This window comes from Clostridium sp. AM27-31LB, assembly GCF_003480745.1.
Taxonomy (GTDB): Bacteria; Bacillota; Clostridia; order Lachnospirales; family Lachnospiraceae; genus Butyribacter; species Butyribacter intestini.
This window is the reverse complement of the sequence record NZ_QUJS01000001.1, coordinates 1-115,343: the sequence shown is the minus strand read 5'-3', so window position 1 is coordinate 115,343 and position 115,343 is coordinate 1. Positions and strand designations below refer to the sequence as shown.

Below are 115,343 nucleotides of genomic sequence, written 5' to 3'. Positions count from 1 at the left end.
GAACTATCTGAATTATCCAACTTGCTCATCGCCTCCGTTCTCTACACTGTGAAACTCAAATTTCTCTCTGCCCGCCGTGATAACATCCCCGTCTAATAGCATCCTTTTTCCGGTTATCTTCACACCGTTTACAAAAGTTGAATTTGTAGTTTCCAGATCTTCTATATAGCAAGCCATTTTAGTAACTTCTATGGCAAAATGCTGTCTTGAAAGCCTGTCATCGTCAAAATATATGTTGCATATGTTCGACCTGCCTACAAAGATACTTCCCTCGACATTCCACTCTACCTCTCTTATCTTTCCTGCCCTGTCAGTAATTATGAGTCTTATCAGCTTTGAATCTGCTTTCATAAGGTCATCGGCAGGCACCTCCACTACATTTGCAGGCTTTTTCTTTATCACTATGATAGTTATCACACCTATGACAATAACTATGAGAACAACCAGTATCCACCAGTAAGTCCTTACCGCCTGCTTGATTCCCTCGGTTGTCGGATTAAGCCCGTCCTTAACTTCAAATTTCACCTTGTTGGTCTTTATCGTATTTTTCTCCATGGAATCATCTTTAATATTCTTACATTCCAATGTATATGAGCCTGTGTAAAATTTGTCTTTAAAGAACAATGTGTATATATGTTCCTGTTCATTTACGGTTATGTTTGATATTTCCCATACTTTTGCGTCTTTTCCTTTGAACCTTACAAGGTAATTACTCTTATCCTGTGCACCGGTAAGGTTTTTTGTAGTTCCATCTTCAATATTTACTTTTATTGAATTGTCCCCTGACTGTTCTATGCTCTTTACTTTCGGTCGGTCAGTATCTTTCTGGCTGTTTGTATATTCAAACTGTCCCTCTTTGTCTAAAGCTGCTTCTTTTGTCTTTCCGCCGGATTTCATAACAATGTTTAACTTTGACTCTGACAACGATAATGTTTTGTTACTTCCGTCAACGGCTCTAAATTTTAATACATATGTCTCATCAAACAATATCCTGTTGATTTCTTTAAATCCTTTTTTTACATCCTTTGTGCTGCTGCAGTCCTTATAATAACCTCTGCTATAGTTCTCATTAAGAATATTTTTCTTTGTATTTTTTATCTTGCTAAGATTAGGTTTTGAACTTACATTTTTCAGCAATACCGCATAGACCGGTACTTTAGACTTCTTTACTGCCGGATTTACATTATAATCTTCCTTATCTTTTCCGGCACTGTCATCCTCTCCGTCCGTAATAAGAAACATAACTGTTCGCTCTGATGAGTTATCAACTGTCGTAAGTTTTTTTGTTATCGAACGGTACAGCACCGTATAATTTTTATTTCTCTTGAGCTTATTTATCTTTTTAATATCTTTGTCACGGCTTTTTTTGTCCGACTTTCCGTCAGCCTTAAAGACTTCAACCTTATTTCCGTGTTTACTGTCAGCACCGACCGTGTAAAGCTCCATCTTGTCAATCTTTCTTATTTTCTTTCTCAGGTTTACAAGACTTTTCTTAACTTCGTTAAACTGTTTTTCGTCAACTGATTTTGAGTTATCCAAAAATATAACATATCTTACAGGCTTATCTGCCTTTGCAAATTTAGTCACGCTTTTTGTTTCAAACTCAATGTCTTTTCCCTTAAAAGAAGCTGTGTACTCTGCATCTTTTGAAACTTTTTCGCCATTTACATAAGCTGTTATCTCCGGAGGATTTCCTACTGCCTGCTCAATATTTAACTGCTTTCTCTCCGCATATGACACCTTTGTATTTAATGCCGTAAACAGTGCTACGATTAGAAACGCATATGTTATCTTTCTTATTCTTTTTCCCATGTTATATCCTCCTGACAATATGGTATAAATTTAAGCTCTGTCTCTCCCACTTTTATCACATCACCCAATTTCAAAGAGTGCGGCTCTGTCACTAAATCCCCGTTCAGATAAACGATATTGGATTTTTCCGCCGTCACATAAAACTCATTTCCCTTAGGGTCATATAAGACCGAGCAATGTTTCTCCCTCGAAATACTCTTGTCATCAGTAAGCACAACATCCATCGCCTGACTTCTGCCTACAAAATTCTTGCCTGCATGAAGCCTGTAGTCATTGCCCTTTTCATCGCCGTTTATACATACGAGCCATCCCGTTACCGGCGGCTTTTTGGTAACTCCAAAAAATCCAAAAGATACTGTTTTATCACCATCCTCTGACGAACTCTCCTGCATTTCGCCCATATCCGGCTGCATGAGATTTCCTGCACTTTCAAAGTTTCCGCCTATTATCTCACCGAGCTGTTCACCAAGAGATATATCTACTTCCGCAATAGATACGGTCTTGTCATCTTCTTCCACATCGTCTAAAGATATACTCAGCTGCTCTCCTGCCCTCTTGCAATGAGGACAACTCTTATACATCTTTGGATCATACCAATGTCCGTTACTACACTTTACTGCCATACATCTACTCCTACTTATCTTTGTTTATCTGATAAAAACAGCTATCGCCGAATAATTATCCATATTCGTTCCTCTGCCGTTTTCTAGTACTATCTTTCTCATTTCTTCAAGCCATTCTGCTGGTGTTGCTGATTTTTTCAACAGTTTGCACATTGTCTTTTCATCTATCAGCTCCCAAAAACCGTCACTGCACATAAGAAAAGTTGTCTTTTTTCCTATCTTTATCTTTTTGCTGACGCTGTATTTAGGGCTGTCCCACGGTGTTCCCACAACTCTCAAAAGCCTGCTCCTGTCAGGATGGTGTCTTATCTCACTTTCCTTTATATCTCCCCTTGCTGCTAATAACTGAGGAATACTGTGGTCAAGGGTTCTGTCCTTAACTTTTCCGCTCTCAAAGTGATATACCCTTGAATCCCCGACATGATAATATGATGCATCCTCCTGCTCTATATAAAGGCAGGTTAGCGTAGTCTTCATTGATGATTGAGCATTTTCCCTTTCCTGTTTTTTCAATAGATTTTCCTGTGTACTCACAATGGCGTGCTCAACATTAACACCTTTGTTACACACCGACTCTATCATTTCTTCAACGACAAATCTTGAAGCCACCTCACCTTTTCCGTGTCCTCCAAGTCCATCGCACAGTACACACAATACTCCTGTATTATCTTTCCCTACTCCAAGATAATCTTCATTGTTTGTGCGTTCACCTTTGTCTGTTATTGCTGCATAAGTTATTTCATATTTTTTTTCAGCCATAATCCTGTCACCTCTTTTTTGTTATTATGTCGTATATAAAATATTTTTTTTAATTTTGTAATTTTTAGCAATATTTTTGTAACTAATGTAAAATAAAAAGCAACACCAGTATCCTGCTTTCGCAACATTACACTGCTGACATTTTGCCATTATAAAATTGCCTTGCAATTCTCCTTGGCACCTTGTCAAGTCTTATCTTAAATTTATTTTTATAATTTTTATTTATTTTTTATATAAATATTATCATGTCACAGCTCCCAATTCCAGCTTTCTGCGGCAATCGGTCACAACTGGTAGTTTTTTGGTTACGAACTGCACTAAAATTATCTCTTTACATTCTTAAAATTCTATAATATACTCTACTGGTATTTACCTGATACATACAAAAACGCCTTATAAATATACACTGATACAATTATTTTATAATATGATTTCTTTTTAAAGGAGAAATATTTCATGGAAGACATTAAGAATTTTTCAGTCTTTATATTTGAAGATGATAAGATACAAGCCACGGCTTTAAAAAACTATATCAATGAATATTCACAGGATATGCGCCCTGTTATCGCAGCCAGCACAAAAGAAGCAATAAGCATACTTTCTAAAGAGCCTTACTTTCGTGCATATTTTTTAGATATTTCCACAGACCCGGATGCTGAAAATACGGATGGTCTTAAGATTGCTGAATATATCAGGCACAAGACAAAGAACAATGCTCCTATAATCTTTACTACCGCATTTCCAAAACACATATACCATGCAGTCAATGATATACACTGTACGGCATATCTCTTAAAACCCTATACAAAAGAACAGCTTTTCAGACAGCTTGACAATATATTAGGTACTGAACGGGATTTTACTATTAAAACCATTGACAATATTCGGATAAAATTAAATTTTGATGATGTATTTTATTTTGAATCACACGGCAGGTATATAATAGCCCACACTTTACATGGTGAATTTATGACAAGACAGTACCGCTTGAAACAGATTCTCGAACTGTTTCCTGCATATTTTGAGCAGTGCCATAAATCATATATTGTAAATACCAGGTATATCGAACTTATCGACCCATATGCCCACCTGATCTCATTGAAAAAAACAAAGGACAAAGTTCCATGTAACAGAAATTATAGATACATAAAATAAGGAGAACACAGATGAACATTTTACATAATCTTATAATTATACTTACTTTAACGATACAAAATCTTACATACATAGGTTTTATGATATATCTTTCTGAACATTCCTTAAAGAAACTTACATCTCCCAAATTTTTAATTTCTTTCTGTATATATAGTGTTGTGTTAAATTATCTGCAGAAACATGATAATAATCAGCTTATGTTCGCCTTTTTACTTATGTTTGCCTTTTACAGCCTTATGATTTTTATAAACACAAGATGTACTATAAGCCAGGCGATAAATATATCTATTGCCGGATATTTTATAGTTTCCTGCTGTCAGGCTGTTGTCATGCTTGCTCTAGCTCTCTTAAATTTGAATTTTGATGAAAATAATGCAGCCGACCCTATTTCGGCAGCACTCTTAATTTTATCACTTTTTGTTTTAATCATTTTAAATAAACTATTTCCTATAACAAAGTTTACCGACAGATTTAAGAATTTTTCTTATTTTTCTTCCCTTTTCTTTTTGGGAAGCTTCATTTTGGTTGCAATATTTACATCCATAAAAAGCAGCTTATCACTCGGAACTCTTATTTCCACTACTGCTAATATCCTTTTTGCCGCAGTTATCACCATACTTATAATACTTCAGAGTTTCGATGATATGAAAAGAAAACAATCCTTAAAAGATTACAGTACATATATGCCTATTGTCGATGAAATGATTGAGAATATACAAAAAAGACAGCATTTATACAATAACCAGCTCCTCTCATTATCACAGCTTACCGACTCCTATGATAATTATGAAGACTTGTGCAAGGCAATAAAAGATATAACACAAATGGATGACAGACACAGATATTCTTATGATTTTCTCCACCTTAATAACAAACTTCTTGCAGGACTTTTATTCAGCAAGGTAAATGCCGCTCTAAAAAAAGATATACAGATAATAGTGACTATTTTTAATTATGATTACACAAGCAACTGCTCAGATATGGAGATAATCGACCTTGCAGGTGTACTTATAGATAATGCTATAGAAGCCTGCAGCCCTGACGACACCATTTTTATAAGCATCGGTCAGCGTACAGACAATATACAAAGCGACAGTTTCCGTATCAAAGTTGAAAATCCGGGACCTGCCGCTACAAGTGAATTTATACACAATATCTTTACTAAAAAATATACTTCTAAGACTGATAAAGACGGACACGGACTGGGACTTTCCATTGTTAAGGGTATCGTCAAAAAATATAACGGACAGATTTCCGTAGAAAATACCACCCATACTGAAACTTCCGACATACGCTACCTCAGTATAGAAGTTGAAATATAACTAACTGCCATCTACCGTTCCCTAAACATCTGCACGAGCAGGATTATAAAGGATACACCCCAAAGAACAATAGCAGGCAAAAGATTGAAATTCATTTTCCATATGCACCTCATAACTTTCCTGCTTTGCAATCATCTTTCTCCATGCATATTTTCTTTTCTAGTTTTTCCATAGATTTATGGCAGTAGAGATTGCCCATGCTTTTACATTTTCTAATATATTTTCTTTGTACTATTGCAAAAAAATACACACCAAAAAGAAGACCTCTAAACTTCAGAGGTCTTACTTCTATCACATTTATTATCCAAAAATATTTACGATTTTAATTTTTAAAATTCATACTCCAGATTTTATAATAACACAAGTAGTATGTATCTTATAATATATCAAATATCACTCTTTTACACCACCAAGAGTAACCCCTGAAATAATAAATTTCGAAAGTAAAAGATATACTATTACGATAGGTACGATTGCTACTGTTATCATCATATAAATCTTACCCATATCAAAATTCATATAATCAGCTCCACGAAGTGTTGCAATAAGAATAGGTACAGTCATCTTCTGTTTTGACTGGATTATCAATGCCGGAATGAAATAGTTATTCCAAGAACCTACAAATGTAAATATTGCCTGTACTGCAATCGCTGGTTTCATTATCGGAATAACAATCTTGTTAAATGTCCTGAATTCTCCTGAACCGTCAATTCTCGCTGCTTCAACAAGTGAAATAGGAAGTGATGACTGCAGATAACTATACATAAAGTAAAATACTGCCGGTGATGCGATTGATGGAACTATAAGAGGTGTCCATGAATCATACATCCCCATATTTGTTATAAGTCTTAAAAATCCCATCGCCGTCACCTGTGTTGGCATAACAAGTATTGCCATAATAAATGTAAATGCAACCTTTTTTAATTTAAAGTTGTATGCATAAAGTCCATATGCAGTAAGTGATGAAAAATATGTACATATAGCTGCTGAGGCTGCTGATATAAACAAACTGTTCACTATTCCACGCAGCATTGGAAAACTTCCATCCTTCGCTACCTTTTTCAGATTGTCCAAGAAATGTGTACCCGGCAATGCCGAAAAACCTTTTTGTAATTCTGAATGTGAGCGGGTTGCATTAACAATAAGTATATAGAAAAAGAACAGGCATAAAAATGCTAAGACCAACAAAACTATATGTGCCAAAATACTTCTGAATCTGTTATGTCCTTTTTTCATTATAATAACCCCCTTCTTCTTCTACGTTTTTCTGCTTTTGCAGCTGCTTTTGAACCATCAGGATCATTGTCATTTGTAAGCTTATACACGATAAAGCATAATATCGCACTTACTATAAACAGATATACTGATAAAGCTCCTGCCATTCCATAGTTCTTACTCTTCAAATGATTATTAAGGAACATTATAAGCGTCATTGAAGTTCTATCAGGATTTCCCTGTCCATTTGTAAGTATCTGTGGAACATCGAACATCTGAAGTCCACCGATAATAGATGTTACAAGTGTGTATGCAAGAATTGGTCTTATCATAGGAAGTGTAATATAGAAAAATCTCTGTATGCTGTTACATCCGTCAAGATCACAAGCCTCAAAAATTTCCATACTTATTCCGTTTATTGCTGCTATAAGCATGATCGTTGTATTACCAAACCACATAAGGAAGTTCATAAATCCTATAAGTGACCTCGTTCCAAATATAGAACCTAAAAAGTCAATCGGCTTCTTGATAAATCCAGCAGACAACATTATTGAGTTTACAGGTCCGTTTGTAGAAAAAAGTGTAAAGAACAACATCGCAAACGCTGATGCCATAATCAGGTTGGGAAGATAGATAACTACCTTAAAAAACTGTTTTCCACGAATCTTTAAACGAACATCAGTAAACCAATTCGCTAAAAGAAGTGCAAATACTATTTGAGGAATAAATCCTATAACCCACATTATAAGTGTGTTTTTTCCATATGTAATCATATCGGATTTCAGAAGACTTACATAATTCTTCATTCCAATAAAGTTTGGTCCTACTTCTTTTATTCCGGTACGATAATACTCAAAAAAACTATACCTTATTGTATCTAACAGCGGTATTAATGAAAATATAATATAAGTTATGAAAAATGGAAGTATAAATATATAACCCCATTTAGCGTAACTTACACTTTTTTTCTTCTTTTTCATAATCCCACTCCTTTCCTAAATATCATTATAAACTTGGAGTATTTCATTTCTTATAACAGGATTCAGCTATACTTTCATTATAACTAAATCCTGTTATATTGCCACATCTTTGTGACTACATAATACAATATTTTTATTTATCCCTTTATAATTGCTGCTACTTAGCCCAATTTACCTTCTTAACATCTGCATAACGCTCTTTAATTGCTGTCTCAAAGTTTTTCTTTGCCTTGTCATAAGTAACTTTTCCCTGAAAATAATCGCTGAATGAGTTCTGTATAAGCTCTACACATCCCTGATCATATGCTGACAATGGTGCAATTTTAATATTTTCTGCAACAGGTGCGAAATACTTAAATGGATTCTGACCACCAAGGAATTTAGAAGCATATTTTCCATCATTTTCTGCAGCCTCTTTCATTCCAGATTTTGTATTTGTAAAGTCAGAATATTTTTCTGAAATCTTTAAAAGATTATCTTTATTTGCTGTGAGTGCAAGAATAATTTCTTTTGCATGCTTAGTATTGTCTGTTCCTGTTGCTGCATGTATGTAAGAACCGCCCCAGTTATATTCCTGTGGAGGATTTGTAACACCCCACTCGCCTTCTTTTCCATCCCAGTTTGGCTTTAATGTAAAGTCAATTCCCCATGCCGGTAAGAGGAATGCAAATACTTTAGATTTTGAACCCATGGCTTTATTCCAGTCATCATTCCACTGCCCCTTTACAGTCTTGTCAAAGTATCCTGCATCAAGCCACTGTTTTGAATCATTTATCCAATCCATGACTTTTGAATCTACATCAACTGTAGTATCTTGTGAATCACTAGGCGTAACCCATGATTTTGAAATACTGTTTCCATATAAACGGAATGTGTCAGCATATGATGAAAATGTATAATATCCTTTTGCTTTTAACTGTTCTGCTGATTTCTTAAGTGTATCCCAATCCTTAACCTTCTCACCAATTTTCTCTGGATCATCTGTTCCGAATACTTTCTTTGCGATGTCTCTTCTGTAAACGAGAACTCCAGGACAGCACTGCCATGTAGAGCCTCTCATAACTCCTTCACTGTCTGATGCTGTTGTCTTTGTAAAATCATACTGATCTGCAAACTCTTTATATGTATCAATTCCAATATTCTTTAAAGGCATTGCAACATCCGCATCTTTATCCGTATATTTAAATACATAATCTGTCTCCGAAAGGAAAATATCAACTTTATCGTCTGCTGATGCATCAGCCTGTCTTCCAAGTGCCTCGTCAAGTTTCTGCTGATATACACCATCCTGGTTTGGATTGATAACCCAGTGAATCTCACAGCCATCCTTAAGTTTTGTGACTGTCCCATCCTTTGATGTTGATTCTACCTGTGGATAAACAGCCTCTAAGCGCTGACGGAATTCATCGTTCCATGAATAGATATTTATTATCTTTCCTTCTTTCTGACTGCTGTTTCCTGCTCCACCATCATTTGCCTTGTTTCCACATCCGGCAAGCATTGTAACACTCATTGCCGATGCAAGCACTAAACTTAAAAATTTGCGTTTCATTTCTCATTCCTCCTAATAGAATATATTTTTAATCATTCGACATAACTTTATGTCATTCCGCATTTACAAGTCATATATTACTCCATTTAACACACACTTTATATTAAATCACTTGTAAAAATAGCAGATTCATGTCATAATGTTAAATAATAACAATATTATATCAGATTTTAACACTATTTTAGGAGGAAAAATATGTCGTTATCAGAAGAATGGGTAAATACAGAACTCTCAAACAGCGAATTTGAAGTACTTCACCGAGCCCCTGATGTTGAATACTCTTTTTATAATTCAGTTAAAACGGGAGATATGGACGCCGTAATTGAAAATTGCAAGCAAGATGCTTTTGTAAATCTAGAAGGAGCCGGTATTCTCTCACAAAATCCTCTCACAAATATAAAATATCACTTTGTTGTCACGACCGCAATGATTACAAGATATTGTATTGATGGAGGTCTTGAAGCGGAGCAGGCATATCGTCTAAGTGACTTTTATATACTAAAGCTGGACTCCTGCAATACAATACGCCAGGTAGCTGACCTTCATCATGAAATGGCAAAAGATTTTACCGGCAAAATGGTTCTTTTTAAGAAAAGCTCAATTCTCTCAAAACCTGTTATGCAATGTGTAAACTATATATACAGCCATATCAAAGAACGTATCACAATATCCACTCTTGCTGATTACACAGGACTTTCTGAGAACTATCTTTCTCGCATATTCAAACAAAATCTTGGTGTTTCCATAAGTGATTACATTCGCGAAAAAAAGATAGAAAAAGCAACTCACCTGCTCCGCTATTCTGATAAATCACTAATTGATATAGCTAATTATCTTTCCTTTTCGTCACAAAGCCATTTTATTAAAACATTTGAAAATTTCATGGGTATAACACCAAAGAAATATCGTGATAAATATTATAAATCAATGTGGTAATAACACATTTTCATTTCATAAAAAAAAGAGGAAATTAATCTTCACATCAATTTCCTCTTTTGCTTTTTAGGAATATCTTATAAGATATTATCTCACATACTATTTTATAAAAACATCAATTTCATGACATCGTCCACAGCTCATTTCTTCAATCCTTTTTTTCATTATTACTACTTTCTTTAAATCAGCAGACTCAAGCTCATTTCCGTCACATTCCACTCTTATTATTTTATTATACACTCCATTATTATCCTGTATATTATCAATGTCAGCGTGAATCGTAATCTTTAATGTCCTTCCTGAAAAATTAAGTTTTATTGCAGCTTTGCCATCTTTATCAAACTGCTCAGGAAGAAGTGCCGGTTTTATAACAAGATTTCCAAGTTCTCCTCTTACTCCAAAAACTTCTGTTATCATTGTAAGCATATACCAGCTTGCTGCACCCGTAAGATATGCATACAATCCGCGTCCATCGTTATCAAAATACTCAGGTATTCCCGGATACATAATACTATTTTCAAAATCCATCGCACTATCAAGCAGATTTTTAAGCACCTTGTAACCCTCTTTTATGAAGCCTCTCTTGTATAATGCATTTGCATACATTACTGCCATATGTGAAAATACGGCTCCATTTTCTTTTTCACCATATGCAAATCCAAACATTCTTCCAAAATCAAATTTTTCTTCTTTAAAATCTGTATTAAGACGGTATCCTCCAGCTCTCTTTTCATAGAGATATTTATCCGCACTGTTGCAAATCGCTTTTATCTGCTTTTCATCTGCAGTGCCACTCATTATCGCAAATACCTGGCTTGTAAGCATCATACGCACATCATCTTTTTTATAATACTCTACCTTTTTTCCATGATTATCATAATAACCGTTAAACCACCCCGTATTGTCATCTTCTTTTATCCACTCATTTTCACGAATGTTTTTCATGAGCCAATCTGCTTTTTCTTCAAGATTTTCACATATCATACTTATTTTTAATACAGCTTTTTCGCCACTTATATTGTGACAGCAAAGTTTACTATATTCAGAAAGAAGCTGCTGTTTTTTGTAAGGATTTTCGTACAATTCCTTACCTTTTCTAAATAGACATTCCATCTCCTTTGCAACCTCAATAATTCGGATTCCGTCTGTACTTTCAATTTTTCTCAAATAATATGCTATATCTTTTAAATTTCCCGCATATGCACATGTAAATGCGACACTTTCTCCCCTTTCCCATGCCATATCAAGTGCATCATTCCAATCTGCACCATGAAGTCTCATTTCATTATGCTCTCCAACATCATAAAATGCACAAAGATTCTGCAAAAGTATATGCTCGATAACAGTTCCAAAATAATCGACACCACCAACTGTTTTCTGAGTATTTCCATCTTCAAATTTCCATTCATCATCGTGTGCTGTTCCTCTTAGTGACTGCCTGTCTTTAAAATATGACACCTTATCAAGAAGTATATCGAGATCACCTGTCTGATCCATATAAAGTTTAGTTGTAACAAACGGCCAGTAAGCGTGATCCATCCATACACGTGTTATATTATTTCTGTCCGCTATAAACTTTCCCTGTCCATTTCCTATTATTGTTGCATTTGTTCCATCAATCCTCACGCCACCATAATTAGAAACTATCATTTTGCGAACCATATCGGGCTCCATAACAAGGAGTGCAAGACAATCCTGCCACAAATCTCTCCAGCCTCTGCCACCCTTCCCATAATCATGATATGGCAGGAAAGAGCATCCGTAAATTCTTCTGAGTATAGGCTGGAAGCATATCCATTTAAGATAATTATCAACTGCCTTGTCATTCATTTCAAAGTCTATATTAACTTTGTCTTTCCAATGTTTCTTTGTTTTTTCAAAGCACTTTATAACATTTACTTTTGTTCTGTATAATGAAGTCCTTGATTCTATTGTGTCTTTTTGCGTTGTGACACCGGCAAGCATAATATAACCTGTTTTCTCACCCGCTTTTAATTTAATATTTCTAAAAGCAAAGGCTCCTGTCGCTTCTTTTCCCTGAATTTTCGTTCCCGGATTTACACCTGTTTTTCCAGTTCTTACAGCCTCTGGCATAAGAAAACTTCCACCCTCACCGATAAACATCTGATTTGTAGGATAAAATTCTTTCGGCTTTTCTCCATCATCTTTTGAACCATATACAAAATATGTAGTCTCATTTTTTCTATGACCTCTCTCATCAAATGATAAAACAGGTGCCACTTCTACTCCATATTCTTTTGTTTCTATTCTATGTAAAAGAGATGTTACATGTCTATGGTCTCTTAGATTGTCTGCACTTCTTCCATATATAGGAAGTGCTGCTATGGGTGTTATGTCTATATCATTGTCAGAAATATTTTTCAATGTCACATACATAATCTCTATATTTTCATCAACAGGCACAAAAGACAACACTTCTGCTCTAATACCAAACTTTTTTGAAACTCTTGTAAGCTTCTGCCACATAAGACCAGCTTCTATCTTACTCTCATCCTGTTCCTTTGAAAATTTTTCAGCCTCCTGCATGGCAGATGCACCTGATACAGACCACATATTACTGCCATTTATCAGGCACCAGAAATTTCTTCCATTTTTGTTATTATGCAGATTTTCGATACTTACAGGTTCAAACAGGAAATGATTCTGGTCTGTTTTTGAATCACCTGCAAGTGTCGGAGTAATACTTGACTTTAACTCCTTTTCGCCTGCCAGCGGAAGATAAAGGCCACTGTAATTTTCAGGATTTTCTATAACAAATGTTCCACTATTGTCCGTAAATTTTATTTTTCCCATTTATAAATTCCTCCTGTTCCTATGACATATAAAGTTCTATTTCTGTATTTTCCGTAAGCATATCTTCCGTCACATAGTTTCCTTCAACTTCTTTTCCATTTACTATCATTTTTTTGCAGCCGCTCTGGACATGACCCGGATTTTTAACAACAATATGAAGCCGGCTTCCTCTAAAACTTTTTGTAATCTCAAATTTTTCCCACTTTTCAGGAATTGAAGGTTCAATATGAAGTCCTCTAAAGTCAGGACGCATACCCAGTATTCCCTCTACACATCCAACCATTACAGTGGATGCTGTTCCTGTGAGCCAGTGAACATGTGAACGTCCAAAATTTGGACTTGCTTTTCCTTCAGTAAACTGTCCATAGCAATATGGTTCAAGTACTCTCGTCTCAGCTCTGTCATTCTGTGCTGCCGGTGAATTCTCCATAAAATATTCAAATGCCCTGTCACCATGCTTCAACAATGCCTCTGCAAGTATAAGCCACCCCTGTGACTGTGAGAAAATTCCTGAATTTTCTTTTGTTCCGGCATTATATATAACCGCTAAAGCTCCTGGAAATGCTTCTGCATGATATGGCGGATCCATAAGAATAGCACCGTATTCCGTATTCAATCTGTCATATACGCTGTTCATTATAACCTCACCCTGCTCTTCATCTGCAACCTTGCTGATTACAGCCCAGCTCTGTGGGTTAAGCCACATATTCGCCTCTGCATCTGTACGCTTGCCGATAACATTTCCTTCTTCTGTAAATCCTCTTATAAAACGATCCTCGTCATAGCAAATTTTCTGAATAATCTTTCCGAGTTCTTCCTGCTGTTTGTCAAGCTGTTTTACATAGTTATCATCATTTTTATATTCAGCAAACTTTCTAAGTATTGTCATTGCATAATAATACTGCATTGCAACAAACGAAGATTCTCCGTCTTTTCCAAGTCTTAAGCAGTCATTCCAGTCTGCATAAAGACCGGCAGGCATTCCATGTTTTCCAAGATGCTCAGCAGAAAATTTAACTGCACGCTGTAAATGCTCATATACTGTTGCTTCATCTTTGTTTGCAAAAGGAATAACCTCATCTAAAAATTCCATGTTTCCTGTTTCAGAAATATATTTATAAACTGTAGGGAATAACCATAAAGCATCATCAGCACGATATGCCGGATGTCCTGTCTCCTGAACATAAGATGTATCATCAGGTGTGTCCTCATGTCCCGGATTGTGTGTAAATTTTACAAGTGGAAGTCCTCCACCATTGTCAACCTGAGCCGAAAGCATAAATCTTATTTTCTCTACTGCCATTTCCGGGGCAAGATGTATAATTCCCTGAATATCCTGTACTGTATCACGATAACCATATCCATTTCTAAGACCACAATATGTAAATGATGCAGCTCTTGACCATATAAATGTCATAAAACAATTATATGCATTCCATGTATTTATCATTGTATTAAATTCCTCGCTTGGTGTCTTAACTTGGAATTTTTCCAGTTTCCCATGCCAGAATTTCTTTAACTCAACAAGTTCTTTTTCACATAAATTTTCATTTTCATCATATCTTGCAATTATCTTTGCCGCTTCATCATCGTACTTCATTCCAACAATAAAAATAACTTCCTTTGTCTCGCCCGGTGCAAGTTCAAGTAGTGTTGTTAAAGCACCACAGCCGTTTTCATTGTAATTTCCCTTATTATCAAGACTACCGTTAATAACACCAATCGGATTTGAATAATCATGGTATCTTCCTAAAAATCCCTCTTTACTTCCACACCATGATGAAACCTTCTGACCTGCCATTCCTAAGAATCTCATTGAAACATTTTTATTGTCAATGTATTCGTCTTCTTTTAAAGCATCAAGATTTCCATGAACATGATGCATTACACGATTTTGCGAAAAATGTGTCGATGTAATAAACTGTGAATACTGAAGATTCACCTGATCCTGCTCGTAATTGCAATTATTTGTAAACTCAGCATAACCTGTTATATTTAATTTTCTATTTTTTTCTGAATTGTTTGTAACCTTTAAATCCCATACTTCATAAGATTTATCAAGCGGTACATAATAAAGTGCTTCTGAGCTTATACCTGAATATTTGGCAGTCATTCTTGTATAAGCTGTTCCATGATGACATTCGCTCTTGTATTCATCCAAATCTTTTCCAACCGGCTGCCATGATGCTGACCAATAATCTTTTGAGTCATTGTCCCTGATATAAATATATCTTCCCGGTTCATCAAACTGATTAAATACATATCTTAAAATTCTGCCGTTTGCACCTGATTTTTCAAAGCTGTATCCCCCCGCATTGTTTGAAATAATCGCACCATATTCAGGTGAACCAAGATAATTTACCCAAGGTGCCGGTGTATCAGGTCTTGTAATAACATACTCCCTTTTTTCATTATCGAAATAACCGTATCTCATTTTGCTCCTCTTTTCTGCATATAAATAATTTTCTGTATCATGTATGCACGACACAAAACTTAATATCTTTTTACAAAATATAACTGATTCATAAAAAAATATATACAATATTTTTCATTAAAATAGCAGATTCATGACATACTTTTTTTATATAATATGTTACACAGCTGATGTGACATATACGAGAACTTCTCAGGCTCCAAAAAGATTTGTAAATACAAGACATACCGAAACTTCCGACATACGCTACCTCAGTATAGAAGTTGAAATATAACTAACTGCCATCTACCTTTCCCTAAACATCTGCACGAGCAGGATTATAAAGGATACACCCCAAAGAACAACAGCAGGCAGAAGATTGAAACTGCATGAACTCGTTACTCCATCGTTTAGATAAGTTACCGCAAAATGGCTTAATTTCAAAGCGTTTGGTACTTCCACCGACAGCTTGCTCACATAGACTGACGGCTGTATAAGCCTGTCCACAAAATAATACTGCAAAAAGATAGTTACAGCATACGAAATCACATAAAATCCTCTGCTCTTTTTGTATTGTTTCATATTAAAAAGCTGTTTTACCAAAAACAATCCACAAAGCAAAATGCTGAGCCACAAAGTCACAAATGAAACATAAAACGAACTGTTTTCAAATAAATTTCCTATTTCCAAAAACAGCTTGTCTGCCTTGACATATCTGCTGCTGCCCGCAAATATATATGCACCTGTGATAAGATAAAGTCCTGCCGCAGCCATCAACATATACATTGCCATTATCCTTATTCCAAACTTTTTTGCAAATCTTAATTCTGTTTTCTTAACTTCGGGTGACATTGATACCCGAAGAATATTCTCAAACTGCTCATCCGTTATTTTTAAATCATTCATATTAATCCTCCATTCTATTTCCAAGCGGACTCAATCTTGTGCTTCAATATTTTCTTTGCCTTGATAAGCCTGCTCTTAACGGTACTCTCCGGTATCTCGCACAATGCCGCAATATCTTTTATCTTCATATCTGCCGTGTAATAAAGATACACTACTATCCTGTATTTTTCGGGTAGTTCTCTCACCTGACTCTGAACAAACCTTATAAGTTCATTTTTTATTGCCGTATCCTCCGGACTGTTATCCTGTTCACCGGAAAAATTCGCATAATCAAAAATTTGAAATTCATTTTCCATATGCACCTCATAACTTTCCTGCTTTGCAATCCTCTTTCTCCACGCATATTTTCTTTTCTTGTTTTTCCATAGATTTATGGCAGTAGAGATTGCCCATGCTTTTACATTTTCTGATATATCAAGTTTTTTGTAATGCTCAACAAGTCTGAGCATAGTGTCCTGATAAAGTTCCCATGCAAGTTCACTGTCGTTGGTGGTTATCTTGCAAAACTTCATCAGAGTTTCACCATATTTTAAAATAAATTGTTCAAGTTCTTCTTTTTTCATATTTAATGTCCTGTGAATTTTAAATTCCGACACAAGTTTAACATCTGTATAACGAATAATTATTTTTTCTTTGTACTATCGAAAAACTTGCGAGCGAATATTTACCTTTCCAAATCATGTTTTATCTGTGCTTCTATATATTATATTGTAATGAGTCAGCAGAAAGTTTAAAAAATATAAAAAATACACACCAAAAAAATTAAATCTCCAGTGTGTATCTTCTATATACTTAGTTTTAAAATTTATCATTATTTATATCTTTTAAATGTTGTTCGCAATACTTTTGAACCATATCTATAAATTCATCTCCTATCCTATGCAACTAAAAACTTTTCCATCCAATGTCCCAATATATTCTTCCAGTTCCTCCGCCATTTCATATGCCTCCGGTATTCTTAAGTATCCAGGTGTTCCCACCATTTTCTTGCCTGCGGATGACAGTACTCTTCTTTCATATAATCTTCCGGATGACAGTCATTCTGTCCTACGGCAACGATTACGACCTGCGGTATATACTTACTAAAATCCCAGTCACTCATACCGCTAAGCCTTGTATTATAATGTACTTTATTCCAAACAGTCTCCATTCCTATCTGCTCCGGTTCGTGATACCAGCCCTCGCCATCCATAAGTGCGATTCCTCCCTGAGCAATGTCATGTATCTGTGCCCCCAGTTTTCTTGCCAAAATCCAGCCATAAGAATAGTAACTGTTTGAATAACCACCCTCATGCTCCGGGTCTTCCTTTCCAACAAAGTCAACGGCCTCCGATACCTCTCCTGCTGATACAGAGTCTCCGTACACCTCTATTCTTTTGTCAGTTTTCTTTGGCACACTCCAGTCTATGCGTCCCGTATATCTTATCTTTTCACTATCTGCACTTATCCACATTTTTCGTCCTCCCCTTTATGAAATGTACTCTCTGTATCTTCTCAAATCAAATACTTTCGAGAGTGCATGAAATATATTTCCAATCTTACCCATTAATAATACATTTCAACTTAAATCACTCTTCTGTATAACTTTAATTATTTGTTTGCATTTTCATTTAAAGTTAATTTAATTATAATCGTTTTTGCTAAATAGTCAATATTTTAAGTTAATTTATTTGTATTCTGTAATTTATTTAAGTAACAATTTGATAATCTTTTCATATATCAATACCATATATCACACATATGATATATACATTACGCATATACTTTGAGATTGTTATATAATATTTTATAATCAAAAAAATATATGCTGAAATGGAGTTTATATAAAATGAAAAGAACTAAAACAAACAAATTAAAAAAACAGACTTCTGAGACTTTCAGACTCAGTGCAATCCTCGCCATATCGGGCGGTTTTCAGGATGCTTACACTTACAATGTGAGGGATGAAGTCTTTTCTAATGCACAGACGGGCAATGTCGTACTTATGAGCCAGAATTTTATGTCAGGTGAATGGATACGCGGGCTGCATTATCTTTTTCCTATAATCGCATTTGCACTTGGAGTTTTTGTCGCTGAGAGAATACAGAAAAGGCTCAAATATGTAAAAAAAATTCACTGGCGTCAGATAATTGTACTTATGGAGTTAGCCATATTGTTTGTTGTCGGACTTATACCTGACTCTTACAATATGGCTGCAACTATGCTTGTTTCTTTTGCCTGCTCAATGCAGGTTCAGACTTTCAGAAAAGTAAACGGCTACGGCTACGCAAGTACGATGTGTATAGGAAACTTAAGAAGCGGCACTGAAAGCCTTTCCATCTATATGCGTGAAAAGAAGCCTGAGATTTTAAAAAAAGCTCTTCATTATTATGGAATAATACTTGTATTTGCAATCGGTGCAGGAATCGGCGGCATCCTATCCCTGCATATCGGAATCAGGGCAATATGGGTTTCTTCACTTCTTTTAGCGGCAGTATTTACAATGATGTTTGTAGAAAAAATGTAAAAATACCAATCATACGGAGTTGCTATAACATTACTTTTAAATTCAGATTTTATTTATATATATTTTTCTAAAATGTAAGCAACTCCTTCTTCATCATTCGTTCTTGTGATAACATCGGCACACCTTTTTATCTCATCACAGCCATTTGCCATTGCCACACCGCATCCGGCAGTCTTTATCATGTCTATATCATTTCCACCATCACCAAAGGCGATAAGCTCTGATATATCAATGCTAAGTTTTTTACAAAGCCATTTTAGTGCATTGCCTTTATTTACTTCTGAATTGTTTATTTCTATATTATTTGGCATACCGGAACATATTTTTGATGTTTTTAGGACTTTCAGTTCCTCTAAGACTTTTCTTCTTTCTTCCATGTCACTAAAAAACATATTTATCTTTTCGACACTCTCCAGTTTTTCTATATTTTCCCAAAGGTCTTTTTTTGCCCCTCTGCTTGAAAGATAATAATTTCTAAAGTCATCATTTTTTATGTATTTTCCGGCATTGTCATATGTCTTTTTATCACCGAAACCTACTCCTGACGATGCCACATCTGTAAGTACATCGTGCTTTAACACTATATCTCTTACAAGAAGCACTTCCTCCCTGTCTATACTCTTTTTATAGATTATCCGTTCATCCAAAAGCTCATAGACCATGCCGCCGTTTAGTGCTATTGCATAATTTGTTCCCGAAATCGTTCTCAATTCTTTTAAAATCCCTGCAATAGGCCTGCCTGTCGTAAATACTATCTGTGTTCCCTTCTCTCCGTAATACTCAAGAATATTTCTTGTTCTATCCACCATTTTCCCGGTACTGTCAAGACAGGTCCCGTCAAGGTCAAGTGCTATCATTGATATCTTTGCAGCTTCCATAAATTTTTCCTCTTTTCTACTCCAGTGGAAACATAACCGTAAACTTACTTCCCTGTCCTTCCGTACTCTCAAGCGTAACATCTGCGTTGTGATACATTGCTGCGTGCTTCACTATAGACAGTCCGAGTCCTGTTCCTCCGGTTTCTTTCGACCTGCTTTTATCTACCCTGTAAAAACGCTCAAATATTCTTGACTGCTGATCTTCTTTTATTCCTATTCCGGTATCTTCGACCACTAGAATATCTTTTCCGGCTTCTTTTGATAAAGTTATATCAACTTTTCCACCTTCTTTATTATACTTAATCCCATTTTCACAAAGATTGTAGACAATCTCATAGAGTAGGCTTCTGACTCCGTGAAGTTTTATATCTTCACCACTTATGTTTATTGTCACATTCTTTTCATTTGCTGTATTTTCCAAAGCTTCCTTTGTTTCTGCCGCAATATCCTTAAGACTTACAAGTTCTGTCTCCATATCCCTGTTTTCGTCAAGCCATGAAAGCCTTATTATATCCTCCACAAGATTTACAAGCCTTTCTGCTTCCTTACGGATGTGACCTACAAATCTAGGCATATCCTCTTCTTTTACAAGATTGTTTTCCATAAGTTCGGCACTTCCGATAATAGACTGTAGAGGAGTCTTAAGTTCATGTGATACATTTGCTGAAAACTCTCTTCTTGTTCTTTCTGCATTATTTTTTTCAGTAACATCGACAGCAAGTAAAACAGCTCCAAGCGTTTTTCCGGCTGATTCTATCTTGCTTATCCCAAGCTGATAATCAAGCCCGTATCTTTTAAGTATAATCTCAGCCTTTCCCTTTTCCATTGCTTCTTTTATGGTATTTCCAACTGATGTATTTCTTTCTACCGTAAGGAAATCTTTCCCAAGACACTCATCTGTTGTTCCAAATATCTTTTTTGCTGCCGGATTTATACTTATTATACTGTTTTTAGCATCAAGCAGGATAAGTCCCTCATCCATATTTTCGATGGTTGCCTGAAATTCATCTTTCTTCTGTCGAAGTTCTAAAACCTGCTCATCTATCTGCCTGTGCTGATGTTCTATATGTCTTAAAAGCGGTGCTATCTCGCCGTATGCATCATTTTGTAATGGCTTGTTAAGATCAAGGTTATTTAACGGCTCAACAACCTTTTTGGATACACCTCTTGCAAGTAATGAAGATAATATCACTGCAAGAAGTATAGTTATTGCCATGGGTGAAATCATCGAAAATAAAAGCTTAAGTACGGTCTCCTGACTTATTGATATTCTTATTACACTGCCGTCATTTATCTTTTTTGCATAATAAATTGTCCTTTGCGTAAGCGTAGATGAATATCTTGTACACTCACCTCTGCCAAATTTCAAAGACTCTTTTATCTCTTCCCTGTTTGCATGATTTTCCATCTTTGAAGCATCTGTTTTATTATCAAACTTCACTGTTCCATCCGGCTCAACCCATGTTATTCTGTACTTTTTTTCCGTAAGGCTTTTAAGATAATCCACTCCTCCATTTTCAACTCCGGTTACAACAAAACCAAGCTGTGCTCCAAGCTGTTCCTCTTCTATTGTAGTAAAATGCCTGTACAAAATTCCAAGAATAAATGTACAACAGAACAATACCATCACTACGGCAACTAAAAGCACTGATTTAAATATTTTTTTAGTCATTGTGTACCTCCATTTTGTATCCGACATTTCTCACTGTCACTATATATCTGCCACCGTCACCAAGTTTCTGTCTGAGTGTCTTTATGTGCATATCTACCGTCCTGGTCTCTCCATAACTGTCGATACCCCATACTTCTGACAAAAGCCGGTTTCTTGTATATGCCATACCGGGATGCATAAGAAATATCTTAAGTATCTCATATTCTTTATATGTAAGACATATACTCTCTCCGGAAACTGATACAGTGTGCTCTTCAACATTCATTTCTATTATACCATTAACATATACTGTTTTGTTTTCTTTTTTCGGCATACATCTTCTGAGCACGGCTTTTATCCTTGAAACCATTTCCATCATTCCAAACGGTTTTACAAGATAATCATCTGCACCCATATCAAGACTTTTTATCTTATCATATTCAACACTTTTTGCAGTAGCCATTATAACCGGAATATCTCTGGTTCGGGAAGATGCCTTAATCTTTTTTAAAAGAGAAACACCGTCTTCTCCCGGAAGCATTATATCTAATATTACAAGTTCCGGCAGTTCATCAGTTGTCGCAAGTTCCACCCAGAAGCTGTCACCATCACAAAATCCCTTTGCTGCAAATCCTGTCTGTTCCAATGTATAAATTTCAATATCTCTTATACTTACATCGTCTTCTACGCACCAGATCATATCATTCCTCATTTCTTTAATGATTTCCCGTTACTGAAAAAACAACCCACTTAGCTACATTTACGGCATGATCCCCGATACGCTCAAAATATTTAGCTATCATAAGAAGATCGAGTGCATACTCTCCATCCCTTGGATTTTTTGCAATAAGGTCTATAAGAAAAATCTTGACTTTGTTGAAATACTCATCCACAACATCATCATACTCGATTATGCTGTTTGCAAGATTAAGATCACTCTTTACAAATGAATCAATAGACTCTGTAACCATCTTTATTGTTGCTGTTGCCATCTGGTCAAGATATTCACATTCCTCACTTGTTCTTCCATTTAAAAAGCCTATTATCTCAGCAACATCTGACGCCTGATCTCCTATTCTCTTAATATCCGTTATCATTTTAAGAGCTGTTGATACCTGTCTTAAATCCCTTGCAACCGGCTGCTGCTGGAGCAAAAGTTTTAAACAAAGAGATTCAACATTTCTCTCAAGGTCATCAAGCGAATTATCAAGAGGTTCGACTTCCCATCTAATCCTCGGATTTCCTTCCTTTAATGCCTTTGCAGCCAAAGAAATACACTCCTCACACATCGCACCCATCTCAATAAGCTTTTTATTCAAATCCGCAAGCTGTTCATCAAATCTGCTTCTCATTTTCAAAATCCTCCTATCTTAACCAAATCTTCCTGTAATATAATCTTCAGTTCTCTTATCCTCCGGTGTCGCAAACATTTTCTCAGTATTACCATATTCAATAAGGTCGCCAAGAAGGAAAAATGCTGTCTGATCTGATATACGAACTGCCTGCTGCATATTATGTGTAACTATAACAATCGTATATTTTTCCTTAAGTTCACTTGCAAGTTCCTCTATCTTGGATGTAGAAATTGGATCAAGTGCACTTGTTGGCTCATCCATAAGAAGAATTTTAGGTTCTACGGCAAGTGCTCTCGCTATACAGAGTCGCTGCTGCTGTCCACCCGACATACCAAGTGCCGACTTTTTAAGTCTGTCCTTTACCTCATCCCATATTGCGGCACCTCTGAGAGAATTTTCAACTATCTCATCAAGCTTTGCCTTATTTTTTATTCCGTGTGTTCTCGGTCCGTAAGCAATATTGTCATAGATGCTCATAGGAAAAGGATTTGGTTTCTGGAAAACCATACCTATTTCTTTTCGGAGTTTATTCACATCTGTATCAGGTGCAAAAATATCCATATCTCCATATTTAACTTCACCTGTAATCTTTACACCCTGCACAAGATCATTCATCCTGTTAAGTGTCTTTAAAAAAGTTGACTTACCACATCCCGACGGACCTATAAGAGCCGTAATGCTTTTCTCTGGAATATCAATGTTTATATTTTTCAATGCCTGCGTCTGTCCATACCAGAGACACAAGTCCTTAACCGTCATTATGTTATTCATATAATTCCTCCTGCTATTTCTCACTCATATATATTAGTTATTTGCGAAACTGTCATTCTTGTACTTAAGTGGTATGACTACAACAAATAATGTTAGTCGGCACTTTTGTCGCCGCCAGTACTTAATGGTGGTTTTTTCACCATTTATGTACTGTTACGAGCGACAATGTAACGCAAGTGTGCCGATGGTATTATCTGTTGTAGTCATACCACTAACACAACCTGCAAAATTTTCGCAAATATTACTCTACTTTCTTCTTGAAATAAAGTCCCGTAAATTTAGCAGCAAGATTAACCAAAAGTGCAAGTATCATCAAAATTGCCGCTATCGCAAATGCTACCTCAAACTCACCCTGCTCTTTAGCATAAACATAAAGTGCAACTGTAAGTGTTGCTCCGGCACGGCCGAGTCCGTCAATAAATCCGTTTATCGTATGTGCAAAACCAGCCGTGAATAATAGTGCTGCCGATTCTCCGAGTATTCTTCCGATTGCAAGAATACATCCTGTCATAATACCGTCAACACAGCTTGGAAGCACGACAGTCCTTATAACCCTCCATTTACCTGCACCAAGTCCAAAAGCACCCTCTCTGTAACTTTGCGGAACTGTTTTTAAACTTTCCTGTGTTGTTCTCATAATTGTCGGGAGATTCATAATAACAAGCGTCATCGCACCCGCTAATATTGATGTCTGCATCTTGAGAAATTCGCAGAAAAACAACATTCCAACAAGACCGTATATAATCGACGGAATACCTGAAAGTGTCTCCGCCGCATATTCTATTACCGCAACCAGTTTCTTATTTGTCGCATACTCAGTAAGATATATCGCTGCTCCAACTCCAAGAGGAAGAACGACAACAAGTGTTGCTATTACTATATAAAATGTATTTAAAATATCAGGCAGAATACCTATATTCTTTGTCAGATAGCTGGGCTTAGTAGTTAGAAGTTTCCATGTAATATTGGGAACTCCTTTATATAATACAAATCCGATAACAAATACAACAAGACCGCAGGTTATCGCAACTGATATCCACATTAGTATTTTCATTATCCAGATATAAGCTTTTCTTTTCATAGTCTGATTACTCCTTTTCTTTCTTTAAAAGGCTGTTAAGTAATGCATTTATCAGCATTATGAACAAAAACAATACAAGTGCGATTGAAAATAATGCTTGTTTTTGCAATCCCGATGAATATGACATTTCACTTGCAACTGCTGTTGTAAGAAATCTTACACTTCCAAAAAGTTTTGGCATATTGGCTACATTGCCTGAAACCATCATTACTGCCATTGCCTCCCCTATCGCACGGCCAACACCAAGTACCACAGCCGCCGCTATACCGCTTTTTGCTGCCGGTACAGATACTTTAAAATATGTCTCGATAGGTGTTGCACCAAGTGCAAGTGATGCATCTTCATATTCCGGTGGGACTGCTTCTAGTGCCGTCAGTGAAACGCTTATTATTGATGGCAGAATCATTATCGCCAGAACAATTATTGCTGCAAAAAGACTTGCACCATCTGCTATATTAAATGTTTCTCTTACCCATGGAACAAGTACCAGCATACCAACAAGACCATATACAACAGCTGGTATTCCGGCAAGCAGGCTTACTGCCATCTCAACAACTGCCTTCATTTTTTTGTTTGCAACCTTTGCAAGATATACAGCCGTAAGAAATCCTATCGGAACACCTATTATGATGGCTCCCGCCGTACCATATATACTTGTCAGGATAAATGGCAGGATTCCATACGATGGTGTTGATGCCGTTGATGCCCATTTCTTTCCAAACAGAAACTTAAATAACCCGATTTCTCTTATTGCAGGTATTCCTGCAATAACAAGATAAACAGTTATAAGCAAAACAAAGCCAACCGTAATCAGACCAAGTATTAAAAATATCCCATGGATAATTGTTTCAAATTTATTGTGACTTTTCTTCATATTAATCCTCATTTCTGCACACATTTTTTAGTGCATAAGGTGAAATGTAATATATTTCACATATAAGATTTGTGTCAAATGTGCCCAGACACAAATCTTGCGTTTGAAAAAACTTGAATATATGGATTTTTCAAACTAATCTCCATACTCATATTTCCTGCCCTGCAATAGAAGTTGAAAACTTCCATGATAGTGTTAAAACGGGCAAGTCATATAACTCACCCTTTTTAAACATTTTATTTATTACCATTTACACTATTTTTCATTTGCCGGTACTACACCTGCTGATGTGATAGTCTCTGATGCTTTCATTGCATAATCAAAGAATGCCTGTGCCTCGTTGCTGAGTTTTTTATCTTTCTTTGTAACGAATACGAAAGGTCTCTGAATTTTATAACTTGCATCCTTTACAGTATCTTCTGATGGTGCTACTCCGTCTACCGAAAGAGCATTTACGCTGTCATCAACTGATGCAAGTGAAGCATATCCGATAGCATTTGGATTGTTTGCAACTGTTGTGATAACATCACCTGTCGATGTAAGTTCCTGTCCGTATTTGCATTTATCTTCTGTTCCCGTAATCGACTCAAATCCATCACGAGTACCACTTCCTGCTTCTCTGCCGATAAGAACGATGTCTCCATTATCTCCGCCAACATCTTTCCAGTTCTTAATCTTTCCTGTGTAAATATCTGCAATCTGCTGAACCTTTAAATCTTTAACTTTATTCTTTGGATTTACCACAATAGCAATTCCATCGTATGCAAGGATTGTTTCCTCAAGTCCCTGATTTTTTTCATCATCAGTAAGTGCACGGCTTGAAAGTCCTATATCGCATCTTCCCTCTGTTACTGCTGTGATACCTGAACCTGAACCTGTAGGATTGTATGTAAATTTTACATCAGGGTTTGCTTCCATAAATGCCTCGCCTAATGCACCAACTACTTTTTCCATTGATGTTGAACCGTCTGTCGCTACAGAACCGCTGAGTTCTGCACTTGAAGATGCTCCTGAACTGCTTGATGAACCTGAAGAAGCTTTATCACCATTTGAAGAATTTCCGCATCCTGTAAGTGATGTAAGTGTTAATGCTGATACCATTGCAGCTACTAATAATCTGTTTTTTGTTCTCATAATTTTTGTCTCCTTTTGATTTAAACTTAATTGTTTTTTGTTTTCCTTTTTACAAGTATTATGATATATGGGTTAAGTAAAATCCAAAAGGCAGGTTATGTAAAAGATATGTAAAGAATATGAGACTGCTTGAAAAGTAAAAAAGACAAAAAATATTAAAAAACAAGGGTGGGAAAATTGTTAAAAGATACAATTTTTTAAGAATGTTGTAACAGTTCAGCCATAAAAATATAACCGGCAATATCTGAGCTTGCTCATTGTATTGCCGGTTATATTTTTATGGTAGAATAGCCTTTCATTTCTGAAATGAGTAAACAAAAGCTGCATTGCAGCGGCTGACAGCTTGCTGGCAGGTTTATGAATGTAAGAAATGAAAGGCTGAACTGTTACAAGAATGTTAAATAGTGTCTCGAATATACTTGAATTTACAGACAAGCTGCTTTCATTCTCTTTATAACTTCTCTCACATACTCCTCCGGTTTTGAAACTTTTTTAGCTATATCCGGTATTGACATTTCACATTCTTCATACAATGTCTCGATTTTTCCTTCAAGTTTTCCATCAAGTTTCGCATTTTTCATAGAATTTTCCCATGCTCTGCACATATCAACGACCTCCTCTTTATCATCCCTGGCAAATTTTGCCCCGGTTATTATATTTATCAATTCTACCGCTTCTTTTTCTACATGATTAAATCTTGAGTTCCCTTTTATCCAGCTACCGTCTTTATCACTCTGGTGTTTGATAAACTGCATTACTGCCCCTAAATCAGTTTTGAATTTATCAAAATTTTCGTCTGATATTTTTGCCGGTTCTATAAGATTTATCTTATAATCCGGTACATACGACAATAATTCAACATTATCAACCGATAACATTTCATGTATGCTTTTTGCACCATCCCAGTCTTTATCACCAAAATATACTACCAATGTGATTACAGGCATTAATTTATCTTCCTTTTTTAACCCTGATAAAAATTCTTCTGAATTTAACTTAACCTGTTTTTTCTTTGACCTGTCTCTATAAGACCGCTTTGCTTCTTCTACCTGCTTTGCATATTGTAATGCATCATAAAGCATATTTTTAACGGCAATCGCATAATGGATTTTGTCCTGGTTTTCAATTCCAAGCACTACATAGACCGCCTCGTCATCCTTTGCCATAGACCACAACATAAGATTGTCTCTCAATTTCTGAACTGCCATATCAGCATCGTTTCCATATGGCAATGCAATCTCTGCCGTATCTATTTTTTGCAATTCTTCAGGTTTTATTACCTGTCTTCCATCATAAATGTAAAAATTAAAGGCATCCGCTATAATATCCCTATGCGACATATACTGCTTTGTTGCTATATCGATTTTCCCCATAAATGTCTCCTTTCTTACATTATACATACTGTATAATAAAAATGCAATAATTCCTCCCAGCTCTCACAAACATTTGTTTGTTTTTGTGTTTTTATAATACCATATGAATATATGTTCGTCAAGACATTTCATTCAGGCAAGGATATTTGTGCCATGCACAATCATGTATTGACCCATCACACAAAAGCAATGATTGACTCTTTAATTTTTTAATCTTTAATTTTTCAAATTGATAATATCTTTTACCTATACATCACCTCTCAATTTTTCACTATACAATAATAAAGATAATAGAAAAGACGGACTATCTATATATTAGATAGTCCGTCTTTCCATATTCATGTTCTACTGTATAAACTCTTTCTGCCACACTTGTAATCTTTGAGTGTACTATATTTTATATCTTATCTACCCTTTTTTCATATCCAATTTCCTCAAAGATTACATCCCCATAAGTACATAAATACATTTACATAAGTATTGAAATACCTGTATATATCCAGATAATGCTTAACTCATATTTTTACTTCACCTTAACTTTTATGGTCTTGCTCCATTTTCCTGTGTAACTCTTTCCTCCGAATTTTGCTGTTGCTCTTATCCTGAGGTAATAAGTCTTTCCTTTTTTAAGTCCTTTGCCCTTATAACTTCCACTCTTTAATGACGGCTTTGAAGCAAATGTCTTAACATTTTTAAACTGTTTGTTAAATGAATATTGTATCTGACAGTTTGTGTTTTTCGTACTCTTTCCTTTCCATGTGCATTTTATTTTGCCGCCTGACAATGCTTTTACCTTGAAGTTTTGCACTGTTTCCGGCAGGACTTTTATTGTTACTTTTTTAGTAACTGCCTTATAGCTGTCTGTCTCATTAACAGATATTGTAACCTTTGCTTCTCCACAGCCGACTATCGTAATCTCGCCTTTTGATGAAACTTTTACAACATTAGTATTTGAACTTTTGTATCTGACTGTTCCATCACTATCGGTTTTAGCATTTAATTTGAATTTTTTGTCTCCTAAATATTTTATGTAGGTATTTTTAACATTGAGTGCTGCCACAGCTTTTTCTGTCGGTTCTTCCGTTGGATTTATTGTCGGCGTTGCCGTCGGTACTGCACTTGGACTTGCTGTTGGCACTCCCGTCGGTGCTGTACTTGGACTTGCCGCCGGCACTTCCGTCGGATTTATTGTCGGAGTTGCTGTCGGCACTTTTGTCGGTGCTACACTTGGACTTGCCGCTGGCACTCCCGTTGGTGCTGTACTTGGACTTGCTGTTGGATTTCCCGTTGGTGCTGTACTTGGACTTGCTGTTGGATTTCCCGTTGGTGCTACACTTGAACTTGCTGTAGGCTTTACACTTGGAGTTACCGTCGGTTTTACAGTCGGAGTAGCTGTTGGATTTATACTCGGACTTGCCGTTGGCCTTTTAGTTGGTGTCGGTGTTGAAATTGTATCCATTATTATCTCAACATCCTTATCATACCGGAAATCATCTCTGTCTCCACTCAAATATTTATCAATAATATCTTTGCAATTTGAAATATCAAGTGTTGTGATTTTATTATCCTGACAATACAAAGTATCAAGTTCTGTATTGTTTGTTACATCAAGCTTAGTCAACTGATTTTTTTCACAGAACAAATCATGTAAACTAGCATTTTTACTCACATCCAATTCTGTCAACTGATTGTCACCACAATCCAAATATTGTAAACTTGTATTTTCACTTACATCCAATCCTGTCAACTGATTATCATAGCAACACAATCTGTATAACTTTGTACTTTTACTCACATCCAGTTTTTGTAACCGGTTGTGCTGGCACTCCAACACTTCTAACTCAGTATTCTTACTCACATCCAGTTCCGGCAACTTACTTTCATACAAATCCAAATATGTCAATTTTGTGTTTTCACTCACATCCAGTTTTTGAAGCTGATTGCGACCACACTCCAGCGTTTCTAACTTCGTATTCTTACTTACATCCAGCTCTGTCAATTTCTCGGAAGCACAATTCAAATATTGCAATTTAGTATTTTCTGTTATATTTATTCCCGTGACTTCACCTATTTCATCTACTTCCAAATATGGATCCCATGAAATACACAAAGCTCTAATTTCATCCAGTCCTGCAAATGATATTTCACCATTAAGCTTTTTGTGATTCCAGTCAATCATGGTCAATCTTAATTCACCATTTATAGCCGACCACTTATATTCATTACTATCCAAATCTTCACTTATATCTGCACCTTTTTCTTTCTGCTCTGCTATTATCTTCTCTAAAACTGCCACATCCGAGACACTTTTTTCAGCTGTATCATCGCTTGTACCGTTTAGAAGCTTAACATTATCATCGTATTCTAAATGGATATATCCATTTTCGTCCTCTTCTCCATTTTTATATCCAATCAATTCTTTACACTTTGAAATATCAAGTACGGTAATCTTATTATATTGACATCTCAAATAGTTTAATTCTGCATTACTGCTTACATCCAATTTTTCCAACTGATTTGACTGGCAATATAATTTTGTTAATTTGGTATTCTGACTCACATCTAATTTAGACAACTGGTTATCAGCACAATCCAACTGTGTTAATTTCGTATTATTACTTACATCGAGTTCCTGTAACTGATTGTAATCACATTCCAAACCTGTTAATTCAATATTGTTATTTACATCAAGCTCCTGCAATTGATTATCAGTACAATACAAACCTGATAATTTTGTGTTCTGACTCACATCCAGTTTCGTCAATTGATTTCCATTACAATACACATAGTCTAATTTTGTATTTTCACTTAAATCTAATTCAGACACCTGATTGTCATAACAATCTAAACTTGTTAATTCTACATTCTGACTTAAATCCAGTTGTGACAACCGGTTTTTACTGCATTCCAATTCTATTAATCCATTACATTTGCTCACATCAATTTCCGTCAACTGATTGTCATAGCAATCCAATTTAGTTAATTTTGTATTATTACTTACATCAATTTCCTGCAACTGATTTTCACTACATTCCAAACTTGTTAATTCTACATTCTGACTCATATTCAGTTCCGTCAATTGATTTTCACTGCAATCCAAGATTTCCAGTTTTTTATTTTCACTCACATCCAAATTTGTTAATTTATTGCAACCGATTTTCAGACTGTTTAATTCACTTAATCCTGTAAATGAAATTTTTCCTTGAATATCTCTGTCAGCCAGATATATGTTTGTCAGTCTCAATTCACCGTCAATTTCTTCCCAGCCATAATCTGGATCATCCAAATCTTCACTTACATTTGCACCTCTCTCTTTCTGCTCTGCTATTATCTTTTTTAAAACAGCCACATCTGATGCATTTTTCTCGACTGTTTGTGTTTCAGAGTCATCATCCTCCGAAACTATCTGCACACTATCAGCTTTAGCATAGCCATAATTCATTGGTATTGATGTAACCACCATAGCTGCCGAAGCCATAACGGCAAAAAACTTACCTGCTTTTTTTCTAAAACCTGTTTTTCTTCTCATAGTCGTTCCTCACTTTCTATAGTATTTTTAAGTCACCAGTATCTTTGTTTCTCACATTGTATAAGTCCTCCTTTCACAAATTATTTAGACATTTGCGAAACTGTGATTATCCTTGATTAAATTGCATCAAACCAGTTTCACAACCACCTAAATCACCTGAAAATCATTGCTGATTTCCCTGTATTTACGACTATAACACACCCATGTCAAAAAAACGTTTCCGTTTTTTTCAACAAAAAAATGGACTATTTATATCACAAATAGTCCATTTTCGATATTTTTACAATCCTATTTATTATCTGCCATTAAGATATCTTTCGACCGACTGCACTGCCGTTGCTCCGTCCGCAACTGCTGTCACTACCTGTCTGAGCGGTTTTGTCCTTATATCTCCCGCTGCAAAGATTCCCTCACTGCTTGTCTTGCAATCCTCACCCGCTTTTATATAACCTGTTTTATCAAGCTCGACATAATCCTTAAATATATCCGTTACCGGTTTCATTCCTACAGCTACGAACACTCCTGACACTTCAAGTTCTTTTTCTTCACCTGTTTTGTTTTGCACAAGTTTGATTGACGATACTTTATTGTCGCCTTTTATTTCTTTTATCTCATAAAACGGAAGTATCTCTATGTTTGGTGTTTCTTTTACTTTCTGCTGAATGTTTACTGCTGCCCTGAATTCGTCTCTCCTGTGTATAAGATAAACTTTTTCGCATAAAGCCGAGAGATAAATTGCATCTTCAAGTGCCACATCTCCACCGCCGACCACGGCTGTTACCTTTTTCTTAAAAAATGCACCATCACAAGTTGCACAATATGATACACCTGTGCCTGTAAGTTCTTCCTCACCTGCGGCTCCAAGTTTCCTGTGTGATGCCCCTGTAGCAGCTATTATTGTCTTTGTCTCGACGGACTCCCCGGCATTAAGAATTATCCTATATGCCTTTTTCCCCTCTGTGTCATTTATCTCTTCTATTTTTGTTACTTCTGCATCGATAAACTCAGTTTCAAGCATATCTGCGTGCTCCCTGAATTTACTTCCAAGTGTAAAGCCGTCTGTCTCAGGCAATCCAAGATAATTGTCCACCTGCTCTGTTGATACTATCTGTCCGCCACTGTATCCTGCTTTTTCTATAACAACTACATCAAGTTTGGCTCTTTTTGCATATACTGCTGCCGAAAGACCTGCCGGTCCGCTTCCTATAATAACTAAATCTCGCATATTCCCTCCAATTTTTAATAAATGTACTCTCTGTATTTAACCATTACCTTTTATTTTAATGTAACCATTTCAGGTTTTGTTCTGTAAAACATTGCTCTTGACACATTTGATTACAACATTTCAATAATACTTCAATATCACTTCGTGGTCAACTTTAAAGTCGCTTCAAACAAACTTCAATGTCACTTCAAAGTCAACTTCAATGTCACTTCAAAGTCAACTTCAATGTCACTTCAAACAAACTTCACTCTACTTTGAACTAAGTGAATTACTCCACTTCTGACTGCACCGCAGACATCAACAATAACGATTATTCCACATATCATATATATTTATGCCAAAAAAAGAGCAGCTATCCATATTTAAGCTGCTCTTTAATCCTATGATGTCGGTGGCAAAATGTATTTTAACCCTTGCATCATATGTATTTTCTATGCTTCTGTGCCCTCCACCTGTTTTGCCTGTGAAAAGTCTATTACATTTCCATACTGTTCCATCTCCTCAGCATTAAGTGTCATAAACTTTACATTGTCCAATGCTTCTTCGGCTATTCCTACACAGTTATCCGTTATTCTTCCGATATTTTGGAGGATTTCCGTATAATCTCCAGACATTGCCTTACTGCATTTTTTATTTTTCACTCTGCCAAAATGTGCTTTGCTGCATTGTCTGTTTTTCTTTCTTATTTTATTTTTATCTCTCGTCATTTTATCTATTACTTTATCATCACCTGTCGCTACCGCTACTATCGCTTCTTCAAATAACTTTCCCGAAAGTTCCATACACTCTTTTACTTCGTTAATTGCTTCATTTGACAATTTATACCCTTTTGATTTTAGGTTTTCATAAGACTTATCTATCTCGTCACATCTCTCAGCTATTCTCTCTATATTATTTGATACACATAGCAGCCCTGCCGTCTGTTCCGATTGGAGTTCTGTAAGATTTCCACTTGAGAACATTTTTGATATGTATGTTGAAATACTTTCCTGTAATACTTTTACATATTCCGAATATTCATTAAACTTCCGTCCTGCCACTCCATCTTTTTTTGCCGTTACGGCTGCTTTAAGATAACTGAAAGCTTCTGCGGCATATGAAGCTGAGCGTTTTATCTCCTCTGATACAAGATATAATGCTGCTGTCGGCTGATTTATCAGTTTGTCATCAAGATATTTTGCAGTAAATACTGCTTTCTCTTTTGCCTCGTCACCCCTCACGATGAATTTAACAATTTTTACCATCACCGGTATAAGAGGAAGCCATACCAAAGTACAGACTATATTAAATGTCGTATGTGCATTTGCTATCTGTCTTGAGATTACATCAACTTCATTTCCTTTTGGTGAGATATATCTTACAAACTTTGATAAGACCGGTATCAGAAACATAAACACGATACTTCCCGTTATGTTAAATACACTGTGTGCCACCGCTGTTCTCTTTGCATTTTTTGACTGACCGACAGATGCCAAAAGAGCTGTTATCGTAGTACCGATATTGTCACCAAATAAAATAGGTATCGCACCGCCAAGACCGATAACACTTGTCACTCCGTCTGGACCTGCCTGTGACGCAAAATTCTGTAAAACGGCAATAGTTGCCGAGCTGCTTTGCACAACAAGTGTCATTACACATCCAAGCAACACACCAAGAACCGGAATATCTTTTACTTTTCCCATAAGGTCAATGAAAATCGGACTTGTAGCAAGCGGCTTCATGACACTTCCCATAATCTCAATACCCTCAAATAAAAGCCCAAACGAAAAAATGACACGGCCGACCTGTTTTACTTTCTCCTGTTTGCACACAAAGTTAATGATAAATCCGATAAATATCAGAGGATATATATAATCACTTATTTTAAATGCCATAAGCTGTGCCGTCATAGTTGTTCCTATATTAGCACCAAATATAACAGAAATACCCTGTGGCAGAGTCATAAGTCCTGCACTTACAAAACCTATTACCATGACTGTTGTTGCCGAACTACTCTGTAAAACTGCTGTTACCAACGCACCTGCAAGTGCACCCATAATGGGATTTTTTGTAAGAATTCCAAGAATCTTTTTCATTTTTTCCCCGGCAGCTTTCTGCAAAGCATCACTCATACTGTTCATGCCATACAAAAATAATGCAAGACCGCCAAGCAAACCAAACACTACCTTAACATTTTCGTTCATAATCTTTGTCCTCTCTGTAATTTCTTAATAAGTACACAAAAAACTAATCCTATGCTTTATCCTGTTATTTTTCTTATAGTTATCATAAAGCACTTCTTTCTTTACAACACAAGAGTAACAAAAAAACTATGCTGCAACTATCACAGCATAGTAAAATGAATGTCAAGTTTTTGTAAAATTATCACTATTTTTATAAGACGGCATTACTGGCATTTTTCTATATATTAACAAAAGGACTGCATATTATACAGTCCTTTTTATAACGCCCATTTTTTATTGTTGACCTCGCCCAGTCTACTCTGTAATCTTAATTTCCTCTATAGTCACATTTTTTTCTTCATCTATGATAAATGCCTTTAACACAGGATTTTCTCTGTCCATTAAAGACAAGATGAGATAATTGACTTTTGAATCATATGCAAGTCTTTTATCTTCCTCAGATGGTCTTGACGGAGACTCCGGATGAGAGTGGAAGTTTCCAAGAAGTTCAAGTCCATTCTGACGCATATCCTTTACAGCCTGAAGCTGCTCTTTGGGATCCATTGAAAAATGCTCATTGCTATGGTCAATATTTGTAAGAAGATAAACTTTCTTGATATATTTATCATTGCCATCCTTTGTTCCACCGATAAGGCCACAAGCCTCGTCAGGAAGTCCGGCTTCGCAATGTTTTAAAATCTTGTCATAATCATTTTTTGTTAAAAAAAGCATATTATTCCTCGTTTCTGAGCAACTTATTGCAAAGCGGCTATGCAAAGCTCAAATTTGCATATACCATAAACGCTATTTGTTTTTGCTCAAATCTGCACCTGCCACAAAAGACATTTGCTTAATCTTATTTGCCGTCACACTCTGCCTGCTCATAATCAATAAGCTCTGTGATTGTCGGATGGTCACCGCATACGGCACATTTACCGTCAGCCTTTGGAAGTTTGACTGTTCTAAACTGCATTGTGAGTGCATCATATGTAAGAAGTTTTCCTACAAGAAGGTCCCCTACACCGATAATGTATTTGATTGCTTCCATTGCCTGAAGACTTCCGATAACACCGCCCATTGCACCGATAACACCAGCCTGTTTACAAGTAGGAACTGCGTCCTTTGGAGGTGGATTTTTAAATACACAACGGTAGCATGGTCCTTCTCCCGGAACATAAGTCATAAGCTGCCCCTTGAACCTGATGATTCCTGCATGAGAAAATGGTTTCTTTGCCATTACGCAGGCATCATTGATAAGGAATTTTGCCGGAAAGTTATCTGTTCCGTCAATAATAAAGTCATAATCTTTTATAAGATCCATGATGTTTTCTGATGTTACAAATGTACGGTATGTATTTACTGTTACATCAGGGTTCATTGCATTCATTGTCTCTTTTGCAGACTTAACTTTTGCTTTGCCTACATCAGCAGTTCCATGAATAATCTGACGCTGGAGATTTGAAAGATCAACCTCATCAGCATCCGCAATACCAATAGTACCAACGCCTGCTGCTGCAAGATACATTGCGGCTGGTGCACCAAGTCCACCGGCACCGATGATTAGCACCTTGCTGTTCAACAGCTTTTTCTGTCCTTTAACGCCTACTTCCTGCAAGATGATATGTCTTGAGTAGCGTTCCATCTGTTCATTAGTAAATGCCATTAGAAACTTCCTCCTCCCATGAAATAAAGAAATTCAATAGAATCTCCCTCTTTAACTGTTGTTGTATCAAATGTATCTTTATCAACAAAATCATCATTTAATGAAACTGTTACATAAAGTGGATTCTCTACCTTTTCAGCTTCAATAATCTGTGCAATAGTTGTTCCCTCTGCGTATTCTTTCTTTTCGCCTGCTATTGTAATAGTCATCTCTTAACCCTCCTATTTATAATTTCTATCTTATATATCTAACGGACAGACCTTATTCAAAAGTTCTCCCCGATTGTTTTCATATTTTTAATGAAGTGGATATTTGCAATCCGCTCTGCCGCCTGATAGTTTTAAAGTAAAGCACCAAGTTTCTCTTCTATCTCGGCTTTCTTTACAAGACCTCTTGTTCTGTCTGTTTCTTCCCCGTCTTTAAAAAAGACAAGAGTTGGCGAAGCCATGACTTCATATTTCTCCATAAGTTCTTCATCAAAATTGATGTTTACTTTTACAACTTTTGCCTTATCCTCGTAATCATCTTCTATGTCACCGAGGATAGGTGAAAGCTGTTTACATGGAATACATGAATCTGAATAAAAATCTACAATTACCGGAAGTTCTGATTGCAATACTTCCTTTTCAAAATCATCTTTAGAAACTCTCTTTGCCATTCTTCGCCCTCCTGTTTTAAGCGATATGCCGCTTTTAAATGACATATCACATTTTATTTTTATATTTAATAAAGTTACTTATTTAAAAGCTGCTTTATTTAAAGAACTTTGCCTTTTATTTTTCAACAGATTTATTCTTCAACCTTTTTAACGATAAGGTCATATGTTCCATTTTCATTGTCAATAAGTTTAAGTATCTGCTGTCCTTCTTCCTTAAAACTTCTCGGAACATTCTGAACCGGCTCACCCTCATTCATTGTAACGGCGAGCACCTGTCCTACTTCTATCTCCTCCATTGCCACCTTTGCCTTAACAAAAGTCATAGGGCAGACTACATCAGTAATATCTACTCTCTCATCAATCTCAAAATCAGCCATTGTACGCCTCCTTTATAACCTTTTCAAATTTATCAAGTCCTACTCTGTCCAAAGTAAACTTAAATCTCTCACTTGGTTTTGCATTGTCATCAAAGAACTGGATAGCTGCATCAGTAATTCTGAAAAGCTGCTCTTCTGACTCAACAACAGGAAGTAACTCCTTACCTTTGACAATCCGGTTTCCAAATAATCCACCAAATGATACAAGGTATCCTGTCTTTACATCCCATGCGTCAGTAGGACAGGCTTTTGAACAGCGTCCGCAGTAATTACACTTAGACTCGTCAACCTTAACAACACCGTCTGCTATAGTGATTGCACCTTCCCTGCAGGCTTTCTCACATACTCCACAATTTATGCAGGCATCCTGTTTCCATGAAACGATAGCTGCTCCTTTGATTCCTACATCATTCTCCTCTGCCTTAAGACAGTTGTTCTGACATCCTGTTACACCAAATTTAAACTTATGAGGAAGTTCTCTTGCATAATATCTGCTGTCAAGTTTCTTTGCAATATCGTATGAATCAATATTTCCGCCAGGACATATCTGATTTCCCTGACAGGCTGTGATAGTACGAACTCTAGGTCCGCACACACCAGGCTTACATCCGCCCTTTGCAAGTTCTTCTTTTACTTCATCAACATCATCAATCTTGATAAAAGGTATTTCCACACTCTGTCTTGATGTGAGATGCACATGACCGTCTCCGTATTTCTCAGCTACTTCAGCAATCTTTACAAGATTTTCTGCTGTAAGGTTTCCACCTACAACCTGCAATCTAAGTGAAAAATTATTTTTCTGTTTCTGACGCATAAATCCGCCTTTTTTTAATGCTGCATAATCTACTGCCATATTTTCCTCCTTGTTTATGAAACCTTTTTAATATGAAGTTTCATACTTTAATGGTATTTTTTCTGCATACATTCTGTTATTTCCAAAATGTTTTTGCACCTCATCTGCCATTTTATAACAAATGAACTTAGTTTTCTTTTAATACTCTGTCGAAATCCTCGATAAGATCTTCTATATCTTCTATCCCGACACTTATGCGAATCATATCATCAAAAACATTTGCATCTTTCTTTTCCTGTTCAGAACTGTGAACATTGAGCGTTGATGATGGGTGGACTATGAGAGTCTTTGTATCACCTATATTTGACACAATCTTCGGAATCTTAAGACCATCCATTATCGAAAATGCTCTTTCTTTACTTCCGACTCTCACTGTAATGATAGCTCCAAATCCATTATGTAGTACCTTAAGTGCTGTCCAATACCAATCACTGCTTTCAAGGCCCGGATAATTGACCTTAAGGTCTTTATATTCTTCAAGATGTTTAGCAAGTTTCAGTGCATTGCTACAGGCTCTCTCCATTCTAAGTCCGAGAGTTTCCATTCCGAGAAGATTGTAAAATGCTGTCTGAGGTGCGATACACGCTCCTATATTTCTAAACAATCCATTGCGGAGTTTTGCTGTAAATGCAAGCTTTCCAAACACTTTAAACTCCTTCATTCCCGGATATTTTTCAAAATCCCACTTGAACTTTCCACCATCTGTAATGACACCGCTTATTGCATCACTGTTTCCGTTTATATACTTTGATGTTGAATTGATGACAATATCTGCACCAAGTTTTAACGGCTGTGTAAGATAAGCAGATGCAACTGTATTGTCAATAATGAGTGGAATACCTGCTTCATGTGCAATAACTGCAAGTGCTTCAATATCAGCAACATCAAGTTTTGGATTTCCTATAGTCTCTGCAAATACAAGCTTAGTCTTTTCGTTTATTGCTGCCTTTACAAGCTCATGATCGTTTATGTCTACAAACTTAGTAGTTATACCATATGCCTCAAAGTCATGGAAAAGATCTATCGTTCCACCATACAAGCCTGTACTTACGACAATCTCATCTCCTGCCTGAGTGATATTTAATAAAGCACATGACACTGCTGCCATACCGGATGCACACGCCACCGATGCCATACCACCCTCAAGAACAGTCATCCTGTCTTCAAATGCTGTTATCGTCGGATTGCCAATTCTTGTATAAGAAAAACCGGGTGCTTTATTTGCAAACAGTTTTTCATGCTGTAAAGCTGATTCCTGATAAAACGCACTGGACTGGTAAATAGGTGTAAGCGTAGCTCCTGTAGCCTTATCTCCCGGTGCAGCACTATGTAATAATGCTGTATTAAATCTCATATTATTTATCACCTTTCCTACTAAACATATAATTCCTATCTCTTTAATATGAATTACTATGTCTAGTAATATACGCTACTTTAATGCAGTTGTCAAGATATAAATTCGCAATTACCTGATAATTATATTAAATTTTTTTGTGTGGAGCAAGTTTTTAGTTTTTTATATTTGGGACGAACACAAAAACAGAGGTCATTTTGTAACCTCTGTTTTTGTATTTCCATATGCTATATTTATGCTATATTTCCTTACTTTCCCGCTGCCTTATCAAATTCAGCTAACACTTTGTCTGATGGCTTATTTGTGAGCAGGCTTACTATTATTATCACTGCCAGCGATACAAGAAATGCCGGTAATAATTCATATATATCTAATGCTCCTCCAAGTGGACGCACGAGATATTTCCAAACAAATACCATTACTCCTCCTGCCACCATTCCTGATAACGCTCCCGCAAGTGTGCTTCTTCTCCAGAATAATGCACAGAGCATTACTGCACCGAATGACGCTCCAAAGCCTGCCCATGCAAACGATACGATTCCGAATACGCTGGAATTTGGATTTCTTGCCATAAATATACTTACTATAGATATACCTATTATCGTAAGTCTTGCCGTAAACAGGCTTTTCTTTTCGTCCATCTCTATATGAAAGAAATCATGAAGTATATTCTGCGATACGCCCGATGCTGCCGTAAGAAGCTGGCTGTCTGAGGTTGACATTGTCGCTGCCAATATTCCTGCAAGGATAACACCTGCTATAAGTGCCGCAAGTACACCATGTCTGCTTATAAGTCCGGTAATCCTTACGATAACAGTCTCACTGTCTGCAAGATTTTCAAGTGAACCTGCTTTTGTCATTGCAAGTCCTACAACACCAATAAATATACCAACTGTCATAGCTATAACAACCCATACACTTGCGATTCTTCTTGAAAGCGTAAGTTTTTTTTCATCCTCAATAGCCATAAATCTTACAAGAATATGCGGCATACCAAAATATCCGATTCCCCATGCAAGTGTTGACACTATTGAAATAAAACTAAAACTGTTTGATGTATTGTTTGCGGCATCAAATGTGTTATTTAATGAAAGATAACCCGGAAGTGACCTTGCATTGTCCATAACTGCCGCAAATCCACCTGCTGAATTGATACCATATGTAACGACTGTTACAAGTGCAAGTGACATTACGATACTCTGGATAAGGTCTGTCGTGCAGACTGCACCGAAACCGCCCATGATGGTATAACCTATGATAACAAGTGCTGACACTATCATAGCCGCCATATAATCAACACCAAATAATGTATGGAAAAGCTTTCCACAAGCTGCAAAACCGGATGCCGTATATGGCACAAAGAATATTATGATAACAAGTGCCGCAATGGCATTGATGATATTTTTATTATCATGATACCTTTTTGAAAAGAAATCAGGCACCGTGATAGCCCCGATATTACTTGAATATCTGCGAAGCCTTCTCGATACAAAGAACCAGTTCAGCCATGTTCCAATTCCAAGACCGATTGCCGTCCATGCCGCACTGCATATTCCTGAAAGATATGCCACTCCCGGAAGTCCCATAAGAAGCCAGCTTGACATATCACTCGCCTCGGCACTCATCGCCGTAACAAAAGGTCCCATTTTTCTTCCACCGAGATAAAAATCCTCGGCATTGTTGTTGTTCTTGCTAAAAGCAAAGCCAACATACAGCATTGCTCCAAGATATACAACAATTGCTATGATAATACATACATTTGCACTCATTTAAAAACTCTCCTCGTTTGTTTTATTTGGAATCTGATTTTATCAGACCACTCAACGAGATATATTATCACAAATTGTTATATTTGTCATTACATTTTGTAATACAAAGTGTAACAGTTCAGCCGTAAAAAGATAATTGACAATATAATGAGCTTGTTCATTATATTGTCAATTATCTTTTTACGGTAGAATAGCCTTTCATTTATTACATGAAAGGAACAAAAGCTGCAAAGCAGCGACTGACAGCTTGCTGGCAGGTTTATGAATGTAATAAATGAAAGGCTGAACTGTTACACTTGACCATGTGAAAATCATTCTCCCGGACTGCTTGAAATAACGTTTCCCGTATTCCAAAGCATAACTGTCCTTTTGGCGGCATCCAGCCTTTCTTCTTCTGAATGAAAATCAATCGTAACTGAATGACAGCCACATTCCATGCACATAACATAATAGCCGCAGCCACACTCCTCCTCTAATAAAGCTCCACCGTCACATAAAGGACAGTCATTGATGTCTAACATATCTTCAATATTCATAGTCTACCTCTTTTCTTTCTGCTATCTTCATAGCTGCTGTATTTTGTTCATTGTACCACAAATTTGCAGGAAAAGAGAGCTTATTCTTTTGCTGGTTATCTTAACATATTCCTATCGTCCACGCAATGCGAAGTTAAGTTTTTATTAATTTGCTTTTCCAACAAATAGACGCTCCCGATATTATTATATAATCTTTTACTAAAATTTATTGGTCTAACTGTTTTATTGCAGGATTGCATTTCAAAATTGTTAGTGCAGCAATCCCTGTTAATCCCGCAAGAACAAATATCAGTCCTATTCCTGAACCGTTCTGCCGTCCAACAAGAAAAGTTATAATATTTTTACTTAAAGACATTTTCTCCATAAATGGTTCAAATACGTAGTCAGCCAACATACCACCACATAAAAAACCTAATGGTGTTAATGCCTGCGTAATCATACCCTGTAATGAAAAAACTCGTCCCTGCATAGATGTATCAACTTTTTCTCTTATGATTATTGTCTGATATGTATGATATATCGGACTTCCAAAACAACCAATAAATACGACACTACACCACCATACAAGATTTCTTCCCATTCCAAACAATGTAATTCCAATCAAACACATATAACTGCCAAAATACATTAATGGTAATTTTTTTTGTGGCTGTTTTATTACTGACAACAGTACACTTGCCACTATACAGCCTAATGCCATAAATGAAGAAACAATCCCAACTATTGTTTCATTATTGTTTGTTCTCGCCAAAAGAAGTGGTGTAAACATACCATCAAATGAAATTGCTCCTATAAATTCCAAAATACAATACATAAACAGAAGCATTAAAATCGGTCGATTCCCAACTACAAAGTCAATCCCTTCTTTCAATCCATTCCATATTTCCGAAAATGATGTTTGATTGTCAGAGGGAATTTCATCAGGTATCTGCACAACAAATAATAACGCTAAAAATGCAAATACAAATGTGCATAAATCAATTATTAAAATCCATTGTAATCCCAACATATTAAGAATTGCCGTTGCCAAAATCGGCTGAAATATCCCAACCAATGCACTTATTGTAGATTGAATTCCACCAATTCTTGCATAATCTTTTTTATCAACTAATAATGTTACGGTAACTTGAGAAGCAGGATTTTGAAATGCATTCATAAATCCATTAATCACATTAACCAGACACAATACCCACAACTGTAAATCCCCCAAAATATAACAACTCAGAAGAATTACTGAACCTACTGCAGCTATAGAATCGCAAATAAGCATAATTTTTTTCTTATTCATTTTATCAACAGCCGCTCCTCCTAAAAGACTCACAATTAAATATGGGACTGTACTGCAGATTGCCAGTAAAGATGCAGACATAACCTGTCCACTTTTAGAATACATCCAAATAACGGTCGCAAATCCAGTCATTGAAGTTCCCAATTCTGATACAGTCTGACTAATAAAAAAAATCATAAAATTATACATCTTGTTTTCTGTTTTATTCATATTTTGCCCTTTCATTTTCTACACTTCTCCCTGTCTATCTCCACATTATAAATCCGTTTTTCTGCTTTTTTAGTATATATCGGCATAATTACCTCAACCATACACTTTATCGTGGCACAATTAACATTGCATATTGCCTAAAAATCAATCAACTTCCAAAAGATGCGGCAAACCGTTATTGTTCTGTCACATCTGCTTGTGAAAATACATCATATTTTAATTTTCGATATTCGCTCGGATTAATTCTATAGCGTTCCTTAAACACTCTATTAAATGTTCTCTGGCTGTCAAAGCCACTATCCAAACAGATGTCAAGAATTGTATCTCCTGAATTCACTAACCTTGTACATGCATAACTCAGTCTGGCATCATTAAGACACTGATTGAAATTGCGGTGAAATGTTTTAGAAAACACTCGTGACAAGACATATTTACTCACTCCGAGATCATGTGCCATCTCCTCTAAAGAAAATTTTTTTCTAAAATTTCCTGATACATAAGATACCGTTCGGTATATCAAATCATCGCTTCCCACACAACTTTTTTCCACCAACTCCATTTTTCCTATACATCTTACCAGAACAATTTGAATATACGCTTGAACAACCATCGTTTCTTTTTCTTCCATTTGGATAATCGCCTGAATTGCATTATAAACATCCGGTTCAATCTGTCTCGCACGAATAACCGGATATTTAGGAGCATATCCTTGTATTTTATCTTTAAATACTCCTGCAAAAGAAGATGGAACCAAAATATAATCTGCCCGGCTTGTTTTTTCTGAAAACACCTGATAATGATGAATAATATCAGAAAAGACAAATCCGATATCACACTTTTCCATATGATATAATTCCTGCCCCACTCCTATCTCGAGTGTTCCTTCCGTTACGCACACAATTTCCAATGCATTATGTAAATGTGGAGATATATGTTTTGACACTCTTTGAGCTGCATATACCTCTTCCTTTGTTTCCTTAAATGTCAAATGCATTGATACATCTCCCCTTTATTACTTGATTTTTGATTTTCTTTGCAATATTTGTCTATATTTTCTTTTAATTTGGCAAGCATTCTTATCCAGCCTATCCTATAATGAATTTGCAAACAAGGAAAGGAGGATTCAAAATGTATATAAATTCCGGTTATCACAACCACTCCCTTATAGACTTCAAAGATAAAAGCCGACCACTTATTGTAGGAAGCTGTGGCACCTATCGTCTATCTTCACACCCAAAGCTTCCAACTTATCGTCCCAGAGGAAGACTTGACTTTCAAATCATCTATATAGCTGCCGGACGAGCTCATTTTCATTTTGACAACACAGATGATGATACTGTCGTTACAGCAGGCAATATCGTACTTTACCGCCCCAAGGAATTTCAGAAATATGAATACTATGGCATTGATAAAACAGAAGTTTACTGGGTACATTTTACCGGAAGTGATGTAAAGAACATTTTAAGAAGTTATGGTTTCCCGAATGACCAGCGTATCTTCCATGTTGGAACATCACTAGAATACGAACGTATTTTCAAACAAATTATTTTAGAATTACAAAGATGCCAGGATAACTACGAAGAAATGCTGACACTATTGCTGCGTCATTTACTGATTGTCTTTCACCGGGAGCTTAACAGCAAATACGTACTAAAAAATGAATACCTAGATCATGAAATGGATACTGCTGCTTCCTATTTTAACGAAAACTATAACCGTGATATCAAAATTGAAGAATATGCTGCTTCTAGTGGAATGAGTGTCAGTTGGTTTATTCGGAACTTCAAAAAATCTACCGGTACAACACCAATGCAGTTTATCACCTCCATCCGAATCACTAATGCCCAGATGTTATTGGAAACCACAAATTATGCCGTAAATGAAATTGCACGCATTGTAGGTTACGATAACCAACTGTATTTCAGTCGGCTGTTTCATAAACAAAAGGGCTGTTCGCCATCCGAATATCGAAAACTTTTAAAATGAACCAACAAAAAAACACCTCCTACCGGTTAGCCCCGGCAAGAGGTGTAAAAGGATGTTTGTATTCAATTTTCACAAATTTACAAAGTGCTTCCATTGCAAGCATCCGGGTTTTGAAATTAATATCTCTTAATCTTGACCTTCTTAGAAAGTCCTTTCGCACGAAGCAGCTTCTTATATGCCTTGTACTCACTCTTTGGCACTTGCACGACAACCTTTTTGCCAACACTGCGAAATGCTCCTTTGGCGACTGACTTCTTCGTCATTTTCTTTGTCTTGATTACGATTTTCTTTAACTTCTTACATCCGGCAAATGCATCTTTGCCAATCTTTATCACATTCTTTCCTATAATAACACTTACAAGCTTAGTACACTTTGCAAAGGCATTTTTGCCGATGGAAACGATGTTATTTCCAATCACGACTTTTGTAATCTTTTTATTATTCTTAAAGGCATTGTCGGCGATGGATGTTACTCTATAAGATACTCCATCAACCTTAGCCTTTGCCGGAATGGTAACCGTTCCTTTTGCAGTACTCTTTGGAGCAATGTACTGTACTGTCGGTGTTTTGCCTTTGCCACTCGTAACTATGTAAGTCGAACCATCGTTGCCCTTTATCTTCGTACCTTTTTTCGGTACAGACGGCTTATCGGTTGTTCCCGATGATGTACCGCCGCCAGATGTACCATCACTTGATGAGCCTCCACTTGAGGCACCGCCACTGGATGAAGAACCACCTCCTGACGATGAACCATCTCCTGTAGCTGGAATGATAATGCTTGACTTATCGGTAATCTCCGTCTTCGCCGCATTATCCGCAAAGTACTTGCCGCAGCCTGCATTCTCACATACATAGTATGCTATATTGCCTGCCACAGTCGCTGTCGCATCCTTTGCTGCTACTTCTCTTAACAGATGACCCGGATGCGTAATCACAGATCCTTTGGTCACTAATACGGTACAGTCCTTACAATAGACATCGCCACTGTATCCATCCTCGGTACAAGTAACTTCTTTCTTATCTCTCACTTCCGTATTCTTATGGTCACAGGAACTGCGAGTAATGGTGATTGTCACGCTCACATTCTCATAATTGCCCTTGTCTGCTCCTGTATAAACTGCTGTTGCTGTCACAGCCACACCATCTGTAAGTTCTTTATCCTTGTCGGTGTCTGACCAGTTCCAGCCATCCGGAAGCGTGATATCACCAACCTTCTTTGCACTGTGCGCCGGTGCCATCGCAGCTTCCGGCATGTTTGGAGCTTTCGCTGCCTTGTTGACCGTAAGACTGATTTTCATATCAACAGCATTATAATTATCTGTATCTGATGGTGTAAATGTCACATCATACTCTGTCTTTCCGCTGTCGGCTACTGTAGGCTTAATATTACTATTCTTCCATGCAAATGTTCCTGCTACCTCTGTTCCATCGACTGTTTTGTATGTTGCCTTGCCTCCTGTCAGGGTACTGTCAGAAAGCTTTTGTCCGTAAGTAAGTGCGGTTGCTGTCGACTTCTCCGCAATTACAGGTGTTGCCTTGGCTACTGTGATGGCTGCTTTTCCGGTAAGTTCTGCGTAATGCGTACCGTCTGCTGGCTTGAATACCCAGCCCGCCTGTGTGGTTCCGGCTGCCGGTATCTCGTCCGGATTACTCCATGAAAGGATACCTTCTATCACATCATCTGTACCGGCTTCCACAAAAACGGTATTTCCGAGTGTCAGCTTTGAAATCTTTTCACCATAGATCAGCACATTGCTTCCATCTACGGATACGCTGTTTCCACTCTTAATCTCTACCGCCTTCTTATCAATACTACTAATCGTCAGCGTGTATCCAGCATTCTCATAGTTCTCCATTGAAGCTGTTACCGCGATAATTGCTGTCTTTCCAACCTTGGTCGAGTCTACCTGATTTACTTTATAGGTCAGATTTCCGGCTGTATCGACAGTTACCTCACTTAAAAGCTGCTCTGTATCTGTCTTTGCAACCGCATATGTTGTAATGCCCCTATCCGTTGGGAACTTTCCTGCAATATCCACACCGATTGTCTTGCCGGCTGAACCGGCTGAATATGCATAACTCTTTTCCTCACCAGCTATAGTCGGTGAAGCTGCTTTTTCAATCGTAAAATTTATCTCAATAGAAACTATGTTATCTCCTGTGCCTAATGTAAGCTTTGCTTTGTATGTACCAGCATTTTTCGGTGCTGTTGTACTATAAGTAGATGGTGTGCCATTTGTTACCGTTGCATAGGTAATGGCATTTTCAGGAATTGTCTCTATACCCGTGTTGCCAGAGTCTATTGCTGTTCCGGCTTTCTTTTCTGTTCCATCATAGACAATCTTTTCATCTGATGTTGCTGCCGGCTGTGTAAGTTTTACGGTGTAGGTTGCACCACACTCGCTACAAGCTTCCTTAATAGCATTACCATTTTCTACAGGCTCATAAGCAAAAGAATGTTCTCCATATATTGACGTACTCTGATTGGAATATACCTTTGTTGAACTGCCCGGTTTTCCTTCACAGCCGTCATATTTATCTACCTGATAAACTCTTTTTGTGCTATCAAGAACAGGATATGTATCACCATTTCCGCCAAGTGCCTGCCCCCATACAGAACCACTGTAAGTTACGGCATCTTCACCTTCACCTACTGTACAACCTTGTGAGAGAAGATACGCAACTTCACCGCTTGCAAATTGTGCGGTGGTTTTGCCGCCATTTTCATCTTCTGTGTCTGCGAGGTGATAGCAATTTTTGATTGGCCCATAATAGTATCCACATATACCGCTTATATCAGCATCTGAGCTAGTAGCGGTAACAATTCCTATGTTATAACAGTTTGAAATTGGTGCAATACTACAGCCACACACACCACCCACAGAAGCTACTGAGCCGGTAGCGGTAACAGTTCCTGTGTTATAACAGTTTGTGATTGTGCCACCATTGTATCCACATATACCGCCTATAGCAGCAGATGACTCAATAGCGGTAAGATTCCCTGCATTATAACAGTTTGTGATTGTGCCGTCATTGCGTCCACACACACCGCCCACAAAATTATTCCCCTTGAAATAGGAATCAACAACTCCAACATTTTTTATGTTGCCATCAGCTTCTGAACTTCCGAATAATCCAATACGTGCTGAATTATCATTAAAGTATAAACCACTTACGGTTTTATTATTTCCGTCAAACGTTCCTGAATACAGTGTTATATGATCTCCCATACAATCTGCAATCGGTGTCCAGCTTATAAAATCACTTCCGTTGGAAACATTACCCTCTGTATCGTATTGTAAGGAATCAAGAAGATTTTCATTTACTGTGATGTTGGCTGTCAGAATTGCATTGGCTAATCTGTTTTGTTTAACTCCATCAAGAGTGCCGTTTACAAGTCCTGCAAACCAGTACAGCTGACCTGCATTGCTGATTTCGTAAACATTCTCTTTCATGCTGTCATCGTCAATGTCATATTTGTCAGTTGTTTCAACAGCAGGCTGATATACGGTTGCATTGCATTTCGGGCAGTTTCCGAAACCGTTGCTGTTGAAAGTTATTTCAACCCCCTCATGCTTACACTCTTCCTCTTCCGTGGATTGCTGTTCAGTCTTTCCAGCACTATCATTTGCCTGCACTGCAATTTCTGAATCATTTTCCTCTGCCCCTGCCTGAATCGGTGCCATACCGAATACCATGCAGACAGATAGCATTACCGCCAGACCTCTTTTTATCCGGCATATCTTTTTTTCATAGACTGCCTCCTTTCTTATATCTGTGGATTAAACTGCTTTTGGCTCGCAGCCGTATGGCAGTTCGTGTATCCTATCATCTGCGTCTATCTTATATGTCATTGATAGAAAATTCTCTATCTCAGAAAGTATTCTCCGACCTGTGCCTCCATTGCCTCTAAGGTACTTCTGGTCTTATATACGCTTCCGCTTGTCACATGGATGTAACAGTCATTCACTGATGCCTTGATATATAGTATATCTGCGACATCGATTACCACCTGCTTATGATTTGCCTTGATTTCCAGTTTTTTCTTAAACTGCATGATAACTGTTACTCCTTGTGTCGGTTGAATTTGCTATTATTGTACTGTATTTATGGTGCTATGGCAAGGGGAAGTTTCGTCAACTCCTAAAACAATTCTTCTGTGTAGCCTTGTCTTAATCCTCCAATCATATCTTATGTACTATTTATATTCTAGTGTACTGGCATGTTGCTATTTAGTTAAATGACACAGAATGAATTTTTCATTCTGCAAGGCGGAAGAATGAGCCGTAGCTGGCTACGGCAATTGATGACAACGCAGCAGATGAAAACTTATACAAGTTATTTGGCAAAATGTCAGTGATACAGTGCACTAGGATTCCGATAGAAGGGATACCTTTTAACGGGCTGTCTTGAAACTCCTTCCACAATGCGATTGCTTCCTGCACATCTTTGATCTCATCCAATGTCTCATAGATGGAGTTCTCCGGATCATCATAAACGCCACCGTCCAGTTCTGTGAAATCTGAATCATAGATTGTATAATCATATCCTTCCGTTGCATCCTGAATATAAATGTAACGGTCTGCGATGGAAAATGCTAGTTCGCTTTCCATAAAATAAGCCGCCTGCCTTCCATAAGAAGATACCGTTGTTTTTGCTGTTGTTGCGGCACTGACATTCACTGTATTCTGCGGCATCAAGCCACACAGCATAGATAATGCCAGCAATCCCGTAAGCATCTTCTTACATCTTTTCTTCACTTTTGATTTCATGATAAACCTCATTTCTACGCATATTTCTTTTTCCCTGCATCTTCTGCGTCAGGATGCAGACTGATTCGCTTATTTGTCCAGACTTTCATTCTGCCCTGTCCGGTGGCGGGCGGATAAGAAACTGCATTATTTTTCCTCCAATCAAAAAAGCAGGAAATGTATTATCTTTCTTACATACATTTCCTGCTTCATAAACAGTTGCTATATTTTATTTTTTCAATTCCATACAATACCAAACATTTCTACCGTTTAATTATCTATCAGAACAATATCTTTTCTCTGTATTTCATAACAACGATACAATCGATTTAATATTTGCATTTTGCTGGAACCTGACACTCCAATCGACTTTAAATCAATCATTTCATTCTCCATCTTAAGAAGGAACTGCTCCATATCCCCCCGCACTTCATCATCCAAATGTTTACTTTCCTGATCAAGTAATTGTGCCAGTCGAAAAACATCGTTTTTATGCTTTTTAATATTTCTGCTGTCCACTTTTTCTCCTTTCGCTTTGCGTTCTGTGAGATCCAGCCACGCTTTTGCCTTGAACGGTATCAGACATTCCGCACTCAACACAGAGATTCCATCTATCATCTTTTTACCGCTCTTTAACAATTTGTAATACGCCTCATTCAAAAGTATCGCAGAAAGACTTGATACTTCCTCCTCCATTGGCAATGGGGTGATTCTTGCATCGTCATCTAACAATATCATTTCCGGATTACGAGAAAAGATCTCAATCATGTAGGGATATTCTTTGCTTTTCGGATCAGTAAAACGATAGAATTGTGCTTCACCTGTACTTTTATTACAATGATCATATTCAGCCTCTTTGACAAATTCCCAAAAAGTTTCGCCAAATTCAGCTGTCAATGCCTCAACGATCAATACAAGGTCAATATCTTTTGTTGCCCGAAAAGGCAATTCTTCATTCTCCATAATCAGATCACATGCAGTGCCACCAATGATCACATACTGTTCTTCATAGCCTTGAAATCTTTTCTTAAAATTAGTAATTCCTCGAACCATCCTATCTCTCCCATTCTTTTCTTAACATTTCCTCTACCGCCTCTTCGATTCTTTCATCTGTACTATTCTCAAAAGAAAGTGCCACCGAAGCAGCATCCGCCATTCCATTCTGTGCAAACTGTTTTGGATCATAAGCCCACAGTTCAAGCCTGACTTGTTTCTCCGGATCCACCAATTCTTTTATAAGCAATGACCCGTCAAACTCTTTTTCATACACAGCGTAAGTGATAAGTCTGTCCGGATTCAGCATCGTCTTTTCAGACAGCACCGTCTCACCGGCTATCACCATGTTTGAATTTACAGCAGACTTTTCAATGTATCCATATCTGCGAACCGGTGAGGAAAGATATTTTTCTGCGTTTTTATACAATTCCCACCTGCTACACTGGGACTCTAATACAATTTTTACCCCCTCCTTTTTAACGAGAAGCAATCGAACCGCTTCTATTTGCTTTGTTGCTCGGCTCATCGTCATTGCACTAAACGGCAGTTCTTCTACTGATTCAGACATGTACATTCGTGCTTTGTTATGATACAAATAAAACAAAAATAACTGCTGTGTTGAAAACATAAATTTTTTCACTTTCGGAATTTCCTCTTTTTCATCGGTCAGATATGCTCCCATAAACGGCAGGTAAATCTGCTTAGATGTAACAAAAGGTATTCTATGCTCAATCAAACTTTTTCTTCTGTAATAAGATACAGCAGGAAGATTTAAAATAACAGGAACCGCATCTACTTTCTGTATTCTGCTGATCTGCTTTTTTAATGCCGGTATTGTCGCAAGTTCACTTGTTGGAGTGATCATAATGCATTTTTGTGCTTCAATGTACGCGGTTTGAAAATCATAATTTCCAGCAATATAAAGCGGCAATGATTCCTGCTTATTCCATACTTCATATCGAATCTGTATTCCAAATACCTCTGTGCACATTGTCATCGCCTCCGCTTTTTAACTTTATTTATTTTATTTTAACCTTTAATAAGTTATATGTCAATTATCAAAGTTAAATTTGATAATTTAATACTTAATGCGCATCAATGATATCCTTTGTTCTTAATGTTTCGATAATGCCCTGGGCTATGCTTCCACGAAAGCATTGCTTCTTTGGCACTTGTCTGTATTTTTTATACAGGCTGGCCGTCATTGCCGTTTTACCGCCTTTTCTTCATTTCATGACAATGTATTTTCTGCCTTTTGCTTTCGCTTTCAGCACCTTCCTGTTTTTAACACAAACTTTTACTTTGGAATATTTCTGCAGTTTCGTCGGTGTGCAGCGAAAAAAGGAAGAATCCCTGTTCAGATCGATCGTCATTTTTTTATAAATGACTTTCGTCTTTGCTTCTGCAACATTTTTCTGTGATGCCAATATCATCAGCACCAACATCATGAACACGCCTGTTTTTACTAATCTTTTCATATCATTCACGCTCCTTGCTGTACACTGGTCATTCCCAGCAATGTTATGCTGTGATAAAAGTTCTATGATGTCAAACTCTTTTTTAGCAAGCGGGATTTGCTCCCCGTTATAGTACAGGCTTCTTTCCGTGTAATCTATTGCTAATTTATCATCAAAACGGACTTTTGCAGATTCTCTTTGACGGCGTTCACGCCTTAGATGTGCTGCCACCCTTGCACCAAGCTCATCTATAGAAAAAGGTTTTATAATATAATCATCTGCTCCGACACCAAATCCTTTGATTTTATCTCCGTCCTCAATCCTTGCTGTTAAAAACAGTATAGGACAGGATACAAAATCTCGTATTCGCATACATACTTCCATTCCGTCAATATCTGGCATATTAATATCCAACAAAATAATGTCTGGTTGCTTTTCAGCTTTTTGAATTGCTTCCAAACCATTAACCGCTGTTATGGTATCATATCCATTAAATTCAAAATAATCTTTCAACATAGAAACTATATCGGCTTCATCATCGACAATTAAGATTTTATCTCTCATAAAACGCACCTCCATAGGGTAGCATACAGTATAATTACCAACTATTTATCTACTTTTTTATATCTTGCATCAGTAGGTTTATCCGCTTCTTTTGGTATAAGCCAAACATGATTTACATTCATAGCTCCGTCAAGCTATCTGGTACTCCATTGTGATTTTACAGCTTCCTGCATATAAAATTCTCGTGCTTTATCATTTTCCACACGCATCAAAAGCCGATAATGAGTCTAACTCAATTCGCTACGCAGTGCGTAGCCATTTGGAAATGTCAAATAAAACTGCCTCATATTTTTAAAATTGGCAACAGTAAATCCTTTTCCAAAATCTTGAGTCATTTGTTTCGATAATTCTTTCAATAAACCTGTCTCATACTCCGCCTTTTCGTTACCGCCCTGTTCTTCAATGATTGATTTTCCGATATTCCAATAGGCTTCAACCATTGCAAAATTGGCTGTTTGATAGACTTTATTTCTCGCTGTTATCAAGATGTTCTTTATCTCATCATAAAATTTTTGTTCCATAAAAACCTCCGCAAGACACCTAGTTTTATTTGTATAAATCCTTTCTCAATCGATTTACAAGTATATTAAATTGTTCCTCACTTTTCTGGTAAATAAATTTTTCTAATTCCTTGACAAGACCATCATCTTTTGAAATTAACTTCAACTTAGGAATTGCCATCTTTAAATCATTTATTGCATTATTTCTATTTTCATCATCTGATAGCTCTTGTATATTATACCTTGCAACTCCTAAAGAAAATTTCGCTTCGGCTGGAAAAAGTACAATTTGCGCAAATACAATTATAGATTCATATACTCTCTTTTTTTCCTCAAAAACATACTTTTTCTTATCTTGCAATGGTTGAAAAATAAATGTGGACAATATCAACGTTATTACAGAAGAACCTAATATACTAATAATTATGGAAATTACATTATCTATACTCATTTGTCCCCTTCCCTGCTACAATTAAATCACTTCAAAATGCTTCAATGCATCCTTTATCGCTTCCACTTTCTCCGCTGTCGGATGCTTCCTTGGCTGTTTCAATTCTTCTACCGCATTAGGAGCATCATACATTGGCAAGCCTAAATCTCTCTTTACCTCTGCGATATATGCGGTATGTACCTTAAAGCCGTATTTCGCTTCTATGTACTCCTTAATCATTTTGTAGGTCACTCGTTCCTTGGGCTTGTATTCTTCGGCTCTTTTAGCGATATTATCAAGCGGAACTTTTCCCTCACCCTCGCCAAACTCAACTTTTACGTTGATATGTCCGTCTAGCTTTTTGTGGGAAAGCAGTACCACAGTCTCCACATGTGTTGAGACTACTTTCGGAATACACTGCCTCCAGCTTGTCACTAACATTGGAACACATTTTATCGACGGATGCACCAAGTTTCTCCATGGCATCTTTAGCCGTCTTTCGCTTTCCAAACTGCTTTTTTGCATTGTCAAATCCATCCTTGAAACCTGTTTTGTATATAAAAGTTATTTTATAGGGAACAGCATTTCCATCTTTATCATAACCACCTATAATAACCTTTTCAATAACACTTTCAAAAACAGCTCGATCAAACTCCTCTAAAACACCATTGTTTTTGAGAGATTTTCTAAATTCATTTAATCGTCTTCGAAGGTTACATTCTTCTTCAGACTGTTTCTCATAATAATTTAGCTTTGCCCGATTTTGTGTCAACTCTTTTTCATAAGAAAGCTCTGCCTCTTCGTAAATATCCTGTGCAATTATCCCACTCAAATATTTATCCAGCAAATTCTTACGCTTATTTGTTATATTATTTATCTTCTTTTCCAGACGATGCATCATTTCTTGTGAATCATCTTCCTTCAAAGTTTTCTCAACTCTTCGTAGAAATTTCTCCAATACATCCTTGTGATCCGTGCATATCATGCGGTATGATTCCACAAATGCCTTTTCAATAACTTCCTCCGGCATACCTTTACACTTCGGACAATATTGCTTTCCATTCCTAACAAAATTATCACATTGCCATATATATTTCTTATACTTTGATCCACTATGCCATGCCCGCCTGCATAATGTAGTATCACAAAAACCACATTTCAACATGCAGCTAAAGGCATATTGTCTACTAAATTTTTCTCGTTTTCCCACAACTACTTCTTTTTTTCTACCACTGGTTCTCCTTGCACGAATTTCCTGTGCTTTTTCAAAAGTCTCTCTTGAAATAATTGGAATATGGTGATCTTTTATATAGAATCTATCCTCTTCCCCTCGATTTTCCAATCTTCTTTTGGAAATTGGATCTACGGTAAAACTTTTACCAAGAAGAATATCTCCCATATATTTTTCATTATTCACCACTCCCATAACACTAGAGCTGCACCATGGATTACCACGTATCGTATGGCTCCCCTGTTGATTCAACTCCTTCGCTATCATAGTGCTTCCAGCTCCGGCAACATATCTGTCAAATATATATCTAACAGTTTCTGCCCCCTCTTCATTTATGGATAATGTCTTAGTCACCAAATCGTAATCATATCCAATGCATCCCTGGAAGCCAACCAACTCCCCTCTCTGCATTTTCATTTTCAAGCCCTTTTTCACATATGCGGAAGTATTCTCCACTTCCTGCTGTGCAACAGAACTCAAAATCGTCATTAAAAACTCGCCATCTTTCAAGGTATTGATTTTCTCTACCTCAAAATATACAGCTATGTTTCGCTCCCTCAGCATACGCACATATTTTAATGTATCTAATGTGTTACGAGCAAATCGTGGCAAGCTTTTGGCAAGTACCATGTCAATCTTTCCATCTTTGCAATCTTGAATGAGTTTCTGAAACTGCTCTCGATTATCCTTAGTTCCTGTCATCGCTTTATCCGCATACACTCCAGCATATACCCAATCCTTATTATTCTTAATCATGTCCGTATAATACCGAACCATAGAGTCATAACTCTTTATCTGATCCTCATCATCCGTACTGACACGACAATAGGCTGCCACACGCATACGCTCTATTTTTCGCGGATTTGCTAAATTCTTATTATTCTCTTGTGCCTTTATCACTTCGACTTTCAATGTCTCACCTCGTTTTTTGTGTTCCATTCGTAGTGTATATAGCCATATATACAATAGTACATTTATTCTGTCAAGGTGAAATATCAGATATAACCTGATAATCTTTTCTTATTGCACGCAGTATCTTTTCATACTCTTCCTCCGTAATCATATTCTTTGACTTTAGTTGCTTGAGCATTGCCAACTGCATACTATATCTTATGATTTTGTTCACATTCATTCGCATATCATTCCTTTTCTATATCTGCTAATAGCAAACAACAACATAACTTATTACCTGCTATTAGCAGATACTCCATATAATCTCCAGTTGAAATCACCGGTCACTGTGGTTAGCAGCACACTCTGGACTCTCACCATCTCCTATAGACCATAAAGGGAGTATTATTATCGTAGAACAGTCGCAACCACGGAATCACCACAATTCCTCTTTTGCATGGATGTTATCGCTCCCGGCATCTCACATCAGGCAGATTGATCATATGTATATTTCCTCTCCATCAATTCATCCTTACCGATCCTGGCGCATCTGCGGCACGGCGCAATGCGTAACTGTTCCCTATGTCCAGTGAAATCATCATATTTAATTGTCGTGCTCCCCCAGAAGAAATGTTTTTCTGTGTGGACACATCTAAATTATAAATGCCTGCTTTACTCTTGCAAAGAACACATATTTCGGTTATCTTCCACGATTTATCGGCGTATTTTTTATAAAGTTCTTTGTTTTATTCAACAAATATTTTACAAAATAAAAAGAGAAAAGATGATAATTACAATTTCGATAACCATTACTCATCTTTTCTCTCAGTTTTCCGCCAATCCCACCAAGTAAGGTCGGTTTAACCATACCTAAAATAGTACAATGCACCAATTTAACAAATTGTGTTTTTTTAACTGTTTATCACATTTTCCCATAATTTTTTACTCCAATCTGTCATTAGTGCTGTCATACCATATCTACAAAGTATCTTTTTACCATTTTTACATTTTATAAGTATGGCTATAACATACTTATAGGAGGTTGCGCTATGGCTCTCAACCCAAAACAGTTTGGCACTGTTATGAAAAATGCCCGTATGGATAAAAAACTCACATAAGCTGAATTGGCTGAAATTCTTGATCTTTCATTATCATATTTGAAAGACTTGGAGCGCTTTAAGAATACTCCCAGCCTTGAGGTTTTTGCCAAAACCATACAATATTTTAATTTATCTGCTGATACTGTAATTTATCCAGATAAAAACCTGAACAACAGTACATACCAAAAATTACAAAGACATCTACTTCAATGCGATGAGAAACAGCTTAAAACTCTCCTCGCAATCACAGAAGCTGTCCTATCAGTCGATGACACTCGCACAGACAATTCTGATATTTAATTTTTGCTCTAATATTCAACTGTTCAAAAATATCATTTGCCACACTATCTTTTTCAATAATTCCCATACCACACAATAAGAACAGACAATCTATATATCCCTGACAATAAGCCTGTTGAGCCTCTAGTGATGCATTATCTTCCAAGCATTCTATCCATTTCTGAATAATTCTTTGTTCGGTTTCCTTCATATGCTTCATCCGCTCTTTTCCAATCGCCTGTATCTTTTCCAATTCATTTTTAGCATTTTTCTGTCCTGGTATCTGAATTATTGATTTTTTCGATAAATTTTCGCCACGCAATTGTTGCATAAATTTCGCCACTTGGTTCCATATCTGATCACTTTCCATATTTTCGCCTCCATTCTTGTATGTAGTATTTACATATTTAGAATTGTTACACCCACAGTTAAAAACGGATTTTAATCACAAGGCGTATTTCTTACACTTGTAATATTTTAATTATTACACGCGTAAGATAAATAATCAAGTTTTTATTTGACTTTGTATATAGTAGGCTTTATAATAAAATATGTATATTACACTCGTAAGAATTAGGAGGTGTCTACATGAGTGCATTACCACAAATATCAGAAGCTGAATATGAAGTGATGAAAATTGTTTGGAAGTATGCTCCTATTAACACAAATGAGATTACTGAAAAACTTTTAGCAACATCTTCATGGAGTGCAAAAACTATACAAACCTTAATCAAACGCCTTGTTAATAAAGGAGTTCTGACCTACGAAAAAGATAGCCGGGTATTCGTTTATTCACCTTTAGTGAAAGAATCTGATTATATTGATCAAAAAAGTAACTCTTTTTTAGAACGATATTTTCATGGGGATATCACCGCCATGTTATCCACATATATTGAAAATGACCACTTATCCGAAACAGAACTGGAAGATTTACGCTCTCTTCTTTCCAAAAAAGATCCTACAGGAGGTTCCACGCATGGATGAATTTATAACCCATTTTTTATTATGCAATATTGTTATCAGTATTATTATTGGCATTTTTTTAGTATCCAAGTGGATCTTTAAAAACACTCTGACAAGCCGGATGCAGTATAATTTATGGTATTTTTTACTTGTTCTGCTTTTAACACCATTTTTCCCAGTACAAAGTAAACAGTTTCCTGACCTTTTTTCCTGGCTCAATCATGTAATTATATCACCGGCATTTCAAACAGATCAAAATAAAACCGTAGTCTCCCCTGCAACCCTCTCCAATTCTTCTGACTGGATGAACGAATTTACTATCTCTGTAAATTCCAGCACTCCGACAATTATCAGAAGCATTTTGTTATGTGTATGGATTGCCGGTATGTTTGTAGTGCTCGTGTTGGTACTAAAGTCCTCACTGCAATTGCGTTCTTTAAAAAGATCCGCACTTCCTCTTCAAAATACCACTATATGCAAACTATATAAACAATGTTTATTCGAGATGAAAATCACAAGGAATATCCCCATTTATAGCACTGCTTTCCTAAAAACACCTATTATTACAGGCATTTTTAAAACCAGAATTTATATGCCAATTCATCTGATATCGGATCATCAGAAAACGGATGTGCGCTATATCTTGCTGCACGAATTACAACATTATAAACACAAAGACTCTCTTGCCAATTATCTAATGTTTCTTACAGCAATACTATATTGGTTTAATCCTATCGTCTGGTATGCGTTAAAAGAAATGCGTAATGATCGAGAGATTGCCTGCGATACTTCCGTTTTAAAAATGCTTGATGAATGCGATTATGAAAAATATGGAAATACACTGATTAATTTTGCTGAGAAGATTTCCTCTTCTCCTTTTCCGTTTACTGCAGGTCTTGGTGGAAATATCAAACAGATAAAACAGCGTATCATTAGCATTGCTTCTTATAAAAATCCCTCTTTTCATAAGAAGGCAATTGGAATTATCGCCTTTATGCTGATTACTGCTGGAATTATAAGTTTTACTCCTTTTATTTCATCCTATGCTGCTATCAACGATCAATATAACTGGAATTATTCTTCAGAAAATATAACGCAGACCGATCTTTCTTCATACTTTAAGAATTATGAAGGCAGCTTTGTTTTATTTAATTCCAATCGTGATAGCTGGACTGTGTATGACATGGAACATGCCACCCATCGTATATCTCCAGACTCCACTTATAAAATATATGATGCACTTTGGGGATTAGAGGAAAATATTATTACACCACAAAACTCCCTACTTATATGGGATGGAAAAGACTATCCTTTTGAAGCATGGAATACTGATCTGACACTAGATTCTGCTATGGCAGCCTCTGCTAACTGGTATTTCCAGACAATAGATGAACGTCTTTCCCTTACTCGTATTCAAAATTATCTAAACAAAATTGAATATGGAAATAAGAATATAATGGGCGGATTATCTTCCTATTGGCTTGAATCCACCTTAAAAATTTCTCCTGTAGAACAAGTGGAACTTCTGAAAAAATTACAAGCCAACAATTTAGAATTCCATTCCAACAACCTTCAGGCAGTAAAGAATTCCATTCTTCTTTCATCTGTCAATGATAAGAAACTTTACGGAAAAACCGGTACCGGACGCATAGATGACAAAGATGTGAACGGTTGGTTCGTAGGTTATATCGAAACAACAGATAATACCTGCTTTTTTGCCACCAATATCAGTGCAAATAGTGATGCTACTGGAAATAGTGCAGCACAAATCACCATGTCTATCTTATCTGACATGAATATCTGGAGACAATAAAATTTCACATGTCTTTTAATTATCAAAGAGATTGGATAAACATACATTTTATAATTCTTTACCCAATCTCTTTATTTTTTATCTTTTCGATTTCTCCTTCAATATTCTATATTGATACTCTGGTATTTTCTTGATACCACCATTTAAGATCTTATTTCCCAAATAACGGAAACTACCATCTTTATTAAATTTTACAGTTAGCTCATGAGTAATGACCGCCTCATTGCATAACACCATTTCGCAAACCGCATCCACGGTAAGAGTAACTGTTCCATTGGAATTATGTTTAATCTTTGTTACTTCTGGGATAGAAGTTCCAAAAAAATTAGGAGCATAATTAAAACATCCCAATCGCATCCAATCATATGTCTTTTTCTTTTCATTATAACTTGCATACTTTTCAATATCTTCTCTGGAAACAGGTAAATATTCCATGATCAATTGCTCAAATTGATCTTTGGGTATTCCACTTGGATATTTTTTTCCATTAAATTTCTTTTTATATTTCATAGCATATAAATATTCATATAAACCATTATAATCTATCTTTTGCATATGTTCTTGATCCCAATTAGAACATAAAATATTATTGCCCTGATACGCTAAACCACGAACGCATTTTCTTGATAATTTCCGCTTATTATCACTCATTGGCTTAATCCTGATCAGACAGCTTCCATCTACCATTTCCGTCACTTCAGGATATTCCGGCACACACAATTCATAGCAAAACCATCCTTTTCTCGAATATCTCCATTTCTTTATCCTTGTGTAGGAAACAAATGTAATAATCGGCTTACCATTATCATCCCACGATGCATTTGAAGCCAATAGGAACATATCCTTTCCGTCATAAATAAATTTTTCTCTTCCAATGCTGCCCTCGGAATGAACTTCATAAATAACACCCGACCCTTTCTGTTTCTCCTGTACTTTTGCAAGAAATGAAGAAAATCTTTTATAATTCTCCATATTAGAATAATCTTCAGAAGCTGTAACAGAATAACCCTGTTGTTTTATTTTTTTAATCATTTTACATATCGATTTGTTATCTAAAACAACATTTAACGAATCTCCTTTATCTGCATTTCTATATATATACTCAAGACCCGACATTATCTGCATAGAATCTCTTGTAGCCTCTTCGTTCTCTTGAGCAGATACTGGCAAGTCATATCCTTTTTCTAGATCCTCTTCCGATATGATATCTTCTTTTGTATTATTATTTTGGACGCTTTTTAGCTTTTTCTCATGCTGACTTGATGTCTTTTTCACATCATTTGTCTTTTGACTGCACGAACAGAAAAAAACACAAAGAGTCATTACAAAAAGGATTAAATATAAAAATTTTCTCATAATTCTGCACACTCCTTCCTGTTTTCAATTTTTACCAAACCATTTATCCAAAACAGCCTTATCTTTTTTTACCACATAACCACTTCCTCCTATTCCCTTTACATCTTCAACCATACTGACAATAAGAATAGGTTTTTTGTTTTTCTTATCTGGTGTCATAACAGCAAACCACCCTAATTCAGTTCCTGTCGTATCACTCTGCGACTCTTTAATTTCAGCAGTTCCTGTTTTTCCTGCTAAAATCATATCTTTACGATGTATGGCGTATCCCGTCCCGTGTGAATCATTCACTACACTTTTTATACCCTCTAACACTTCTTGGGATACGGATTTGGAAAAGGCTTCTGAAATCCACTGCTCTGCTTTGGCATTTTCTTTATACAATAAATACGGTTTCAACACATTTCCGTCATTGCAAAAACTTGTGTAAATACAAGCCAAATGAAGTGGATTGACAAGTACCTGTCCCTGACCATATCCCGTATCCGCTAACCCTACCTCACTTTGAATATGCTTATTATTGGAGAACTTTGACTCCGCCATCTTTATTTCAAATGGAATAGATGAATGAAACCCCAACATAGATAATGACCTCTCCATCTCTTCTGTTCCGATTTTAAGTGCTGCTTTGGCAAAATATATGTTATCTGAATATATCAATGCATTTTTCAGTATAACGGGGCTATATGTATGAAGTGTCGTAACATGATATGTCCCCCATGTTTTATCTTTTTGCCAGCTATGTCCTTCATTTCCAAAATTATCTGTTCCGGTAAATGCTTCAGACTGTAAACCAATCGCCGCAATAACAGGCTTGAATGTGGATCCCGGACACCATACTTGTCTAAAACGGTTATACAATGGTTGTTTCTTATCTTTATTTAATCTATCCCATTGCTTTTTACTCATTCCCATTATAAATGCATTCGTATCATAGGAAGGTGTACTAACCATTGCCAGCACTTCCCCAGTAAATGGATTCATGGCAATGGAACAACTTTTGTCACTTTTAAAATTTTTATATAATTGCGCCTGTAAATCCGCATCTATCGTTAATTTAATGTCTTTTCCATCTTTCACTATTTTATATGCCAGCTGCTCTTTCTCTTTTCCTTCTGAATCAGCAATATATATTTTGCATCCATTTTCCCCCTTCAATTCCTTTTCATATACCCCCTCTAACCCCGTTTTTCCAATGACACTGGCATTTGTATATCCTTCTCCTGCATGCTTTTCTAAATCTTCTGCAGTTACATTTTGTACATACCCCACTAAATGTGCAGCCTCATCCTTTAATGGGTATTCTCTGACTTCTACATCCGAAATCATTACACCAGATATTTTTAATAATTTTTCCTGTCGTTTTTGTTCCTCAACAATTGTTTCATCCGGATCCAGTGCGAGTAAATCAAGTTCTTTTACTTTTGCAATTTTTTTAATCGGGACAAATGAATCTTCTTTTACCCATTTTGCCGTTAATTCCTTTTCTATATCTTCTGGTTTTATTCCCAACAATTTCGCAATTCTGACAATGGATTTTTTCCTATTTTCTAACTTTCCAGGTATAATTCCAACAGATGAAGCAACACCCTTTCCCGCAAGCATTCTTCCATTCCTATCCAGAATCTGACCTCTCTGCGCCTGTATTACGGACACACGCACTTTGTCATCCTCTGTAAGCCCTGGATAGATTACTGAATTACTCCATACCATTTTGTACTGATCATCTTGTTCTAAAAAAGCAACTTCGTTTTTAAAATCCACTTTTCCGGCTACTGTGTCAAAAGCTGTATTATATTTAACTGTTAAACTTTCTTCTTCATAATCTATTATTTTTATATTGATGTTTTTTGCTTCAATCCCCTCATAAATAGCAGAATTGCGCTTCACAAAGTCCTCTTTTTCAATGGTTTCTTTACTCTCATTTGTTATCATTTCATACATTTCGCTATAGTTTTTCTGACAAATGCAATTCATATATGACTTCAAAACCTGTTCAGGACTTTTGACAGCCTCTTTCTTAGTTATCCCTTTTATAGTAAACAGGACTACACCAGCTATAAATATTATACTTAGCACCAAAAAGCCAACACGGATCATTCTTCTTTTTCTATTATGTCTATATTTCATAATTACTCATTTTCCTTTCATTTTTCTTTCATCCAATCTATGCAACCTAACACCTTTTTTCCTGTATGACCGGATTAACTTTTGATCTACAGGAATAATACACATACGAACACTTTCGCCGTATGCGAAATAAGGATAAATTCCTACTCCATCTCTATAATACAAATCGCTTGGTAGATTATAGCTATGAAATCCTTTTTCTGTCTGAAATATATGATCATATGCCTTTTTATTTAATTTTTTATACAAACTTGTTATCTTATTCTTCTCCATATTCGGAAAAAGCATTTTCAAACAATAAAAGCATACTTTCTCATATTTCTTATACATTTTTTCTGTATAACTATGATCATCAAAATTAACAGTAATAGCTTCTATGTTTTTTGTATGTTTTATAGTGTACACAGCAACAGTGGGTAGTGTCAGTATTTTCTTATTTTCCGTATATTCATAACACATATCTCCTTTCAGCCTTCCAAAATCTTGTTTATATGAATACCATGTTACAAGCGACTGAATATATTTCTTTCCATAATCTTGGTAATAGCAATAGTTGTAAGCATCTATAAAATCTTTAATCTCTATTGCAAAGTACAATTTCTCATTTTTCCTGGCAACACTATTATTCCAATCAATATAACTCTGCTCACAAGGTAAAGCCGTACTTTCTGATGTTTTAGTATCCTTTCGTTTATCTTCAATCACTTTTTCGTTTTTGCAGGCAGTCAAAACAAATATACATATCGTCATATACAAAGCCCATTGTACTATATGTTTATTCTGAAACATCTTTTACTCCCTTCTTGTATTTCTTACATCCGTAAGAATTAAGATCAAAAAAATATGTTTTTGTTTTATATTACACCTGTAAGATTTAAGTGTCAAGATACAATATATTTTTCTTGAAGCCTAAATATATTATATCAATATACTTCATGCCAATTGGTTAATATATTCTTTTGCCTTTTTAACAATCTCATTTGGCATGGGAAATTCTATATTTTCTTTCTCAAAATCCTTTATTAAATAATTTAGCATTTTCCCTCCCCCCATTTTTTCATTCATATTGTGATACTCAAAAACAGAAAAATCAATTGCTTTTTGAAGAACATATGGGATATATACCTTCAAATATTCTTCAGACGACAAATCAGACATAATATTTGAATAGAATAACAACGAAAAAAATTGAAATGTTATATCATTTCTAATAAAAGGATATACATTATAAGTTTTCATTAGATTTCCTATCCCCAGTGCTTGCATACAATATTGATTTGTAATCATAAAAAAAATTTGCGGTTCAGAAAGACCATCAATAATCGACAAGATTTTTTTGTTATTTGCTAAATATTGCAAGCATTTATCTCTTAACGGTAATCTAGAGTCTTCCAAAGAATCATACACCAAACGATCTCTCATCTTAGGCATCAATCTTCTATCTACATCCTCGTAACTACAACACTCTTCCATAATAGCATCTACAGAAGAATAATTGTTATCAAACAATGCTAATACCATATTCTCAGCCGCATCTGATAATATAGAATAATATTGTTTCAAATCTAGTGTATTTATTGGCTCCATGGGCAATATGTAAAAATCATCCCTAAACTTGGCATACAGTCAATGAGAATGTAATCATAGAACTCTCTCATGCTTTCCACATAGGTTTTCAAGACAAACTCTCTACTCATGGCATTTACAAGCGAAACATCCACTCCTGACAGATCAATGTTACATGGCATAAGGTCAAGTCCCTCTTTATGATGGATGATTCCTTTCGTTACATCCACCTCCTTGTCCATGATGATCTGCTCCATGATACTCGGAAGTGCAACTTCCAGTTCATCCGGATTTTTAATTCCGAGACTCTGTGACAAATTTCCCTGTGGATCTGCATCAATCACAAGCACTTCCTTTCCTGCTCCTACTAAGCCAACCCCAAGATTTGCGGTTGTAGTGGTCTTGGAAACTCCACCTTTCTGATTGCATATAGCGATTACTTTACACATAATTCTGACCCTCCGTATTCTTTATTTTTATAAACTGTATGTCTTTTTTTCTTTCTTTCGGACTGTTATATAAATCCGATAGATTCCCGGCTTGTCCCACAATTTAAAATTTGAGACATGACATATCTCAAATTTTGTCATCCTCTCTAATGATTTCAGATAACTTCGCAGGTCTTTTTTTGTCCCAACATGCCTTGAAACAATAACGCCCATGTTCTGCATCTCCTTTCCTAAAATTCAAAAGGCATCCCTGTTAGGAATGCCCTTATATAAAAATAGGGACACTCTGTTGCAAGTATCCCTACATTCATCATAATTGATGATCACTATTCACTTTTATATACAAAATTGTATTTCAAGTATCCAGGTCAAGTACCACAGACACCTCCACTTTACGAACTTGTACTTTTTCTTTATGATTTACACCAACTTCATTAAAAGTCCAAAACTCTGTAAAGTGCGTAAATTCAAGGATTTCTACATACTTTTGCGTTGTAGTCCTACCACAGTCTCAACGGTACTTTCGTTGTCCCAACAAAGTTCCTGTGTCTCCCTGTCTCCAAAATACACCGGAAAACGAAACTTTATGTGCTTCAGGAATCTGCCATCTGGCTGCTCCTGCTCATAAATGTCCACCTGTTCTACAAAACTGTTAAGAAATTCTTTCTTCTCCAGGTCGGTGAACTTATCATATAGTTTATCAAAATATAAAAGAAATTGATAGACGTTTTCTTCTGATATTTTCTGTTGCTGGATATTCAGCAGGCGGTTCTTAACTTCCTCTATACTGTTCTCCACGCCTTCGATCTCATCGTACAGACGGTATAACCTTGTCTCCATATCCTGATATTTCTTCTCATAAAATTTATCCATAATATCCAGACTGTCCATCTGCTGTCCAAGTCTTGCTTTTGCTCCGGTCAGCTGCCTGTGCTGCTTTTCCAATCCGTCAATCTCTTTTTCTATTTCTTCTGTATCTATTCTTGAACCAATTTTATTCAGAATTGCTTCTTCAAATTTAGGATTCTTCACCAGCTTCCGAATAACTTCTTCCACTGCATTGTTAATCTTCTCCTCACTCCATTGTTTACGATATCCACATTTATGACCGTCTACCAGACGACGATGTTTACAGGCATAATAGAAATAATCTTTATATAAGGTTCCGTCTTTCTTTTTCTTTCGGTTCACGTTCCCATACATACCGCTTCCACATAACGGACATCTCAATATTCCAGATAAGATATGCTCATGATCCAGACTATGCGTCTTTTCATATTTCACACCTGTTTTTTCCCGTTTTTGATGTGCCAGCTCCCAATCTGTTTCTGAAATAATTCCTTCGTGGATACCATCATGTAGCATATAATTTTCCTGTTTTACAATGCGATATTCATTTCTTGTTCCTGAAACTTTCTCGTTCTTCCTTCGTCCATAAGCCAACTTTCCACAGTATACCGGATTATCCAGAACGCCTTTTATAAACGAAGAGGCAAACGCGTCCAGTGTATTATTCTGTCGTTTTTTCTTTTTATATCCATGCTGGTTCAGCCATGCGGCAATCGCAGAGATTCCCATATTGGTATGAATAAATTTGTCATAGATCAGACGAATAATCTCTGCTTCGTCCTCTGCAATCTGCAATTCTCCATTTACCAATTCATAGCCATATGGAGCAAATCCACCGTTCCATTTTCCTTCCCTGGCTTTCTGCTTACGTCCCTCCATTGTCTGAACAAGGATATTCTCTCGTTCAATCTCTGCCACCGCAGACAGAACAGAAATCATCAGCTTTCCACTATCTTTTGAGCTGTCAATTCCATCTTCAACACAGATCAGATTCACTCCAAAATCCTGCATCCTCTGCAAAGAATTTAAAACATCTGCCGCATTACGACCGAATCTGGAAAGCTTGAACACCAGTACAAACTGTACCTCATCTGTTCCATTCTCAATATTATCCAACATTCTCTGAAATTCCGGTCTGCCCTCTACGCTCTTTCCAGACTTACCTTCATCTGAATACTCATTTACGATTTCCATATTCTGAAATTCCGCATATCTCTTGAGTTTTTCTTTCTGAGCATCCAGACTGTAGCCATCTACCTGCATGGTTGTGGATACTCTGGTATATATATCGCATTTAATCTTTTTATTCTTCATAATCTTCCTCGCAGTATAACTCTGTTTCATTGTCCCAACCTTATTTTAGTACTTGTTCCAACTATTTTCAATACTTATTTTCCGTATTGACGCATTTCTTCGCCAATCGTATAATTAAGTTAGATACAGAGCATTTCTGTTATCAAAATATTGCCCGCCCACCATTGGCGACTTATAAATGATTGGCTCGAAAATATTGTTCGCTTACCGGAATCGTCTAATAAATGTCCGGCTTGAAAATTATTTAGAAATAATTTCTGTTTTTGATATTGTGTTTTTATCACACATTGCATATACTATAAATACACAAAAAAGCCAAAAAAGAGGAGGTGTTAGTATGGCTACTTCAAGTATTACTCATAATTTTGTCGTATCCAATCCAAATAGCGTAAAGCGTTTTGTCGCAGCAATTGACGAAGCCGACCGTGACCGCACACCAAAGCAGACACTTCCCGGACGTCAGTTAACGAACCCACAGGAAATCTTAGCTTTAATGTCAAAAAGGAAGAAAAAACATGTCTGATAAATATTTTACCGTTAATATTCGGGCATATTTGGATAAAGACGAACCGACATATATCGGAGAGGAAAGTCTTTACGACTTACTCTCCGATTTTTCTTGTCCCAAAAATCCCGATGTGGAATACTTTTTATTACATAATGCGATTGAGTTTACCAAAAAAGATCAATCTATCACTTATCTGGTATTTGATGCTGAAGATGCTTCACTGGTTGGTTATTTTTCACTTACAATAAAACCAATCTCTGTCCGTGCTTCAAATATCAGCAAGACAATGGCAAAAAAACTGTCCCGTGTCAGTATTTTGGATGAAGAAACACAATCCTATACTACCGCAGCTTACCTGATTGCCCAGTTGGGAAAGAACTATTCTCTTCCAAAGGAAAAACGAATTCCTGGAAATATTCTACTGGGATTTGCACTGGAAACCATATCCAGTCTCAAATATTCCGTAGGTGGCGTTATGGAGTTTCTTGAATGCGAAGATAATGAATTTCTTCTGAGCTTTTATACGCAAAATCATTTCAAGCCATTTGATACTCGTATTACCGCTTCTCAGAATAATGAGCCACACACTCTGCATCAGCTTTTAAAATTTATTTGATTTAAAAATGCATGAAAAAAGCGACAGTCTGATTTACATTTTGTATTTCAGGAAACTGCCGCTTCTTTTTCTTCCTTATTCTGTTTTTCTTCCTCCAACTCCCGGAGGACTTCAGCGCCGTACTTATCAATCATCCGTACCAGAAAATCAATGCACCGCTCAAATTCAATATTCTGTTGCATAAGCTCCTCCCGTTATTGTTTGTTCTGAGCTTATTTTACAGAACCTGCCTGAAAATCACATTGAATAGAAATTGATTGTAAATTGACACAATCACTTTAAAAATATCCGCATTTTCTTGAATCGAATGTATGTTCGTGCTATGATAGATATACTCAATCTTAACTACGAAAGGGGAATTTCTATTGAATCGATGCGATTTTTCTTCTATTAGCACTTGCTTAAAAAATCATATCAGCGAAAGTAATCAAATGAGTCAGCCTGATTTTTTATACGAATTATTTGAAGATTTTATGGATGATCCGGTAAATCAGGATTTTTCAATGGACAACGGTCTGGTTTGCCGCTGGATGACTGGTCAGGCTAAAATCAGTCCTAAAATATCCGCTTACTATTCCAAGCCATCCAATCAGGAAAAATTAGCCCATACCATCCACCAGAATCTTCTTCCACTGATGTCTGACTGTAATATGGCTATACAAGATATTTACACTTTATTCATTCAGGATGACAGCATCTCAGATGCAAAAAAGAAAAATCTGACTCCCTTATATAAACCAGCCAGTTCAAGACTGCTGTTTCTTGCAAAACTGATTTCTTTTGGCATGGAACGCCAATTCATCAAACGTAATACCAAAAATCAGAAGCTGCTCGCCGGAGGCGCTTTATCCCCCATTGTGCTGGATTATATTATGGACAGTGAGGTTCCGAAACCATGCCGTCATTTTATCGGAAGAGATAAAGAACTGGAAGAATTATATACCGTGCTTGAGGAAAACCGTCATGTTTTCCTTTGCGGAATCGCCGGAATCGGAAAAAGTGAACTTGTCAAAGCCTACGCAAAGCGGTACATAAAGCAATACACCAATATACTTTATATAGAATATACCGGCAATCTTCATCAGGATATTACTGACATGGATTTTATTGACGATCCGCCGGAAAGCACTGACCAGGAACGGTTTCAAAGACATAACCGTTTTCTGCGTTCCCTGAAATCTGATACTCTGCTTATCATAGATAATTTTAATGTCACTGCGACACAGGACAGCTTTCTGTCAGTAGTATTAAAATATCGCTGCCAGATTTTGTTTACAACCCGAAGCAAACTGGATGAATACTGTACTCTGCCATTAAAAGAAATAGAGGATATGAACGCTCTCTTCCAGCTGGCATCAGTATTTTATTCAGAGGCAGACACGTACCGGGCAACAGTTGAAAAGATCATCGAAACTGTTCACTCTCATACTTTTGCCGTGGAACTGGCAGCAAAACTTCTGGAAAATGGAATCTCAACTCCAGACCAGTTATTAACAAGACTTCAGGTGGAAAAAGCATCTTTCCATAACGAAGATAAAATTAAAATAATCAAAGATGGACAAAGCAGCAAAGCCACCTATTACAGTCATATCCATACGCTGTTTTCTTTATACACTTTATCTCTTGAACAGCAGGATATCATGTGTAATATGTGCTTTCTTCCTTCCACCGGTATTTCTGCCCGTATATTTGCCAAATGGCTGGAAATGCCCACACTAAATGAAATCAACGATTTAATTGAGACTGGTTTCGTTCAGACAACAACACGTCGCACTATCTCTCTGCATCCGATGATTCAGGAAATCACCCTTTCAGAGACAAAACCATCTGTAACTCGCTGCCACATATTACTGGATTCTTTACAGAAAATATGTTTAATGCATGGAATGGAAGTAGATTATTACAAAAAGCTATTTCAAACAATCGGAAATATCATAGTATTGATTGAAAAGGATGATATACCAAAGTATCTGCTTTTTCTGGAAAATGCATTTCCATACATGGATAACTATAACTACTACAAAGGTATGAATGGAATCATTCAGGAACTGACGGGGCTGTTAAAGACAAAAAACATTGGAACCGACTCTGACCGGGCATTATTACTAGATTTTCAGGCAACTCTTGAAACCAAACCTGAAAAAGCAATAAAACTGGAAAAGGATGCACTTGCCCAGATAGAAAATATCACTGCCGACAATGCTCGCCTTGTTTCCAACCTTCATGCCAATCTCGGTGGACTTTATCGTATGAACGGTCATCCCGATCTTGCAAGAGAACACATGGAAAAAAGTATCTCACTGCTTGACCAATTTAACCTGCTTCATATAAATGACAGCATACCTCAGATTGCCAATTATGCAATGTTCCTGACAGAACAGCAGGAACCCGAAAGAGGCATCTCCGAATTGCAAAAATTATCCGGCATCATCAAGGAATACCATTCCGATGACTGTCTGGATTATGCCAAAGTACAGGAAACCCTTGGAACCATTTATCTGATGACTGCCAATCTTCCGCAAGCCAAAACACATTTTAAAAAAGCTTTCAAAATATATGAAAAGATCTGGGCTGATGAGCCTGAAATAATTGAAGCAAAATATCAGGAAATTCAGGAGTTATATCCACAGATTGGATTTTGCATTGGAAAAAATCTATCCGGTCTTTTAACAAAATAAGTACAATTTACGGCGGGCAACTTGCCCGCCGTTATATTCAACTATTCGTCAAATAAATATACGCATCTTCCAAAGTGATATCATTATCCGGGACACACTTCTCATTTGGCTTTTCTTTGCTTAATATTTTCATATGAATTCCATTTTCTACATACTGCTTAGATGAAATAGAATAATTGGCTTCTAACAAACGGGCTTCTTCTGCATTTTGTACCGTACAATTCCAAACACAGCCCTTTGCATTTTCCAGCAACCCACTCACGCTTCCAGAATATAAAAAACTTCCCTTTTTCATAATGGCAAGCTGTGTACAGGTTGCTGCTAAATCTTCTACTACATGAGTGGAAAACAGCACAGTTCTATCCTTTGAAAAATCAACCAAAAGATTGCGGATCCTGATTCTTTCTTCCGGATCTAACCCGGTGGTAGGTTCATCAATAATCAAAAAATCCGGATTATTAAGAAGTGCCTGTATGAGTCCGACACGTCTCTTCATACCACCAGATAATTGCCGCATTTTTTTATTCTGATGCTCTGTAAGAGAAGTCTTTTCCAGATAATAGGTAATTCTTTGTTCGAGGTCATTTCTGGCTACTCCTGACAGTCCCCCCATATATACAAGACATTCTTTCACCGTAAGATTCGGATATAAGTCGATTTCCTGTGGAAGATAACCAATCTTTTTCTGTATTTTCTCATAATTTCCCTCGTTATACAGAATTCCATCAAGGGAAACCATTCCTTCCGTTTGTTTTAAAACAGTTGTAAGAACCCTCATCAAAGTGGTTTTTCCGGCACCATTCTCACCCAAAAGTCCGTAAATTCCCTTAGGTATTTCAAGAGATGCCTTATTTACTGCAACTACACCATTTTTAAATCTAACTGTTAAATCATTTATTCTAATACTCATAATCTATCCTCTTTTCTTTAAAGTCATTGGTAATACTGCAAATAAAAACAGCCCCGCTATAAAAGACACAAGCGTTCCATAAATCCAACTCTCGGACATTAATTGAGTAGGTTCACAAAAGCTGAAAGAAAACAATCCCAGATTTCCGAAAAATGAACTTCCCGCTTTTGATATAAGTCCAATGACAATTCCAAATAAACATCCAATACCTGCCCACATATTTCGAAGCAATGTACACAAAATCACAGAGCATATACTCCAAAGCCAGATAGTTCCAAACATTGCAATGAAATATAAAAGAAATATCTGAATACCCGAAATGCCTTCGTTTACACTGCCCGGTTTTTGCCAGAAAAACAAAACATATCCAACACAGGAAAGTATTAATAAATATAATATTTGAACGCCCACTCTCTGCGATATTACTTTTAACTGCTTTTTTTGATCATACAAATGAAATACATCGGCACGCTTACTTTTTACTTCCATCAAATATGTGTCACTACAAAAAATAATTGTTAAAAATGCTATTGGCGACTGAATCGCTGAACCGATTTCTTCATAGTATATAATCGGATGAATAACACACAATATCAGTATAAATGCACATGAATAAAAAATCTTATATAACGACAGGCAGTTTTTTAGTTCCGTTTTCAATGAACCCTCCTCCTTTTCCAGATTGTAACAGAAATACATACTAATATAACTGATGAAATTACAAGAATAATCTGATTTATGTTTGACATTTTGGCTACATGTGTTTCAAAAAATCTGCCAGGGAATCGCACCATAATAGAGAACGGTCTCATATAATAAATATCATTCTTCATGGTCAGCATATTTGAATATATAATGTGTAAAAACAAGATTGGTGCTGCCGGAAGCGGATTTTTAAATATTACTGCTGTAATTGTATAGACACAACATATCATCAAAAGATTCGGAATAATATAGATCAGAGAATTCACGCAAAAATCAATTGGTGTTACTGGAAAGCCCGATTCTAAAGACGTTTTCAAACACAGCATAAAGAATATAACATTCAAAATCACTAATACTCCCAGCATACTAATGAATCCGCTTATTACTTTCCCACATATATATTGGACTGCCGTAACAGGCTTTGTATGTAATAATTCATAGGTACTTTTTCGTGTATCCTGAATAAATAAAAATGATAGCAAGACTGTTGCAAAAAAGGCCATATGCAATCCTGCAAAATCCGTAAATTTTTTGGCAAAGTACCAGGAAAAAGAATGTTCGGATAATTTCCGCTCGATATAATGATTGATTTCTTCTGCTGTCCCCTTATGAATTTCAAGGTCCTCATAAGCATATATTGCATTATAATAGCCATATTGGGATTCCAAAAACTCAGAAGCAGTCTTTACATCCATATTCTGAATTTCTTTCATTACATGATCTGCTTCCTGCCTGCTAAATCCAAAACCATTTTTGGAGGTGTCCATTAACGTCTCTTTGATCGTATCTTCCCACTCCCTTCTTCTTTCTTTATCATCAGATGTGGGAATGTACCCATCCATGACATCAGCATCTTCCAATGCTACGTCATTTTGTGTGATCTGTTCATTCTGTTTGATATAATGAATTTGCAAATACGATGACAGACATTGATACATACTGGCAACTATAATAATCAAGCCAATCCACAAAACAGGGTTCTTTAAATAATCAAGTATACTTCTTTTTATGATTGTTTTCATTGTATCTCTTCCTTTCTTTATTTCTTTAACAACATCATACAAATCAATTCTCAATAAATTCACAACAAAAAAGACTAAAACCACTTTATTTGCGATTTCAGCCTTATAAAGTATTTTTATTCAGCTTTGAAAAGAGCTTCTACATAAGCACCGCCTTGTCTGGCATTATATATTTTCAAATTTCCTCCATGCTTTTCACAGAAAATACGAGAAATATACATACCAAGGCCAAAATGCTTTAAATCATCTTGTGGATTCTTATGATAAAATGGCTCTGTTACTTTTTCCTCAGTATCCACAAATCCTATTCCATCATCTTCAACAGAAATTATAAGAAAACCATCCTTTTTCTTTATCTGCAAAGCAATACTTTTTTGTGCATATCGAACCGCATTTTCCAGTAAGTTGTCTGTCACTTCCATGACAAGTTCCTCATCCACTTTCACAATGTTTTGTTCCTGCACTCTTTCTACCTTACATAATTTACTTTCCTTCTTGGACAGCATGGCAGCTTCTGCCTCAATCTTTTTTGCCAGTTCCGATAACTCTATCTCTGAGCATTGCAGTTCCCTCTGTTCTAAATGGGACATTTTTCTCATGTTTTCCGTGAAATGCTCTATACGGTCAATCTGATACATGCCTGTTTGTAAGATATCAATAACATCCTCTGTTTTTATACTCTCGGCAGAAACAAACTCTAAGAGCATTTCCTGATACCCACGCAATATGGAAAGTGGAGAACGTATATCATGTGCAATTGCATTCCGCAAAGCCTTCTCGTCATCAATCATTCGCCACATCTTTCTGTTGTTATCTGCTAAATCACTTCGCATCATTTCAAATTCTTTACACAAAGTTCCCATCTCATCTTTATTTTCATAGGACACATGAAAATCCAGTTCATTATCTGCAATCATTTGTGAGGCATCTTTTAGTTCCTGTAGAGGTGTCTTTAACTTATTTTTATAAAAAAAGAATACCGCAACAACACTCCCAACAATCGAAAAAATCAGTACCGAATATGTTTCCATAAAGTCACACATTTCCGAAAGATGATAGTCCAAACGATTCATCTGCGATTGGTTAGGTCTTGATATCTCAATCTCGTATTTCTTTCCATATTGCTGAAACACGTCCGTATAATCTGCATAATCAATATATTTTTCCCATATTTTATTCTGCATATTTCCTGCAAAATGAACTGTAAATCCAGATAACAGAAATGCTGCCGTTAAGCTGATCACAAAATAAAGCAGAATTGTTTTTTTCAGTGACAAGTTTCTTATTTTTTCCATCGGTATCCAATCCCCCATACAGTTTCTATGTATTCTTTTTCTGAATAATCCGCTATTTTTTTCCTTATACGCCGTACTAATTCCGTTATCGTTCTACTGTCCCCTTCCGCATCATATCCACAGACTTGTGCATATATACGTTCTTTATCAAACACCTGCCCTGGATGCATGGATAAGAATTCAATAATCTGATATTCAATTTTTGTGAACTCCATCCTGTGTCCAGCTATAGCTACTATTTTTTCAGAATAATCAATCAGCATTTCATCCATGAAACGGTATTCCGTTTTTTGTTGATGCCTTTCTTCTCTCTTTATGTTTGTGACAATCCTTGCTTCCAACTCCCGAAGACTAAATGGTTTCGTAATATAATCATCCCCACCTGAAAGCAACCCATTAATTTTATCATCTTCGTCAACTCTTGCTGTCAGAAATAAAATTGGACATAACACTTTACTGCGTATCAGACGACATACTTCAATCCCATCCATGCGTGGCATATTGATATCCAACAAAATAATATCCGGTTTCATTTTTATTTTATTTAATGCTTCCATTCCATCTGTAGCCGTAATGGTTTCATATTGTTTCATATTAAAATAACTACAAAGCATTTTCACCAATTCTTTATCATCATCGACAACTAAAATCTTGTATTTCATCCAAACCACCTCCAGTATCCATATTATACGATAAAAAACAATGAAATCACAACAAGAGTACATGAAGAACGTAAGCACAATATATCTTTTTTCTCAATTCCTGCTCAATTTCCCCTCAATGCCTTTTTCCTCCGATTTTCGTATGCTTATCCCACAGCAGAGCAGTACCACACCGGTACGACCTGCTGAATCAATCAATACGAAAACGGAGGTATTTTTTATGCGAGAACTCAGAAACACCAAAATCATTGCTGTAGATCATGGCTACGGCAATATGAAAACAGCAAACACCGTCACCCCAACCGGCATCAAAGCCTATGAAACTGAACCAATCTTCACCGGGAATATTCTGGAATACAACGGCATTTACTACCGGATCGGCGAAGGACACAAAGAATTTATCCCGGATAAAGCTATGGACGAAGAATATTATCTTCTGACGCTAATGGCTATTGCAAGGGAACTGAATGTCTTTTCCATCCGTGAAGCAGATGTTCATCTGGCTGCCGGACTTCCTCTGACATGGATCAGAAATCAAAGAGAAGCTTTTCGTTCCTATCTGCTCCAGAATCCAGAAGTCCATTACCGTTTCAACGGCAAAGAATATCATCTCCGCTTTGTGGGATGTAGCCTTTACCCACAGGGATATCCGGCTATTGTAAACCACCTTGGAAATTTCAAGGGAACTAATCTCCTTGCAGATATCGGAAACGGAACCATGAACATTCTGTATATCAACAATAAGAAAGCACAAGAAAGCCGATGCTGGACAGAAAAACTTGGTGTAAACCAATGCATGATTGCTGCAAAGAACGCTGTTCTGGACAAATTTGGAGTGAAGATTGAAGAATCTACAGTAGAACAGATTCTGCGGTTTGGAACAGCTGACATTTCAGCACCATATATGGATTGTATCAGTTCTATTGCCAGACAGTATGTGGCAGAACTTTTTTCCACACTCCGCAAATATGAATACAATCCTGACCTAATGCGCCTGTATGTAGTTGGCGGCGGTGGATGTCTGATCCGTAACTTCGGAACGTATGACAAATTACGAGTCACCATCATTGATGACATCTGCGCCACCGCCAAAGGTTACGAATCTCTGGCTTATATGAGCCTGAAAAGGAGGGGATAAACCATGCAGAACAATATCCGCAACACAAACCTGCGCTTTAATCTGGACAAAGAACAGCAACGGAGAGCCTGGGAATATTTACAGACGATGGACAGGCAGGATTTTAAATCTTACAGTCAGGTAATCTCTCTTGCACTGGTAGATTATTTTGACCGCTACTACCGCACACAGGCTGATCCTTATCTGGAAACAAGAGAACGGGAAGAACTTTTTGTGAAACAGATTGTAGATGCAGTGGAAAACAGTCTGAAACAGGCATTGCCACTTTTTCTTTCCGGACTGACTGCAGGCATGGCGCAAAGGGAGCCCCAAATCAGGGCATCCTTTCCAGCACCTGAAAATTCACAGCCAGATAGTGATGTAGACTGGGATTTTCTTGGGGAATAAACCCTTTTGATTGGAGGTGAACACATGACTGACTTTCTGACAGCAGACACCAACCTGCCATCTTATATGATGTTTCCCCGTTTCCTTCTGGACATGGAAATAAACGAAACTGCCAAAATGCTTTATATTATCCTGCTCGACCGGGCAAGGCTTTCCCAGAAAAATGAGGGGTGGTCAGATACAGACGGTCATGTGTTCATTTACTTTACGATTGAAGCACTGGCAGAAGTTCTCCACAAAAGCCAGATGACGGTTAAAACTGCTCTGGCAGTACTGGAAAAACAGGAGCTTATCTTCCGAAAACGGCAGGGTCCCGGACAGCCCAATCGGATTTATGTAAAACTCCCAAAAGAAACCATCCACTATACAGACAGATTTCTTTCCCTAAGACAGACAAAAAACTGTCCTATTGACAGACAGGATTCTTTCCCTGATACAGACAGAAAACTGTCTGGTAATAAGAAAGAGATAAAAAAGAACAATTTAGCAATAAGAGGGAGTAAGGAGCCACTCTCACCCTATGGAAAATTTCAAAATGTTTTTCTGTCAGAAAAAGAGCTTGAAGATATCCGGCAGACAATCCCTGACTGGAAGGATTATATTGAACGCTTATCCGGTTATATGGCTTCTACCGGAAAGCAATATCAGAACCACGCAGCTACCATCATCAGTTGGGCAAGACAGGAGCATCCTGCTTCCCGACAACGAAATTACGAAAGTGAGGAATACGAAACATTATGACAAAATTTATAGAAAAACCAACAGCTATAACCCCAAACAGAGAGCTTCAGTCTGATGAATATTTTAACGAAACAGACCACCTGATCTACTGTTCCAAATGCAATACGCCAAGGCAATGCAGGCATGAATTACAGGGAAAGGTTCTTATTCCTTCCATCCGCTGTAAATGCCAGCAGGAAATCTTTGAGCAGGAAGAAGCCCAGAGAAAACTTCATGAAAAACAAATGGAAATAGAGCATCTTAAAACCAGCGGCTTACAGGACAAAGCACTCTATGACTACACTTTTGCCAGGGATAACGGCATCAATCCGGAAATAAAACTGGCACACAATTATGTAAGCAACTGGGAAGAGATGAGAGCAAATGCTTCCGGACTTCTCATCTGGGGTGATGTCGGTACTGGAAAATCTTTTTTTGCAGGCTGCATTGCCAATGCCCTTCTGGAAAAAGGCGTTCCTGTACTGATGACCAACTTTTCCCGAATTCTAAATACCCTTACCGGAATGCATTTTGAAGACAGAAACCAGTTCATCAACAGCTTAAACCGCTACAGTCTTCTGATTATTGATGATCTCGGAATTGAGCGGAACTCTGACTTTGCACTGGAACAGGTATTCAATGTGATCGACAGTCGTTACCGCAGTAAAAAGCCCCTGATCATAACGACCAATCTCACTTTATCAGAGCTGAATAACGCCGCTGATATCGCACACAAACGAATTTATGACCGTATTCTGGAGAGATGTATTCCTGTCCGTATCAATAACCGGAATATTCGTCAGGACAATGCAACAGCTAATTTAAAACAGGCAAAAAGAATTCTGTTAAACAATCATGCTCCGAACCAGAACTGAAGCAAAGAAGCATAACACGATAATTATTCTTCACTGACAGTGGTACTACTTTCTTTCCTTATTTATCACCAGAAACATGCCACTGTCAGTTATCCGAAACTATAGTACCAAACCATAAGATTTTAAAACCAATACTGCCCGGATACGGGCATAAAAAGGAGGTGCCAGATATGGCAGATAAAAAAATCATGACACCGGAAGAAAAAGCACTTTTACAGGCAAGACACCGCCAAGAAGAAGCCGAAGCAAGAAATCGCAAAAAAGAACGTGATGCCAGAACACACCGATTAGTCCAGGAAGGAGCCATTTTGGAAAGTATTGTTCCCCATATTAAAGAAATGGATTTGGATTCCCTGAAACGGGAGCTGATAATCCGGCTACGAGGAATGTAAACGCACAAGTTCTACTCCCGAAGGGCGCACTTACTCACCACCCGATAAATCGGGCGGTGGTATCCCCTACGGGGCTCGTGCGCTCTGCCGAGGGCTTTTCCGCTGTTGCAGGCAACATCGAAAGGAGGTGCCAGATATGGCAATTTATCATATGCAAGCCAAAGTTGTCAGCCGTGGTTCCGGACGTTCCGCTGTCGCAGCTTCTGCTTATATGAGCTGCAGCCGGATGTACAATGATTACGATGGCATCCAGCATGATTACACCAGAAAGCATGGACTCATTTATCAGGAAGTATTGCTTCCACCGATGGCTTCACCAGAATGGAAAGACCGTGAACAACTCTGGAATGCTGTGGAAGCTGCAGAAAAAACAAAAGACAGCCGACTGGCAAGGGAATTTGTTGTCGCACTTCCCGTTGAATTAGATAAGGACAGTAATATTTCTCTTCTAAAAGATTTTATTCAAAAGAACTTTGTAGATATGGGCATGTGCGCTGACTTTGCTATTCACGATACGGATGGACACAATCCTCATGCACACATTCTGCTTACCGTCCGTCCACTGAACGAAAACGGAACATGGCAGTATAAAACAGAAAAAGAATATCTCTGCATAAAAAATGGAGAAGAAAAAGGATTTACAGCTACTGAATTCAAAGCTGCTCAAAAAGATGGCTGGGAAAAGCAATACAGATATAAAGTTGGGAAAAAGAAAGTTTATATGACCGCATCTGTCGCACAGGAAAAAGGCTATGACCGCATCGACAAGCATCCAAAAAGCAACCGCTATGGCAGACAGAATCCCATTTCTGAACAATGGAACAGTGATGAGCAACTCTGTATCTGGAGAGCAAACTGGGCAGATACTGTAAATGAAATGCTTGCCCACAATCAGATAAATGCATCCATTGATCACCGCAGCTTTGCAGATCAGGGAATCACCGAACAGCCGACCATCCACGAAGGCTATATTGCTCAAAACATGGAAAAGAAAGGAATGATAGCTGACCGCTGTGAAATCAACCGCCAGATTCGTGCAGATAACCAAATGCTCCGGGAATTAAAAGCTCAGGTAGAGAAACTGGCTCAAGCTGTCAAAAATTCTATTCCTGTAATTGCAGAAACAATGGAAACTATCCGAAATCATATGATTTTTACACAATATCATTTACTTCATAATGAGATGCAAAAAGAAGTAATTCATGATTGGATGAATCATTTTAATCCAATACTGAATAAATACAACACCGTTAAAAAGAAACTCAAAGCTAAAGTTACAGAACGGAAAGAGCTGAATGTAGAAAAAGAGAAAACCAGTATTTTGAATCCCATCCAGCATATAAAATTGAATCAGCAGCTTACCACTGTTACGGAAGAAATTGAAGAACTGAAATCAAGGAAAGAGCAACTAATCTTCCAGGCACAATGCTCCACTGATAAAGATATGACGAATCTATCCAAAAAATATGACCAGATGAATAGCAATCTTGATATCCTGGATTCTCAGGACATCTCCCTTAAAAAGCAGCTTAAAAAAGACGCCGCTGCTTTCCGGGAAGAAAAATTTCGTCCTGAACCTGAACAGTATACAGAATTGCTGGACACCAGAATCCAGATACGTCCTGATTTCCGGGATAAGCTGATCGAGCAGCTCAAAGGTACTTTTGGTAAGTATTATGACTATCACCGCCGTGATATTGCCGCCAATGAGGTAGATTATCTCAATGTGGAAGATCCTGATGTTTTTTCCCATCGTGCCTGGGAACTTGAATATCAGAGGAAACAGGAGATGCGGCGAAATCAGCCTGTTCGGACTAAGGAAAGGGCACATGGTATGGAATTATAATCACTTTAAACAACTATAATCTTGCAAAACATTTTCCCCAAAATAAAGCATTTTCTAAAGTCTGTATTTCATTTCAAAACGGCGTATGGATTCATCAATTCCATACGCCCAGTTTCAATCAATAATCCTGCGTATATGATTGCACACAAGTTTTCATCATCAGTGTTCCAAATTGTTGCTCCAATATCCCAATATACTCTTTTTTTATATACAACTTAGTACCACTATATAATGGAATGGCATTTCCATGATACTCGCTGTCACCTTTGTAACTCGATGACCATTTTTTCATAATAAAAACAACATCCTTTTCCTGATTGATTGCAATATATCTTCCATTTAAAAAATCAAATTCAATATGAACATCAAGTAATTTAGAAACCGACGTTCCAGGCCATAGATAGTCTTCATCTTCTAGTTCTCGATCTAGCGTTCTAATAAAATCAATCAATGATTCCGGATTATCTAAAATCGTATAAATTTCTCCTTCCTCAACCGCTGTGGCTAAATATTGTTGGAATGGAATTTGATGTTCATCACCAGCTTCTCCTACTATTCCTTGATATGCAAATATCAAAGATGTCTGGTGATAATCGATATGTTTTTTTATCTCAGAGCATCCAATTAGAATATATTCATCTTTATTATTTATGAGAAAAGGCTCGCATGAATTATTCTTGTCATATAGATGATTTTGTGGTTGCATATCTCGGCACTTAAATAATTTATACATTCCCTGATAATCAGGTATCAATCGGAACAAAGTCTGTGGAAGCAACTCGGGTTCTCTGTCAATAAAAGCTTTTTCAATAATTGCATGGAGCGCATATTGAATTACATATGACTTGTACACAGTATTGGTTTCAAGAATCTTACTTGCCCCTCCAACAAAATCTTGCATTTTATCGTTCAATCTCCTTGACGCATGCAATTTTTTATAAATTTCTATATAATTAATACCAGAAGTATCAAGTACCTGCATAATTGGATCTCTATATACTGAATTCTCAGCATATTCATCGGTTCCTTCTTGAACCTCTTCTTTTCCAAGATCATATAGTTGTTCTGCCAAGTAAAACTCAACATCTTCCTGTTCCATATAATCAGGTGCATGTTTATCAGAACACATCAAAAGATAACTATTATACACTGTAAATTCGGAAAATATGACGTCTAGAAGCAAATTTCCAGTTGGATAAACAACATTAATTGCACTTATCATCCGATCTATATTCATATCCTTCAGACACCAACCGTAACACCTTACTAAATCTGCAATTGCTATTTGTGTCACAAGATTATATTGTTCATAATGTTCTAAACAAAACACTATTGATTCTGTAAATTCTGAAAATTTCTCTTTTTCAGCAGCATTCGCCAAATAAGCATACGTTGCCAAAAACGATTCCTTACCTCCATCAATAAACCGCATTAATAAGCAATTTCGTAGCTCTAACAGTTCATCCGTTTCTTCAAAAATATTATCACTAGTATACTGATCAAGATTCGGAAAACGAAGTTTCATAATATCAAATACATTTCTCCAAATCTCGACAATAATATCTTTATCATACTCAAATGCAAAAAGTGCGTCCAAAAGGCCTTTTGTAATTCTGCCCGAATGTGAAATAATAACTTCAGGTAATTCACTATAAAACGTATTACGCCCCACATCAGAACTAAGTCGTATACTATTGAGAAATTCATCCTTATCAATTAACGAACTTCCCCATTCATATGAGTAAAGGTACATCAACATATGAACTTCTGACATTTCTTCATCGTCCAGTTCCAGCCGCCCAATGATTTGCAGAATAATATCCTTACGCTTCTGACTATAACTCCAGCCACCAGATTTAGTAATTATGAATCTTAGTAATTCAAGTAAAGTGCCTTTATCATTCTGATAATTTTTAAGGAATTCACAGATATCTTGTACGTCTCGTTCAATTAAATCATGTGTTTCAAACCATTTCTTTGCGTCCTCTGGAGTTAAGGCTTCAAAACATGTTTGAGTGGCTTCAAAAACATCAATTGTTTTCTTATCTTCTTTGTTTTCCATATCGTTAGTTTTCTTTATATGGAAATATTCTATATACTGTGAAACATCAAATCCTGCTGCCTCAACTGTTAATAAAAATTCTTTAATGCTTCCATCTTTCCACGAATCATTGTCCGGCCAAGGATTATCAAGGATATTGTATCTTGAAACGATATTGATAACAAATTCTTTCATCCGAGACTTGATTAGTAATCTTTCATCAACATCTGCTCCTGTGCACATCTGCTCTAATGTTCTGAATATAGATGTGGATGCATCAATTATTCTCGGGCTTGTATCATTTGGAAGCGACTCAATCAGTCCAATTACAATATCCAAAAAGCCCAAATCATTGCAATATTTTTCTATAGCAGAACGCAACATACCTTCCACAACCCAGCTTTTTCCAAACTTAATTTGTAACTCAAACAGAAATGCAAGTGCATGCCTCGAATCTGTTTTGAGCAATTTATCAAACCAGCGGTTTAAGAAGTGCTTTGTTTCTCTTCCATCAGTATGATTCCAAAGAGCTATTGTCATTTTTGTTATTGTATCCCGTTCCTCCTCTGGATTTCCTGAAACAGATTCAAAAAAAACGTTATAAGAATCCATAATCTGTAACAGAATTATATCTTTATGATATCCATATGCAACAAGATAACGTGTAGAAATATCAAAACATTCTAACGCCTCAGTTTGATTATACTTTGAAATAAGACTAACAAAACGCAACTTTGCCGCAGCTATGCAATCATATACCTCATTTTTTTCTATTTTCTCTTGAGTCCTTAATAAATAAGGTTTTACAATTTCATAATTATTAATAGTCAAAAAGCGAGATATTACCTCCAAAAATTCAGCATCAGTTAATGGACCTCCCATGGTATGATCCAAACTTGTTCCCGTTTCATCATCAAGCCGTTCGAGAATACTCAATGCTTTTTCCAGATCATCAACAGTACCATTTTGAACAATCAGTTCTATTGCCTGTTCATATGACCTTGTTAACTCATTCTGAAGAAAATACAAATCACAAGTACGTGGTTCTCCCTTGAAAACTTCCGTATCCTGTAACAATAATTCCAAATTAGTAATCACTGATTCACAGATTATTTTAGAATTCATTTGTTCTGTGTGTGCACATAATTCTGCCATCTTTACAGAATAGATGATCCAATTATAGAACCAGTTAATATTTTCGCAATCCGAACAGACTGTCTCTATAACTTTCCTATCCCCCTGCTCAGCGAGATAATATATTTGTGAGAATAATTCTATAAAAATTCTTATATCTTTTTCTCCTGGCATCCTCAATGTTTTGATTTTTTCCCATTTTCCAATTGCAACCTCAAAGGAAATTTCACTTTGCGGATAATATCCTGTCTCAATATATGAAAGATAGTTTTTCCAATAAATTAGTTGTTGCTCTTCCGCAATTGAAGCAATTTCATCAAATTCTATATAGTCCTTTAGCTCACCATACGCAATCTCAATACATTGGTTTCTTATTGAAGCTTTTTCTTTTTCTATTGCCTCCATAAGTTTAGGAATGATACTAACTCCTTGTTCATCAAGATAATATCTATAATAATATTTAAGTTCCTCAATCTTGTACTGCTTAGCCTCTATATCTAAATACAATTTCCACCAAGGTGTAATACCAGCTTTCGAAGAAATATAACACGCAATTTTGCCTGTATTCATATCAAAGCTGGGTTTTCCATCAATCTGCATTAACTGATTTAGTTTAGAAGCACCCTTAATATCACAGAGTGCCTGAAAATATTCTTCCCCAGTACTTTCGAATTCGTTCATATCATCGAGCATTGCCAATAATTCACTCGCTGTTATCAACGCAACTAAATTTCTGATTCTAGCCGCACTTCGAATAATACAATTCAGATTCATTCTTATGCGTTTTCTAGAATACCCCTCTGCAACTGCATTAAGAACAAATTTTTTGTCAATCAAGGCAATATTTTCAGCATCCTTCTTGATCTTATACAATAGTTCCGAAAGATAATAAAACGACTTGTCAAATTTAAAAAACGGTTTCTCCTGTAGCCAATCAGTAAGAATACCATAAACATTTTTCTCTATATCAACTTTTCTATTTTCTAATGAAGATAATACAAACCGGCGAAAACTTTCATGATAAATTGAAAAACCACCACTTAACACGTTTTCCGCCAATAATGGATGAAGCATCGATATATCTTGCTCTACAAACTCTCCATCTCCAGTAATCTCCATTAAATCATTTAGACTAAGATAAAAATCTGCCCCGCAAAGTGCATTAACTGTGCGATTATTATGAATCTTTTTATACAAATAGGAATAATACTCAGATAAACTGATATCGTAATCTGGTATTCCGTCAATTAATTCTTTATTTACATTTGAGTTTCGTAACTGACGCAAGATATAATTGAGGTAAAGCGCATTTCCCTGAGATTTCTTAAGTAGATATTCACTTATTGATGAATCATCTCCTTTAATAGTATCATCAGCAATCTGAAAGGTCGCCATCAAGGATTTCACTTGCTTAATACCCCATGGTTCAATTTTAAATATACAGTAACTATTGGCTTTAAATTCATCCAGTGCGTCTATTGGTTGCGATGCTATTGTGACATAGCAGTTATCAGGAAAATGAATTTCCAACAATTCCGAAATAATTTCAGTTTCTGAACGTGAAATAAGATCTTTATGCAGATCATATTCTCTGGAGATATGATCTAGACCATCTACTACTAAATAAAATTCCCCTCCAATAAGTCGAAGCAGATTTTCAAGCTCTGCTTTATCAGCACCCAACGTTGTATTCTTATGCTCTACTAATTCTGGATATTGTTCCACAATCTGTGAAACTAGATTACCATATAAAGAAGTTACACGTATTCTCTCTAGACTATTTGTGTCCTGCAATGACTGAAAGCAATTATAATGAATAACTTTACTGTCATCATTCTCAAGTTTATCTATGTATTCATCGACAAGCCAAGACTTTCCAGAACCAGGATTACCAGTAATAATAACACGTTTTGAATCACGAATTGCTCTGTGCAGACTTTCAATCTCATCGTCAAGCATAACCTTATGCGCTGAATCTACCGGGAATCTCTGGTCGAATTTCCCATAATCCCTTATAAATCCAAGGCGTCCCATTAACGTATTGATATAAAGTCTATTCCCCATCGCTCTGGAACGCTTCACTTCCGTAGCAAGCTTATAAATAACTTCTTCTAAGTTTAGATTATCATTTGGATATATTCCTACGCCCAATTTCTCAGCTTGCCGAATAATTACATTTTCTATTCCGCCAGGATTTTTTAAATCAAGACTTGCCTTGGGCATTTCCAGAATAATCGTAAGTTCATTGCAAAATGATAAAAAGGCTTCTCTATCGATGAGCCCTGACTTAACCGCCAAATTAAACTTTCTCCATGTTTTTGGCGGTAGATTTCCCACTGGCCAAAACACCTCGCCATCAAACGAATATGCAACAATTGAAAAAGGCAAAGCCTGTTCTTGAATAGGTTTCAAAAACTCTACAATCGGATCATCATCATCGGGCCTATTCCACGCAAGGCACAATTTTATCTGAGTATCATTTTCAGATTCTTTTCTCGTTTTCCAAGAAGCAAAAAGATCGCATAATGCCGTATCATGTCCATTTCCATTTGCGAAGTCATCTTTAGCAAGTTTATGGGAATATTCATCATCAGAATACTTAATCTGAAATTCAGTAGTACCATTAGGTGTCTTCACCTTTAGATCATCAAATTTATCTCCACTAAAATCCTTACGATCAATAATTATTTCAGCATCTGTCTGTTTAAGCATTAGTTGTAGGATTATCGAAACAGTAAAATAATCCTGATATTCATATCCTTCATGGATTGGACTCTGCATTTAATGACCTCCTCACCTTAACACTAAGTAAATTAACTTTTCAATTCTTCCCTTATTATCAATATCATACCATCTTCTTAACCCATTTTCTATATAAGCTCTTACAAACACTGAAAAGCTCCCGAAGGAGCTTTCCACGCTTTAAATATACACTAATTCTTTTAACACAATCTCTTCTGCTGCATTTCGGATATTATTTACCGCTCTGACCCATTCCATCTGATCACAAGCTTTCAATTCTTCTGTAATGCCCTGCCTCTCCATCATCTGACGCACCAGAATATCCATTCTCTCCTGCGCTTCATCGTCCACCGCATTCAGATGTTCTGTCAATCTGTCTTCCAACATATACAGTGAATACATTGCCGGACGATGCTCTTTCAGATATGTTTTCCGCAACATTCCGTATTTCCCATAATGCGGTTCTTCATCTGTACTGACAAGATTCGGATAGTAAATTCCGTCTGCGCCAAGTGTGTAGGTTCCACCCATTTTTTCAAATGTGCTTTTCATGTGTTATTCCTCCTTGAAATCAGCGATGTCCTTAGATCATCGCATAATATTTCAGGGCAGCCTTGATAGCATCTTCTTTCTCTTTCGGGCATTGTGGAACTCTTGCATTTTCTGTTTTTGGAAGATTATAGTTTTCTCCCACTTCAATTCCACATTTGCGTTTTACCTGAGAAATATATAAACTTGAAACCTTCAAGCCAAATTCTTTCAGCACATAATCTTTGATTTCCTGATAGGTTGCTTTCAACTCGGCACTGGTGGCATCCAGCTCGTCCAGGTCTAAGTCGATCTCTATCGTGTCATCTGGTTTTTGTTGGGACAAAAGAACAACCGTCTCCACATGAAAACTCCCCCCAAACATATCGCAGGCTCTTACTCTCTTAACTTCATATCCCCTCTCAACAAGCACTTTCACATCTCTTGCCAGCGTTCCCGGGTCACAGCTTACATAGACAATCCTTGATGGTGCCATCTTTACAACTGTTTCAAGCAGTTTCTCATCACATCCCTTTCTCGGCGGGTCAAGTGTCACTACATCTGCCCTTAATTTTCCACCGCTTTTTTCGTACTGCTTGGGTACTACATCTTCTGCTGCCCCGACGAAAAATTCCGTGTTTATCATATGGTTAAGTTCTGCATTCTGTTTTGCATCTTCGATTGCCTGCGGTACTATCTCAACACCACACACTTTCGCCGCTGTCTGTGCCATGAAAAGAGATATTGTTCCGATACCGCAATACAAATCCCATACAACTTCACTTTCTTTTATGTCAGCAAATTCAAGTGCCGTCTGGTAAAGTTTCTTCGTCTGCTCAGGATTTACCTGATAAAATGAGAGCGGTGATATGCGGTATTTTATGTCCCCGATATAATCTTCTATATATGAGTGTCCATAGAGTGTTTCTATCTTTTCTCCAAGTATTACATTTGTCTTTTCACGATTTATATTAACAGTGATACTTTTTATCTCAAGGTTAATTCCACAATTTCTTATCATTTCCACAAATTCTTCCGGATGAGGAAGTTTTTTTGCATTTATAACAAGACATACCATGACTTCACCAGTTGTTTTTCCCACTCTTGTAAGTATATGCCGCACTATTCCTTTGTTCTTTTTTTCATCATATGCCGTTACTTTATACTTTTTCATAAATTCAAGAACAGTCTCAACTATCTGTTTGTTACATTCATGCTGTATAAGACAGTCCGTCTGTGGTATAATACTGTGTGTTCTTCCTGCATAAAATCCTGCAACAAGATTTCCGTCTTTGTCATATCCGACCGGAAACTGTGCTTTATTTCTATAATGAACAGGCTTTTCCATCCTTAAAATTGATTCCATTATTATCGGTGTGCCATTTAATGTATTATCAACATTATTTTCAGTTTTTGCCCTGTCATATTTATTTGCTTTCTTTGTTTCTTCCTGATGCAATATATTTTTACATTCTTCTTTATCCGGTCTTTTTTCAACCGATTTACTGCCATATGATCTCCTAGCTGCAATTTTTTTATATTCCTCCTCAGTATAAACAGGCACTCCGCCTATCCTCCTGAGACAATTAGCCACTTTCTCCTCTTTCCACGAAAGCTGCTTTTCATATGAACAATGCTGAAGCTGGCAGCCTCCACACTGTCTTGCAACAGGACATTCAGGCTCTACCCTGAACTCAGACGGCTTTATTATCTCTAACAGTCTTGCGTAACCATAATTTTTCTTTGTCTTTATCACCTTAACTCTTACCTTATCCCCGATAAGTGCATCTTTGACAAATAATGTGTACCCATCAATCTTGCCTATTCCCTCGCCAGTACTGCCAAGGTCCGTTATATCAAGTTCAAGTTCATCGTTCTTTTCACACACGAATTTTTTTTCCTTACTCATAATGCCATTTCCTTTATTATATTCAACTGTTTTTATAATGATGTTTTTCCACTTAAACAGATGCAACCCACCACTTATTGCTCTACGCAATAGAAACTGTTGTCTTCCTTGATAGTGTTAAATTACTATCCCCTGGTGAAAAAAGCCGACAAACCAACTATCCATATTTCTATTAAGATAATCAGCTCCCCGGCTTTTTATTTCTATATCGTCACTATCTCCTCTTTGCCGCACTTCCTGAACTCTGTCTGATATTTGAATCGACAAATCTGTTAAATCCGAGCCATTCAGTTGTTGGATTTGCCTTGTCATATATCTCAGTCATAGTCTCAAGCTTAGCATCCGTGTTGTCTGCAAAGTTAAGTGCCATCGCTTCTGCTATAGCAGGCTTTTTCGGCGAACCATACTCAAGTTCTCCGTGATGAGCAAGTATGCAATGGCGAAGCTCCGTTGCAAGTACCGGTGGAAATCCGCTTATCTGACGCACTTTGTTTCCGATAAGTTCCGCACCGATAAATATATGTCCCAAAAGCTGACCGTCATCCGTGTAATCATTTGCCGGAAAATCTGATAATTCAGATACTTTTCCTATATCATGGAAGATTGCGGCAGTAACAAGCAGATCTCTGTCAAGTATAGGATAATTGTCTGCAAAAAATACACACATCTTTGTAACTGCAAGCGTATGCTGCAAAAGTCCACCGATAAATCCGTGATGTACTGATTTGGCTGCCGAATGAATCTTAAATTCTTTTACAAACTCTTTATCATTTATAAAACATTCTTCCGTAAGCTGTTTAAGATGTGGTTCTTTTATCGTTGCTATGATACCTTTCAGCTCTGCATACATTTCCTCTATATCATACTTTGATGCCGGAATGTATTCTTTAGGGTCATACTCACCCTCTCCGGCTTTTCTTATGCGATTTATATTTACCTGACGGGCTCCCTGAAATGATGTTACAGTGCCATCTGTCATAATAAAATCCATACTGTCAAATTCTGCTATCCCGGCATTTAACTCCCAGACTTTTCCGTCTATAACTCCTGTTTTATCCTGAAGTATCAGAGAATAATATGTCTTTCCTGCCTTTGTCTTTAATATCTGTTTAGACTTACAAAGATAAATCCCGGAAAATTTATTTCCCTCTTTATATTCTTCTAAATATGTCATTTTAATCCTCATTTCTGCACATATTTTTTGTACATAGAAAGTTTTTTACTTTCCATACTATTCCTTATCTAATTTTAATACTGCCTTTACCGATTTTATAACTTTTTCTGCCTCATAAGGCTTTATAATAAAATCTTTTGCTCCCGCTGTAATTGCATCAACAACCTTCTCCTGATATCCCATTGATGAACACATTATTATCCTTGCATTGTCATCAATCTCTTTTATCCTGCCTACTGCCGCAATCCCATCCATCTTAGGCATCGTAATATCCATGATAACAAGATCCGGTGAATATAATTTATATTTTTCTATAGCCTCTTCCCCATCACCAGCTTCAACATATTCAAATCCAAATGCTGCATCATCAAGGATCTTTTTTAACGACATACGCACAAATGCCGCATCATCTACTAAAAGTACTTTCATTGATATCCTCCTACAATCTGTACTATAAATCACCGAAAATTTATACTAAGCCTGTAATATCAAACTACAGGTTCAGATCAATCGTACAAAATCTCCCATTCTTATCCTATATATTAACACAACCGCCATCTATAAACAATCATTTTCATAACTTTTTCTCAGCTTAAGCAATGCTGATTTTTCTATTCTCGATATATAAGACCTTGATATTCCATACTCGGCTGCAATTTCACGCTGCGTTTTTATCTTAAAACCACCTATACCGTATCTCTTCCTTATAATATCCTGCTCCCTCCCACTTAAAACTTCTTTTATTTTATCATCAAGTCTCTTTATTCGCTCATCCTGCGTAATCTTTTCTACAATATCCTCATCTTCATACTCGATAACATCTATAAGATTTATTTCATTCCCCTCTTTGTCCGAACCTATCGAATCGTACAGATAAACATTTCTTGATGTCTTTTTTTCCGTTCTTATATTCATCAATATTTCATTTTCAATACATCTCGCACAATATGTTGCAAGTCTTATATTTTTTGAACCGTCAAAAGAATCCACACCTTTTATAAGACCTATTGTCCCTATCGAGATAAGATCTTCAAGCTCCCTGTCAGATGTATTATATTTTTTAACTATATATGCGACTAACCGCAGGTTTTTTTCAATAAGAAGTTCTCTCGCACTCCTGTCTCCCACTTGGTATCTTTTGATGCATTCTTCCTCTTCTTTTGCACTCATTGGTTTTGGAAAGGATTGCACCTCAAGCACCTCTAAACATTATCATTTATATATTATGCCTGTTGACAACATTTTGTGCATGACCACCCGGTAAAATGATACAGCAGCTATCCTGCATATAATTGTATCTGAAAATCTGTTGCAGCCACACAATTTTTAATACAAAATAATACATAAACATCTGTATAAATCAAAAAAGACATGACCTTTCTTCTTATTTATGCCATGTCTTTTTTATTTATGATGTTTTGTCAAAAAGTATTTTATAACAAATTGTGCAATATAATCCTGCAAATATCCCCTGTCATTTTATAACAGACTAATGATTATATAACCTATCATCGCAGCGACTATCTGCATTATTATAAATCTGAACACTACCTGTGTATCCGACCACCCTTTATTTTTTCGTGCATGGTCATGAAGCGGTGTTCTTGTATTTACAAGGATTGAAATCTTCAAAAATCTCTTCAAAAAAATCTTTACAAGTCCAAGACCTCCGTCAATTATAAGCACAATAGCAAGTAATATGTAGCTTATCGGATGTCCCGTTTTCATTGCAATAATGGCAATGTAAAATCCGAGTGCCCTTGAACCTGCATCTCCCATAAGCATACTGCTCGGATTTGAATTGAAATAAAGATAAGCAAGAAGCGTTGCCACAAATATAAAATCAGCTATCACATAATATCCGAGTTCATTTGCAAAAATCACCGTAAACGCTGATATTACAACACAGCAAAGGCTTCCTGAAAGCCCGTCCACACCGTCTGTGCAGTTTGTTACATTTATTGAAACCCAGATAAGAATTATACCGAGCACAAAATAAACCGGCATCGGAAGTGTGATGACATTTTTTCCAATGTGTATAACAGACTCATTAAAGTTTAAGAATGTCCACATTGTAACAATAGATAAAATAAGGTCTATCGCACCTTTTTTGTAATCCTGCCATGGTGTCTCTGCCGCATCATCAAGATAACCGCTTAACATTATTGCAAATAAAAGTATGCAATATATGATAAACTCTCTTGTTATCGGCATAAAGAGCAGCGAACAGATAATAAATACTATTACAAATGTAAGTCCGACACCTCTTGTCTTTCCCTTTGATAATGCACCGTTTACCGCAAACTCCCTGCCCTGATCCACCGGCAGAAACGGAAATGGAAATTTAAGACATATAAATGTCAGCAGGAATGCTGCGAGAATACCTATCATCGTTATCTGATTTGGATTTAAGCAACCGCTTAGTATATTATACATATTTTCTTCCTCCATATGATATTTCACATTGTCACTTCAACTATGTTCTGCATACACACCATAAAGCCTCTGACTAAGAAACTATTCCCTTATATGTGTACTCTTATTTGCATAGCATGAAATTTTGACACAACCACTATTATACATCCCACAAACTTTTATTACAAGAACTTTGTTTTATAATCGCTTTTCCAAAATATCCACCGTGTGTGCACCCGCACCTACAAGTTCCTGTCTCTCGCAGGTTGCAAGATGATACTCCACAAACAGATTAAAAGTTTCCTCATCCATCGCATTTAATACAGGACGCATAAGGTCTGCCTGTCCGTCGGCAGATATAAGTTTTATCCTGTCTAAGTCAGCCGCTTTGCGGATTTTGTCTATATCCTCGACCCTCACATAATCATACAAATCCTCTTTTTCAGGCAGACAATGAAAATCTTTTGTAACTTTTCCCGCTTTTACAACTTCCTTTATATGATTTTGCTTAAATCCGTATGTCAATATACTGTATTCATTCATGCAATACGCAACAAGTATCTTTCCTCCCGGCTTTGTCACCCTTTTTGCTTCATTCATGGCTTTTAATTTATCCTCAAAACCAAAAAGATGATACATAGGACCAAAGAGCAATGTTATGTCAAAAGTATCATCCTGAAGTTTTGATAATTTCATGGCATTTCCCTGCATCGCCTTGACCGTACTGTTTTTTGACTTCAATATACCGAGATTGTACTTTACAAGTTCAACTGCCGTCACATCATGCCCTTCCTCTGCAAGTGCGACAGAATATCTTCCCGTACCTGCACCTATATCAAGTATTTTTACACATTTTCTGTCACCTATACACTCATGTATGTATTTCATAGATGTAATAAATTCCACCTGACCATGTCTTCTCGTCAGTCTTTTTTCTTCATTAAATTTATTGTAATATTTTTCAAGTTCCGTCATTTCTTTCACGGCAAACCTCCGGATTTATATATAATTACATAATAATACATTATATAATATAACATATTATTAAAAAAATCCAGTATATATAATGTAATCTGTTACTAACCGTAACAGTTCAGCCATAAAAAATAATTGACAATACTTGAGCTTGCTCATTGTATTGTTGATTATCTTTTTATGGTAGAATAGCCTTTCATTTCTGAAATGAAATAAACAAAAGCTGCAAAGCAGCGAATGACAGCTTGCTGGCAGGTTTATGAATGTAAGAAATGAAAGGCTGAACTGTTACACTAACCCAAAAGAACAGCCTGCCAATAATAACAGACTGTTCCGTATTTTATTTAAGATATTTACTTCTGTTTGCTGCGGTGTTTTTCTTTAATTTAAACTGACTTTCTTTTCCGCCCTTTGTCAACTGCTTAAATTTTTTCTTATATACTTTATAAGAAGTTTCTTTTCCGTTTATTTTTGCTCGCCGCATCTGCACCTGCAGACTGAATATTTAATGATGTAAACATTATTGCTGAAACAAGTACGGCACTTACAATTTTCTTTAACATCTTTCTCATAATTAACCTCTTTTCTATGCTTAGTTTATTTTTATTACGATAAAAACTATAGCATAAAAAAGAGAGTTTATCGGATTTTTGTCATATTCTACATACTTTTTGTTATCATTTACATTTTTCTGTGCACTGATATTTTCATTTCTCTTCTCTCCTGTACTTTGTTACAACAAGTGCTCCTCCTATAAATGCCACCGCAAATAAAAGCTGCAACAGCAGATTTGTATATACCTTATTTAACTGGCTTTTGCTAAGCTCACTATATGTCGAGAGCATATCGTTTAAATCCTCATACCAGTAAACCGGAAGAAATCTGCCTATCTTTTTTACCGTATCTCCAAGCACACTAAGTTCAACAAACACTCCCGAAATAAAACTTATTCCAAGAGATACAGGTGTCACGATAAGATTTACCATCTCTGTCTTTTTTACTATCATTCCTATAAAATATGCTATCGTAAGTGCCGTTATTGTCATTACAAACGAATTTAATATATATAATCCTATATTAGGAGATTTTAAAAACTCAATTCTTCCATACATAAAGAATGCTATTATAAGGCTTAACAGCCATATAATAATGCCAAATATAGAAAACACAAGAAGAAGCTGCACATTCTGGCTTTTAAGACTTGTCGCCGACGAATTCATTCTCCTTACGATTTCTTTCTTTTTGAAAGCTACAAGCACCATTCCCACAGATGTGCAGATTACCATTATTGCGAGATACGGGTAAAATCTAAACATATATGAAAAATCAGTTTTTCCTCCGCCGTTTCCGTTTATATCAATAAGATTTACACGGCTTTTCTTTACGGATATTGTATTTTTGTATGCCTGTTTTACTGAAAATCCTGCATTTACATATTTTCTCATGCTGTTTAAAACTCTGTTTATCTGCTGCTCTACATAAATATATCCATAACTTCCCGGTTCCTGTGTTATTTGAATAAATCTTTCTGTCCCACCGTTTTTTAGTGCCTTATCACCAAAACCTTTTGGAATTTTTATCACCATATCTTCCTGACTGTAATAGAGTGTTTCCTGCATAAGCGACTTATCATTTTTCATTTTTTTTACATTATGATTTGTATTCAGATAATCATATATGTATCCTGAAATCTCACTTTTATCGCAGTCTACAAATGCTATATCCATCCTTTTTGACTGAAAATCTGTCACAGACTGTTTACTGTTATTTAACTGCATTGCTATACTTATTCCGGTAAATATAACAAAATACATAATCGTTATGCCAATCTTACTCTTTATAATCTTTAAACATCCGCTAAATACTGTCATATCTTTTTCTCCTCATTATCAAAAACGAAACACCCGTAAACAAAACCGCCATAAATATCATAATAAACATATCAAGATTAAATCTGGACGGCTCATCATAAATATCCATGCTGTAAATCGCATCGGATATAAGTGCTGCCGGATTTATCCTATTTACAATCGGACAATATTTTTCAATAGCTCCCTTTATCTGTGCTATCATAAGTCCGGCAAGAAAACTACTTAAAAGACTGTATGTGGTTATCACACCTATCTTAAATTCATAACTCATATTTCCAAGACAGCCGATAAATATACCGATTGAAACACCGATAAGACTTCCAACCATACATACGGCAAACATTTTTGGCATATTGCTTCCTATATCTATTTTTAAAATATATTTGAGATATAAAAGACATACCGACACATTTACCGTCTGAACACCCCAGCCCACTAATGTGTCACACACAATCATTTTTAGTTTTCCAAAAGATGATATATTTCTCCTTATAGCAACCTTGTTTATATTTGCCTGAAGCTGTATTCCTATCGTATATCCGACATATCCTCCAAAAAGGCAAGCCATTGCTATAAGTGCAAAATAATACTGCACTACTCCGTGAACCTCTTTTCCGCTTATGCCGACTTCCTTTGACATATTGTAATAAGAATTATCTTTTATAATCTCCTCAAGTTTTTCGGGATGTTCTTTCGCAATGTCTTTATATAATGAAACATTCTGGTCATACTCACTTAAAAGTTCTTTTAATATACTAACCTGCATATCTGAATCCGTAACTGTAAGCTCCGGCTTTTCTTTCACATAATAAATCCCTGAAATATTTCCCTTTTTCAGACTTTGTTTTGCTTTTTTGTCAGACATGACTTTAAGTTTAATTACCTTTGAGTCACTTTTTTCTATCTCTTTTAAATAATTTTCAAAAGCCTTTGCACTGTCAGAAGTATCTTCCTTTACAATAGCTGTATCTATCGTATCTATGTCCTTTCCGAAATTTCCAAAAGCAAGTGAAAACAGCGTACCGAGTATTATTGGAAATAAAAGTGACCAGAAAGCAACCTGCCTCTCCCTGTAAATCGTTAATATCCTGTATTTTATTTCGTGTAACATAACACACCTCATTTCTATATTTTCAATTTTTTTATCCTGAAACACACATTTGCAAAACTTTCATTATCTGCAATTATCACAACCTATAACAAGTTTTGCAATTTTCTAAATTAGTCTCTGAGTTTCTTCCCTGTTATCTCAAGAAAAACATCATTTAATGTAGGCAGTTCTGAAAATACCCTGCCGAATGAAATATCTTTATTATTCATATACTCTAAGATACGGATAAGATTGTGTTTTGCACCTGTGCATCTCACAACAAGCGTCTGCTCATTGTATGAAACATCAAAAACATGAGGTATGTTCCCTATTTCTTTTATATTTTCAGCCTCAAGCATAATTCCTTCTAAAGTTATTGTTTCTCCCGTCTTAATCATCTTTTTAAGTTCTTCTTTAGTTCCGTATGCTATGCACTGTCCCTTGTCAATTATCGCTATCTTTGAACAAATCTGCTCAACCTCCTCCATATAATGTGAAGTGTATATTATTGTCGCACCATTTTTATTGAGTCTTTTAATTCCCTCAAGTATGCTGTTGCGGCTCTGCGGGTCAACGGCAACCGTAGGCTCATCCATTATTATTATTTTAGGTTCGTGTGCTATCCCGCACGCTATGTTCAGTCTCCTTAAAAGTCCGCCCGAAAGCTGTCTCGGATACATCTTTATGTATTTTTCAAGGCCAACAAAATCTATTGCCTTATCCACAAGTTTCTTTCGTTTTTTCCTGTCATTTATATATAATCCACAGAAATAATCAATATTCTGTCTCACTGTAAGCTCATCAAACACTGCAATCTCCTGTGGAACTATGCCAATATTTTTTTTAAGTTCATAACTGTCCGGTGTCATCTTTTCCCCGAATATATCAATCTCCCCCTTGTCATATCTCAAAAGAGCCAACAGACAACTGATAGTAGTAGTCTTTCCACTGCCATTCGGACCTAAAAGCCCGAAAATTTCTCCCTCTCTTATCTCAAGTTTAAGGTGGTCAAGAGCAACAAAACTTCCATATCTTTTCACAATATTATCTATTTTAATCATTTTTTCATTCATAAAAATCCTCTTTTCTAATAAATCAGGTTATTTTCGATTACACTTCCTATTATACGAAAAAACATTATTTCCTGTAGTGAACACTGTCATCAAAAAAAATGACAAATGTCATACTTATTCATAAAGACATATCTTTTAGTTTTGTGATATAATTATATCTATTACAATGAAAATAAAAAGGAGTCTGCCTTGAAACACTTTACAAACTGTATTTTAATTTTTATATTATGCCTTTTTTATTTTGCACTTGATAAAAACGCAGACATATTTTGGGTTTCTACGATTACAGGCATACTTTTTGCTTTTGTCATCCTCACATATACATACTTTCTTGACAAAAGCCGCTTTACATTTTTTATATGTTGTTTATACGGTATTTTTACGCTTGTCTCTCCGACTGCCACGGCTTTTCTTCCTATTGCCTTATATTGTATCGTAAGACAGTGCCACCGTAATATCACCGCTTTATACCTGTTATTTACATTGTTCAGATGTATGCTTTGTGAAAACTTATATAACCTCACTCTGCCGAATGGTGCATCTGTTTATCTGAGTTTATATATTTTTATACTCTGCATTTTTTCAGTTCATATATGCCATTTTGCAAATGAACATGAAAAACTTATTGAACATTCAAGACAGTTCAGGGATGACAGCACCGAAATAAATCTTCTTCTCAAAGAAAAAAATAAGAGCCTGCTCACCAATCAGGATTATGAGATAAATAACGCAACACTTATGGAAAGAAACCGTATTGCAAGGGAAATTCATGACAATGTAGGTCATATGCTCACGCGTGCAATTATGCTTACGGGTGCGATAAAAGTCGTAAATAAAAACGAAAGTTTATGTCCTTCTATAGATAACCTTGAAGAATGTCTTTCAACGGCAATGAACAATATACGCGAAAGTGTCCACAACCTGCACAATAATTCCATAAGCCTTGAAAATACAATTAAAAATCTTACCGCAGACTTTGATTTTTGCAAAATAAACCTTATATATGATATTGAAGAAAATATTCCAAATGATGTTAAATATACCTTTATAGCAATAGTAAAAGAGGGACTGACAAATATTGAAAAACACAGCAATGCGACTGCCGTAAAACTGACGCTCAGAGAACATCCTGCAATATATCAGCTCATTTTGCAGGACAATGGCACTAATGCCACAGACTTTGACTGCTCACCTTATGAATCGGAAAGCTATCTGAGCGTAACTTCCGGTATCGGTCTAAACAATATGTACTCCAGAATACATATGTTAAAGGGCACTATAAAAATTTATACTGATAACGGATTTTGCATTTTTATATCTATTCCAAAAAATTTTCATACTATATAAAAAATAACACGAATGGAGATAAACTATGAATATAATAATAGTAGACGATGATACACTTGTAACAGAAGCACTTAAAACAATTCTTGAATCCTCAGGCAAAGTAACCGTGACCGCAACCGGTTCAGACGGTACTGATGCCGTAAGATTATATAAAAAATTCAAGCCTGACATTCTGCTCACCGATATTCAAATGAAAGAAATGAGCGGTCTTGATGCCACAAAAGAAATATTATCCTTTGACAATACCGCAAAAATACTTCTTCTCACAACTTTTCTCGATGATGAATATATAGTAACAGCACTCAAATATGGTGCAAAGGGTTACATATTAAAACAGGATTATACGGCGATTGTTCCCACACTTGAAGCAGTTTACTCCGGACAGTCTGTATTTGGCACTGAGATAATTTCAAAACTTCCGGAACTTTTAAATAAAAAACATGAATTTGATTACTCTGACTACGATATAAATGAGCGTGAACTTGAAGTCATTAAAGAAATTGCAGATGGACACAGTAACAAAGAAATTGCGGCAGACCTTTATCTGAGTGAGGGAACGGTAAGAAATTATTTGAGCAGCATACTTGATAAACTCGGACTCCGTGACAGGACACAGCTTGCCATATTTTATTACAAGCATATATGAAAATAAGAACCTGATTCTTTATATTCCAAATAGTCAGGTTCTTATTTTTTACAATTATATAAACTCAAACGAATATTCACAATCCGCTCTGCTGCCTGTTTGACAATGTTAAACACTTTCCCATTAAACCAACGGACTAATCAAGCGAAACAAGGCCAGAAAAAATATCCTCCTCACTATCTTTATCCTTTTTATCTTTATCATTAGTCTTAGTCCTTGCAGCTTTCAACTCCTCCAAAGACATTTGCAATGAAGAAATATGCGTATCTTTTCTGAATTTTTCAATATTATACATGACGAGAACATTTGTTATTTCGGGGTACTGCCTGAATATCTGCTTCATTTTCATTTTTGTATAGCGACAGTCTATCATGATTATCTTACTGTACTCATTAGACAAAAAAGGAATAAAGCAGTTTGCATAAGAGTCTTTCAACACCAGCAGCACCTTGTTGTTTTTAGCCGATGTTGTAACTTCAATCTTGCCCGTATTTTTAGAGAAGAACAACTGATAACGGTCAGAACTTTTTTTAGCAACATCCTCAAAATAAAATGAATTGGATGTAAATTCTCCATTGTTGCCGTTTATGCTGACTTTTTCATCTCCCCTGCTAAATGTTGTGACCTCGTCCTTTTTTACCGTAACATGGGATTTACTGTAGGTAGTTCCCAGAAAATCATCAAATACAACCTTCTGCTTATACTCTTTCAACGCAGGAGCTGTTCTTCCATTTAACTTTCCATATTCCTGATAAGCATAATATGCACCGAGCGTTGTCCAATGATGGTCGGAACGATAGTAGATATACTCGTTGCTCCGCTTTTTCAACACATCTGCAAGATTAACTACCCTATCTTTATTATTTACTTTTGACCGTACCCTCTCCACGATTTTATTTCCGTCATAATCTTCCTCCAAAACAGATAATTTATTTCGTAATACATCAATCTTTGACGGAACAAACATACAAGTAACATTCGACTTTCCTAATTCTTCCGAGCAGACATCCAGAAACGATGCGAGATTTTTCACATTCATTTTTTGCAATTCATCATCAAAATCCCGTTCTGAATACTTTTCAATAAGATAATCATCCTTTCCGATATATACATTATTGATTTCTTTCTTACCTGTATTTTTTTCTAACTGAGCGTAAATATTCACCCATTTGTCACGCAAAAAGAACTGGTCTGACAGATACTTTTCATACTTCTTCTGATAACTGCCTTTTACGACACTACTGACAGATACCTTTGGTTTCTGCTGAAGATTACGCTTTTCCATCTCTGAAAACTTTTTTGACGGAACAACCGCCGAACCGATGGTAAAACCAAAAATAACACACAAAAAAACAATAACTGACAAATATTTTCTCATATGTCCACCTTTCCATAAAAATATTTCTATAGGCATTTGCAAAACTACTTATATGTTGTGCTAATTGCACATATGTAACAAATGCACAATTTAATTACAGATTATAAGAGTTTCGCAATTACCTAAAATTATTTAAAAACGAAAATATAAAAACGGGTTATATGACGAATTTATCAAATAAGCCATACATATTCCCAATATAAGGAATACAAACAATGCCGCCAAAATCTCCCGTCTCAGCGTCCCATCCGGCAGGATGCGGTTTGACAACCGCTTTGCCAAAGAGGTAGAGCCGATAATTCCCATCAGAAGAACAAACCGATAATTGAGCAGCATAAATGCCGTGTGGGAGTTTCCAATTCCCGCACCGTCCAATCCAAACATCGTTTTTAAATACCTACCGCCGTCAATCATATCCGGCCATGAAAAGATGCTCCATCCGACAGTAACGATGACTAAAGTGTATATTCTCGCAATAAAAGCCGGAAGCCTGTCCAAAAACTTTTTTAAAATACTTTTTTCTATTATCAGCAGCAAGCCGTAATAGACTCCCCAGACTACGAAACATATTGCCGCACCATGCCACAATCCTGTCAGACACCAAACAATGGCTATGTTAAGAAACTGGCGTTTTTTCCCTTTCCTGTTTCCGCCCAAAGGAAAATACACATATTCCTTAAACCATGTTCCGAGCGATATATGCCATCTTCTCCAAAATTCCGTGATACTTTTTGACTCATACGGATAATCGAAGTTTTCCAAAAACTCAAAACCAAACATCTTTCCAAGACCTATCGCCATATCAGAATATCCCGAAAAATCAAAATATATCTGTAATGTAAATGCAACAGCTCCAAGCCATGCCTGTGATGTTGTAAGCATATTTACTTTTGTCTGTGCAATCTCGTTCCACAAAGCACCGACCTGGTTCGCTATCAAAACCTTTTTTCCAAGACCGACAACAAATCTGAGAACTCCCTGTTTAAACAAATCAAGTGTTTCTTTTCTCGAATCCATCTGCTCTGCCACGGTCTGATAACGAACAATAGGACCTGCTATCAACTGTGGGAACAGTGCCACATATGCACCAAAAGTAATAAAATTTTTCTGCACCTTTGCCTCGCCGCGATATACATCTATCGTATAAGACATGGTCTGAAATGTATAAAATGAAATTCCTATTGGCAGGGCAAGATTTAGCGGTGCAATATTTATCGACGGTACATGGTCGACCAAAGATATAAAAAAGTCTGCATATTTAAACACAAACAATAAACTCAGATTTATCGTTGCCGAACAAAGCACCGCTATCTTTTGACCTTTTTTACTGCCAAGCTGTTTATAATAACCGACCATTCTTCCCGCAATATAATCAACAACACTCGAAAACAATATTAAGGTCACATAAACAGGTTCTCCCCATGCGTAAAAGAACAAACTTGACACAAACAACACAAAATTTCTGTATTTACGAGGTGAAATGTAATATAAAATAAGTACGATTGGTAAAAAACGCACCAAAAACAACAGACTGCTAAATACCATTCTATTCCTCCTAAGCCTTATAATACTTTCTTGACGGCTCTTTCACCTTTTTTATTGTTTGTTGTATTTCCCATTGAAATGTACCATACATACTTTCCTTTTCTTCCGTAAACAGCACTCTTAAGAACACTCTGTTCACTTTTTGTATAATCCTTTTTAAAATATGTATCATGTGTTTTGTTATACTTATAATTCTTAAACGCCTTGTAAAGTTTTTTTGCATAATTTACATTTTTTGCTCTTGCAACGCAAACGCAATATGCCATATTATCACTTGTTACGAAAAATGATGACGCAACTTTCTTCTGATGTGTAAATGAAATCGCATCAAAATCTGAAGCCGTTGTGCTTTTATATGTTATCTTTTTTACATTTCCTGTCGCTTTTATTGCAGCAGCACACGCCTTTTTCTCTTTGCTGTCCTTAGCACTTGCACTGTTTACATTTACACCTAAAAGCATACTTACCAATAATACTAATACTGTTCCTAAAAATAATTTTTTGTTTTTCATAATAATCCTCATTTCTGCACACATTTTTTATACATAGTAAACGGATATTTGCAATCCGCTCTGCTACTTGCTCATAACACTATCAGCTGCTACATCAGCCTATCAGAAGTGGCTTGCAGCCACTACTGATACAAACAAATCCTCACATTGCACTTATTGCTACGCACAATAGAAATATGGGACTTCCTTGATAGTATTAAATTTGTGTCAAGTGTGCACAGACACAAATCTTGTGTAATTTAACTGTTATTTTGCTGCAAAATTAATTCTGCTGTATTTATCCTGGTAACGCTCTACAGATTCCCAGATAACATAATCATATCCTTTAACCTGTTTCATGCTAAAATTGTATATATGAACAAATCCAACTTTCTTATAAAACTTTTTCGCAAGTTTAGACATACATTCCCCAAAGCTGTCACCTACGATTAAAACTTTTTTATTGCTCTTATACTGTTTCTTAATCTTTGTTTTCAACAGAAAACATTTGCTTTTAAACTTATACTTACCGTTAGATAAAATATTAAGATCACCTGTGCGGTCTTTTATTCTTTTGAACTTCACATCCTCGATTGAAAGCGGTGTAACCTCATCTTCGCCATCCGTAATCTTTAACATCTCCTGAACACCAATATATCTACCCTTGACATTCCAATGATTGTCATTAGGATAATAAAGCTGATATTTTTTTCTGTATTTGAGAAGTTGTTTCTTCGGACATATTACTTTTATCGCACCACTTTTATTCAGGTAGTCCCTCAACTGGTCATAGCGTGAATATGTCGTCTTTCTCTTGATTGATTTTGGCATATACATTGAATAAATCGTCTCTTTGTTTGGTGCAAACAAAACTGCAAACTCGGCACCTCTTTTTTTCACGGCTCTCTTTGCCGTCTTTAAATTGTTTTCAACTCTTCTTAAATTGAATTTTGAGTAATGATTAATTCCCTTATAATCGTAAATCGTAGTACCATCACCCTGTGCATTATAAAACAGCCAGTTATTTCTTCCTCTAAATACACGATTTACTGTTTTTGCCTGTGCATCTCTCGCTGACAGTTCACCTCCAAAAACGCTCAGTACAAGCAATAATGAAATTATTACAGATAAATATTTTTTTACCCTTTCTCTCATTTTATTTTTCCTCCGTTTCTTATTTAATGTAGTTTAATTTTTATTTCTTTAGCTATTTTATTAAGAAAATATCACTTCACCTCTTTCTATAGTATTTTTCAGTCATCAATATCTTTGTCTCTCACATCCTGCAAATCCTCCTTTCACAAATTATTTAGGCATTTGCAAAACTGTGATAATCACAACATAAAATCAATTTCACAACCACCTAAATCCCCTGTATTAACTACCATAACACACCCATGTCAAAAATCGGTTTCCGTTTTTTTCAGCAAAAAAGATGGACTATCTGCATTGCAAACAGTCCATCTTTCCATATTCATGTTCTATTTATTGTATAAACTCTTTCTGCCACACTTGTAATCTTTGAGTATATTTTCTTTTATATCTTACCTACCTTTTTTTCATATCCAATTTCCACAAAGATTACATCCCATAAGTACATAAACACATTTACATAAGTATTGAAATACCTGTATATATCCTGATAATGCTTAACTCATATTTTTACTTTACCTTAACTTTTATAGTCTTGCTCCATTTTCCTGTGTAACTCTTTCCTCCGGACTTCGCTATTGCTCTTATCCTGAGGTAATAAGTCTTTCCTTTTTTAAGTCCTTTACCCTTATAACTTCCGCTCTTTAATGACGGCTTTGAAGCAAATGTCTTAACATTTTTAAACTGTTTGTTCAACGAATACTGAATTTGGCAGTTTGTGTTTTTCGTGCTCTTTCCTTTCCATGTGCACTTTACTTTGCCGCCTGACAATGCTTTTACCTTGAAATTTTGCACTGTCTCAGGTAATACTTTTATCGTGACTTTCTTAGAAACTGCCTTATAATCATCTGTTGCCTTTACAGATATTGTAACTTTTGCTTCTCCGCAGCCAACTATCGTAATCTCACCTTTTGATGAAACTTTTACAACATTAGTATTGGAACTTTTATATTTGACCGTTCCATCACTGTTGGTTTTCGCATTTAATTTGAATTTATTGTCCCCTAAATATTTTTTATATGTATTTTTAGCATTAATCGTTGACTTTGCTTTTTTAGCCGGTGCTGCTGTCGGAGTTACTGTCGGCACTTCCGTCGGCTTTACGGTCGGTGTTGCTTTTGGTTCTTCTGTCGGTGTTGTAGACGGTATCACAGTCGGTGCTATGCTTGGACTTGCCGTCGAGGTTATACTTGGACTTTCTGTTGGGACTTGCGTCGGTGTCACTGTCGGACTCGCAATCGGTATCTCTGTTGGAGTTATTGTTGGTGTTGCTGACACTACAGGTTCTATTGCCGGAGTTTCCGTCGGGGCAGCAACAGGTGTAGCACTTGGCATCTGATTTTTATTCCTGATTATTACTACATCATCATTGCATCTCAAATGACTCTCTCCATTCTCCATACTAACTCCACCATTTTCGCAATTCACAATCTTCTCACACCCTGATAAGTCAAGTACCGTAAACGGGTTGCTCCAACACCACAAATTTTCCAACTTAGAATTTTTAGTCACATCCAGATTGCTTAACTGATTTGAAAAACATACTAATGTATTCAAATATATATTTTGACTTAAATCCAGTTCTTTCAGCTCGTTGCCAGAACAAGATAAAAATGTCAATTCCACATTCTTATTTAATTCAAGATTACTTAATTCATTTCCAGCACACTCTAAATCTTGCAACTTTATATTTTTACTTACATCTAAATTGTGCAACTGATTATCACGGCAATTCAAAGACGACAGTTCAATATTTTTGCTTACATCAATGCTGTCTAATTCATTTGTTTCACAAAGCAAAGAACTCAAATTTAAGCTGCCACTAATATTAAGTTTTCTCAATTTATTTGAACCACACTCTAACTCTACCAGTTCTCTATTATTATTTATATTCAGTTCTGACAACTGATTATCATTACATTTCAAATACTCCAATTTTATATTTTTACTTACATCAAGATGCTGTAACTGATTTGAATCACAATTCAAATTTTGTATTTCTGTATTATTACTTACATCCAGTTCTGACAACTGATTAACATTACAATACAAACGTTCTAATTTTGTATTTTGGGTTATATCAAGCTGACTTAACTGGTTATCTTCACAAATTAACGATTTCAATTCACTTAAACCGGCAAATGATATATTTCCCTGAAGATTTTTACCAAACCAATTAATCTTAGTCAGTCTTACTTCCCCATTAGTTTTCGACCATTCATATTCACTGCTGTCTAAATTGCCATTTACCGTAGCACCTTTTTGTTTTTGTTCTGCTATTATCTTATTTAATGCGGCAACATCCGATTCACTTTTTGCACCTCCTCCTGTAATCTCAATACCTTCATCATAATTTAATATGACTTCTCCGTCGTCATCTGTTTCATTATTCTGACAACCGACAATTTCTTCACATTTTGAAATGTCAAGCGTTGTAATTTTATTATCCTGACAATGTAAATAACTAAGTTTGCTATTATTAGTTACATCAAGTTCCGTCAATTGATTATTATTACATTTTAAACTATATAATTGTGTATTTTTGCCAGTATCAAGTTTACTTAACTGATTTAAATAACAATCCAGCCATTGCAAATATGTATTGTCACTTATATCCAGTTCCGCCAATCGATTATTATTACAATACAAATATTTTAATTCTGTATTTTCACTTAAATTTAGCTTCGCCAATTTATTATTATCACAATATAAACTTGCTAATCTTGTTTTGTTACTTGCATCAAGTTCGTTTAATTGGTTATTAGAACATCTTAATTCAAACAACATCTCACTATTACTTATGTCCAATTTGCTTAACTGATTATTTGAACACCCCAAAAACAATAGCTTTATATTGTTTTCTAAATCTAAATTTGTCAACTGATTTGAATCACAATATAAACTTGATAACCAGGTATTATTTCTTACATCCAGATTTTGCAATTTATTGTTATAACAATACAGCTCATCTAATTTTTCATTTTTAGTCACATCCAACTTTGTCAACTGATTATTTTCACATCTCAAATATGTCAACTCTGCATTATTACTTACATCAAGTTCCTGTAATTGATTATCACCACACCCCAATCTTGTTAATTGTGTATTTTTACTTACATCCAATTTTTTTAATTTGTTCTCACTGCAATACAAATATTCCAGATTTGTATTTCCACTTATATTTAATTCTGTTAATTTACCGGAATATTCCGTGTCTTCATACCTTTCGCTACGACCGATATTTAATTTTCTTAATTCATTTAATCCTTCAAATGAAACACTGCCCCTTACTCTACTGCTCCAGTCGATTTCTGTCAGTCTCTTTTCACCTCCATTATCAGTCCATGTATATTGTGAACTATCCAAATTCTTACTGACACTTCCACCTTTTTCTTTCTGGTCTGCTATTATCTTATTTAATGCAGCAACATCTGAGGCATTTTTATCGTCAAGATTTGCTGTCGGCTGCGGTGTCGGCTGTACATTTTTATCTCTTATAACTATAACCTCAGCATCACAATCCAAATCCCCATCAACAAGTTTTTTACAGTCCGAAACATCCAGCGTTGTAAGCTGATTATACTCACAATTTAAGTATTCGAGTCTTGTATTCTTATTTATATCTAATTCCTGCAGCTCATTTCCATCACAATACAGTTTTTTCAACTCAGTACAATTACTTACATTAAGTTCAATCAATTCATTTAATGAACACTCTAAATAACTTAATTCAATATTTTTACTTACATCCAGTTCCTTTAATTCATTTGATGAACATATCAAATCATTTAATTCAATATTTTTACTTACATCCAGTTCAGCCAACCGGTTTCCACTGCAATACAAATATTCTAATTTTATATTTTTGCTTATATCAAGTGCAGTCAACTGATTTCTAGCACAAGCCAAATATTTTAATTCTATATTTTTGCTTAAATCCAATTTCGCCAACTGATTTCTATTGCAATACAAATATTCTAATTTCGGATTGTTGTTTAAGTCCAATTCAGTCAACTGGTTTATTTCACAATCCAAATCATATAATTCCATATTTTTGCTTATGTCCAGTTCAGTCAACTGGTTTCCACCACAAAACAATGATTCAAGTTTTGTGTTTTCTCTTACATCTAATCCTGTTAATAGTCCTGTTAAACCATCTGAACTACAAACCAACTTTCTCAGTTCACTTAACCCTGCAAATGAAATATCTCCACAAAGTTTTTTGTTCTTCCAATTAATTCTGGTTACTCTCTTTTCACCGTCAATTTCTTCCCAATCATACTGTGGACTATTCAAATTCTCATTTACATCTGCACCTCTCTCTTTCTGCTCAGCTATTATCTTTTTTAAAACAGCCACATCTGAAGCATTTTTCTCGACAGTAGATGTTTCTGAAGCTATTTTTACCACACCGGAGTCTGTCTGCACACTATCTACTTTGGCATAGCTATAATTCATTGGTATTGATGTAACCACCATAGCTGCTGAAGCCATAACGGCAAAAAACTTACCTGCTTTTTTTCTTAAATCTGTTTTTCTAATCATAGTCGTTCCTCACTTTCTATAATATTTTTTAATCATCAGTGTCTTTGTCTCTCACATCCTGCAAATCCTCCTTTCATCTAAAAAACCAGTTTCGCAAGCACCTAAATCACATGAAAATCATTGCTGATTTTCCTGTATTTACTACCATAACACACCCATGTCAAAAAACGGTTTCCGTTTTTTTTACAAAAAAATGGACTATCTTGGTGTTAGATAGTCCATCTTTTCTTCATTTTTTAATTGATGTTTTCTATTTTGTATGTGTATTTTCTATATTTTCAGATATGTTTCCGCATTGTTACAGACAAGCTGCAGATATTTTCTTTATAATCTCTTTTACATACTCTTCAGATTTTGATACTTTTTTTGCTATATCCGGCACTGACATATTGCAGTCGTTATATAAAGTTTCTATCCTGCCTCGTTCTATTCCCTGCTCTATTCCCTGCTCTATTCCTTTTTTCATTGCCTGTTCTTCATTTGCCTTTATCTCATCCTTAAAAAATTCTCTTAATACTTCATTCATAATTCCTGTCCCTCCATTCTTTATACTGTCAAATAACTCCTGATTTGATGATACCATTATTCCCAGTAATGAATTTATGCAGTCTTTTTCAAAAGGCTCATGCAGTTCAAATGCTTCATCTAAAAAATTATCTACCGTACTTCTTTTCAATCCTCTTTTTAATGTCTTTAGAAATATATGTTCTTTTTCTCCAACTTCTGCCGTGACTACGACCTGAGTTTTTACAAATCCATCTTTTTCTACATAGTATATTCCTCTAGTTTTTTCATATACTTTGTAATTATTATCCGAAAACCATCTTAAAAGTTTTTCCGGCTTTCTTTCCCTCACAAATGTAACAGTCACACTGTTTATATCTATGTCACCTATGTGTTTTTCACTGCTCTTATACAGATAGGCATATGCCATAACTTTGAAATATGTATCTTCGTTTAGTGTATCATTTTCAGACTTATACTCCATAATGTTATGCTTCCGGAATATCTGACCTATATCATTTGTTATCTCAAAGTCATCTGTCTTTTCCACTACAAGCAGGTCTATGAGCAATGGCTTTCGACTGAGTGGATATTCTCTGTGAAATTCCAGCTTGTCTGCATACTCCCTAAGCTCCAGTTCCATTGCGGCACAAAATCCCAAATGCCACTGTATGTCATTTTCTTTCCCCATAAATGTCTCCTTTCTTACATTATACATACTGTATAATAAAAATGCAATAATTTCTCCCAGTTTTGCAAACATTTGTTCGTCTTTTGTATTTCTATATTATCATATGAATATATGTTCGTCAAGACATTTCATTCATGAAAGGATATTCGTGCTACGTACAATCATGTATTGACCCATCACACAAAAGCAATGATTGACTCTTTAATTTTATAATTTGATAATGTTTTTTTCTTATACATCACCTCTCAGTTTTTTACCATACAATAGTAAACATAATAAAAAAGACGGACTACCTATATATTAGATAGTCCATCTTTCCATATTCATGTTCTACTATATAAACTCTTTCTGCCACACTTGTAATCTTTGCGTATATTTTCTTTTATATCTTATCTACCCTTTTTTCATATCCAATTTCCACAAAAATTACATCCCCATAAGTACATAAACACATTTACATAAGTATTGAAATACCTGTATATATCCAAATAATGCTTAACTCATATTTTTACTTCACCTTAACTTTTATGGTCTTACTCCATTTTCCTGTGTAACTCTTTCCTCCGAATTTTGCTATTGCTCTTATCCTGAGGTAATAAGTCTTTCCTTTTTTAAGTCCTTTGCCCTTATAACTTCCGCTCTTTAATGACGGCTTTGAAGCAAATGTCTTAACATTTTTAAACTGTTTGTTCAATGAATATTGTATTTGGCAGTTTGTGTTTTTCGTGCTCTTTCCTTTCCATGTGCACTTGATTTTACCGCCTGACAATGCTTTTACCTTGAAGTTTTGCACGGTTTCCGGCAGGACTTTTATTGTTACCTTTTTGGAAACTGCTTTATAGCTATCTGTTTCATTGACAGATATTGTAACTTTTGCTTCTCCACAGCCAACTATCGTAATCTCACCTTTTGATGAAACTTTTACAACATTAGTATTGGAACTTTTATATTTGACCGTTCCATCACTGTTGGTTTTCGCATTTAATTTGAATTTATTGTCCCCTAAATATTTTTTATATGTATTTTTAGCATTAATCGTTGACTTTGCTTTTTTAGCCGGGGATGCTGTCGGAGTTACTATAGGCACTTCCGTCGGCTTTACGGTCGATGTTGCTTTTGGTTCTTCTGTCGGTGTTGTAGACGGTGTCACGGTCGGTGCTATACTTGGACTTGCCATCGGGGTTATACTTGAACTTTCTGTTGGGACTTGCATCGGTGTCACTGTCGGATTTGTTGTCGGCACTTCTTTCGGTGGGATACTTGATGTCACTGTCGGTATAGCAGTCGGATTTTCTGTTGGACTTGTGGTGGGTTCTGTCATCGGCGTTTCCGTTGGTGCCGTCGAAGCTGTATTATCTATTAGCCTAACTTTATCATCATATAGCAAATATAGGCTTCCACTTTTATACCCTATAAGGTATTTACATTTTGAAATGTCAAGTACTATAATTTCATTGTTAAAGCAATATAAATACTTTAGCACTGTATTATATGTTATATTTAATTCTGTCAGCTTATTTGTACTGCAATATAATTTTTCTAATTCTGTATTATTACTTACATAAAGTTTATCCAACTGATTATTATTACAAGACAAATATTTTAATTCAGTGTTATTACTTATATCTAATTCTGTCAATTTATTTGTACTGCAATCCAAGTTCTTCAATTCTATATTGTTACTTACATCTAATTCATTTAACTGATTATTATTACAATCCAAAGTTTCCAGTTTTGTATTTTTGCTTATGTCTAATTTAGTCAATTGATTTGATGAACATCGTAAATATCTTAGTTCACTTAGTCCTGCAAATGAAATCTCTCCTTGAACCTCTACACAAAACCAATCTACACTTGTCAATCTCATCTCCCCATCAATCTCAGTCCACTCATATTGTTTACTATTCAAATTATTACTAACATTTGTATCTCTTTTCACCTGTTCTTCTATTAATTTTTTAATCAAAACAACATCTGATGTATTTTTTCCATCCGAATTTTCTATAAAATCTGACTTACTATCTCTTATTATTTGCACATTGTCATCACATCTTAAATAATATGAACCGTTTTCATAATCAACTATTTTACTACAATTAGAAATGTTAATTGTTGATATATTATTGTCATTACATATCAGTCTCCTGAGTTTTATATTATATGACACATTCAATTCACTCAATTGATTATTACTACAGCACAATGTCTCTAATCTCGTATTTTTACTTATATCTAACTCTGTTAATTGATTATTGTAACAATACAATTCTACTAATCCTTCATTTTCACTTACATTCAATCCTGTTAATTGATTATTACTACATCCCAACTCCTTTAACCCATTTTTACTTATATCTAATTGCGTTAATTGATTATTATCACAATATAACCGATCTAATTCAGTATTTTTACTCACATCAAGTTCTGTCAAGTGGTTATCATCGCAATATAATGTTAATAGATATATACTATTGCTTACTTCAAGTTTTTTTAGCTGATTTGATGAACAATACACCGCATTCAATTCCTTATTATTATTTAAATTCAGTTCACTTAAAAAATTATCAAAACACTCTAATTGATTTAAGTTTTCATTATGTGTTAAATCCAATTTTGTCAACTGATTATTACAACATTTTAATATTTCTAATTTAGGATTTTCACTTACATTTAATCCTGTTACTTCTCCTCTTTCTGCATCTGAGCTACACGAAAGATACAACTCTGTAATTTCATCCAGTCCTGCAAATGATATTTCACCATAAAGTTTTTTGTAATTCCAATCAATCTTTGTCAGTCTCAATTCACCGTCAATTTCTTCCCAGCCATAATCTGGATCATCCAAATCTTCACTTACATCTGCACCTCTCTCTTTCTGCTCCGCTATTATCTTTTTTAAAACAGCTACATCTGAGGCATTTTTCTCGACTGTTGGTGTTTTGGAGTCATCATCCTCCGAAACAGTCTGCACACTATCAGCTTTGGCATAGCCATAATTCATTGGTATTGATGTAACCACCATCGCTGCTGAAGCCAAAACTGCAAAAAACTTACCTGCTTTTTTTCTTAAATCTGTTTTTCTAATCATAGTCGTTCCTCACTTTCTATAGTATTTTTTAATCATCAGTATCTTTGTTGCTCACATTCTGTAAATCCTCCTCTCATCTAAAAAATCATTGCTGATTTCCCTGTATTTACTACCATAACACACCCATGTTAAAAATCGGTTTCCGTTTTTTTCAGCAAAAAAAAGGACTATCTTGGTGTTAGATAGTCCATCTTTTCTTCATTTTTTGATTGATGTTTTCTATTTTGTATCTGTATTTTCTATATTTCCGCATTTTTACAGACAGGCTGCTTTCATTCTCTTTATAACTTCTCTCACATACTCTTCCGGTTTTGAAACTTTTTTAGCTATATCCGGTATTGACATTTCACATTCTTCATACAATGTCTCGATTTTTCCTTCAATTTTTGCATCTTTCATAGAATTTTCCCATGCTCTGCACATATCAATTACCTCCTCTTCGTCATTCCCAGCAAATTTTGCCCCGGTTATTATATTTATCAATTCTACCGCTTCTTTTTCTACATGATTAAATCTTGAGTTTCCTTTTATCCAGCTACCGTCTTTATCACTTTGGTGTTTGATAAACTGTATCACTGCCCCTAAGTCAGTTTTGAATTTATCGAAATTTTCGTCTGATATTTTTGCCGGTTCTATAAGATTTATCTTATAATCCGGTACATACGACAGTAATTCAACATTATCAACTGACAACATTTCATGTATGCTTTTTGCACCATCCCAGTCTCTATCCCCAAAATATACTACCAATGTGATTACAGGCATTAATTTATCTTCCTTTTTAAACCCTGATAAAAATTCTTCTGAGTTTAACTTAATCTGCTTTTTCTTCGACCTGTCTCTATAAGACCGCTTTGCTTCTTCTACCTGCTTTGCATATTGTAATGCATC

The 115,343-nt window shown here is 36.1% G+C and carries 99 protein-coding genes and 1 pseudogene (1 of these 100 running past the window's edge); 18 read left to right on the top strand and 82 right to left on the bottom strand.

The window, feature by feature from the left end:
- The 4 genes in view from DW721_RS00490 to DW721_RS00475 are tightly spaced (at most 24 nt apart) and all read right to left on the bottom strand, a layout consistent with a single transcriptional unit that may run on beyond the window.
- A protein-coding gene (locus tag DW721_RS00490; RefSeq protein WP_182431478.1) for an FHA domain-containing serine/threonine-protein kinase crosses the window boundary here: on the bottom strand, positions 1–20 show its 5' portion. 1,198 nt of this gene lie to the left of the window's left edge; only the first 20 of its 1,218 coding nucleotides appear in the window; the start codon lies at positions 18–20; the stop codon falls past the left edge of the window.
- Positions 13–1,812, bottom strand: a complete 1,800-nt coding sequence (locus DW721_RS00485) for an FHA domain-containing protein (protein WP_118744450.1) — start codon at positions 1,810–1,812, stop codon at positions 13–15. The genes DW721_RS00490 and DW721_RS00485 overlap by 8 nt, the downstream gene beginning before the upstream one ends.
- Entirely contained in the window at positions 1,797–2,435 is a 639-nt protein-coding gene (locus DW721_RS00480; RefSeq protein ID WP_022013773.1) for an FHA domain-containing protein, read from the bottom strand. The genes DW721_RS00485 and DW721_RS00480 overlap by 16 nt, the downstream gene beginning before the upstream one ends.
- A 24-nt stretch (positions 2,436–2,459) precedes the next feature.
- Positions 2,460–3,194 carry a protein phosphatase 2C domain-containing protein gene (locus DW721_RS00475; protein ID WP_055944455.1) on the bottom strand — a complete coding sequence of 245 codons (735 nt, stop codon included), beginning with the start codon at positions 3,192–3,194 and terminating at the stop codon, positions 2,460–2,462.
- A gap of 456 nt (positions 3,195–3,650) precedes the next feature.
- Here DW721_RS00475 and DW721_RS00470 point away from each other — a divergent pair, with 456 nt between their 5' ends.
- Entirely contained in the window at positions 3,651–4,349 is a 699-nt protein-coding gene (locus DW721_RS00470; RefSeq protein ID WP_118744449.1) for a LytTR family DNA-binding domain-containing protein, read from the top strand.
- An 11-nt stretch (positions 4,350–4,360) separates the two neighbouring features.
- Positions 4,361–5,671, top strand: coding sequence for an ATP-binding protein (locus tag DW721_RS00465; RefSeq protein ID WP_118744448.1), 1,311 nt, complete (start codon positions 4,361–4,363; stop codon positions 5,669–5,671).
- A gap of 393 nt (positions 5,672–6,064) precedes the next feature.
- Here DW721_RS00465 and DW721_RS00455 read toward each other — a convergent pair whose 3' ends face one another.
- From DW721_RS00455 to DW721_RS00445, 3 genes are all read right to left on the bottom strand, one after another.
- Positions 6,065–6,907, bottom strand: coding sequence for a carbohydrate ABC transporter permease (locus tag DW721_RS00455; RefSeq protein ID WP_022013619.1), 843 nt, complete (start codon positions 6,905–6,907; stop codon positions 6,065–6,067).
- Positions 6,907–7,866: a sugar ABC transporter permease gene (locus DW721_RS00450; RefSeq protein ID WP_055944470.1), complete on the bottom strand. Its 960-nt coding sequence runs from the start codon at positions 7,864–7,866 to the stop codon at positions 6,907–6,909. Before DW721_RS00450 ends, DW721_RS00455 begins: the two co-directional genes overlap by 1 nt.
- A 157-nt stretch (positions 7,867–8,023) precedes the next feature.
- Complete coding sequence (locus DW721_RS00445) at positions 8,024–9,418, bottom strand: ABC transporter substrate-binding protein (RefSeq protein ID WP_022013621.1); 1,395 nt, start codon at positions 9,416–9,418, stop codon at positions 8,024–8,026.
- A gap of 195 nt (positions 9,419–9,613) precedes the next feature.
- Between DW721_RS00445 and DW721_RS00440 the strand changes: the two genes are divergently transcribed.
- Positions 9,614–10,354, top strand: a complete 741-nt coding sequence (locus tag DW721_RS00440; RefSeq protein WP_022013622.1) for an AraC family transcriptional regulator — start codon at positions 9,614–9,616, stop codon at positions 10,352–10,354.
- 99 nt (positions 10,355–10,453) lie between these two features.
- Here DW721_RS00440 and DW721_RS00435 read toward each other — a convergent pair whose 3' ends face one another.
- The 5 genes from DW721_RS00435 to DW721_RS00415 all read right to left on the bottom strand — a co-directional run bounded on the left by DW721_RS00435 (position 10,454) and on the right by DW721_RS00415 (position 17,940).
- Positions 10,454–13,168: a cellobiose phosphorylase gene (locus tag DW721_RS00435; RefSeq protein ID WP_118744446.1), complete on the bottom strand. Its 2,715-nt coding sequence runs from the start codon at positions 13,166–13,168 to the stop codon at positions 10,454–10,456.
- A gap of 19 nt (positions 13,169–13,187) precedes the next feature.
- Positions 13,188–15,602 (bottom strand): glycosyl hydrolase family 65 protein, encoded by a 2,415-nt coding sequence (locus tag DW721_RS00430; protein WP_118744826.1) that lies wholly within the window; start codon positions 15,600–15,602, stop codon positions 13,188–13,190.
- 285 nt (positions 15,603–15,887) lie between these two features.
- Positions 15,888–16,487 carry a hypothetical protein gene (locus DW721_RS00425; protein WP_118499584.1) on the bottom strand — a complete coding sequence of 200 codons (600 nt, stop codon included), beginning with the start codon at positions 16,485–16,487 and terminating at the stop codon, positions 15,888–15,890.
- A 14-nt stretch (positions 16,488–16,501) separates the two neighbouring features.
- A complete protein-coding gene (locus DW721_RS00420; protein ID WP_118744445.1) occupies positions 16,502–17,050 on the bottom strand; it encodes a sigma-70 family RNA polymerase sigma factor in 549 nt (182 codons plus the stop codon).
- A 395-nt stretch (positions 17,051–17,445) separates the two neighbouring features.
- Positions 17,446–17,940: a hypothetical protein gene (locus DW721_RS00415; protein ID WP_118744444.1), complete on the bottom strand. Its 495-nt coding sequence runs from the start codon at positions 17,938–17,940 to the stop codon at positions 17,446–17,448.
- Positions 17,941–18,315: 375 nt separating this feature from the next.
- Here DW721_RS00415 and DW721_RS00410 point away from each other — a divergent pair, with 375 nt between their 5' ends.
- A complete protein-coding gene (locus DW721_RS00410) occupies positions 18,316–18,993 on the top strand; it encodes a YoaK family protein (protein ID WP_243035915.1) in 678 nt (225 codons plus the stop codon).
- 53 nt (positions 18,994–19,046) lie between these two features.
- Here the strand turns inward: DW721_RS00410 and DW721_RS00405 are convergent, their stop codons facing one another.
- The 23 genes from DW721_RS00405 to DW721_RS00295 form a co-directional block, all read right to left on the bottom strand.
- Positions 19,047–19,871 (bottom strand): Cof-type HAD-IIB family hydrolase, encoded by an 825-nt coding sequence (locus DW721_RS00405; RefSeq protein ID WP_182436153.1) that lies wholly within the window; start codon positions 19,869–19,871, stop codon positions 19,047–19,049.
- Positions 19,872–19,887: 16 nt separating this feature from the next.
- Positions 19,888–21,543, bottom strand: coding sequence for an ATP-binding protein (locus DW721_RS00400; RefSeq protein WP_118744441.1), 1,656 nt, complete (start codon positions 21,541–21,543; stop codon positions 19,888–19,890).
- Positions 21,536–22,222, bottom strand: a complete 687-nt coding sequence (locus DW721_RS00395) for a response regulator transcription factor (protein ID WP_118744440.1) — start codon at positions 22,220–22,222, stop codon at positions 21,536–21,538. The genes DW721_RS00400 and DW721_RS00395 overlap by 8 nt, the downstream gene beginning before the upstream one ends.
- Positions 22,223–22,238: 16 nt before the next feature.
- On the bottom strand, positions 22,239–22,874 hold the full coding sequence (gene phoU, locus DW721_RS00390; RefSeq protein WP_118744439.1) for a phosphate signaling complex protein PhoU: 636 nt from the start codon (positions 22,872–22,874) through the stop codon (positions 22,239–22,241).
- Positions 22,875–22,892: 18 nt separating this feature from the next.
- Positions 22,893–23,648: a phosphate ABC transporter ATP-binding protein PstB gene (pstB, locus tag DW721_RS00385; protein ID WP_022013633.1), complete on the bottom strand. Its 756-nt coding sequence runs from the start codon at positions 23,646–23,648 to the stop codon at positions 22,893–22,895.
- 241 nt (positions 23,649–23,889) lie between these two features.
- Positions 23,890–24,729 carry a phosphate ABC transporter permease PstA gene (gene pstA, locus DW721_RS00380; protein ID WP_118744438.1) on the bottom strand — a complete coding sequence of 280 codons (840 nt, stop codon included), beginning with the start codon at positions 24,727–24,729 and terminating at the stop codon, positions 23,890–23,892.
- Positions 24,730–24,736: 7 nt separating this feature from the next.
- On the bottom strand, positions 24,737–25,603 hold the full coding sequence (gene pstC, locus DW721_RS00375) for a phosphate ABC transporter permease subunit PstC (protein WP_118744437.1): 867 nt from the start codon (positions 25,601–25,603) through the stop codon (positions 24,737–24,739).
- A gap of 255 nt (positions 25,604–25,858) precedes the next feature.
- The gene (locus DW721_RS00370; RefSeq protein WP_022013636.1) at positions 25,859–26,737 is read right to left on the bottom strand and encodes a phosphate ABC transporter substrate-binding protein; all 879 of its coding nucleotides are present in this window, start codon (positions 26,735–26,737) and stop codon (positions 25,859–25,861) included.
- A gap of 425 nt (positions 26,738–27,162) precedes the next feature.
- Complete coding sequence (locus DW721_RS00365) at positions 27,163–28,110, bottom strand: Rpn family recombination-promoting nuclease/putative transposase (RefSeq protein WP_182436152.1); 948 nt, start codon at positions 28,108–28,110, stop codon at positions 27,163–27,165.
- A gap of 523 nt (positions 28,111–28,633) precedes the next feature.
- A complete protein-coding gene (locus tag DW721_RS00360; RefSeq protein WP_118744435.1) occupies positions 28,634–31,639 on the bottom strand; it encodes a hypothetical protein in 3,006 nt (1,001 codons plus the stop codon).
- 295 nt (positions 31,640–31,934) lie between these two features.
- On the bottom strand, positions 31,935–32,864 hold the full coding sequence (gene trxB / locus DW721_RS00355; RefSeq protein ID WP_055944530.1) for a thioredoxin-disulfide reductase: 930 nt from the start codon (positions 32,862–32,864) through the stop codon (positions 31,935–31,937).
- 431 nt (positions 32,865–33,295) lie between these two features.
- Complete coding sequence (locus tag DW721_RS00350; RefSeq protein WP_118744434.1) at positions 33,296–35,047, bottom strand: Na/Pi cotransporter family protein; 1,752 nt, start codon at positions 35,045–35,047, stop codon at positions 33,296–33,298.
- A gap of 294 nt (positions 35,048–35,341) precedes the next feature.
- Positions 35,342–35,758, bottom strand: coding sequence for a M67 family metallopeptidase (locus DW721_RS00345; RefSeq protein ID WP_022014026.1), 417 nt, complete (start codon positions 35,756–35,758; stop codon positions 35,342–35,344).
- A gap of 124 nt (positions 35,759–35,882) precedes the next feature.
- Complete coding sequence (gene thiF, locus DW721_RS00340; RefSeq protein WP_022014025.1) at positions 35,883–36,689, bottom strand: thiazole biosynthesis adenylyltransferase ThiF; 807 nt, start codon at positions 36,687–36,689, stop codon at positions 35,883–35,885.
- A complete protein-coding gene (thiS, locus tag DW721_RS00335; RefSeq protein ID WP_055944538.1) occupies positions 36,689–36,898 on the bottom strand; it encodes a sulfur carrier protein ThiS in 210 nt (69 codons plus the stop codon). Before thiS ends, thiF begins: the two co-directional genes overlap by 1 nt.
- Before the next feature lie 131 nt (positions 36,899–37,029).
- Positions 37,030–37,347, bottom strand: a complete 318-nt coding sequence (locus DW721_RS00330; RefSeq protein WP_055944540.1) for a thioredoxin domain-containing protein — start codon at positions 37,345–37,347, stop codon at positions 37,030–37,032.
- Positions 37,348–37,478: 131 nt separating this feature from the next.
- The gene (locus DW721_RS00325; RefSeq protein ID WP_022014022.1) at positions 37,479–37,724 is read right to left on the bottom strand and encodes a sulfurtransferase TusA family protein; all 246 of its coding nucleotides are present in this window, start codon (positions 37,722–37,724) and stop codon (positions 37,479–37,481) included.
- On the bottom strand, positions 37,717–38,577 hold the full coding sequence (locus DW721_RS00320; protein ID WP_055944543.1) for a 4Fe-4S binding protein: 861 nt from the start codon (positions 38,575–38,577) through the stop codon (positions 37,717–37,719). Before DW721_RS00320 ends, DW721_RS00325 begins: the two co-directional genes overlap by 8 nt.
- Before the next feature lie 127 nt (positions 38,578–38,704).
- Entirely contained in the window at positions 38,705–39,931 is a 1,227-nt protein-coding gene (locus DW721_RS00315) for an aminotransferase class I/II-fold pyridoxal phosphate-dependent enzyme (RefSeq protein ID WP_118744433.1), read from the bottom strand.
- A gap of 248 nt (positions 39,932–40,179) precedes the next feature.
- A complete protein-coding gene (locus DW721_RS00310; RefSeq protein WP_022014019.1) occupies positions 40,180–41,700 on the bottom strand; it encodes a sodium/proline symporter in 1,521 nt (506 codons plus the stop codon).
- Between the two features lie 311 nt (positions 41,701–42,011).
- Positions 42,012–42,236: a Lar family restriction alleviation protein gene (locus DW721_RS00305; RefSeq protein ID WP_118744432.1), complete on the bottom strand. Its 225-nt coding sequence runs from the start codon at positions 42,234–42,236 to the stop codon at positions 42,012–42,014.
- A 205-nt stretch (positions 42,237–42,441) separates the two neighbouring features.
- Positions 42,442–43,749 (bottom strand): MFS transporter, encoded by a 1,308-nt coding sequence (locus DW721_RS00300; protein ID WP_118744431.1) that lies wholly within the window; start codon positions 43,747–43,749, stop codon positions 42,442–42,444.
- Between the two features lie 160 nt (positions 43,750–43,909).
- Positions 43,910–44,728: an AraC family transcriptional regulator gene (locus DW721_RS00295; protein WP_118744430.1), complete on the bottom strand. Its 819-nt coding sequence runs from the start codon at positions 44,726–44,728 to the stop codon at positions 43,910–43,912.
- Positions 44,729–44,862: 134 nt separating this feature from the next.
- Between DW721_RS00295 and DW721_RS00290 the strand changes: the two genes are divergently transcribed.
- A complete protein-coding gene (locus DW721_RS00290) occupies positions 44,863–45,720 on the top strand; it encodes a helix-turn-helix domain-containing protein (protein WP_118744429.1) in 858 nt (285 codons plus the stop codon).
- A gap of 116 nt (positions 45,721–45,836) precedes the next feature.
- Here DW721_RS00290 and DW721_RS00285 read toward each other — a convergent pair whose 3' ends face one another.
- The 12 genes from DW721_RS00285 to DW721_RS00225 all read right to left on the bottom strand — a co-directional run bounded on the left by DW721_RS00285 (position 45,837) and on the right by DW721_RS00225 (position 58,289).
- The gene (locus DW721_RS00285; RefSeq protein ID WP_118744428.1) at positions 45,837–49,433 is read right to left on the bottom strand and encodes a leucine-rich repeat domain-containing protein; all 3,597 of its coding nucleotides are present in this window, start codon (positions 49,431–49,433) and stop codon (positions 45,837–45,839) included.
- Between the two features lie 155 nt (positions 49,434–49,588).
- Positions 49,589–49,777, bottom strand: a complete 189-nt coding sequence (locus tag DW721_RS00280) for a LytTR family transcriptional regulator DNA-binding domain-containing protein (RefSeq protein ID WP_118744427.1) — start codon at positions 49,775–49,777, stop codon at positions 49,589–49,591.
- A 202-nt stretch (positions 49,778–49,979) separates the two neighbouring features.
- Positions 49,980–50,492: an LPD16 domain-containing protein gene (locus tag DW721_RS00275; RefSeq protein ID WP_118744426.1), complete on the bottom strand. Its 513-nt coding sequence runs from the start codon at positions 50,490–50,492 to the stop codon at positions 49,980–49,982.
- 249 nt (positions 50,493–50,741) lie between these two features.
- Complete coding sequence (locus DW721_RS00270; protein ID WP_118744425.1) at positions 50,742–51,524, bottom strand: hypothetical protein; 783 nt, start codon at positions 51,522–51,524, stop codon at positions 50,742–50,744.
- Between the two features lies 1 nt (position 51,525).
- Positions 51,526–52,458 (bottom strand): hypothetical protein, encoded by a 933-nt coding sequence (locus DW721_RS00265; protein ID WP_022014677.1) that lies wholly within the window; start codon positions 52,456–52,458, stop codon positions 51,526–51,528.
- A 235-nt stretch (positions 52,459–52,693) separates the two neighbouring features.
- Complete coding sequence (locus tag DW721_RS00260; RefSeq protein WP_118744424.1) at positions 52,694–53,488, bottom strand: response regulator transcription factor; 795 nt, start codon at positions 53,486–53,488, stop codon at positions 52,694–52,696.
- Positions 53,489–53,715: 227 nt separating this feature from the next.
- On the bottom strand, positions 53,716–54,009 hold the full coding sequence (locus DW721_RS00255; protein ID WP_243035914.1) for a DUF1016 N-terminal domain-containing protein: 294 nt from the start codon (positions 54,007–54,009) through the stop codon (positions 53,716–53,718).
- Between the two features lie 25 nt (positions 54,010–54,034).
- Entirely contained in the window at positions 54,035–54,439 is a 405-nt protein-coding gene (locus DW721_RS00250) for a hypothetical protein (RefSeq protein ID WP_055169603.1), read from the bottom strand.
- 21 nt (positions 54,440–54,460) lie between these two features.
- Positions 54,461–54,799, bottom strand: coding sequence for an RNA methyltransferase (locus DW721_RS00245; RefSeq protein WP_243035913.1), 339 nt, complete (start codon positions 54,797–54,799; stop codon positions 54,461–54,463).
- Positions 54,747–56,561 carry a recombinase family protein gene (locus DW721_RS00240; RefSeq protein ID WP_243035912.1) on the bottom strand — a complete coding sequence of 605 codons (1,815 nt, stop codon included), beginning with the start codon at positions 56,559–56,561 and terminating at the stop codon, positions 54,747–54,749. The genes DW721_RS00245 and DW721_RS00240 overlap by 53 nt, the downstream gene beginning before the upstream one ends.
- 70 nt (positions 56,562–56,631) lie before the next feature.
- Positions 56,632–56,781 carry an SHOCT domain-containing protein gene (locus tag DW721_RS00235; protein WP_118744421.1) on the bottom strand — a complete coding sequence of 50 codons (150 nt, stop codon included), beginning with the start codon at positions 56,779–56,781 and terminating at the stop codon, positions 56,632–56,634.
- A 1,103-nt stretch (positions 56,782–57,884) separates the two neighbouring features.
- Positions 57,885–58,289: a hypothetical protein gene (locus DW721_RS00225; RefSeq protein WP_118744420.1), complete on the bottom strand. Its 405-nt coding sequence runs from the start codon at positions 58,287–58,289 to the stop codon at positions 57,885–57,887.
- A 218-nt stretch (positions 58,290–58,507) separates the two neighbouring features.
- Here DW721_RS00225 and DW721_RS00220 point away from each other — a divergent pair, with 218 nt between their 5' ends.
- Both DW721_RS00220 and DW721_RS00215 read left to right on the top strand, forming a co-directional pair.
- On the top strand, positions 58,508–58,903 hold the full coding sequence (locus tag DW721_RS00220; RefSeq protein ID WP_118744419.1) for a BlaI/MecI/CopY family transcriptional regulator: 396 nt from the start codon (positions 58,508–58,510) through the stop codon (positions 58,901–58,903).
- The gene (locus DW721_RS00215) at positions 58,896–60,695 is read left to right on the top strand and encodes a BlaR1 family beta-lactam sensor/signal transducer (RefSeq protein ID WP_118744418.1); all 1,800 of its coding nucleotides are present in this window, start codon (positions 58,896–58,898) and stop codon (positions 60,693–60,695) included. Before DW721_RS00220 ends, DW721_RS00215 begins: the two co-directional genes overlap by 8 nt.
- 78 nt (positions 60,696–60,773) lie before the next feature.
- Here the strand turns inward: DW721_RS00215 and DW721_RS00210 are convergent, their stop codons facing one another.
- The 7 genes and pseudogenes from DW721_RS00210 to DW721_RS00180 form a co-directional block, all read right to left on the bottom strand.
- On the bottom strand, positions 60,774–62,051 hold the full coding sequence (locus tag DW721_RS00210; protein ID WP_118744417.1) for a DUF6070 family protein: 1,278 nt from the start codon (positions 62,049–62,051) through the stop codon (positions 60,774–60,776).
- A gap of 24 nt (positions 62,052–62,075) precedes the next feature.
- Positions 62,076–64,181, bottom strand: a complete 2,106-nt coding sequence (locus tag DW721_RS00205) for a penicillin-binding transpeptidase domain-containing protein (protein ID WP_118744416.1) — start codon at positions 64,179–64,181, stop codon at positions 62,076–62,078.
- Between the two features lie 6 nt (positions 64,182–64,187).
- On the bottom strand, positions 64,188–64,970 hold the full coding sequence (locus DW721_RS00200; RefSeq protein WP_118744415.1) for a hypothetical protein: 783 nt from the start codon (positions 64,968–64,970) through the stop codon (positions 64,188–64,190).
- Between the two features lie 144 nt (positions 64,971–65,114).
- A complete protein-coding gene (locus DW721_RS00195) occupies positions 65,115–65,702 on the bottom strand; it encodes a hypothetical protein (RefSeq protein WP_147355368.1) in 588 nt (195 codons plus the stop codon).
- An 80-nt stretch (positions 65,703–65,782) separates the two neighbouring features.
- Positions 65,783–66,196, bottom strand: a pseudogene (locus tag DW721_RS00190) (AAA family ATPase); the annotation flags it as partial.
- Between the two features lie 27 nt (positions 66,197–66,223).
- Complete coding sequence (locus DW721_RS00185; protein ID WP_118744412.1) at positions 66,224–66,409, bottom strand: hypothetical protein; 186 nt, start codon at positions 66,407–66,409, stop codon at positions 66,224–66,226.
- A gap of 264 nt (positions 66,410–66,673) precedes the next feature.
- Positions 66,674–68,359 carry a recombinase family protein gene (locus DW721_RS00180; RefSeq protein ID WP_118744411.1) on the bottom strand — a complete coding sequence of 562 codons (1,686 nt, stop codon included), beginning with the start codon at positions 68,357–68,359 and terminating at the stop codon, positions 66,674–66,676.
- Positions 68,360–68,696: 337 nt separating this feature from the next.
- Between DW721_RS00180 and DW721_RS16275 the strand changes: the two genes are divergently transcribed.
- Together DW721_RS16275 and DW721_RS00170 are read left to right on the top strand one after the other, a co-directional pair.
- Positions 68,697–68,882, top strand: a complete 186-nt coding sequence (locus DW721_RS16275; RefSeq protein ID WP_014080774.1) for a hypothetical protein — start codon at positions 68,697–68,699, stop codon at positions 68,880–68,882.
- A complete protein-coding gene (locus DW721_RS00170; protein WP_005348504.1) occupies positions 68,875–69,483 on the top strand; it encodes a hypothetical protein in 609 nt (202 codons plus the stop codon). Before DW721_RS16275 ends, DW721_RS00170 begins: the two co-directional genes overlap by 8 nt.
- 47 nt (positions 69,484–69,530) lie before the next feature.
- Here the strand turns inward: DW721_RS00170 and DW721_RS16550 are convergent, their stop codons facing one another.
- Positions 69,531–69,665 (bottom strand): hypothetical protein, encoded by a 135-nt coding sequence (locus DW721_RS16550; protein ID WP_005348500.1) that lies wholly within the window; start codon positions 69,663–69,665, stop codon positions 69,531–69,533.
- 183 nt (positions 69,666–69,848) lie between these two features.
- Here DW721_RS16550 and DW721_RS00165 point away from each other — a divergent pair, with 183 nt between their 5' ends.
- Positions 69,849–72,161 carry a tetratricopeptide repeat protein gene (locus DW721_RS00165; RefSeq protein WP_347560341.1) on the top strand — a complete coding sequence of 771 codons (2,313 nt, stop codon included), beginning with the start codon at positions 69,849–69,851 and terminating at the stop codon, positions 72,159–72,161.
- Between the two features lie 37 nt (positions 72,162–72,198).
- On the opposite strand, the gene DW721_RS00160 is transcribed toward DW721_RS00165, so the two are convergent.
- From DW721_RS00160 to DW721_RS00140, 5 genes are all read right to left on the bottom strand, one after another.
- A complete protein-coding gene (locus DW721_RS00160; RefSeq protein ID WP_118671157.1) occupies positions 72,199–73,071 on the bottom strand; it encodes an ATP-binding cassette domain-containing protein in 873 nt (290 codons plus the stop codon).
- Between the two features lie 3 nt (positions 73,072–73,074).
- On the bottom strand, positions 73,075–73,731 hold the full coding sequence (locus DW721_RS00155; protein ID WP_242853383.1) for a transporter: 657 nt from the start codon (positions 73,729–73,731) through the stop codon (positions 73,075–73,077).
- Positions 73,728–74,798, bottom strand: coding sequence for an ABC transporter permease subunit (locus DW721_RS00150; RefSeq protein ID WP_006857839.1), 1,071 nt, complete (start codon positions 74,796–74,798; stop codon positions 73,728–73,730). Before DW721_RS00150 ends, DW721_RS00155 begins: the two co-directional genes overlap by 4 nt.
- A gap of 116 nt (positions 74,799–74,914) precedes the next feature.
- A complete protein-coding gene (locus DW721_RS00145; RefSeq protein ID WP_118671159.1) occupies positions 74,915–76,093 on the bottom strand; it encodes a HAMP domain-containing sensor histidine kinase in 1,179 nt (392 codons plus the stop codon).
- Positions 76,081–76,755 carry a response regulator transcription factor gene (locus DW721_RS00140; RefSeq protein WP_014080778.1) on the bottom strand — a complete coding sequence of 225 codons (675 nt, stop codon included), beginning with the start codon at positions 76,753–76,755 and terminating at the stop codon, positions 76,081–76,083. The genes DW721_RS00145 and DW721_RS00140 overlap by 13 nt, the downstream gene beginning before the upstream one ends.
- Before the next feature lie 220 nt (positions 76,756–76,975).
- On the opposite strand from DW721_RS00140, the gene DW721_RS00135 reads away from it, so the two are divergent.
- The 6 genes from DW721_RS00135 (at position 76,976) to mobQ (ending at position 82,113) form a co-directional block, all read left to right on the top strand.
- Positions 76,976–77,893, top strand: coding sequence for a ParM/StbA family protein (locus DW721_RS00135; RefSeq protein WP_117688329.1), 918 nt, complete (start codon positions 76,976–76,978; stop codon positions 77,891–77,893).
- A gap of 3 nt (positions 77,894–77,896) precedes the next feature.
- The gene (locus tag DW721_RS00130) at positions 77,897–78,280 is read left to right on the top strand and encodes a hypothetical protein (protein WP_005348488.1); all 384 of its coding nucleotides are present in this window, start codon (positions 77,897–77,899) and stop codon (positions 78,278–78,280) included.
- A 24-nt stretch (positions 78,281–78,304) separates the two neighbouring features.
- The gene (locus tag DW721_RS00125; RefSeq protein WP_118744409.1) at positions 78,305–79,021 is read left to right on the top strand and encodes a replication initiator protein A; all 717 of its coding nucleotides are present in this window, start codon (positions 78,305–78,307) and stop codon (positions 79,019–79,021) included.
- The gene (locus DW721_RS00120) at positions 79,018–79,875 is read left to right on the top strand and encodes an ATP-binding protein (RefSeq protein ID WP_055214936.1); all 858 of its coding nucleotides are present in this window, start codon (positions 79,018–79,020) and stop codon (positions 79,873–79,875) included. Before DW721_RS00125 ends, DW721_RS00120 begins: the two co-directional genes overlap by 4 nt.
- Before the next feature lie 170 nt (positions 79,876–80,045).
- Positions 80,046–80,267 carry a DUF3847 domain-containing protein gene (locus DW721_RS00115; protein WP_005348485.1) on the top strand — a complete coding sequence of 74 codons (222 nt, stop codon included), beginning with the start codon at positions 80,046–80,048 and terminating at the stop codon, positions 80,265–80,267.
- Between the two features lie 136 nt (positions 80,268–80,403).
- Complete coding sequence (gene mobQ / locus DW721_RS00110; protein WP_118744408.1) at positions 80,404–82,113, top strand: MobQ family relaxase; 1,710 nt, start codon at positions 80,404–80,406, stop codon at positions 82,111–82,113.
- 118 nt (positions 82,114–82,231) lie between these two features.
- Here mobQ and DW721_RS00105 read toward each other — a convergent pair whose 3' ends face one another.
- The 14 genes from DW721_RS00105 to DW721_RS15890 all read right to left on the bottom strand — a co-directional run bounded on the left by DW721_RS00105 (position 82,232) and on the right by DW721_RS15890 (position 99,526).
- On the bottom strand, positions 82,232–88,069 hold the full coding sequence (locus DW721_RS00105) for an ATP-binding protein (protein WP_118744407.1): 5,838 nt from the start codon (positions 88,067–88,069) through the stop codon (positions 82,232–82,234).
- A 141-nt stretch (positions 88,070–88,210) separates the two neighbouring features.
- Positions 88,211–88,582: a TnpV protein gene (locus DW721_RS00100; RefSeq protein ID WP_118744406.1), complete on the bottom strand. Its 372-nt coding sequence runs from the start codon at positions 88,580–88,582 to the stop codon at positions 88,211–88,213.
- A 31-nt stretch (positions 88,583–88,613) separates the two neighbouring features.
- The gene (rlmD, locus tag DW721_RS00095) at positions 88,614–90,467 is read right to left on the bottom strand and encodes a 23S rRNA (uracil(1939)-C(5))-methyltransferase RlmD (protein ID WP_118744405.1); all 1,854 of its coding nucleotides are present in this window, start codon (positions 90,465–90,467) and stop codon (positions 88,614–88,616) included.
- A gap of 214 nt (positions 90,468–90,681) precedes the next feature.
- Positions 90,682–91,641 (bottom strand): HD domain-containing protein, encoded by a 960-nt coding sequence (locus DW721_RS00090; protein ID WP_118744404.1) that lies wholly within the window; start codon positions 91,639–91,641, stop codon positions 90,682–90,684.
- Between the two features lie 57 nt (positions 91,642–91,698).
- Positions 91,699–92,070: a response regulator gene (locus DW721_RS00085; protein WP_270467206.1), complete on the bottom strand. Its 372-nt coding sequence runs from the start codon at positions 92,068–92,070 to the stop codon at positions 91,699–91,701.
- A 129-nt stretch (positions 92,071–92,199) separates the two neighbouring features.
- Complete coding sequence (gene sigK, locus DW721_RS00080) at positions 92,200–92,832, bottom strand: RNA polymerase sporulation sigma factor SigK (protein WP_022014339.1); 633 nt, start codon at positions 92,830–92,832, stop codon at positions 92,200–92,202.
- Positions 92,833–93,120: 288 nt separating this feature from the next.
- On the bottom strand, positions 93,121–94,077 hold the full coding sequence (locus tag DW721_RS00075) for a hypothetical protein (RefSeq protein ID WP_022014340.1): 957 nt from the start codon (positions 94,075–94,077) through the stop codon (positions 93,121–93,123).
- Positions 94,078–94,254: 177 nt separating this feature from the next.
- A complete protein-coding gene (locus DW721_RS00070; RefSeq protein ID WP_055945625.1) occupies positions 94,255–95,031 on the bottom strand; it encodes a class I SAM-dependent methyltransferase in 777 nt (258 codons plus the stop codon).
- A gap of 340 nt (positions 95,032–95,371) precedes the next feature.
- A complete protein-coding gene (locus tag DW721_RS15940) occupies positions 95,372–95,515 on the bottom strand; it encodes a hypothetical protein (RefSeq protein WP_172794169.1) in 144 nt (47 codons plus the stop codon).
- Positions 95,475–95,603, bottom strand: a complete 129-nt coding sequence (locus tag DW721_RS16545) for a hypothetical protein (protein ID WP_022014342.1) — start codon at positions 95,601–95,603, stop codon at positions 95,475–95,477. Before DW721_RS16545 ends, DW721_RS15940 begins: the two co-directional genes overlap by 41 nt.
- A 135-nt stretch (positions 95,604–95,738) precedes the next feature.
- A complete protein-coding gene (locus DW721_RS00065; RefSeq protein ID WP_118744403.1) occupies positions 95,739–96,902 on the bottom strand; it encodes an ABC transporter permease in 1,164 nt (387 codons plus the stop codon).
- Positions 96,889–98,013, bottom strand: coding sequence for an ABC transporter permease (locus DW721_RS00060; RefSeq protein ID WP_182436150.1), 1,125 nt, complete (start codon positions 98,011–98,013; stop codon positions 96,889–96,891). The genes DW721_RS00065 and DW721_RS00060 overlap by 14 nt, the downstream gene beginning before the upstream one ends.
- 110 nt (positions 98,014–98,123) lie before the next feature.
- The gene (locus tag DW721_RS00055) at positions 98,124–99,065 is read right to left on the bottom strand and encodes an ABC transporter ATP-binding protein (RefSeq protein ID WP_347560340.1); all 942 of its coding nucleotides are present in this window, start codon (positions 99,063–99,065) and stop codon (positions 98,124–98,126) included.
- Positions 99,066–99,301: 236 nt separating this feature from the next.
- The gene (locus DW721_RS15890) at positions 99,302–99,526 is read right to left on the bottom strand and encodes a hypothetical protein (RefSeq protein ID WP_147353214.1); all 225 of its coding nucleotides are present in this window, start codon (positions 99,524–99,526) and stop codon (positions 99,302–99,304) included.
- Positions 99,527–99,560: 34 nt separating this feature from the next.
- On the opposite strand from DW721_RS15890, the gene DW721_RS00050 reads away from it, so the two are divergent.
- A complete protein-coding gene (locus DW721_RS00050; protein WP_118744401.1) occupies positions 99,561–100,412 on the top strand; it encodes a histidine kinase in 852 nt (283 codons plus the stop codon).
- Between the two features lie 25 nt (positions 100,413–100,437).
- On the top strand, positions 100,438–101,058 hold the full coding sequence (locus DW721_RS00045) for a response regulator transcription factor (RefSeq protein WP_118499533.1): 621 nt from the start codon (positions 100,438–100,440) through the stop codon (positions 101,056–101,058).
- 136 nt (positions 101,059–101,194) lie between these two features.
- Here DW721_RS00045 and DW721_RS00040 read toward each other — a convergent pair whose 3' ends face one another.
- The 8 genes from DW721_RS00040 to DW721_RS00005 form a co-directional block, all read right to left on the bottom strand.
- Positions 101,195–102,436 (bottom strand): DHHW family protein, encoded by a 1,242-nt coding sequence (locus DW721_RS00040; RefSeq protein WP_182436149.1) that lies wholly within the window; start codon positions 102,434–102,436, stop codon positions 101,195–101,197.
- A 132-nt stretch (positions 102,437–102,568) separates the two neighbouring features.
- Positions 102,569–103,981: an MBOAT family protein gene (locus DW721_RS00035; protein WP_118744399.1), complete on the bottom strand. Its 1,413-nt coding sequence runs from the start codon at positions 103,979–103,981 to the stop codon at positions 102,569–102,571.
- Positions 103,982–103,998: 17 nt separating this feature from the next.
- A complete protein-coding gene (locus DW721_RS00030; RefSeq protein WP_118499529.1) occupies positions 103,999–104,493 on the bottom strand; it encodes a hypothetical protein in 495 nt (164 codons plus the stop codon).
- A 246-nt stretch (positions 104,494–104,739) separates the two neighbouring features.
- Positions 104,740–105,627: a hypothetical protein gene (locus DW721_RS00025; RefSeq protein ID WP_118744398.1), complete on the bottom strand. Its 888-nt coding sequence runs from the start codon at positions 105,625–105,627 to the stop codon at positions 104,740–104,742.
- Positions 105,628–106,134: 507 nt separating this feature from the next.
- Positions 106,135–110,169: a hypothetical protein gene (locus tag DW721_RS00020; protein WP_118744397.1), complete on the bottom strand. Its 4,035-nt coding sequence runs from the start codon at positions 110,167–110,169 to the stop codon at positions 106,135–106,137.
- Between the two features lie 298 nt (positions 110,170–110,467).
- A complete protein-coding gene (locus tag DW721_RS00015; RefSeq protein WP_147355366.1) occupies positions 110,468–111,364 on the bottom strand; it encodes a hypothetical protein in 897 nt (298 codons plus the stop codon).
- A gap of 508 nt (positions 111,365–111,872) precedes the next feature.
- Complete coding sequence (locus DW721_RS00010) at positions 111,873–114,452, bottom strand: leucine-rich repeat domain-containing protein (protein WP_118744395.1); 2,580 nt, start codon at positions 114,450–114,452, stop codon at positions 111,873–111,875.
- Between the two features lie 255 nt (positions 114,453–114,707).
- Positions 114,708–115,343, bottom strand: a 636-nt coding sequence (locus DW721_RS00005; RefSeq protein ID WP_182436148.1) for an Rpn family recombination-promoting nuclease/putative transposase, incomplete at its 5' end; no start/stop codon positions are given.

Excerpts from the sequence above, each read along its gene's own strand:
- DW721_RS00035 (WP_118744399.1), bottom strand. The coding sequence starts at position 103,981 with ATGGTATTTAGCAGTCTGTTGTTTTTGGTGCGTTTTTTACCAATCGTA.
- DW721_RS00205 (WP_118744416.1), bottom strand. The coding sequence starts at position 64,181 with ATGAAATATAGACATAATAGAAAAAGAAGAATGATCCGTGTTGGCTTT.
- DW721_RS00475 (WP_055944455.1), bottom strand. The coding sequence starts at position 3,194 with ATGGCTGAAAAAAAATATGAAATAACTTATGCAGCAATAACAGACAAA.
- thiS (WP_055944538.1), bottom strand. The coding sequence starts at position 36,898 with ATGACTATTACAATAGCAGGCGAAAAGAAAGAATACGCAGAGGGAACA.
- DW721_RS00315 (WP_118744433.1), bottom strand. The coding sequence starts at position 39,931 with ATGAGATTTAATACAGCATTATTACATAGTGCTGCACCGGGAGATAAG.
- DW721_RS00320 (WP_055944543.1), bottom strand. The coding sequence starts at position 38,577 with ATGGCAGTAGATTATGCAGCATTAAAAAAAGGCGGATTTATGCGTCAG.
- DW721_RS00015 (WP_147355366.1), bottom strand. The coding sequence starts at position 111,364 with ATGGGGAAAGAAAATGACATACAGTGGCATTTGGGATTTTGTGCCGCA.
- DW721_RS00045 (WP_118499533.1), top strand. The coding sequence starts at position 100,438 with ATGAATATAATAATAGTAGACGATGATACACTTGTAACAGAAGCACTT.
- DW721_RS00070 (WP_055945625.1), bottom strand. The coding sequence starts at position 95,031 with ATGACGGAACTTGAAAAATATTACAATAAATTTAATGAAGAAAAAAGA.
- DW721_RS00090 (WP_118744404.1), bottom strand. The coding sequence starts at position 91,641 with ATGACATATTTAGAAGAATATAAAGAGGGAAATAAATTTTCCGGGATT.
- DW721_RS00480 (WP_022013773.1), bottom strand. The coding sequence starts at position 2,435 with ATGGCAGTAAAGTGTAGTAACGGACATTGGTATGATCCAAAGATGTAT.
- DW721_RS00265 (WP_022014677.1), bottom strand. The coding sequence starts at position 52,458 with ATGTGCACAGAGGTATTTGGAATACAGATTCGATATGAAGTATGGAAT.
- DW721_RS00125 (WP_118744409.1), top strand. The coding sequence starts at position 78,305 with ATGACTGACTTTCTGACAGCAGACACCAACCTGCCATCTTATATGATG.
- DW721_RS00060 (WP_182436150.1), bottom strand. The coding sequence starts at position 98,013 with ATGTTACACGAAATAAAATACAGGATATTAACGATTTACAGGGAGAGG.
- DW721_RS00020 (WP_118744397.1), bottom strand. The coding sequence starts at position 110,169 with ATGATTAGAAAAACAGATTTAAGAAAAAAAGCAGGTAAGTTTTTTGCC.
- DW721_RS00450 (WP_055944470.1), bottom strand. The coding sequence starts at position 7,866 with ATGAAAAAGAAGAAAAAAAGTGTAAGTTACGCTAAATGGGGTTATATA.
- DW721_RS16550 (WP_005348500.1), bottom strand. The coding sequence starts at position 69,665 with ATGCAACAGAATATTGAATTTGAGCGGTGCATTGATTTTCTGGTACGG.
- DW721_RS00485 (WP_118744450.1), bottom strand. The coding sequence starts at position 1,812 with ATGGGAAAAAGAATAAGAAAGATAACATATGCGTTTCTAATCGTAGCA.
- DW721_RS00150 (WP_006857839.1), bottom strand. The coding sequence starts at position 74,798 with ATGAAAACAATCATAAAAAGAAGTATACTTGATTATTTAAAGAACCCT.
- trxB (WP_055944530.1), bottom strand. The coding sequence starts at position 32,864 with ATGCGAGATTTAGTTATTATAGGAAGCGGACCGGCAGGTCTTTCGGCA.
- DW721_RS00140 (WP_014080778.1), bottom strand. The coding sequence starts at position 76,755 with ATGAAATACAAGATTTTAGTTGTCGATGATGATAAAGAATTGGTGAAA.
- DW721_RS00010 (WP_118744395.1), bottom strand. The coding sequence starts at position 114,452 with ATGATTAGAAAAACAGATTTAAGAAAAAAAGCAGGTAAGTTTTTTGCA.
- DW721_RS00400 (WP_118744441.1), bottom strand. The coding sequence starts at position 21,543 with ATGACTAAAAAAATATTTAAATCAGTGCTTTTAGTTGCCGTAGTGATG.
- DW721_RS00370 (WP_022013636.1), bottom strand. The coding sequence starts at position 26,737 with ATGAGAACAAAAAACAGATTATTAGTAGCTGCAATGGTATCAGCATTA.
- DW721_RS00425 (WP_118499584.1), bottom strand. The coding sequence starts at position 16,487 with ATGAATGATTTAAAAATAACGGATGAGCAGTTTGAGAATATTCTTCGG.
- DW721_RS00360 (WP_118744435.1), bottom strand. The coding sequence starts at position 31,639 with ATGAGAAGAAAAACAGGTTTTAGAAAAAAAGCAGGTAAGTTTTTTGCC.
- DW721_RS00085 (WP_270467206.1), bottom strand. The coding sequence starts at position 92,070 with ATGAAAGTACTTTTAGTAGATGATGCGGCATTTGTGCGTATGTCGTTA.
- DW721_RS00030 (WP_118499529.1), bottom strand. The coding sequence starts at position 104,493 with ATGAAAAACAAAAAATTATTTTTAGGAACAGTATTAGTATTATTGGTA.
- DW721_RS00050 (WP_118744401.1), top strand. The coding sequence starts at position 99,561 with ATGCTTTGTGAAAACTTATATAACCTCACTCTGCCGAATGGTGCATCT.
- pstC (WP_118744437.1), bottom strand. The coding sequence starts at position 25,603 with ATGAAGAAAAGTCACAATAAATTTGAAACAATTATCCATGGGATATTT.
- DW721_RS00435 (WP_118744446.1), bottom strand. The coding sequence starts at position 13,168 with ATGGGAAAAATAAAATTTACGGACAATAGTGGAACATTTGTTATAGAA.
- DW721_RS00295 (WP_118744430.1), bottom strand. The coding sequence starts at position 44,728 with ATGCATTTGACATTTAAGGAAACAAAGGAAGAGGTATATGCAGCTCAA.
- DW721_RS00430 (WP_118744826.1), bottom strand. The coding sequence starts at position 15,602 with ATGAGATACGGTTATTTCGATAATGAAAAAAGGGAGTATGTTATTACA.
- DW721_RS00415 (WP_118744444.1), bottom strand. The coding sequence starts at position 17,940 with ATGTGGATAAGTGCAGATAGTGAAAAGATAAGATATACGGGACGCATA.
- DW721_RS00160 (WP_118671157.1), bottom strand. The coding sequence starts at position 73,071 with ATGAGTATTAGAATAAATGATTTAACAGTTAGATTTAAAAATGGTGTA.
- pstA (WP_118744438.1), bottom strand. The coding sequence starts at position 24,729 with ATGAAAAGAAAAGCTTATATCTGGATAATGAAAATACTAATGTGGATA.
- DW721_RS00300 (WP_118744431.1), bottom strand. The coding sequence starts at position 43,749 with ATGAAAGGGCAAAATATGAATAAAACAGAAAACAAGATGTATAATTTT.
- DW721_RS00120 (WP_055214936.1), top strand. The coding sequence starts at position 79,018 with ATGACAAAATTTATAGAAAAACCAACAGCTATAACCCCAAACAGAGAG.
- DW721_RS00270 (WP_118744425.1), bottom strand. The coding sequence starts at position 51,524 with ATGGTTCGAGGAATTACTAATTTTAAGAAAAGATTTCAAGGCTATGAA.
- DW721_RS00290 (WP_118744429.1), top strand. The coding sequence starts at position 44,863 with ATGTATATAAATTCCGGTTATCACAACCACTCCCTTATAGACTTCAAA.
- phoU (WP_118744439.1), bottom strand. The coding sequence starts at position 22,874 with ATGAGAAGCAGATTTGATGAACAGCTTGCGGATTTGAATAAAAAGCTT.
- DW721_RS00135 (WP_117688329.1), top strand. The coding sequence starts at position 76,976 with ATGCGAGAACTCAGAAACACCAAAATCATTGCTGTAGATCATGGCTAC.
- DW721_RS00185 (WP_118744412.1), bottom strand. The coding sequence starts at position 66,409 with ATGGGCGTTATTGTTTCAAGGCATGTTGGGACAAAAAAAGACCTGCGA.
- pstB (WP_022013633.1), bottom strand. The coding sequence starts at position 23,648 with ATGAATAACATAATGACGGTTAAGGACTTGTGTCTCTGGTATGGACAG.
- DW721_RS16545 (WP_022014342.1), bottom strand. The coding sequence starts at position 95,603 with ATGAGAAAGATGTTAAAGAAAATTGTAAGTGCCGTACTTGTTTCAGCA.
- thiF (WP_022014025.1), bottom strand. The coding sequence starts at position 36,689 with ATGGCATTTACTAATGAACAGATGGAACGCTACTCAAGACATATCATC.
- DW721_RS00330 (WP_055944540.1), bottom strand. The coding sequence starts at position 37,347 with ATGGCAAAGAGAGTTTCTAAAGATGATTTTGAAAAGGAAGTATTGCAA.
- DW721_RS00305 (WP_118744432.1), bottom strand. The coding sequence starts at position 42,236 with ATGAATATTGAAGATATGTTAGACATCAATGACTGTCCTTTATGTGAC.
- DW721_RS00405 (WP_182436153.1), bottom strand. The coding sequence starts at position 19,871 with ATGGAAGCTGCAAAGATATCAATGATAGCACTTGACCTTGACGGGACC.
- DW721_RS00170 (WP_005348504.1), top strand. The coding sequence starts at position 68,875 with ATGTCTGATAAATATTTTACCGTTAATATTCGGGCATATTTGGATAAA.
- DW721_RS15940 (WP_172794169.1), bottom strand. The coding sequence starts at position 95,515 with ATGCGGCGAGCAAAAATAAACGGAAAAGAAACTTCTTATAAAGTATAT.
- DW721_RS00200 (WP_118744415.1), bottom strand. The coding sequence starts at position 64,970 with ATGTTTCAGAATAAACATATAGTACAATGGGCTTTGTATATGACGATA.
- DW721_RS00225 (WP_118744420.1), bottom strand. The coding sequence starts at position 58,289 with ATGGAAAGTGATCAGATATGGAACCAAGTGGCGAAATTTATGCAACAA.
- DW721_RS00025 (WP_118744398.1), bottom strand. The coding sequence starts at position 105,627 with ATGAGAGAAAGGGTAAAAAAATATTTATCTGTAATAATTTCATTATTG.
- DW721_RS00465 (WP_118744448.1), top strand. The coding sequence starts at position 4,361 with ATGAACATTTTACATAATCTTATAATTATACTTACTTTAACGATACAA.
- DW721_RS00250 (WP_055169603.1), bottom strand. The coding sequence starts at position 54,439 with ATGAGTATAGATAATGTAATTTCCATAATTATTAGTATATTAGGTTCT.
- DW721_RS00210 (WP_118744417.1), bottom strand. The coding sequence starts at position 62,051 with ATGAGAAAATTTTTATATTTAATCCTTTTTGTAATGACTCTTTGTGTT.
- DW721_RS00470 (WP_118744449.1), top strand. The coding sequence starts at position 3,651 with ATGGAAGACATTAAGAATTTTTCAGTCTTTATATTTGAAGATGATAAG.
- DW721_RS00075 (WP_022014340.1), bottom strand. The coding sequence starts at position 94,077 with ATGTATAATATACTAAGCGGTTGCTTAAATCCAAATCAGATAACGATG.
- DW721_RS00260 (WP_118744424.1), bottom strand. The coding sequence starts at position 53,488 with ATGAGAGATAAAATCTTAATTGTCGATGATGAAGCCGATATAGTTTCT.
- DW721_RS00065 (WP_118744403.1), bottom strand. The coding sequence starts at position 96,902 with ATGACAGTATTTAGCGGATGTTTAAAGATTATAAAGAGTAAGATTGGC.
- mobQ (WP_118744408.1), top strand. The coding sequence starts at position 80,404 with ATGGCAATTTATCATATGCAAGCCAAAGTTGTCAGCCGTGGTTCCGGA.
- DW721_RS00420 (WP_118744445.1), bottom strand. The coding sequence starts at position 17,050 with ATGAAAAAAGAAGAACTTGAACAATTTATTTTAAAATATGGTGAAACT.
- DW721_RS00350 (WP_118744434.1), bottom strand. The coding sequence starts at position 35,047 with ATGAACGAAAATGTTAAGGTAGTGTTTGGTTTGCTTGGCGGTCTTGCA.
- DW721_RS00440 (WP_022013622.1), top strand. The coding sequence starts at position 9,614 with ATGTCGTTATCAGAAGAATGGGTAAATACAGAACTCTCAAACAGCGAA.
- DW721_RS00455 (WP_022013619.1), bottom strand. The coding sequence starts at position 6,907 with ATGAAAAAAGGACATAACAGATTCAGAAGTATTTTGGCACATATAGTT.
- DW721_RS00100 (WP_118744406.1), bottom strand. The coding sequence starts at position 88,582 with ATGAAAAGCACATTTGAAAAAATGGGTGGAACCTACACACTTGGCGCA.
- DW721_RS00325 (WP_022014022.1), bottom strand. The coding sequence starts at position 37,724 with ATGGCTGATTTTGAGATTGATGAGAGAGTAGATATTACTGATGTAGTC.
- DW721_RS00105 (WP_118744407.1), bottom strand. The coding sequence starts at position 88,069 with ATGCAGAGTCCAATCCATGAAGGATATGAATATCAGGATTATTTTACT.
- DW721_RS00180 (WP_118744411.1), bottom strand. The coding sequence starts at position 68,359 with ATGAAGAATAAAAAGATTAAATGCGATATATATACCAGAGTATCCACA.
- DW721_RS16275 (WP_014080774.1), top strand. The coding sequence starts at position 68,697 with ATGGCTACTTCAAGTATTACTCATAATTTTGTCGTATCCAATCCAAAT.
- DW721_RS00115 (WP_005348485.1), top strand. The coding sequence starts at position 80,046 with ATGGCAGATAAAAAAATCATGACACCGGAAGAAAAAGCACTTTTACAG.
- DW721_RS00410 (WP_243035915.1), top strand. The coding sequence starts at position 18,316 with ATGAAAAGAACTAAAACAAACAAATTAAAAAAACAGACTTCTGAGACT.
- DW721_RS00215 (WP_118744418.1), top strand. The coding sequence starts at position 58,896 with ATGGATGAATTTATAACCCATTTTTTATTATGCAATATTGTTATCAGT.
- DW721_RS00365 (WP_182436152.1), bottom strand. The coding sequence starts at position 28,110 with ATGGGGAAAATCGATATAGCAACAAAGCAGTATATGTCGCATAGGGAT.
- DW721_RS00040 (WP_182436149.1), bottom strand. The coding sequence starts at position 102,436 with ATGAGAAAATATTTGTCAGTTATTGTTTTTTTGTGTGTTATTTTTGGT.
- DW721_RS00310 (WP_022014019.1), bottom strand. The coding sequence starts at position 41,700 with ATGAGTGCAAATGTATGTATTATCATAGCAATTGTTGTATATCTTGGA.
- rlmD (WP_118744405.1), bottom strand. The coding sequence starts at position 90,467 with ATGAGTAAGGAAAAAAAATTCGTGTGTGAAAAGAACGATGAACTTGAA.
- DW721_RS00235 (WP_118744421.1), bottom strand. The coding sequence starts at position 56,781 with ATGAATGTGAACAAAATCATAAGATATAGTATGCAGTTGGCAATGCTC.
- DW721_RS00345 (WP_022014026.1), bottom strand. The coding sequence starts at position 35,758 with ATGCTTTTTTTAACAAAAAATGATTATGACAAGATTTTAAAACATTGC.
- DW721_RS00445 (WP_022013621.1), bottom strand. The coding sequence starts at position 9,418 with ATGAAACGCAAATTTTTAAGTTTAGTGCTTGCATCGGCAATGAGTGTT.
- DW721_RS00130 (WP_005348488.1), top strand. The coding sequence starts at position 77,897 with ATGCAGAACAATATCCGCAACACAAACCTGCGCTTTAATCTGGACAAA.
- DW721_RS00395 (WP_118744440.1), bottom strand. The coding sequence starts at position 22,222 with ATGATCTGGTGCGTAGAAGACGATGTAAGTATAAGAGATATTGAAATT.
- DW721_RS00055 (WP_347560340.1), bottom strand. The coding sequence starts at position 99,065 with ATGAATGAAAAAATGATTAAAATAGATAATATTGTGAAAAGATATGGA.
- DW721_RS00275 (WP_118744426.1), bottom strand. The coding sequence starts at position 50,492 with ATGAAATCAAAAGTGAAGAAAAGATGTAAGAAGATGCTTACGGGATTG.
- DW721_RS00145 (WP_118671159.1), bottom strand. The coding sequence starts at position 76,093 with ATGGAAAAAATAAGAAACTTGTCACTGAAAAAAACAATTCTGCTTTAT.
- DW721_RS00280 (WP_118744427.1), bottom strand. The coding sequence starts at position 49,777 with ATGCAGTTTAAGAAAAAACTGGAAATCAAGGCAAATCATAAGCAGGTG.
- DW721_RS00255 (WP_243035914.1), bottom strand. The coding sequence starts at position 54,009 with ATGGAACAAAAATTTTATGATGAGATAAAGAACATCTTGATAACAGCG.
- DW721_RS00285 (WP_118744428.1), bottom strand. The coding sequence starts at position 49,433 with ATGCTATCTGTCTGCATGGTATTCGGTATGGCACCGATTCAGGCAGGG.
- DW721_RS00195 (WP_147355368.1), bottom strand. The coding sequence starts at position 65,702 with ATGGTATTAGCATTGTTTGATAACAATTATTCTTCTGTAGATGCTATT.
- DW721_RS00220 (WP_118744419.1), top strand. The coding sequence starts at position 58,508 with ATGAGTGCATTACCACAAATATCAGAAGCTGAATATGAAGTGATGAAA.